Raw genomic sequence first — 112,630 nt, 5'->3', positions numbered from 1 at the left:
TTGAGGTGTCCGAGTTGCAGATCTACCGCAACCACGAAATAAGCACCGACACAAGGAGATTCGAAGATGGCATTGAAGGATATGTGGATCCCGACCGATTTCCGTTCCGTGTTCCCGAAGGGCGTGCTGCTGCTCGGCGACATCGAGGCGCAGATCGAGTTCAGCGAGGACCGCAACGCGCCGAAGCGTCAGGCGCTCGACTTCGACCGGGAGGGCAATGGCTCGGGTAAGCGGCTGTGGAAGGCGACGATCATGGACCGGGCGGGAGGCAAGGCGAACCAGGCCGGTTTCGATATCACGTTTGTTGCTGACCAGATGCCGGTTCCTTCGGAGCCGGAGGTCATGGAGGGCCTGCGTCCGATCGAGCTCGAGGGGCTGCTGCTCAAGCCTCGTGTGGTCGGTAACGGCCAGTTCAAGTCGATCGGCTTCTACATCCGCGCGACGGGGATCAAGGGCGACACCTCGGGTGCGAAGCAGGCTCCGGCCGATCCGGGTGCGGCCCGCTCGACCAACAAGGCGGCGTGATCATGACGAAGAAGACGAACGTCGTTCGGGGCTTGCTGAACGGAGTGCACTACGAGAAGGGCCGGACCGGGGCATACGGACTGGAAGGTGCGAACGAGCTGCTCATCGACGTGGGTGAGACCACGGTCGTGCTGGAGGGTTCGGACGCTCACGAACTTCTGTTCGCATTGCAAGAGATCCTGTCGGCGAGCGCCTCGGATCAGTCGGTCTGATGAGCGCGGCGGATCAGACGGTGTCGGCGGGGATGCGTTGGGCGCGTTGGTCCGCCGTGGTCATCATCCTGGGCGTGGGGGCGGCGGCGTTTCGGCTGTCGTTCTCCACCCTGGAAGACCTCGCGAAGCTGGCGCACGTCCCCGCGCGGGACGCGTGGCTGTTCCCGCTGATCGTGGACGGCACGATCCTGCTTGCCACCTTCGGGGTGCTGGTCTGCACGCACCGCCCCGAACGCCGGTTCTTCGTCGCGGTCCTGACGGTCGGTGCGCTGGTCTCGGTCGCGGGCAACAGCTTGCACGCGGTCGCAGACGGTCGGGACCTCCCACCATGGGCCGCTGCTCTGGTCGCGGCCATCGCGCCGATTTCCCTGCTTGCCGACACTCACGGGCTCGCGCTGTTGTTCCGTGCGGCGCAACGTCATTCGGCGCCTGCCCCGGTCGTGGCTTCGGCCGCCGTGGAGTCCGAGCCCGAACCCGATCCCGTCCCGGTTGCCGAGCCTGCTGCGGCTCCGGTGCCGGTGGCGGTCCCTGATCCCGAACCGGTCACCGCTCCGATCCCGGTCCCGGTTCCCGAGATTCCTCCGGCCGTGCCGCGTGTGGTCGCGCCGGTCCAACCTGTTCGTTCACCGCGACCGGTGCAGCAGATGCTGCCGATCGCCGTTCCCGTTGGGGGTGCCTGACATGTCCATTTCCGTCAGAACCGATGGCCTTATCGCCGATCCGCCCGAGGCGAGGTACCAGCCCGAGCACGACTTCGTATACGGCGACGGCAAGTACACGAGCCACATCCCCGCCAAGGTCCGCCTGGACTTCGGAATGGACGTGACGCTGTGGCTTGACCTCGATGACGCGCGCGTCCTGGTCGCCCAGATCGCCGCGGTGTTGGTCGAACACGACGCGTTGGTCTACCGCGTCGATCTGGTCAAGGCGGCGGCGTAATGACCACGCTGACAAGGGTTCCTGCTGTGGTGACGGGTGTGTTGGCGGCGGTGACGGTGGTGGCCGGTGCTGGGGTGCTGGCTTCCTCGTCCGCGGCGGACGGCTCGGTCTCGTCTGTCCCGCAAGCCCCGTCCTCGTCTGCGGTCGTCACGAGCACGCCCGCGGCGCCGGGGTGCGTGATGTTCTGCACCGAGGCCGGACTCGGCTCGACCGATGCCGAGAAGCCCGTCGTTCCGTCTGCGGACGGGTGCCGCCTGTTCTGCGAACTCGAAGGCGATCCGCGGATCGGGGGTGCGCGATGAGTGTCGCGGAATCGGTGATGCTGGCCAGCGGCCTGGCTACGGGTGTGTCGGGGGTGTGGTGGCTGCGGTCGCTGATCGCGCGCGGTGCGGCCGTGCAACCGGCTGGTGATGCCCGTGAGGTCGCTGCGGCTGCTCCGGTCGAGCTGCGTACGGCGGTGCTGGTGGTCGCTGATCCTCGGCAGCGAGCGCACATGTTCATCGCCCTCAACCTCGGCTCGGTCGACAGCGGTTTCCCGCCGCTGGAGGACTGGGTGTACACCGATTACGGCCTCCAGATCGACTTGCTGATGATGGCCGGACAGACCCGCAAGGACTGGGCCGCCGATGACGTGGTGGACGCGTTCGCGCAGGTGCTGGCGGTGCCGCGGGTGACCGTGGTTTTCCCTGAGCCGGGGGCGGTTCGTCTTCAACTGCGGGTGTTCGACACGCTCGCGGACCCGACAAAGGTGTCGGGGGTCCACAACGGCGTGGACTTGGAGGCGATCCCGGTCGGCGTGCTGGAAGACGGCGGCACCTGGTACCTGGCGCTGCTGTATCGGCATCTGTTGATCGCGGGCGGCACCAACGCCGGTAAAGGCGGACTGGTGTGGGCGATCATCGCCGGACTCGCCCCGGCCATCGCGTCCGGGCTGGTCGAACTGTGGGTGGCCGACCCGAAAGGCGGTATGGAATTCGGGCGCGGCAAAGCGCTGCTGACCCGCTTCGAGTACACCGATGAGGGCATCGTCGCGATGATGGCCGACGCCGAAGCCCTCATGTTGGAGCGTGCGGCCCGCTGCCGGGAGGCCGGTATCGAAAAGCACGTCCCGACCGTGGACGAACCGCTGATCGTGATCATCGTGGATGAGGGCGCGTCGATGACCGCCTACGCCGAACCCGACACGATGAAGAAGTTCGATCGCCATTTCGGCAAGCTGCTGACCCAGGGGCGGGCGCCGGGTATCTGCGTGATCACCTGTGTGCAGGACCCGTCGAAAGACACCCTGCCGCAACGTCAGTTGATTCCGATCCGTATCGCTTTGCGACTGGACGAGCGCACCCAGATCGGCATGGTGCACGGCGATTCGGCGCGCGAGCGTGGCGCACGTTGCGACGAAATCCCCTACACCACACCCGGTGTCGCCTACGTCCGCGAGGACGGCACTCCGAACATCGTACGAGCGCGCTCGTACTTCGTCTCCCGCGAGGACATCGCCGAACTGAGCGAGCACTACGCCCCACGCGGTCACGGCATCGACTTCGCACCCCAAGCCGACTACAGCGACTTCGATCCCGATGACCTCGGCGACGGCGAGAACGGGCCGGTGGCGGCATGAAACGAGGATTCGTGACCGAAAGCCATATCCGCATCTACTGCGACTGCTGCGGGCAGGTCTACGCCGAGGAAGCCTCGCGCGGGCACGCCGCCAAGGGCATCTGCTTCACCTCGCTCGCCCAGGCCGTGGACTGCCTCAACGCCAACTCCGCGCCGTGGGAGTGGTTCTACGACGGCGACCGGGTCCTGTGCCCCGCCTGCCGCTTTGTCGAACTCGGTGATGCCGAGTTCAACGACCTCTACTCGAAGGACTGAATCATGAAGCGCAACAACACTCCTCAGCACGTTTCGGTCGATCGGGACAACGTGATCGACCTCCAGGCCCGTCGTCGCTGCCAGCTCGAAGCCCGCGGCCTGGACCCGATCGCGATCGCGCTCAACGTCTTCGCCGAAACCGGATCGGTCCCTACCTGGAACAGCGGTGACGACTACGACGGCGGGGACTGGGCGGCATGAGCACCAAACCGAAACCTGGTGCCAAGCAGGTGAATCCGATCGTTCAGGCTGCGGCTGATCAGGTCGCCAAGGGCAAGCGCCGTGCCAAGAACCTGCACCAGCCGTGCGAGGGCCAGCTGCCGCTGTTCGACCCGCCCGCCGAGAGGGAGCCGCGATGAGTCGCCGTCCGAGACTGCTGGATCTGTACTGCTGCGCCGGTGGCGCCGCGATGGGCTACCACCGCGCCGGGTTCGAGGTGGTCGGCGTGGACATCGCGCCCCAGCCGCGCTATCCGTTCACCTTCCACCAGGGCGACGCGATCGAGTTCCTGACCGCCCACGGGCACGAGTTCGACATGGTGCACGCTTCCCCGCCGTGTCAGCGCTACAGCCCTCTGGCGGCTCTGTACCCGGATCGCGAATACCCGGACCTCGTGGCCGCGACCAGGACGGCGTTGATCGCGGTGGGTACGCCGTTCGTGATCGAGAACGTCATGCCCGCACCGATGGACCTAGTGCGATCGATCACGCTGTGCGGCAGCATGTTCGGGCTGCGCACCTATCGGCACCGCCGTTTCGAAAGCAATGTCGCGTTGCGGCCCCCGGCCCATCCAACGCATACCGCCCGCACAGCGACGACCAGGAGGCGCCAGCGGTGGGCTGAGGGCTGGAACGTCTCGGTCACCGGACACATCGGAACTTACGTCGGCCCGGAGGCGATGGGCATCGACTGGATGAACGGTGACGAACTGTGCCAAGCCATTCCACCCGCCTACACCGAACACGTCGGCGCCCAACTCCTCGCCCATTTGACCGATCCCAGCGGACAGCTGTCCCTGTTCGAGGCGGTGGCCTGATGACCAACAAGACAACCCACAACACGACCGACACCGACCCGTTCGACCTGCTCGGGCTGGCCGTGCTCAACCTCGGCGGCTGGCTGATCACCGGTGTTGGCGTGACCATGTGGTGGGCGGTGCTGTTCCCGATGATCTCGATCCCACTCGCGCTCGCGGTCACTGCGGGGATCGTCACCGGACCGGCCGCGGGTGCCGTGGTGGTCGGGGTGTCCGCCGCGGGGATGGTGCTCTGGCGCCGCAGAAGCCCGGAGACCTTCGAGCGGTGGATATCTCGGCGGGCACGGCACCGGTTCCTGAGCTGGCTGCGCTACCGCCGCCGCTGGACTCGCCTGATGACCGCTTGCCACCTGACGGTCACCACCGACGACCGCACCGCGGTGCCTCGGCTGCTCGACGTCGTGATCGGGGACTCGGTGGATCGAGCGCGGGTGCGGATGCTGCCCGGCCATTGCCCCGCCGACTGGGAGAACCGCACCGACCATCTCGCTCACGCGTTCGGCGCGCAGGACTGCCGCGTCACCATCACTGGACCCGCGACCGTGGAACTCGCTTTCCGCCACGGTGATTCGCTCGCTGATCCGATCGCCCTGCCGCATATCGACGGCGGGCTCGACTGGGGAAAGGACGCCGCCTGATGACCACCGAACTACTCGCTACCACGACCGCCGACACTGCGCCCCCCGACCGGCAGACCGCGGCCCAGCGTCGCGCGCTCCCGGACTTCACCGACGTGGCCGAAGCGACAGCGGAGAAGTTCGGCGTGTGTGTGCGGCCGGTCCCGATGCAGGTGTACAACCCGAAAACCCTGACTGAGGAGTACATCGGCGCGCCGTGCAAGTCCACTGTCGCCAGCGTGTGCAAGCCGTGCGCGGACAAGGCTCGCTGGCTGCGCATGACCCAATGCCGCGAAGGCTGGCACGCAGACACCGAACCGGTCGAAGACACCCGAGACCCGTCTGAGCAGCAAACCGAATTGCTCACCGCCCGAGCCGATCTCGCCGAGCAGTACCGCGAATCCCGCGACGACGGGGACGACGAGATGGCCGACGCGATCGCGCAGCTGGTGGCCGACCTGGACCGCGACCTCCGGGATTCGGGGTTCCGCGGACCGATCCCGCCACTGGACCCCAAACCGCGCAAGCGGCGTACCCGCTCCACCAAACGGCGCCAGGACGTGCCGGACCTGCCGCGCAAGAAGGTCGAACGCACCACGGTCGGCAAGGTGATCGGCGGCTACCGCTCCTCGATGATGGTCACCCTCACCATGCCCTCCTACGGTCCGATGAACCATGACGGTGCCGTCGACGCCGAAGGCAAACCGTGCGGCGACGGCTCCCCACGCAACCCGGAGACCTACGACTACGCCCGCGCCGCACGCGACATCGTCTTCTTCTCCAAGCTGGTCGACCGCTGGATTCAAAACCTTCGCCGCGCGGTCGGCTATGACGTGCAGTACTTCGCCACCGTCGAACCCCAGAGGCGCGGCGCCCCGCACCTGCACCTGCTGCTGCGCGGTGTCATCTCCCGCGAACTTCTGCGCCTGGTCACCGCGGCGACCTACCACCAGGTGTGGTGGCCGCACTTCGACCCCGAACACGAGGTCTACTCCGGCGACCGCATGCCGATCTGGGACTACAAGGCACTCACGTTCGTGGACCCTGACACCGGGGCACCGCTGGCGGGCTGGGATGACGCCCTGGACGTCCTCGACACCGTCGACGATCTCGAACCGGCGTACACGGTGCGGTTCGGCGAACGTATGGACCCCGGCCACATGCGTGGCTACATCCCGGGCGAGAAGGCCGACCGTGCCATCGGCTACGTCACCAAGTACCTGACGAAGTCGATCAGCGAAGTCCTGGACACCGACTCGACGCGGACCGCGATCCACTACGACCGCCTCCACGCCGAACTCCAGCACACCCCGTGCTCGCCGCGGTGCCCGGTGTGGTTGCGCTACGGCATCGTCCCCAAGGGCGCCAGCGACAAGACCGTGCCCGGCCGCTGCAAGGGCAAAGCCCACCGCCGAGACACCCTCGGCCTCCCCGGTCGGCGCGTCTTGGTCTCCCGCCGCTGGTCCGGCAAAACCCTGCCCGATCACAAGGCCGACCGGGCCGAATTCGTTCGGCAACTGCTCGCGCAGGTCGGCATCGTCAAACCCGACACCAGCCACTTGATCGTGCGGCCGGTCGAACCCGGCGACCACTCCGCCCCACCGCGCGATCACCTGATCATGGCCGCGATCGCTCAACGCACGGCTTGGCGCGCGGAATACACCAGAGCGTTGCTCGCAGCGGGAGCAGCGGCGTAGCACAACATTTCGGCAATTCGGCAAGCAGCCTAGAAGGCAGGGGAGTAATGGACGACGAGACATATTTGAGGGCGAAGGACTGCGAGGCGCTGACCGGGATTCCGGAAGCTACCTGGCGGTGGTGGGCCCATGTGGGCTACGGACCGGAGAGCTTCAAGCTCGGGCCGCGGCGGCGAGTGTGGCGGAAGTCGGTCGTGCTCGCGTGGATCGCAGAGCAGGAGCAGGCGACAGCACGCGGCGGGAAGGTGGCGTAGTGCCGACTCAGCGAAATCCGCGGTCGGGTGTGGAAGACCGGTGGTACCCGACGGTGGTCGAGGTCGATCCGGTGACCAGGAAGACGACGAAGAAGAAGGTCAAGTCCGAAGAACGGTTCGGCAAGGGTAAGCGGTGGCGGGCTCGCTACGTCGACCCGAACGGCGTGGAGCGGTCGAGGTCGTTCGATACCAAGATCGCAGCCCAGAAGTTCCTCGACGGCGAGGTGACGACGAAGGTCGTGACCGGCTCATGGGTGGACCCGGACCGTAGCGGGGTGCGTTTCGAGGTCGTGGCGGAGAAGTGGTTCTCGACGAAGAAGTTCCGCAAACCGAAAACGGTGGCCGGTTACCGGTCTCTGCTCGACACGATCGTGTTGCCGCGCTGGGGATCGGTGCCCCTGCGTGAAATCGAGTTCGAGGACATTCAGGAATGGATCGTGAGCCTCTCGGAATCGGGAAGCTCACGGTTTGTCGGGCGTGGATTGTCGGCGTCGCGGACGATTCAGTCCTACCAGGTGCTCAGCCAGGTATTGAGGTTCGCGATCAAGGCGAAGAGGCTGGCGGCGAATCCGGCCGACGACGTGGATCTGCCGACGATGATGTCGGGGTCGCGGCGGTATCTGACGCACGTGGAGGTGATGCAGCTCGCTATGGCCGCGGGGCGGTTCCGGCCGCTGGTGTTCACATTGGCCTACACCGGAATCCGGTTCGGTGAGGCGATCGCACTGCGCACTGCGGACGTGGATTTGGTGCGCAACCGGATCACCATCAATCGTTCGGCAACCGGGGTCACGGGCAAGGGCATCGTGGAGACCGACACGAAGAACCACACCACTCGGGCCGTGCCGGTGCCGGGGATTCTGGCCAAGGATCTGGCCAACATCCTGGGTGGTCGGCGACCGGACGCGTTGGTGTTCCCGAGCCACAAGGGCGGATATCTGACCTCGACGGAGTTCCGGTGGGTGTTCAACCAGGCGGCGAAAGACATCGGTCTCGACGGGGTCGTTCCGCACGGACTCCGGCATACCGCGGCGTCGTTGGCGATCAGTGCGGGGGCGAACATCAAGGTCGTCCAGCGGATGCTCGGCCACAAGACGGCGACGCTGACGCTGGACCTGTACGGGCACCTGTTCCCGGACGACCTGGATACGGTCGCGGCGGGAATGGACGCGGGCGCCCGAGCGGCTGCGGACTATCTACGGACTGCGTGAAGTGATGAGCAAGGACGCGATCCACGAAACCACGTCCTACCTTGGTGCCGAGTGTGGGACTCGAACCCACACGTCCTTTCGGACAACGGTTTTTGAGACCGTCGCGTCTGCCAGTTCCGCCAACCCGGCGCACCGGGTCTGAACTATAGCGGGTCGGGGGCGCTTTTCGGAAACGGGTTGCCGTGTACGCCACAGTTTCCTCTTTGCGCAGGGTATATGCGTTGTGAGCCGAACTGAAAGGTACTCTCTACATCACTCGACAGCGTGCAGGGTGGGGCGAGACCGGTTGGTGTGGGTCTCGGCCCATTCGCGTGTGTCGGGACAGGCATCGGAACCAGAGGGGCATACCTATGAGCACTACTGCAGCAGGGGGCGCCGGCACGAAGAAGGACGCCGGGGCGAAGCGGGTCGTCGTCGCCGAAGACGAGGCGCTCATCCGGATGGATCTGGTCGAGATGCTGACCGAAGAGGGCTATCAGGTGGTCGGCGAGGCGGGCGACGGCCAGCAGGCGGTGGATCTCGCGGTGGAGCACCGGCCCGATCTGGTGATCATGGATGTGAAGATGCCGCGCCGCGACGGTATCGATGCCGCCGCCGAGATCGCGTCGAAACGTGTTGCGCCGGTGGTGATCCTGACCGCGTTCAGTCAGCGCGATCTAGTCGAGCGGGCGCGCGACGCCGGTGCGATGGCGTATCTGGTGAAGCCGTTCACCAAGTCGGATCTGGTGCCCGCGATCGAGTTGGCGGCGAGCCGCTTCCACGAGATCACCGCGCTGGAGGGCGAGGTCGCGAATCTGGCCGATCGGCTGGAGACGCGCAAGCTGGTGGAGCGGGCCAAGGGTGTGCTGATGCAGACGCAGGGTCTGTCCGAGCCGCAGGCTTTCAAGTGGATTCAGCGGACCGCGATGGATCGCCGGACTACGATGAAGGCGGTCGCCGAGGTGGTGCTGGAGAACCTGGCGCCGAAGTGATGCGACACCCCTCGGGGCGGTCTGGGCTGGAAAGATTTACTCCCCGGAAACGCGATCGCCAAAAAGAATTCGACACGATGTCGTCCGCATGATGCGAATGTGATGCGGATCTAACGTACCGACGCTATGTTCTGACCGGGCTGACGTGGTCGGCCTCCTCGGATTGCCGGGGGAGCACAGGACGTAGAGGTGAGACGTGCTTAGTTCGACATGGCGCAGTCGTTCGACGCGGGGTGTGTTGGTCATCGGTGCCGCCGCGGCGCTCGCACTGACCGGTTGCAGCGACAAATCCACCGACAGCGGCTCGGGCGCGACCGGTGCCGGTACGGGAGGCCTGTCCATTCAGCCGGTCATGCAGGTGGACACCGCGGGCAAGGAAGTGCCGAAGACGGATCCCGCGAAGGCGGCCGATCCCGCGGGTGACGGCAAGGCCACCTGTGCTCCCGGTACCGCCGTCGCCATGGCGGGCGCGCTGACCGGCCCGGACGCGGCGCTCGGCATCAACATCGTCAACGGTGTGAAGCTGGCGCTCGATCAGCACAACAAGGCGAATCCGGGCTGCAAGATCGAGCTGAAGCAGTTCGACACCGAGGGCGATCCGCAGAAGGCGACCCAGGTGATCCCGCAGATCGTCAACGACAAGTCGATCATCGGCCTGGTCGGTCCGGCGTTCTCCGGCGAGACCAAGGCGACCGGCCAGATTCTGAGCGACGCGGGCCTGGTGGCGGTGACGTCCTCGGCGACCAACGCGACGCTGACCCAGAACGGCTGGACCACCTTCTTCCGCGGCCTGGCCAACGACGACGTGCAGGGCCCTTCGGTGGCGAAGTACCTGGTCGGCACCGCGAACTACAAGAAGGTGTGCGTGGTGCAGGACAACACCGATTACGGTGTCGGCCTGGCCAAGAGCGTCACCGAGGGCTTGGGCGCCGCCGCCGATCCGGCGTGCGCGGCCAGCATCAAGAAGGGTGACAAGGACTTCTCGGCCACCGTCACCAAGATCGCGGCGGCGGCGCCGGACGCGGTCTTCTTCTCCGGCTACTACGCCGAGGGCGCGCCGCTGGCGCAGCAGCTGAAGTCCGGTGGCGTGAAGGCCGTGTTCGTCGGCCCGGACGGCGTCAACGACCCGCAGTTCATCTCGCAGGCGGGCAGCGCGGCCAAGGGCGCGAACCTCACCTGCCCCTGTGGCCCGGCTCCGGAGAAGTTCGCCAAGGATTACGAGGCGCTCAACGGGCAGGCGCCCGGCGTGTACTCGGTGGAGGCCTACGACCTGACCACGATCCTGGCCAAGGGCATCGACGGCGGTAAGGTCACCCGCCCCGATCTGCTCGCATTCGTGCGCTCCTACGACGGACCGGGTCTGGCCCGTAACTACAAGTGGAGCCCGAACGGCGAATTGGCCAACGCGCAGATCTGGATCTACGAGGTCAAGTAAGTACCGCGAACCCAGCACGTACGGGGGTGCCCGTGACGCCCCCGTACGTGCTGTTTCATGAGGGGCATTGGTGAAGGCGTTTTTCGAATGACAGCATCAGCACTGGCCGGCGTGGCATACCTCGCCGACGGCTCGATCGACTTCGACTATCAGGGAGTGATCGATCAATTCTGGCGACTGACCGTCGACGGAGTTACCTACGGTTCCATCTACGCCTTGGTAGCGGTGGGCTATACCCTGGTCTACGGCGTACTTCGGCTCATCAATTTCGCCCATTCGGAAATATTCATGTTGGGCATGTTCGGTCAGTTGATCGGACTGATGCTGTTCGGTTTCGCCGCCAGCCCCGATGTCTACAACCAGGGCGTGCTGCTGACGGTCGTGTACATCGGTTTGGCGATGATCGTCGGCATGCTGGTCTCCGGCGGCGCGGCGGTCGGATTGGAGCGGGTCGCCTATCGCCCGCTGCGTAAACGCGGGGCCAAACCGCTGGCCTTCCTGATCACCGCGATCGGCATGTCGTTCGTGATCCAGGAGTTCGTGCACTTCATCCTGCCGAAGATCAATCCCGATCTCGGCGGCACCAATGCCCAGCAGCCGATCCAGCTCGTCGAGCCGACGGTGCAGTTCAGCTTCAGCGGCGCCGATGTCACGAATATCGCGATCCTCATCGTGGTCGCCGCGGTGGTCCTCGCGATCGCCACCGAAATGCTTATCAACAGAACGAAATTCGGCCGCGGCATCCGCGCCGTGGCGCAGGACCCGGACACCGCGACGCTCATGGGCGTCTCGCGCGAGCGGGTCATCATGCTGACCTTCCTCATCGGCGGTGTGCTCGCGGGCGCGGCGGCGACGCTGTACGCGATCAAGATCCCGCCCGCGATCATCTACTCGGGCGGCTTCATCCTCGGCATCAAGGCGTTCAGCGCCGCGGTGCTCGGCGGCATCGGCAACCTGCGCGGCGCGCTGCTCGGCGGACTGATCCTCGGGGTCGTGGAGCAGTACGGGCAGATCCTGTTCGGTATCGAATGGCGCGACGTGGTCGCCTTCGTCGTGCTCGTCGTGGTGCTGATGGTCCGCCCGACCGGCATCCTCGGTGAAAGTCTCGGGAGGGCCCGCGCATGATCGACTCGACCAAGACCCCGCCGCGCCAGGGCGTCGGCGACGCGCTGCGCACCTGGTGGGAGGGCCTGTCCCGCCCAGCCCAGTGGGCCGTCGGCGTGCCCGCGATCGCCGCGCTCGCGCTGCTTCCGCTCTTTCCGCCCCCGATCCTGGACACCCCCGCCTACAACTTCGGCCTCGTCATGGCCGAGGTCGCTATGTTCGCGCTGATCGCCATCGGCCTGAATGTTGTTGTCGGACAGGCGGGTCTGCTCGATCTCGGCTACGTCGGCTTCTACGCCATCGGCGCCTACACGGTGGGCCTGCTCACCAGCCCGAACAGTCCGTGGAACCAGACCGACGGCGGCTGGCTCGACCCGGAGTGGGCATGGCTGGCGTGTCTGCCGATCGCGGTCGCGGTGACCGCGCTCTCGGGTCTGATCCTCGGCTCGCCGACGCTGCGACTGCGCGGCGACTACCTGGCGATCGTCACGCTCGGCTTCGGCGAGATCGTGCGACTGCTCGCCGACAACCTGCACGAGCTGACCAACGGCAGCCTCGGGCTGTCAGGGGTGGCGTACCCGCACGTGGGCGAATCGGCGGAGAAGCCGAACGGCGTGTTCTCCGCGGGCAACACCGGCGATCCGGACAGCGCCAACCTGCTGGACCGAGCCAGCTACGGCACCTACTGGTTCTGGCTCGGCATGGTGCTGGTGATCGTCGTGCTGCTGATCGTCGGCAACCTGGAACGCAGCCGGGTCGGCCGCGCCTGGGTCGCCATCCGCGAGGACGAGGACGCCGCCGAGATCATGGGCGTGCCGACCTTCAAGTTCAAGCTGTGGGCGTTCCTGATCGGCGCCGCGGTGGGTGGTCTGTCCGGCGCGATGTACGCGGGCCAGGTGCAGTTCATCAATCCGACCGGGTTCAACATCATCAACTCGATGCTGTTCCTCTGCGCGGTGGTGATCGGCGGCCAGGGCAATAAGCTCGGTGTCATCTTCGGCGCGTTCATCATCGCCTACCTGCCCAAGCGGTTGACCTCGGTGCAGCTGGTGGACGACGAGTCGACCGGCTACGTGCTGCTGATCGTCGACGTGGTGCTGTTCGTCGGCCTGCTGGTGCTCTGGCGGTACAAGGGCCGCGAATTCGGCATCTGGCCGCGCCGCGGATTGATCACCGGCATGGTGTTCACCGGCGTCATGGCCGCGCTGCTGCTCGGCAGTGTGCTGCTGTTCCGCAAGGGCGGCGCCCAGTCGCTCGGCGACCTCAAGTATCTGTATTTCGGAATCGCGTTGGTGGTGATGATGATTCTGCGGCCGCAGGGTCTGTTCCCGGCCCGGCAGAAGCTGCTCACCTACGGCAGGCAGGTGTACCAAGCCGTGCGCAGACCCACGGTGGGCGAGCCGATCGGAGCGGGGAAGTGACCGGGCCCGGCGCGGGTGACGCGCTGTTCGACAACGAGGACATGGCCGCGGGCTACGCCGCACCGCCCGCGGAGGAGAAGAGCGCGGGCGAGGTCGACGTCACCGCGGTGCTTCCGGAACTCGGCGACGAAGAAGCGGTCGCCGAAGTCGTCGCCCCGCATCGGGAGATCGAGACCGAGGTCGGCGCCCCGCTGCTGAAGACCGAGGGACTCACCGTCAAGTTCGGCGGTCTCACCGCGCTGGACAACGTCAGCTTCGAGATCCGCCGCGGCGAGATCCTCGGGCTCATCGGTCCCAACGGCGCGGGAAAGACCACCTGCTTCAACGCGATCACCGGCGTGTACAAGCCCGCCTCCGGGCTGGTGTATTTCGACGGCAAGCCGCTGACCAAGACCAAGCGCAACGCCATCACCCGGCTCGGCATCGCCCGCACCTTCCAGAACGTGCGGCTCTTCGGCGAGATGACCGCGCTGGAGAACGTGGTGGTCGGCACCGACGCCAGGCACAAGACCTCGGTGCCCGGCGCGGTGTTCCGCAGTCCGCGGCACCGGCGCGAGGAGCGCGACGCCATCGAACGCGGGATGGCGCTGCTCGAATTCGTGGGCATCGCGCCGCGCGCGGTGGAGAAGGCGCGCAACCTCTCCTACGGCGATCAGCGCCGTTTGGAGATCGCGCGCGCCCTGGCCACCGAGCCGAAACTGCTGTGCCTGGACGAGCCCGCCGCCGGGTTCAATCCCAGCGAGAAGTCGGCGCTGATGGACCTGATTCGCAAGATCCGCGACGACGGGTTCACCGTGCTGTTGATCGAGCACGACATGCGACTGGTCATGGGCGTGACCGATCGGATCGTGGTGCTGGAGTTCGGCCGTAAGATCGCCGACGGTCTGCCCCGTGAGATTCGGGAGGATCCCGGGGTCATCGCGGCGTATCTCGGCGTGCCGGATTCGGAGGTCGAAAGCGGTTCTGCCGCAGGGGCTTCCACCGAAGGTGAATCCGGGTCGGCGTCTGCGAGCGAATCCGGATCGGATCCAGCGTCTTCGGGATCCGAAGGCGAATCCGATGCCAGGTCTTCCGCGGCGGAAGGTGAATCCGGAACCTCGGCGACCGAGGGTGAAACCGGCCCGTCTTCGTCCGCCGAGGGCGACGAATCCGATTCCGGCGCGGGGGAATCGACGGGGAAGCCGCCGACCCCTCCGGCCGGTGGCGCCCAGGTGAGCGTTCGGAAGGAGCCGGGACCGGACAAGGACTCCGCCGCGCCGCGCGACTTCAGCGACGCCCCCGCGCTGCTCGAGGTCGACGACATGGTCGTCAACTACGGCAGAATCCAGGCATTGCACGGTGTTTCGCTGCGGGTCGCGGAGGGCGAGCTGGTCACCCTGCTCGGCGCGAACGGCGCGGGCAAGACCACCACCATGCGCGCGCTGTCCGGGCTGCTGCCGCTGGCGCGCGGGCGGATCAAGTTCGAGGGCCGCGACATCACCACGATGAAGGCGCACGAACGGGTCGTCGGCGGGTTGATCCAGGCGCCGGAAGGCCGGGGCGTGTTCCCCGGCATGACGGTGCAGGAAAACCTCGACATGGGCTGCTACGGGCGGACTTTCGCGCAGAAGGCCGAGTACCAGCGAACGTTGGACTGGGTGTTCGAGCTGTTCCCCCGGCTGCTGGAGCGGCGCAAACAGGTCGGCGGCACACTCTCCGGCGGCGAACAGCAGATGCTCGCCATCGGACGCTCGCTGATGGCGCGCCCGCGCCTGCTGCTGCTCGACGAGCCGTCGATGGGCTTGGCGCCCATGGTGATCCAGCAGATCTTCCGCATCATCGGGGAGATCAACCGGCAGGGCACCACGGTGCTGCTCGTCGAGCAGAACGCCCAGCAGGCGCTGGCCCGCAGCGACCGCGCCTACATCCTGGAGACCGGCGGCGTCACCAAGACCGGTAGCGGCAGCCAGCTGCTCACCGATCCCGCGGTGAAGTCGGCCTACCTCGGCGTGGGGTGAGAGTAGCCTCGCCAGCATGGACGAGGAGCTGCTCGAACTGGCGGACCGGTACTGGGACGAGACGTTGGCGGCGTCGCCGAGCCTGGCAACCCTGCTCGGCGACCACCGCTTCGACGATCGCATCGAGGATCTCTCGCTCGACGCCGAACAGCGTCGGCTCGAGTCCTCGCGCGATCTGCTCGGCCGGGTCGACGCGCTCGACCCGGCCCGTCTCTCGCCCGCCGATCGGGTGACCCGCGCCCTGCTGCGCGCAGAATTGGCCACGGCGGTGGACCATTTGGCCTGGCGGCCGCTGGAAATGGCCTCCGATCAGATGGACGGCGTCCACGCGGCGCTGCTCACCGCGGCGCCGCAGATGAACGCGCCGCGGCCCGAGCACGCGCGGGCCCTGGTGCGGCGGCACGAACAGCTCGGCGACATGCTCAGCACGGCGGTGGACCGTTTCCGCGACGGTCTCGCCGCGGGCCGCGCCCCGGCTCGGATCACCATCGAGCGTTCGCTCAACCAGCTCGACGGGTATCTGGCCTCGGACCCGTCGATCGATCCGTTCGTCACCTTCGCCGGCCCGCAGGACTGGGACGGCGAGGCCGAATGGCGCGCCGAGCTGGCGCGGGTCGCGGCGGACGTGATCCGTCCCGCGTTCCAGCGGTACCGCGGCGCGCTCGCCGACGAACTGCTGCCCGCGGGCAGGCCCGACGAGCGCAGCGGTCTGTGCTGGCTCGGCGACGACGGCGCCGAGATCTACCGCAGCCTGCTGCGCCACCACACCACCCTGCCCGATCTGGGCGCGGAGGAGATCCACGAGCTGGGTCTTTCCGAGTTGGCTTTGCTGCGTGAGGAATACGCGCGGATCGGCACTCGGCTGTGGGGCACGTCGGATCTCGCGGAGATCTTCGGCAAGCTGCGCGACGATCCCGAGCTGTGTTATCGCGACGGCGAGCAGATCATGGTCGACGCCAAACGCTGCCTCGACGCCGCGACGGCCGAGATGGGGAACTGGTTCGGCAGGTTGCCCAGGGAAACCTGCGACATCGTGCCGGTGCCGGACTTCCTGGCCGCCGACGCCCCGACGGCCTACTACTTCCCGCCCGCCGCCGACGGCTCCCGTCCGGGAACGTATTTCGTGAATCAGTACGAGCCGCAGGGCCGCGGTCGGTTCGAGACCGCGGCCGTGGCCTTCCACGAGGCGATCCCCGGCCACCACCTGCAACTCACCATCGCCAACGAGCTCGAGCACTTGCCGCGCTTCCAGCGCCAGTCCTTCGCCAACACCGCCTTCGTGGAGGGCTGGGCGCTCTACACCGAGCGGCTGGCCGACGAGATGGGTTTGTACGCCGACGATCTCGATCGGCTCGGCATGCTCGCGGGCGATTCCTGGCGCTCCTGCCGCCTGGTGGTGGACACCGGCATCCACGCGAAGGGGTGGAGCAGGCAGCAGGCCATCGACTTCATGGTGGCCAACGCGCCGGTCGGGCTGACCGAGATCACCGTCGAGATCGACCGCTACATCGCGATTCCCGGGCAGGCGGTGTCCTACAAGGTGGGGCAGCTGGAGATTCGGAAGCTGCGAGCGCTGGCCACCGAGCGGCTGGGGGAGCGCTTCGACATCAAGGCTTTCCACGATGTCGTGCTCGGCTCGGGCACGGTGAGCCTGCCGGTGCTCAGGGAGTTGGTCGCCACCCTGTGAGGTCCGCGCTTCGAACGGCCGAGTTGCGGGCCGGCGCCGCGTCGGGTTCCATGAAGGTGCGTTGACGAAGCACGGTCAGGGGGGACGATGAACCGGCTGTTGGCAACCCACGTCCGAAGACGGATCCTCATCGCGCTGCTCTGCGGTGCGGTGGCGCTGGGCGCGGCGGCGAGCATCGCCGCGCTGAGCGGGCCGCCCGCGGACGCGGGCGCCCTCCGGACCGGAGGACTCACGGCCGCGACCGGACCCGGCTTCGCCGGATCGGTCGGCAACGCGACCGATCCCGCGCGCGACGCCGCCCCGCCGATCGCGCCCGCGCCGCTGGCCGGGCTCCCGCTGGCCGGATCGCCGCACGCCTCGTCGGCCCGCCCGGTGTACGCGCTGCGGGACCATCCGCTGTTCGCCCAGCACATCGGGTTGGGCCGGGTCGACTGCGAGTTGCCCGAATGGCGCGACGAACCCGAGGCCGCGCGGGTGTTCTATCGCGCCGCGCTCGGCTGTCTCAACGCGGCGTGGGAGCCGACGTTGCGCGGCGCCGGCCTGCCGTTCCGGCCGCCTCGACTGGACGCGCCCGCCGCGGCCGACGCGGTGCGCAGCGCCTGCCCGCAGGACGGACGACCCGCGTCGTACTGCGAGTCGGACGAGACGATCGTCATCCCGTACGCCGCCGCGCGCGACGTCACCGCCGATTCGCGCCGCGGCGCGCAACTGGCGCTGCTCGCCCAGGAATACGGTCACCACATCCAGCACGTGGTCGGAGTGCTGCGCGCCTACACCGAGCGCCGCACCCAAGTGGGCTGGCAGACCGCGGCTGGCCAGGAACAGAGCAGACGGCTCGAGCTGCAGGCCGGTTGTTTCGCGGGCATGTTCTTCGGCATCAACCACAGTCGCGGCGACATCGACCAGCGGACCTGGGTCGAGGCCGCCGACCGGGCGCGCGCCGTGGCCGACCGGCCCGGCGCACCCCGCCTGCACGGCGCGGACCACAACGTGTGGGGCTGGTGGAAGTGGGGCTCCGACAAGGGCGACACCTGGGAGTGCAACACCTGGTACGCCGACCAGGAGAACGTCGAGTAGAGCCGCCGCCCGAGCCGGTTCGGCGCGAGTCCCGGTGTCGGCGTATCGGCTTGTCGGTGCCGGTCCCTAGACTCTGGGGCGTGAGCTCACCTTCGACTGCCTCGCGTCCCGCTTCCGCGACCGCCACCGCTTCCGGCGACCGGCCGACACTGCTGTTGCTGGACGGGCATTCGCTCGCCTACCGCGCGTTCTTCGCGCTACCCGCGGAGAACTTCAAGACGGTCACCGGACAGACCACGAACGCGGTGTACGGGTTCACGGCGATGCTCATCAACCTGCTGCGCGACGAGAAGCCGACCCACGTCGCGGCGGCCTTCGACGTGTCGCGCAAGACCTTCCGCACCGAGGCGTACCCGGAGTACAAGGCCAACCGCAGCCAGACGCCGGACGAGTTCCGCGGCCAGGTGGAGCTCACCAAGGACGTGCTCGGCGCGCTCGGCATCCCGGTGATGGCGATCGACGGTTTCGAGGCCGACGACGTGATCGCGACCATCACCACCCAGGCGCAGGCCGAGGGCTTCCGCATCCTGATCGTCACCGGCGACCGCGACTCGATCCAGCTGGTCAACGACGAGGTCACGGTGCTGTACCCGCGTAAGGGCGTCAGCGACCTGACCAGGTTCACGCCCGACGAGGTGATGGCCAAGTACGGCCTCACCCCGAACCAGTACCCGGACTACGCGGCGCTGCGCGGCGACCCGAGCGACAACCTGCCCGGCATCCCCGGCGTGGGGGAGAAGACCGCCGCCAAGTGGATCCGCGAGTACGGCGATCTGGCCACCCTGGTGGAGAAGGTGGACCAGGTGAAGGGCAAGGTCGGCGACGCGCTGCGGGCCAACCTCAGCAGCGTGGTGCTCAACCGGCAGCTCACCGAGATGGTCAAGGACGTGCCGCTGCCCTACACCCCTGATCAGTTGGCGCAGGCGCCGTGGAACCGCGAGCAGATCCACCAGCTCTTCGACGATCTCGAATTCCGGGTACTGCGCGACCGGCTGTTCGAGACCCTGGCGCCGCCGGAGCCGGAGGCCGAGTCCGGTTTCGAGATCTCCGGGGGCGCGCTCGCCGTCGGCGCGGTCGCCGAGTGGCTCGCCGCCCACGCGAAAGCCGGTGTCCGCCACGGTGTCTCGGTGGTCGGCACGGGCTCGCCGGGCAACGGCGACGTGAAGGCGATCGCGATCGCGGCCGCCGACGGTGAGAGCGGCTACATCGACGTCACCGTGCTCGCCCCGGAGGACGAGGCGGCGCTCGGCGCCTGGCTCGCCGACGCCGCGGTGTTCAAGGCGCTGCACGAGGCCAAGTCGGCCGGGCACGCGCTGCGCGGCCGCGGCTGGCGCATCGCGGGGCTGACCAGCGACACCGCGCTCGCGGCCTATCTGGTCCGGCCCGGCCAGCGCAGTTTCAATCTCGACGACCTCTCGCTGCGCTACCTGCGCCGCGAGCTGCGCGCCGAGACCGACGTGGCGCCCCAGCTCTCGCTGCTCGACGACGAGGACACCGTCGACGCGGAGCTGGCCCAGGCCGAGATGCTGCGCGCCCGCGCGGTGCTCGACCTGGCCGCCGCGCTGGACGAGGAACTCGAGCAGATCGAGTCCACCGCGCTGCTCACCGACATGGAACTGCCGCTGCTCGGCGTGCTGTCCACCCTGGAGGACGCGGGCATCGCGGTCGACGTCCCGCAGTTGGAGTCCCTGCAACGCCAGTTCGCCGACAAAGTGAGCGAGGCGGCCGAGGCGGCCTACGGCGTGATCGGCAAGCAGATCAACCTCGGCTCGCCCAAGCAGCTGCAGGTGGTGCTGTTCGACGAGCTCGACATGCCGAAGACCAAGCGCACCAAGACCGGCTACACCACCGACGCCGACGCGCTGGAATCGCTGTTCGAGAAGACCCAGCACCCGTTCCTCGAGCACCTGCTCGCGCACCGCGACGCGACCCGGCTCAAGGTGACGGTGGACGGCCTGCTGAAGTCCGTCGCCGAGGACGGCCGCATCCACACCACGTTCAACCAGACGATCGCGGCCACCGGACGGCTCTCCTCGACCGAGCCGAACCTGCAGAACATTCCCATCCGTACCGATACCGGACGCATGATCCGCGATACCTTCGTGGTCGGCGCCGGGTACGCGGAACTGATGACCGCCGACTACAGCCAGATCGAGATGCGGATCATGGCGCACCTGTCCGGCGACGAAGGCCTGATCGAGGCGTTCAATTCCGGCGAGGACCTGCACAGCTTCGTCGCGTCCAAGGCCTTCGACATCCCGATCTCCGAGGTGAGCCCGGAACTGCGCAGGCGGATCAAGGCGATGTCGTACGGCCTGGCCTACGGCCTGAGCTCCTACGGCCTCTCGGCGCAGCTGAAGATCAGCACCACCGAGGCCAAGGAGCAGATGGACATCTACTTCTCCCGCTTCGGCCGCATCCGCGACTACCTGTACGAGGTGGTCGAGCAGGCGCGCAAGGTCGGCTACACCGAGACGCTGTTCGGCCGCCGCCGCTACCTGCCCGACCTGGATTCCAGCAACCGGCAGCGCCGCGAGGCCGCCGAGCGGATGGCGCTCAACGCGCCCATCCAGGGCACCGCCGCCGACATCATCAAGGTCGCGATGATCAACGTGCACAAGGCGATTCGCGAGGCGGACTTGCGCTCGCGGATGCTGCTGCAGATCCACGACGAACTCGTCTTCGAGGTCGCCGAGGGCGAGCGGGAAACACTGGAACAGCTCGCGTGCGAACAGATGTCGGCCGCGATCGACCTGTCCGTGCCGCTGGACGTGTCGGTCGGCACGGGGCGAAGCTGGGATTCCGCCGCGCACTGAGCTTCCGGTCCCACACATCTGGCGTACGCCTCACAACAGCGCTGCCTCTGTGCGGCGTGTGCGGGATGTGTGGGAAGGCGGGATTCGCGTACGGGCCCCGCGCGGGGGCTCGGGCGAGGGGTGTGCCAGGGTCGGGTCTAGGTTTACCGGCGTGGGCGCAGGCCGTCCATCATGTGGGTGGTCATCTCGTCCAGGAGCTCGTCGGCGGCTTCGCCGGCGATCACGCCGGAACTGACGAAGGTGGCCAGGCCCTGGAGTGCGGCGACAGCCGAAAGGGCGATGCGCCGTGGTTCGCCCGCGGTGACCTCCCCGCGCGCCTGCGCGTCCGCGATCAGCGCGACCGGCGCCGCGAAGGCGCGGTCGACGGCCTCCGACATCGCGTCGCCCGCGGCCGGGCTGTGCCTGCGCGCGAACATCAGCGCGAGCAGCGCCGAGTTCTCCGTCGCGAAGCGCAGGTAGGTTCGCGCCATCTCGCGGATGCGTCCGCCGAAGGAGTCGCTCGGCGCGGTCCGCTCGAGCGCGGCGCCCAGCTGCTGAAACCCGGACACCGCCAGGGCGTCGAGCAACGCCTGCTTGTCCTTGAAATGCCGGGTCGGTGCCGCGTGGCTGACCCCGACGTCGCGGGCAAGCTGTCGCAGGGACAAGCCGTCGACACCGGATTCCCGCAGCGTGGCCTCGGCGCGCTGGAGCAGCTCGGCGCGCAGGTCGCCGTGGTGATAGGCGCGGCCTCGGGTGATCGACATGGTGTATGCAGGATAACAACATGTAGTCGTTGACTACTTTGTAGGCACTGCCTACATTTTCCGGTATGACGGTTCGGACCTTCACCGCCCCGATCGCCGTGTTGATGGTGTTCGCGGCGTTGCTCGCCACCATGTACCTCGGCTACGCCAGCAATACCGAGACGAACCTGCACGACTTTCCCGTCGCGCTGGTGAACCAGGACGTCGGAGACACGATCGACGGCAAGCCTGCGAACTTCGGCGCCCAGGTCACCGACGGACTGGTTGCCGAGATCCCCTCGGAGACGGTCGATCTGCGCGTCGTCGGCATCGCCGAGGCGCGCAACCAGTTGCAGAACGCCGAGGTGTACGGCGCCATCGTCATCCCCTCGGACTTCACCAAGCGACTCGCCATTCTCGGCGCTGGCGCGGTGGTACCTGGTGAGATCGAGCGACCGGTCATCACCGTGCAGACCAATCCCCGCGTCGGGCCCTACACGACCGGCATCATGCAGCGGATCGCCGACCGCGCGCTGGTCAGGGTGAACGAGACCGTCGGCAAGAACCTCACCGACCAGGTGAACGCCGCGCTCGCGAACGGAACCCCCGTCGAGATGAGCGGCGCGGCAAGGCTTTCGCTCTCCGATCCGGTGCAGGTGATCACGGCTCCCTACCGGCCAATGGACGACGGCGCCGGGCAGGGTCTGGTCGCGTTCTTCTACACACTGATCCTGCTGCTCGCCGGATTCACCGGCGCCATGATCATTCACACGCTCGTCGATTCGGTGCTCGGCTTCACGCCGACCGAGTTCGGACCCTGGTTCGTGCATCCGCCCGCCACCGGCGTCTCACGGCTGCGCACCCTGCTGGTCAAGTGGGGCGTCATCGCCACCGCGGCGCCCATTCTGTCGGCGGTATTCCTCGGCGTCGCAACGGTAGTGGGCGTCCCACTCGGCAACGGGCCGCTGCTGTGGCTGTACGGCACCCTGGCCATCATCGCCGTCGGCGTCACCGCGCTCGCGGTGCTCGCGGCCTTCGGTACCGCGGGCCTGCTGGTGAACCTGATCCTGTTCGTGGTGCTCGGACTGCCCTCCTCGGCCGCCACCGTCCCGCTGGAGGCCACGCCGTCCTACATCTCGAATCTGGCCGCCTTCGAACCCATGCACCAGATCTACCTGGCCGTGCGCGCGATCCTCTTCTTCGACGCGCATGCCGAAGCCGGTCTCGGCCAAGGCCTTTGGATGACCGTGCTCGGATTGGCCATCGGCCTCGTCCTCGGCGTCCTCGCCACCCACCTCTACGATCGCCGCGGCCTGGACCGCGCCGCCGCATCGGATCCGGCGCCGGTCGCGATCCCCGTCACGGCGGTGTGAGTCCTACCGGGCCAGAGCGGCCGCGGATCTCGAACTGTCCGCGGCCGCTCTCCACGACGAATCACGCTGTGCCGGTGCGTACTTGGTGCGTGCCAGCGTCCCTTGTAGGCGTGGCTGAAGGACGTTCCCACGGGGCGCGACCGGCGTGCCGAGGACGCGCTACGACTACCGGCGGACCAATCGCGCCGCGCCGGTGCTCAGATCCACCTCGTCGCGAGGCGGCGCGCCATCGGACATGGTCTCGCGGTGCATGAGGGTGGTCTGGCGCTGTTCGAACTCGTAGTGCTTGGAGCCTTGGAAGACCGCGGTCACCTCTTCGAAGCCGGTGGCGGAAAGCGGGTGGCCGGTGCGGCGTTTGGTCCAGGGAAGCAGACGGCTGCCGGTGAGGCGATTCCAGAGGACCTCGGTGCAGGCGAGCGCGACGAGCAGGATGGCGAGACCGGGGATGGTCATGGCGACGAGACCCATGCCACATAGGTACCCGCGCCGCGTGCGGTGTGAGCTGCGGTGATGATACTCGTGAGTAGAGGAAACGGGGGTACGAAAAGGTTGCTATCGGGCTTCGCAGTGCCTATCCTCGATGCCGTGCCGAATCCCGCCGACCGCCACAGCGCAGCGCTCCGAGTCGCAGACCGCGACCGCGTTGCGCTAATTCCGCTTACCGCGGTGGTGGCGCACGCGCGACTTCTCGTAGTAACCCGCCGTAGCGGGGTCTGATTCGGACCGGCCCCCTCGCTGCGGGCTACTGATGTGTTGACGCTGGTCCCCTCCGCCGACATTCTTCGGGAAGACCTACCTCACAATGACCATGCTCACTCTTGATACGCAGACTTTCATCGCCGCCGCGCCCAAGGGGCTGCGGGCGGAAGCCGCCGGGATGACGCCGACGGAGTTCTACGACCGCTACTGCGGGCACACCGGTCCGGTCCGGCTCAGTGAATTCGCCGGCGGTCACCGCAACGCGGAGTGCACCGCGACGCTCGAGTTCGCCGACCACCTGCGCACGGTGGCCACCACCGGCAGCCCGGTCGCCGCCCTCACCTCGGCTCTCTACGAGGAGGGCTACCCCGTGGAGATCTTGCAGTTCCACCAGCGCCGCACCGCGGGCGGCACCGCGACCTTCGTCCGGTGCGAACTCGACGGCAAGCGCGGGTGGGGCGCGGCGGTCGCCGACGACGGCGCCGAATCCATTGTCCGCGCGATGATTTCCGGTATCAACCGACTCGGTTCCTGAAAGCACGATGGGCCGGGCGCCCCGCTGGGGGTGCCCGGCCCGATCCGTCGGCTCGGCCTATTCGGAAGCGGACTGCTGCTCGGCGAGCTGCTTGCGGACCTCGTCCATGTCGAGGGCCTTCACCTGGGTGACCAGATCCTCGAGCGCGGCCGGGGGCAGCGCGCCCGGTTGCGCGAACACCAGCACACCCTCGCGGAACGCCATGATGGTCGGGATGGAGCGGATGTTCGCGGCGGCCGCGAGACCCTGCTCGGATTCGGTGTCGACCTTGCCGTGGACGACGTCCGGGTGCTTGGTCGAGGAGGCCTCGAAAGTCGGCGCGAAGCTCTTGCACGGACCGCACCACTCGGCCCAGAAATCGACGAGTACCACGTCGTTTCCGGTGACTACCTCATCGAAGTTCTGCTGGGTCAGCGTCTGGGTGGCCATGACGTCCTCTCGTTCGAATGTTGCCAGCTGTAACGCCGGGCTCGTCTCTTATCTTCCACGGGCCACCGGCCACTCCCGCCGTTGGTCGCCGTCCCATCGCCGGATACCCACGATGGTCGCGGGGAAATCACGGTCGGCGGCTACGGCGTGTACCGCAGTGCCGAGCTGCCGGACCGATACCCGCCTGGCCAGCGTGATATGCGGCGTCCACGCGTCCGGACGCAGGTTCGCGGGCGCGCCGGGACACGGCGACACGACGTCGTAGACCCGCCTTTGCAGCGTGAGCAGTTGCTCGGAGGGAACCACCAGCCGAACGAGAATCGGGTGCCGCGCCCCGAACACCAGCACCCCGCCGAGCCGTACCGGGAATGGCCGGAAGATCAGCTGGTCGAGTGCGTGGTCGATGCGCGGCCAGATCTGTCTGGCCACGGCGATCGTGATGTGCGGGCGATGGGTCTCGATCGCCTTCGCCGTGACACTCGGCAGTCCGGCCTCCGCGAGCAGCGCCCACTGCCGCCGAATCTCCGCCTCGGCCGCGTCGTCCACCAGCAATTCGACCGACTGCACCATGATCTTTCCAACGTAGCCGCGCGGCCGGTGCCGCGGGCCGGTTCCGGTGCGGCGAGGCGTCGGCGAGAGGATTGCCCGGTGAAGCTAGCGAGGACAGCGGTGCGACTGGGATTGATCGAGGGCGACGGGATCGGTCCCGAGGTGGTGCGCGCGACCAGGGTGGTCGTGGACGAGGCGCTGGCGGCGGCCGGCGCGCCCGCGGTGGAGTGGGTGGAGTTGCCGATGGGTCACCGCGCTATCGAGGAGTTCGGCGCCGCGCTGCCGGAACACACGCTGCGCGGGCTCGAGGAACTCGACGCGTGGGTCCTCGGACCGCACGACAACGCGTCCTATCCAGCCGAGCATCGCGGCGCGGTGGCGCCGGGCGGCGCGATCCGCAAGCAGTTCGGCCTGTTCGCCAACATCCGCCCGGCCCGCGCCTTTCCCGGTGTGCGGTCGGCGGCGCCGGATATCGACCTGGTGATCGTGCGCGAGAACAGCGAGGGATTCTACGCCGACCGCAATATGTTCGCCGGGTCGGGCGAGTTCCAGCCGACCCGCGACATGGCCATGGCCGTCGGCGTGGTGACCCGGCGGGCCTGCGAGCTGATCGCGCACGAGGCCTTCCGGCTGGCCTCGGCCCGCCGCAAGCGGGTGACCATCGTGCACAAGGCGAACGTGCTGCCGATGACCATGGGACTGTTCCGCGACGTCTGCTACGAGGTGGCGCGCGCCTACCCCGGCGTCGAGGTGGACGACGAGCACGTGGACGCCACGGCCGCGCATCTGGTCCGCGCCGCGGGCGATTTCGACGTGCTGGTCACCGAGAATCTGTTCGGCGACATCCTGTCCGATCTGGCGGGCGAGCTGAGCGGTTCGCTCGGCATGGCCGCCTCGCTGAATTGTTCGGCGACCCGCGCGATGGCGCAGGCGGTGCACGGCGCCGCGCCGACGCTGGCCGGACACAACCGCGCCAACCCGGTGGCGCTACAGCTGTCCGCGGCGATGTTGCTGCGCTGGTTGGGAACTCGCGACGCGGACGCCGCGGCGAGCGACGCCGCCGACCGCATCGAACGGGCGGTCGCCGCCACCTTCGCGGCGGGCATCGCGACCGCGGATCTGGGTGGTCAGGCCTCGACGGCGGAGTTCACCGAGCAGGTGTGCGCGCGGGTGCACCGCCGCTGAACCCGGCGGGCGGCCTCAGTTGCCGCTGTTCAGCCCCGAGGCGATCTTGACGACCACCTTCTCGTCGGTCACCTCTTGGACCGTGACGTTCATGCCTTCGGCGGGCTGGGTCTCACCGACCGGGACGTCGACCTGCTGGCCGCCGATCTTCAGGGTGACCGTGTTGCCGTTCACCGCGACGAGTTCCGCGTCGATGCCGAGGATATTGGCCTTGGCGTCCACGCCGCGGGTGAAGGTCACGGTGCACCCGCCGACATTGCACTCGGACTTGGTGCCGGGCCCCTCCACGGTGCAGGCGGCAGCGCCGAGTGGGGCGAGCAGGGCCACGAAGGACAGGGCGATCAGCCGTCGAACACGCACGCGCCCAGTGTAGAGGGAAAACCGGACATCTCCGGCGCGTCGCATTCGACGCCACCGCGGGCAACCCGCGCTCGCGCGTGGCGCCCACCGGCGTGCCCGCGTTGTTTCGCTGCCGCCGCGCCACAGCGGGCCGAGGGAGAGCTGGTCGTCGAGGGTGTCGCGCGCCGTGGGGAGCGGTGGCTGCGCCCTGTGTCGGCGCATGCGCGCCGGTCGGAGCGGTGTAAACGAGCGGGGACCGGGTAGTGCCTCCGGGTGAGGCTCGGTGTTCTGGATCTGGGGTCGAACTCGGCGCAATTTCTGGTCGTGGACGCGTCGCCCGGCGCGCCGCCGCTGCCCATCCGGGCGCTGAAGGAACCGGTGGTGCTGGCGGAGGACATCGACGCGGACGGGGAGATCGGCGACGCCGGGATCGAGCGGACCGCGACCGCGGTGTCCCGCATCCTGCAGGCGGCGCGGCGCTACGAGATCGAGAGTTTCTACGCGTTCGTCACCGCCGCGATCCGGGACGCGCCGAACCGGGAGTCGGTGCTCGACGGCGTCGAGCGGGCCGCGGGTATCCGCCCGCAGTTTCTCACCGGCGCCCAGGAAGCGCGGCTGACCTATCTGGCGGTGCGCCGGTGGTACGGGTGGCGGGCCGGGCCGCTGCTGGTGCTCGACATCGGCGGCGGCTCGATGGAACTGGCCCTCGGCCGCGACGACGAACCGGAGCTCGCGCTCTCGCTACCGCTCGGCGCCGGACGGCTGACCCGCGCGTACCTGCGCGGCGATCCGCCCGATTTGCACGAGGTCGGCCTGTTGCGCGAACACATAGAGGAGTGTCGCCGTTCGCCACCCGCGAGCTGCGCCAGGCCCAAGCCCGCCGGATCACGCGCCGCCTCGCGAAGCTCTCCGCGCGCCAACGCGCCCAGCTGCGCGGCGTCTCCCAGCCGCGGGCCCGCCAGATCCTCGCGGGGGCCATGGTCGCCGAAGCCACGATGGCGGCGCTGAACATCGAACGCCTCGAGGTGAGCCCGTGGGCGCTGCGCGAAGGCGTTGTGCTGCAACATATCGCGACGCTGGTCGACACCGACGACATCCTGCCGCTCACGCCGTTCGCCCTGGCCCAGGAGCCCGAGCCCGATCCGGTGATCACCACGTTGGCCGGGCATCGCTGACGACGATTTGCTGGCGGGGGATCGCGTGCGCTGCTTTCGTGACGACGCTACGTTCCTGATTGCATGAACCTGCGAGATCGAGGCTCGCTGGTCGCCTGCCACGTCGCGCGATCGCGAGACGGCGTTGATCCTAGTGCGCGGGCACGCCCCACACGTCGACCGGATCGCGACCGCCCACTCCCGACGCGAATTCCTTGATGCGGAACCGTCCGCCCGCGTCCGACGCGAGCGGGGGAGTGTCGCCGCCCGCGTTGGCGCGGAACCCGTCCAGCACCTCGCGCAGCGTTTCGACGGCGGTGTGGCGCGGTGTCCAGTCCAGTTCGGTCCGCGCGCGGCCGGTGTCCATGATCGGCAGTCGCAGCAGCGCGTCGAAGAGGCCGGGCGGTGTGGGCGCGAGGCGCAGCCGCCATGCTGTCGAGAGGGCCGCGCGGACCGTGCTCGCCGGCACTTCTACGGTCCTGGCGTCGAAGAGTTCGCCGAGGCGCGCACGGTCGAGCACCGGGTCCGCGGCGATGTTGAACGCGCCGCGGGCGTCGGTGACGGCGGCGCGGGCGAAGGCGCGGCCCGCGTCGTGGCTGTGCAGCGCCTGCATGCGCAAGCCGCGCGGCACCGGAAGGATCGGAAGAGTTCCCGGGCGGACCAGCGGGTGCGGCAGCAGCGGCCCGGCGAACAGGCGGCGCTGCTCGCTGGCCGAGGCGCGCTGGAAGACGAACGACGGCCGCATGCGCACCACCCGTGTCTCGGGATGCTCGGTTTCGAACGCGTCGAGCACGCGCTCGACGTAGGCCTTCTCCCTCGTGTACGCCGCGAGTGGCCAGCCGTCGGTGGGCCACGACTCGTCGACCGGATCGTCGTCGCGCGCGGGGGAGTACGCGCCGATCGACGAGGCGCAGACCACGGCGGGCACGCCTTCGGCCACCGCGGCGGCGAGCACCCGCTGGGTCCCGATGACGTTGGCGCGCCAGGTGACCTCCGGCCGGTGGGTCGGCTGGAACAGCCACGCCAGGTGCACGACAGCGTCGGCGTTGCGGAAGACCCGGCCGAGATCGTCCATGCGCACGTCGGCGCCGGCGAATTCCATCCCGGACGGCAGGGTCGACGGCGCGCGACGCGCCACCCCCACGATCGAGGTCACCACCGGTTCGGCCGCCAACGCCGAGACCACCGAGGTGCCGATATTGCCCGTAGCACCCACCACGACGACGCGCATGGCCACTCCTCACCACCGGAGATGTCGGACGTGGGCCGCAGTACCACGCGGCGGTCGGTTCAAACCACCGTGCGAGATGTCGCCGCAGTTCAGGCGTGCCGCGTCCCTCGGCGGGTACGCGCGCGGTATGGAGACCCGAGATCGAATCGCCGACCCCTGGGGGCGCAGGTTCGCCTACGCCGCCGGACAGCAGTGGCCCGAACGGGTCGACATGTATCTGGCCGACGGCGTGGAACCCGAGGCCGTGCAGCGGTGGGTGCCGTCCGCCTCGGTCATGAGCTCCAACGGCGACGCGCTCGACATCGCGGTCTTGGACGGCCGAATGGTCGGGGTGCGCGGCCGTGCGGTCGACCGGGTCAACCGCGGCAGGCTCGGACCGAAGGATCTGTTCGCCTGGCAGGCCAATGCGTCGCCCGATCGCCTGACCCGCCCGCTCGTCCGCCGCGACGGCGAACTGGTCGAGACCGATTGGGACACGGCCATGGACCGCATCGTGCGGCACAGCGAGAGCCTGCTCGAGCGGCACGGGCCCTCGGCGATCGGCTTCTACACCTCCGGCCAGCTGTTCCTGGAGGAGTACTACACGCTGAGCGTGCTCGCCCACGCGGGCATCGGCACCAACCACGTCGACGGGAACACCCGGCTCTGCACGGCGACGGCCGCGGAGGCGCTGAAGCAGTCCTTCGGCTGCGACGGCCAGCCCGGCTCGTACACCGACGTCGACCACGCCGACGTCATCGCGCTGTTCGGGCACAACGTCGCCGAGACGCAGACGGTGCTGTGGGCGCGGATCCTCGACCGGCTCGCCGGACCGAACCCGCCCGCGATCGTGTGCGTCGACCCGCGCTACACCCCGGTCGCTGAGCACGCCGCAGTCCACCTCGCGCCCCTGCCCGGCACCAATGTCGCGCTGATGAACGCCCTGCTGCACGAGATCATCGCCAACGGGTGGGTGGATCACGAGTACATCCGCGAGCACACCGTCGGCTTCGACGAATTGCGTACCCGGGTGAGCGAATGCTTCCCGGAGCGGGCGGCACGGATCTGTGGTGTTCCGGCCGGGCACATCCGCGAAACGGCCCGCCTGCTCGGTACCGCGCCGCGGCTGCTGTCCACGGTGCTCCAGGGTTTCTACCAATCCCATCAGGCGACCGCGGCGGCGGTGCAGGTCAACAACATCCACCTGATCCGGGGGATGCTCGGGCGGCCCGGCTGCGGCGTATTGCAGATGAACGGTCAGCCGACGGCGCAGAACACCCGCGAATGCGGCGCCGACGGTGACATGGCTGGCTTTCGCAACTGGGCCAACGACGCGCACGTCGCCGAGCTGGCCGAGCGGTGGCGGGTCGATCCGGATCGGATCCCGCACTCCGGACCGCCGACCCACGTCATGCGGATGATCCGGGACGCCGAGCAGGGCGATATCCGGATGCTGTGGGTGAGCGCCACCAACCCGGCGGTGTCGCTGCCGGAGCTGGCGCGCGTCAGGTCGGTCCTCGCGCGCGAGGACCTGTTCCTCGTGGTGCAGGACATCTTCCCGACCGAGACCGCGGCGATGGCCGATGTGGTGCTGCCCGCCGCGGCGTGGGGCGAGAAGACCGGCGCGTTCACCAACGCCGACCGCACCGTGCACCTCTCGGAGCGGGCCGTCGACCCGCCGGGAGAGGCGAAGTCCGATCTCGACATTTTCCTGGACTACGCCCGCCGCATGGACTTTCGCGACCGGGACGGCGGCCCGCTGATCCACTGGCACGATCCGGAGTCGGCGTTCGAGGCGTGGAAGGCGTGCACGGCCGGACGTCCGTGCGACTACAGCGGCCTGACGTACGCGAGGTTGCGGGCGGGCTCGGGCATCCAATGGCCCTGCGACAGCACGCATCCGGACGGCACCGAGCGGCTCTATACCGACGGGCGGTTCTGGAGCGCGCCCGACGAGTGCGAGTCCTATGGCAAGGACCTGCTCTCCGGGAAGCCGGTGGAGCCCGCCGAGTACCGGGCGCTGAACCCGGACGGCAAGGCGATCATCAAATCGGCCGACTACGTGCACGCGCGCGAGACGCCCACCGAGGACCATCCGTTCGCGCTGGTCACCGGGCGAACGTTGTACCACTTCCACACCAGGACGAAGACCGCCCGCGCACCGCAGCTGGAGGCGGCAGCGCCGGAGGTCTGGGTCGAGATCTCGCGCACCGACGCCGAACGCGCGGGGATCGGCGAGGGCGACCTGGTGGCGGTGACGACGCGACGTGGATCGGTGCGGGCCCGCGCCCGCATCGGCCGCATCCGCCCCGGCGTGCTGTTCCTGCCGTTCCACTACGGCTACTGGGATCACGGGGACGGCGCCCACGACCGGGCCGCGAACGAACTCACCCCCACCGACTGGGACCCCTCGTCCAAACAGCCCCTGTTCAAGACCGCGGCGGCGAACCTGGTGCGGGTGGCGCCGGGCGCCGATCCGTCCACCGCGCCGACGACGACCGGGTCCGCCCCGGTCGACGCCTCCGTTCCCGCCACCACGGGCGGCCCCGCGGCCTTCGCGGTCGAACTCGATTCCTGAACCAAGGTTTCGATACCCGGCCGCGTGCCGATGTGACGCGCGGAAGCCACCAGCACGTAAGGCTTTCGCCGGACGGGCAATTATGTGGCTACCCACACGGGCTGTTTGTGAGGCTCCGGAGTATGGTGTCCGGTCGGCGCACCGGCAGCCGGTACCGGGTGGAGTCCGCAACGACCCGATGTGGAATTCCATTACTGTCCAGCACGAAACGTCTCGGTCGCTTAGATTGCCAAACGGGTGGTAACACCCGGGTTTCTCGTAACCGAAATGTGGAGGGCTGCTGTGTCTGATCGATCCAAGCCTGGCAGGCGGGCCCTGCGGGCGATGTGCGCGCTCACCGGCGCCGCACTCGTGCTCGCGGGCTGTACCACCAACACCGAAGACACCGGACCGGCGGTCTCCAAGGTGCAGGTGGACAAGGTCACCGAAATCGCCGATCAACTGCCCGACAAGATCAAGCAGTCCGGCAAGCTGGTCATCGGCGTGAACGTGCCCTACCAGCCCAACGAGTACAAGGACGCCAGCGGCAAGATCGTCGGCTTCGACGTCGACCTGATGGACGCCGTCACCTCGGTGCTGGGTATCGAGGCGGAGTACGTGGAGTCGGCCTTCGAGAAGATCATTCCGGCGATCCAGGCCGGTACCTACGACGTCGGCATGTCCTCGATCACCGACTCGAAGGAACGCGAGCAGCAGGTCGACTTCACCACCTACTTCAGCGCGGGCATCCAGTGGGCCCAGCAGACCGGTAAGCCGATCGACCCGAACAACGCCTGCGGCAAGAAGGTCGCGGTGCAGGCCACCACCGTCGAGCACACCGACGAGGTGCCCGCCAAGAGCGCCAAGTGCGTCGCCGAGGGCAAGCCCGCCATCGATATCAAGCCGTTCGACGAGCAGAGCGCCGCGACCAACGCGCTGGTGCTCGGCCAGGTCGACGCGATGTCGGCCGACTCCCCGGTGACCGCGTACGCCATCAAGCAGAGCAACGGCAAGATCGAGACCGCCGGCCCGGTGTTCGACTCCGCCCCCTACGGCTGGGCGGTGCCGAAGGGCTCGCCGCTGGCCAAGGTCCTGCAGGCCGCGGTCAACCACCTGATCAAGAGCGGCCAGTACAAGCAGATCACCGAGAACTGGGGCGTGCAGGACGGCGCGATCACCGAGTCGGTGATCAACGGGGCCGTGAGCTGACGGATGTCCGACACCGACACCACCGTCGTGCCCGGTGATCCCGGGCCCGGCGGCGTCCCGGCGCCGTCCGAACCCGAACCGATCAAAGCGGTTCCGCTGCGCAGGCCGGGGCGCTGGATCGCCGCCGCCGTCATCCTGGTGCTGCTCGGACTGTTCGTCTACGGCGCCGCCACCAATGACGCCTACCAGTGGGGCACCTACTGGAAGTACCTGTTCGACAGTCGCATCGTCGCGGGCGCGGTCGTCACCCTCGAGCTGACCGTACTGGCGATGGCCATCGCGATCGTCCTCGGCACGGTGCTCGCGGTGATGCGCCTGTCGCCGAATCCGGTGCTGCGCTCCACGGCCTGGGTATATCTCTGGATCTTCCGCGGCACACCGATCTTCGTGCAGCTGGTGTTCTGGGGCCTGGTGCCCTCGCTGTATCAGCAGATCCATCTCGGCGTGCCGTTCGGGCCGCAGTTCTTCGAACTCGACGTGCAGGAGTTGCAGGCCGCGTTCACCTTCGCGGTGATCGGACTCGGTCTCAACGAGGCCGCCTACATGGCCGAGATCGTCCGCGCGGGCATCAATTCCGTTGGCGAGGGTCAGCGTGAGGCGTCGGTCGCGCTGGGCATGTCCTGGACCCAGACCATGCGGCGCACCGTGCTGCCGCAGGCCATGCGGGTGATCATCCCCCCGACCGGCAACGAGCTCATCGGCATGCTGAAGACTACCTCGCTGGTGACCGCGATCCCGCTCAGCACCGACCTGTTCGGGCGGGCCCGCGACATCTACGGCGTGAACTTCCAGCCGATTCCGCTGCTGCTGGTCACCGCGACCTGGTATCTGGCCATCACCAGCGTGCTGATGGTCGGCCAGTTCTATCTGGAGCGGTACTACTCGCGCGGCGCGTCCCGGCAGCTGACCGCCAAGCAGTTGCAGGAACTGGCCGACGCGCAGAGTGTGGTGAAGGCGAAATGACGGTCTCCATGGACAAGGACTCGGCCCCGCGGATGATCGTCGCCGACCGGGTCTGCAAGAACTTCGGCGCGCTGCAGGTGCTCAAGGGCATCTCGTTGGAAGTGGCGCGCGGTGAGGTGCTGTGCCTGATCGGCCCGTCCGGTTCCGGTAAGTCCACCTTCCTGCGCTGCATCAACCACCTCGAGCAGGTGAACGCGGGCAGGCTGTACGTGGACGGCGAGCTCGTCGGCTACCGGCAGAAGGGCGACAAGCTCTACGAACTGCACCCGCGCGAGGCGGCCAAACAGCGCCGCGACATCGGCATGGTGTTCCAGCACTTCAACCTGTTCCCGCACCGGACGGCGCTGGAGAACATCATCGAGGCGCCGACGCAGGTGAAGAAGGTGCGCAAGGCCGACGCCGTGGCCCGCGCCCACGAGCTGCTCGATCGGGTGGGCATGGGCGACAAGGCCAATGCCTATCCGGCCCAGCTGTCCGGCGGTCAGCAGCAGCGGGTGGCGATCGCCAGGGCGCTGGCCATGGACCCGAAGCTGATGCTGTTCGACGAGCCGACCTCGGCGCTGGATCCGGAGCTGGTCGGCGAGGTGCTGCAGGTGATGCGCGAACTGGCCGAGAGCGGCATGACCATGGTGGTGGTGACGCACGAGATGGGCTTCGCCCGGGAGGTCGCCGACCAGCTGGTGTTCATGGACGGCGGCGTGGTGGTGGAAGCGGGAGCGCCGCGCGAGGTGCTCAGCGATCCGAAACACGAACGGACCAAGGCGTTCCTGTCGCGGTTGCTCTGAGTCCTTTTCGCGGTTCCACCGCGGGGTGTTCATTCGCGGTTCCACCAGGTGCCGACAGCAGTGGGCCGGGCGTCACGCCCGGCCCGCTTGTCGTTGTCATCGGTTATTCCGCTCGGCTACCTGTCACGGGAACGGTGAGAAGAAGCCGAGGGTGGCGCCGACCGCTGCGCCGATGGCGCATCCGGGGATGGCTCCGACCAGGAAGAACCAGATGCCGATCGCGACGCCGACCGCGCAGCCGATGGCTGCGCCGACTGCGATCGAGATCGGTCCCCAGGCCTGCTGCACGCCGGGCAGGTCTTGCGAGTTGACCGCCTCGGTCGTCGGTCCGCCGATCGGTGTCAGCGACAGCTGGGTGCCTGCGGCGTTGACCACGGGTGAGACGGCGAACTGCCCGAACGTCGTCGGGATGGAGCCGACGACCGCGCCGTCATCGGCTAGAACTGTGACCGCGTCGGGCGTGATGGCGAACTTGCCGGAAGCGAGATTCACCGAGGCGCTCGAGTGATCGGCCGCCAGTGTCGTCGTGTAGCCGACAGCGCCGTCCGTGCCGCTGAAGCTGACGTCCGCCAGACCTGCCTCCCCGTGTCCGGTAGCGGTGGCTATACCGGTAGCCGCGATGGCCATGAATGCGGTTGCCACCAATTTCTTGATAAACATTGGACTCCAATCATCCTTGCCGATTTCCTTTGACGTTCCCCCGACGAACGGCACCGGATAAGGAATATGATGCCCCTTTGAATCACTTTGTGTCCAGGGGGCTATCAGCGCATTCGACGCGAATTTCGGGTTCGTTTTCCACTGACGGGTAATTCGTGCAATTAGAGATTCAACTTGCCCTGACAAGTGCGTTGACCAGTGTCAATGGAAGCGTCTACTGGAGCGGGCAGTGCCGTCGATGGTGCCGGATGATCGGCGAGTTCGCCACTCGGGCAGGTGGCGATCGGCTCAGTGGAAATTACTCGCCAGTATTCTCCGAATTTTCCGGACGCGGTTGTCGGCGGGTGCCGGGACTATCGCCGAGCGCGATGCGAAGTTGACCGAGGAGAACTTTGGTGGCGGGCGCGGCGGGATGGTCGGTGCGCCAGACGAGGGCGAGTCGTCCGCGCAGCTCCGGCTCGACGATCGGCAGCGTCCGGACCCCGTGCGCGGCGGCCTCCGCCGCGGTGAGCGCGGGCACCACCGCCACGCCGAGTCCGCGCGCGGCCAGTCGTAGCAGCAGGGGCGGCGCGGCCGCTTCGAACGCCACGTGCGGCTCGAATCCGGCCGCGGCGCAGGCACGTTCGAACACACCGCGCACGCCGGTGCCCGCGGGCAGGCAGATCACCGGCTGGTCGCGCAGCGCGGCGAGCGGGATGGTCGCGCCGTGGTCGCGGTCGTCGGCGGCGACGGCGGCGACCACCGCGGTGTCCAGCACGACCTGCTTGCCGAGCCCGGGGCCGAGATCCGCGCCGCTCAGGCCGACCAGGGCGATGTCCAGTTCACCGCGGCCGAGCGCGGCGAGCATGCGCTCGGAGGTGTCCTCGGTGAGGCTGATGGCGACCCGAGGGTGGTCGTGATGGAAATCGGCGAGCACCGCCGCGACATCGAATTCCTCGGGGGCGGCGCCGGAGATGAGTCCGACCCGCACATGACCGCGCAACAGGCCGGTGAACTCGTCCACCGTGTCGGCGATGCGCTGCGCCGCGGCCAAAGCCGCCTTGGCGTGCGGCAATACGGCCGCGCCGACTTCGGTGAGCGTCACCGTGCGCCCGCCGCGGTCCAGCAGCGGCTGCCCGAGTTCCCGCTCGAATTGCCGGATCTGGGCGCTCAGGCCGGGCTGAGCCAGGTGCAGGCGCGCGGCGGCGCGGGTGAAGTTGGCTTCCTCGGCGACGGCGACGAAGTAGCGCAGGTGGCGCAGTTCCATAACTGTCGATTCTAGAAACGATAGAAACCATCTGTTGTACTTCTCGTTCGCGGACGAGCATCGTCGAAGCCATGACAGACAACGCGACGCAGACCACCGATTTCCCCCTCTTCACCGGCCAGGTGTTCCGGCCGGGCGAGCCCGGTTACCAGGCGGAGGTCGCCGGATTCCAGACCGCCTACACCCACCGGCCCGCGCTCGTGGTGGCCGCGGCGCATGCCGAGGACGTCCGGGCCGCGGTGGAATACGCGGCGCGCCAGCAGCTTCCGGTCGCCGTGCAGGCGACCGGGCACGGGCTGTCGGTGGCCGCCGAGGGCGGGGTGCTGATCACTACCGCGCGGATGACCGGTCTCCGCATCGATCCCGAGGCGAAGACCGCGCGGGTCGCCGCGGGCGTGCGGGCCGGCGCGCTGGTCGAGGCGGCGGCGGAGTTCGGGCTCGCCCCGCTGAACGGTTCCTCGCCGTCGGTCGGCGTGGTCGGCTACACGCTCGGCGGCGGAGTCGGCCTGCTGGCCAGAAAATTCGGCTACGCCGCCGACCACGTGCGAATGATCGAACTGGTCACCGCGGACGGCCGGATGCGCACGCTGCGCCCCGGTGACGAACTGTTCGGCGCGGTGCTGGGCAGCGGCGGCAATTTCGGCGTGGTCACGGCGCTGGAGATCGACCTGGTTCCGGTGCGGACGGTCTACGGCGGGCAGCTGGTGTTCGACACGCCCCTGGCCGCGGCCGCACTGGAAACCTGGCGGCAGTGGACCGCGACGGTGCCCGACCAGCTGACCTCGACCGTCGCCACGCTGACCTACCCCGATATCCCGCAGGTGCCCGAGTCGCTGCGCGGCCGCTACGTCGCCTCGATCCGGATCGCGTTCGACGGACCGGCCGCCGAGGGGGAGCGCCTGGTCGCGCCGCTGCGGGCGGTCGGGGCGCGACTGCGCGACGATCTGCGCGAGCTGCCCTACACCGAATCACACACCATCCACAGCGATCCGGACCATCCGCACGCCTACGCCGCGACCAACGCCGTGCTCGGCGAACTCCCCGAGGAAGCGCTGGCCGCGCTGACCGCCGCGACCGGTCCCGGCGGTGCGATCGATGCCGTGGTCGACATCCGCCACCTCGGCGGCTCGCTCGCCGAGCCGGGCTCCGCGAGTGTCGCCGTCGACCGGCGCGAGGCCGCGTACGTGGTCCGGGTGATCACCATGCCCGCGCCCGACGCGGGCGCCGCCGTGCCCGACGAGCACGGTGCGATCCGAAAGGTGCTCGCGCCGTGGACGATCGGCCACAGCCTGGCCTTCCTCTACGGCGCGGGTGACGGCGCCGACGACGCGCAGACCCGAGCGGGCTACGCGCCGGACACCTACGCGCGGCTCGCGGCGCTGAAGTCGAAGTACGACCCGCGCAACATGTTCCGGTTCAACCGCAACATCCGGCCCGCGCTCTGAGCAACCGGTGCGCCCGGCGGCGATTGGCCGCTCGGCGGCTGATCGCCCATTGGCCGCCGGCGGCTGATCGCCCATTGGCCGCTCGGCGGTCGCGTGCTATCTTCGTGATATCACTCTGATACCGGGAGGATGTCATGAAGCTCAGGCCCGCATTCCACGTCAACGGCTTTCTGGTGCTGTCGGCCTGGTTGGTGCTGACCCTTCTCTTCGGCGGCGCGGCCGCTTTGGGGTACGTCGCGGCGGTCAAGGACGGGAACACACCGGCGCTGATCGCGGCGATCGCGGCCACCGTGGTCGTGGTGGTGCTCGCACTGCTCGCCACCGGGTTGGTGATCGTCAACCCGAACGAGGCGAAAGTGGTGCAGTTCTTCGGCCGCTACATCGGCTCGGTGAGCGAGCCCGGCTTCTTCTCGGTGGTGCCGCTGACCGACCACAAGATCATCTCGCTGCGGGTGCGCAACTTCGAGACGCAGAAGCTGAAGGTCAACGACGCCGACGGCAACCCGGTGGAGATCGCGGCGGTGGTCGTCTACCGCGTGGTGGACAGCTTCAAGGCCGCGTTCGCCGTCGACGACTACGAGGAGTACGTGGAGACCCAGTCCGAGGCCGCGGTCCGGCACCTGGCCACCACGCACCCCTACGACGCGCACGACGCCGAACGCACCAGCCTGCGCGACGGCGCCGAGGTGGCCGAGGAACTGACCGTCGAACTGCGGGACCGCACCGAGATGGCGGGCATCGAGGTGCTCGAGGCCAGGATCACCCACCTCGCCTACGCGCCGGAGATCGCCCAGGCCATGCTGGTTCGCCAGCAGGCCGCGCAGGTGGTGGCCGCGCGCACGCACATCGTGGAGGGAGCGGTCGGGATGGTGAGTCTGGCACTGGATCGCCTCACCGCGCAGGGCGTCGTCGAGCTCGACGAGGAACGCCGGGCCGCGATGGTGTCCAACCTGCTCGTGGTGCTGTGCGGCGATCGCGCGACCCAGCCCGTGGTCAACGCCGGATCGCTCTACAGCTGAGCCGGGCCCATGGTCGAACGCAAGAAACTGTTGCTGCGCCTCGACCCGGCCGTCCATGAAGCCTTGGCCAAATGGGCGGCCGACGACCTGCGCAGCATCAACGCACAGATCGAATACGCCCTGCGCCTTGCGCTCGAACAGGCGGGCCGCAAACCGAAGTCCAAGGGAACCGGAAACGCCACGGACGACTAGTTGGACGCCGAAAACCGAACGGACGTAGCGCCTTCCCCGTCGGGAGGCGCTGCTCCGGCGTTTCGCGGGTCGGTCAGCGAGCGAGCTCCGCGATCAGAGCCACGCTGTCGTCGTAGAGCGCCCGCTGCGCCTCGCGATCGTAGGAGGCCGCGGAGGACGGACGCTCGGCGCGCCCGACGAAATGGCGGCCGGTGGTGGCGGCCAGCGCCGGGTCGGTCATCAACCGGGCGAGATCGGCGCCGGAGCGGGTGGGTGTGTTGACGCCGGGCAGCAGCACGAGGGCCTTGGCCACTGTGTCCCACAGCGTTCGCGCGAACCGGCTTGCGTCCCTGGCCAATCCGGTCCCCGGCATCAGGCCGGGGTCGAAGGCGTTCACCGTGACGCCCTGATCGCCGAGCCTGCGCGCCAGCTCGTAGGCGGTCTGCAAGTTGGCCAGCTTCGAGGTGCTGTAGCGGCGGCGGCCGTCGCGATGCGCGGCTTCGGTCGCGGCGGGCGGGTGGGCGAGTTCGCGCGCCGAGGCGGTCAGCGGATGCGGCATGCCGGTGAACCGGCGCGGGTCGTGTGTTCCCGAGGTCACCAAGACGATCCGCGCGGGCGCGACCAGATCGTCGCGCAGCGCGTGCACCAGCGCGAGGTGGCCGAGGTGATTGACGCCGAAGGTGGCCTCCACGCCGTCGGCGGTGTAGGTGCGGCGGGTGAATTGCAGCCCGGCGTTGCAGACCAATCCGCGCAGCGGAGGAAGTTCGGCCGCGCGCAGTTCGTCCGCGAACTCGCGCACCGACGCCAGCGAGCCCAGATCCAAGGCCATGCCGCGGGCTCCGAGCTCGGCCGCCTCCCGCGCGGCGCGCGCCGGGTCTCGGCCGGTCACCACCACGGTCCAGTGCGGGTCGGCGGCCAGCGCCCTGGCGCATTCGCGGCCGAGTCCGCTTGTGCCGCCGGTGATCACCACGGTTCTGTCGCTCGTTGTCATATGGCACAGTGTGCCACTTTCTGCCATGCGTGACAATGCTTCCATGTCGTTGCGTGATCGGAAGAAGGAACGCACCCGGCGCGCGATCGCCGACGCGGCGCTGCGGCTGTTCGCCGAGCGTGGGTTCGACGCGGTGACCATCGCCGACATCGCCGCCGCGGCCGAGGTGGGCACCCGGACTCTGCACCGGTACTACAGCGGCAAGGACGAGCTGCTCTTCGCCGAGGACGACGAGTACCGCGCCGAACTTGCCCGGCTGCTCGCCGAGCGCCCCGTGGGCGAGGATCCGGAGACGACGTTGGCCGCCGTCATCGGGCCGATGGTGGCGCACTTCGCGGACCGGCTCGACGAGCTGCGCACCCGCGACGCGCTGATCGCCGCCAATCCCGCGCTGCAAGCCCGCGACCTCGCCAAGCGCAGCGCCATCGAAGCCCTGCTCACCGCCCACCTCGCCCATCAGATGGGCGTCGACTCGGCCGCCGACGTGCGCCCGCTGCTGTGGGCCAAGGTCGGCATGTCCTGCTTCTTCGCGGGCTTCGAGATCTGGCTGCGCAGCGGAGGCGAGCTCGCCGACCACGTCACGGCGGCGCGCACCGCGCTGGTCGCCGAACTCGGCGCCGCCCGCGGCTGATCCGATGGCCGCGACTGCCCGACCGGCCGTTCGCGTTTCGGCTCGCGGCGCGTTACTCGGCGGCGTCTCGGGCGCGCGTGCGGGAGGTGAGCATCGGCAGCGCTTCGAGTGCTGCGCCGAGGTCGCGAACGGCCGCCGGATCCGCGAGAGGCCGGCCGGTGAGTTCTTCGATCCGCCGCAAGCGATACCGGACCAAGTTCGCGTGCAGGTATAGCCGCTCGCAAGTAGCCGCGGCGGAACCGTCCGCGCCGAACCAGGTTTCGAGGGTTTCCAGCAGCCTGGTTCGTTCGTCGTACGGTAGCGCGAGCAGCCGCGCCGAAGCCTCATCGCCCCCCGGCACGGTGGACCGAGACTGCCCGCCACGCATGCTCGCTTCCTAGGAGATGCCGAGCGCCCGCGACAACAGCCCCTGCCGCGTGTGCACACCGCACTTGGCCAGTATCGCCTTCACGTGATCGTTGATCGCGTGCTCGGGCAGTCCCGAAACGCTTGCGGGACGGGGGGATTCGCGGTCGGTGGCGAGCAGGGCGAGTACCTCGTTCTCGCGGGGAGTGAGCGCGTGCGCCCGCCCGAACAGATCCAGGCGCTCGGCGGGGGTGCTCGGCGCCATCGAGACCGTGATGTCCTCGGCGCCGAGCCGGTCCGCTCGCACCGTCAACCAGCGGGCGCCGCCCAGATGGACGCGCGACCGCGACGGGCCGACGGGTGTGCCGTGCTCGGCGGCCAGCAGCGCGGCGCCCGCGTTGTAGACCGCGTTCGGGATCGGCGGCATGGCCTCCTGCGGTGGATTCAGTCGCAGCAGCGCTGCCGCGGCGGCCGGAGTCTGGCCACGCATCCGCAGGTCGGGCCCGAGCGCGACGGCCGCGGGTTCGGCAGGGACGAGTCCGCCCGCCTCCGCGACAAAGGTGCGGCCGAGCGCGGCGCGCAGCCCTCGGGTGATCGGTGCCGCCAGCGCGGCCAAGGTGGTGAGCTGGCTGGGGTCGAAGGCGCGTGGGGTCTTGCGCAGCAGTTCGAGGAAGCCCCAGCATCCGTAGCGGTCGCCGAAGACCACTGTGGCGGTGTCGAAAACCCCGAGATCGCGCAGCACCTCGCGCCAGACCCGCGAGCGCGCGGGATCGCCGCCGGTGGCGGTGCGCAAGGACGTCGCCGCCGTGCTCCGATCGAGTAGATCGCTCCAGCGGGTGAACTCGGTCAGGTACCGCAGCCGGATCAACTCCGGCAGCCGTGCCCAGGGCAGACCGAGCAGGTCGGCCAGCGGCGACGTCCCCACCCTGGTGGCCGGATCGGTGAGCATGAAGACGTGCCCGTCGAAGGAGACGGCCGCGCGGAGATCGGCGAGCACCACTTCGCGCAGCCGCTTCGCCGTCTGCTCGGCCCGGCTGTGGCGCTCGACGCGATCGAGGAGATCCCGCGCACTGGGCACCGGCCAAGTCTAGGGCGAAATCCCCTGGCTCCGGGGCGTGTCGGCGAGCCGGAACCTCAGTTCGGGTTGCCGACCTCGGCGGACAAGCCGCGTTCCCATGCGCGGTGCTTGCGCCCGGAGTCCGGGAACGGTGACCGCGACGCCGCGCCTACGAACGCGTGGTTGACCCACGAGCCTGGGAAGCGGCAGGGACGCAGCACGTCGAGGGACAGCACCACGCGGGCGCTCGCGGAGTCGTTCCATGCGCGGTGCCGGTAGGAGTCGTCGAACAGCAGGCTCTCGCCCTCGTGCCAATGCCGCGTCAGCCCGCCGACTTGGATGCCGCACCGCCGCGGATCGGCGATGCGCAAGCCCAAGTGGTAGCGAAGCACCCCGTTCCACAGCCCGCGGCGCGGCAGGACGCGCTCGCCTGGCCGCAGGATGGAGAACATCGCGGTGACGAGCCCCGGCACCTGATCGAGCAGCGCCGCGGTCTCGGGGCAGCGGGCCCGGTTGGCCTCCGATCGGACGCCGTAGCCGCAGAAGAAGAAGGTGCGTCTGCGCTCGTCGGAGGTCGCGGCCACATCGAAGGAGCTCTCGTGAAAAGCGGGCAGGTCGTCGCAGTGGACCAGCACACTGTCCATCTCGGGTCGGATGGTCTGCCAGTTCTCCTCCATCGCGCCCGTCCAGGAGAACTCACGGGGGTCCAGGAACGGCTCCGTGCTGACTAGGGACGTACGAGCCACCAGCTGTTCGAGCGGGGACAGAAGCCGCACGGCGGCGTCGTAGGTGTGGTCGCGAAGGCTCTTGGACATGGCAGCGAGGATAGGAAGGCGAGCCGCGGGAAAGAGGATGGTTCCGTCGAGGCGGCGTGTCGACCGGGGATCCGCGCCGTCAGGGTCCGGGTTTCTCCGTGACGAAGATGGCCGTGCCGGGGAAGAGCTCGCCGCGCAGCGGGCTCCACTGACCCCATTCCCGGTCCAGCCATTCCGGCCAGTCCGGTTCGACGATGTCGCGCAGCGCCAATCCCGCGGCGACGATCTCGCGGACCCGATCACCGATGGTGCGGTGGTGCTCGACGTAGGTCGCCGCGCCGTCGGCGTCGACCTCTACATAAGGGGTGCGATCGAAATAGGGAATGGACGCGGTGAGACCGGCCGGGCCGGGATCGTCGGGGAAGATCCAGCGCATCGGGTGGTTCACCGAGAACACCCAGCGCCCGCCGGGCCGCAGCACCCTGGCCACCTCGCGCATCAGCAGCGCGGAATCGGCGACGAACGGCACCGCGCCGAACGCCGAGCAGGCCAGGTCGAAGGACTCGTCCGCGAACGGCAGCGCCTCGGCCCCCGCCTGCACCAGCGGAACCCGCGGACCGCCGCGCGCCATCGCGGCCAGCCCGCGCTCCAGCATGCCCATCGACAGATCGAGACCGACCGGCAGCGCGCCCTGTCCGGCCAGCCAGCGCGCGCACGGCGCCGAGCCGCAGCCGATCTCCAGGACGCGCTTGCCCGCCAGATCCTCGCCGAGGAAGTGCATATCGCCCTCGTGCAGCCCCTCGGGGCACCACACGAACTCGCCGCCGGGGGAGTCGACGCCGAGGAAATCGGCGTGCGTCTGGTGATACTGGTCGGCGTCGGCGTCCCACCAGCGCCTGCTCGCGCGTTCGCTGTCGGCCGAACTCAGTTTGGTTCGTGCGGTTCCGGTGGTTCCGAGCAGCGCGTTCGCTTGGGCATGGCGATCTTCCGACACGCGCGTGAGCTTAACGATCGCGGCGCGCCGGAAGCGCTCCGGCGTGGCGTGCAGACCGGTTTGCCCGTGCGGACCAAGGTCGCGTACGCTGAACCGCGCGAGTGTCTGTTGTACAGACGTGTGACTGTACCGAAGTAACGATCTACCGACGTATCAGCGCACTGAAATAACAGAGCGCCCGTGCTGAGTTTCACAAGTGGATGAGTGCGGTACGTTCCTCTGTGTCCGTCGTCGCATCGTCGCGGTGATTTCGCAGCGTACCGAAAGTTCCAATGTCCGCAACCGACCACAATCCGTCCGGAGCAAACCGACACATGCCCACCACCGTCACCTCGCCGCAGGTAGCCGTCAACGACATCGGCTCCGCCGAGGACTTCCTCGCCGCCATCGACGCCACGATCAAGTACTTCAACGACGGCGACATCGTCGAAGGAACCATCGTCAAGGTCGACCGCGACGAGGTTCTGCTCGACATCGGTTACAAGACCGAAGGCGTCATCCCCTCCCGCGAACTCTCCATCAAGCACGATGTCGACCCGAACGAGGTCGTTTCCGTGGGCGATGAGGTCGAGGCCCTCGTTCTCACCAAGGAGGACAAGGAAGGCCGCCTGATCCTGTCGAAGAAGCGGGCGCAGTACGAGCGTGCGTGGGGCACCATCGAGGAGCTCAAGGAGAAGGACGAGGCCGTCAAGGGCACCGTCATCGAGGTCGTCAAGGGCGGCCTGATCCTCGACATCGGCCTGCGCGGCTTCCTGCCCGCCTCGCTCGTCGAGATGCGTCGCGTCCGCGACCTCCAGCCGTACGTCGGCAAGGAGATCGAGGCCAAGATCATCGAGCTGGACAAGAACCGCAACAACGTGGTCCTGTCCCGCCGCGCTTGGCTGGAGCAGACCCAGTCCGAGGTGCGCTCCGAGTTCCTGCACCAGCTGCAGAAGGGCCAGGTCCGCAAGGGTGTGGTCTCCTCGATCGTCAACTTCGGCGCCTTCGTCGATCTCGGCGGCGTGGACGGTCTGGTGCACGTCTCCGAGCTGTCCTGGAAGCACATCGACCACCCGTCCGAGGTCGTCGAGGTCGGCAACGAGGTCACCGTCGAGGTTCTCGACGTCGACCTGGACCGCGAGCGCGTCTCGCTGTCGCTCAAGGCGACCCAGGAAGACCCGTGGCGTCAGTTCGCCCGCACCCACGCGATCGGCCAGATCGTGCCGGGCAAGGTCACCAAGCTGGTTCCGTTCGGTGCGTTCGTGCGCGTCGAAGAGGGCATCGAGGGCCTGGTGCACATCTCCGAGCTGGCCGAGCGCCACGTCGAGGTGCCGGACCAGGTCGTGGCGGTCGGCGACGACGCGATGGTCAAGGTCATCGACATCGACCTGGAGCGTCGCCGGATCTCGCTGTCGCTGAAGCAAGCGAACGAGGACTACCACGCCGAGTTCGACCCGTCGAAGTACGGCATGGCCGACAGCTACGACGAGCAGGGCAACTACATCTTCCCCGAGGGCTTCGACCCCGAGACCAACGAATGGCTCGAGGGCTTCGACAAGCAGCGCGAGGAGTGGGAAGGCCGCTACGCCGAGGCGGAGCGTCGCCACAAGATGCACACCGCGCAGATGGAGAAGATGGCGGCCGACGCCGCGGCCGAGGCCGCGAACGGCGGCGGCGCGTCGAACTACTCCTCCGAGAGCGGTGCGCAGTCCTCCTCCAGCCAGGCCGAGCCCGCCGGCGGTTCGCTGGCCAGCGACGCCCAGCTGGCGGCTCTGCGGGAGAAGCTCTCCGGCAACGCCTGATTCGGGTAGAGCACACGCGAAGGCCCCGGTCCGCACGGACCGGGGCCTTCGCCCTGTTCGGGGTAAAGCGCGGTCGAGGCCGATTACGAGGGGGAGGGGTTCGGCCGCGGCGGGAAGACCGCGGCCGATCTGCTGCGGGAGTGGTTCCCCGAGCGCATCGCTCGGGGATTGAAGTGGGTGGGTCAGGCGGCGGCGACGGTGAAGCGGCGCTGGGGGAAGCGGGGGTTCTCGGCTTCGTCGAGGAGGGCGACCGCCACGTCCTCGGCGGAGATGTCGGTGTCGGCGATCAGGAGCTGGTCGCCGCCGACACGGTAGCGGCCGGTGCGGGCGCCGGACTCGACCAAGCCCGACGACGGGGACAGGTAGGTCCAGTTGCGGTTGGAGAGACGGTAGACGTTCAGCGCGTCCCGCAGCGCCAGCACGACGTCGCGGTATTCGGCGGGCACGCCGAGGTCCTCGGTGAGGATGCGCGTGAATTCCGTTCCGGTGTCGACGAGTTGGCGTCCCGGCGCGACCTCCAGGCTGCCCGCGCCGCCGACGGCGATGAGCCGGATGTCCGGGTGCCGCTCCAGCGCGCCCACCATGGCGTGCGCGCCGGTGACGAAGGCGCTCGCGTTGGCGATGGTTTCGGCGATGCCGTGCCCTGCATTCACCGCGCTGATCACCACGTCCAGGCCCGCGATGGCCGCGCCGATGCTGTCGGTGTCCAGCCAGTCCGCCACTCGCCAGCGCACCTCGCCCGGGTCGGCGGGGAAGCGCGCCGAGTCGCGCGCGAAGGCAGTCACGTCGTGTCCGCGCATGCGCGCCTCCTCGACCACTCGCCCGCCGATGACGCCGCTCGCGCCGAAAATTCCGATCTTCACGATGCTCATCCTCTAAACACTGTTCGTTTACTACACGCCGTTCAGTAACGACACAGGTGATAATAGTCGCACGCTGTAGAGTGTCAACCGTGGTCGAGGTGCAGAGTCGCAGGGAACGTTTGCGCGCGGAAGCGACGGAGGAGATCAAGGCCATCGCCCGGCGCCTGCTCGCCGAGGGCGGTCCGGACGCGATCTCGCTGCGCGCCATCGCGCGTGAGATGGGCATGACCGCGGGCGCGCTGTACGGGTACTTCGCCACCCGCGACGAGCTGATCACCACCCTCATCTCCGACGTCTACACCGGACTCGTGGACCGGCTGGAGGCCGCGAGGGACGCCGTTCCCGAGGACGACCCCGGCGGCCGCATCATCGCCTGGGGCGAGGCCGTGCGGGACTGGGCCGTCTCGAATCCGGAAGGGTTCCGGTTGATCTACGGCGACCCGGTGTCCGGATACCAGCCGCCGCCGGAGGGCCCCGCGCGCGCGGCGGAGCTGCGTGCCTGCGACGGACTCGTCGGACTGGCCGCGGCCGCTTGGCCGCGCGCCGCCGCGACCCAATCTCTCGGCGACTCGACGTGGTCGGATTTCGACCCGGCACTTGTCGAGCACGTGCGCGCCGACTTTCCCGATCTGCCCCCGGCCGCGCTGGCGCTGGCGCTGCGCATGTGGGGCCGCATGCACGGTCCGATCGCGCTCGAGGTGTACGGTCACCTGCGCCCCCAATCGCAGGATCCCGCAAAGCTTTTCCACATCGAGATGCTCGATCTGGTGCGGGCGGTGGGCCTGTGACGGCGACGCACCGCAGGTTTCCCGCCACCCTCTGGGAGCGCAGGAAGGTCGAGTCGATGAGCCGGATTCAGCGGGTCGCGCTGGATCTGTTCGACGCGTACGGATATCGCGAGGTGACCGTCGAGCGGGTGGCGGCCGAAGCGGGCGTCTCACCCAGTTCGATCTACCGCTACTTCGGCACCAAGGAGATGCTGGTCCTCTACGATGAGGCGGATCCGCAGCTGCTGGAGGTGCTGCGTACCGCAGGCGACGGCGAAACCCTCGATCCCGCAGCGCTTCTCGCGGTGGCGCGTCCGCTGGTGCCGGTGATGATCGCGACCCTGATCACCACGGACTCCGAACATCGCATCGCGCGCAGGCTGCGCTACGTGCGCGCCTTCCCGGAGGTCAGGGACGGCCAGACCAGGCAGATGCGCGAACTGGAGGAACAGTTCCGTCAGCTGTTCGCCGAACGCTGCGGGCGCGACCCCAACGACCTGAAGGTCCGGATGGCCGCCTCCACCGCCATCTGGGGCGGCGTGGCGGCGCTGGATCACTGGGCCGGACAGGATTTCGCCGAGCCGCTGAGCGTGGTCTACACCGCGGCGGTGGAATCCATCATCGATGCGCTGGAACTGATCGTTCGCTGACGGTGGCGGCTTCCACCTTGCTCGGCCACCGCGGCAGCCACCAGTTCCAGCGGCCGAACAGCCGCATGAACGCGGGCACCAGGATCAGGCGCACGACGAGCGCGTCGATGGTGATGGCGACCGCGAGCGCGAATCCGATCTGCTTGATCTCCAGCACGTCCGCGGTCACGAAGCTGGCGAACACGGCGACCATGATGGCCGCGGCGGCGGTGATCGGACGTGCGGTGCGCTGCAATCCCTCGGCGACCGCGGCGGCGTTGTCGTTGCCGCGGTCCCACGCCTCCTTCATGCGCCGGATCAGGAAGACCTCGTAGTCCATCGAGAGACCGAAGAGCACCGCGAACACCAGCATCGGCAGATACACCTGGAGAAACCCGGTGCCCTGGAAGCCGAGCACGGATTCACCGACGCCGTACTGGAATACGGCCACCGTGATGCCCAGCGCCGCGCCGGTGGCCAGCAGGTTCAGCAGAATGGCCTTGACCGCGAGCACGATACTGCGGAACGCCAAGATCAGGAAGGCCAGCGAGACCGTCAGCACCAGGGCGATCACCCACGGGAAGCGGGCGGTGATCCGTTCGGACACTTCGGCGAAGGTCGCGGGCGTGCCGCCGACGCGCAACTGCGCGCCCTCGACTTCCACCGCGCGGGAACGGATGTCGTCGGTGAGTTCGGCGACGGCGGTGGAGTCGAAGGACTCCCGCGGCACCACCGTGACCATGATCCGTCCCTCCGATTGCTGGGGCAGCACCGTGGCCACGCGCGGATCGCGGGACAGTTCGTCGGCGAACTCGTGCACTTGCGATTGCGCCGCACTCAGCAGCGGCCCGTCGTCGGGTCCGGTCGCGAGCACCGAGACCGGGGCGAGCAGTCCGGGGCCGAAGTTGTCTCGCACCAGCCGGGTCGCCTGGCCGCTCGGGCGGTCGCCGAGCGAATCGAGACCCATGTCGATGCCGTAGCGAATGCCGGTGATCGGCGCGGCCGCCACCGCCAAGACGGCTACGCCGAGCAGGCCGAACACCACCGGTCTGCGCATGACGGTGTGCGCCCAGCGCGCCCAGGCAGTCGACGCCGTCGTCGAGCGGGTCTCCGCGGGACGCAACCGCGCGGGTAACGCTCCCCGGTTCACGGCGGGACCGAGCGTCGCCAGCAGCGCGGGCAGCAGCGTGACGGCCGCCGACAACGTGGCCAGCACGGCCGTCACCACGCCGATCGCGACGCCGTCGAGCATCGGCAGGCCGACCACGGCCAGCGAACAGAGCGAGATCAGCACGATGAGACCGGAGGCGAGCACCGTCCGTCCGGTGGTGTCGAGCGCGACGGCGACCGCGCGGTCGATCTCCGCGCGCGCCGAGCGGTCACGGACCCCGCGCCTGGTCAGTTCCTCGTTGAACCGGCTGACGATGAACATGGCGTAGTCGATCGCGGTGCCGGTGGCGATCATGGTCGCGACCGAGAGCACCAGCGAGTCGAAGGTCAGGAAGGTGGTCAGGCCGAACAGCGCGCCCACCGCCGCGGCGATGCCCGCGGCGGTCACCGTGATCGGCAGCGTCGCGGCGGCCAGCGCGCCGAGCGCGAGGACGAGCACGGCGGCCGCGACGGGCAGTCCGATGGTCTCGGCGCGCTGCATGTCGGCGGTCTCGATCTCCATCAGATCGGCTTGGGCCGGGCCGTAACCGGTGATCGCCACGCGGATGTCGGCGTCGGAGATCGCGGTGACGGCCGACTGCAACCGGCTGGCGACCGCGACCCGCTCGGACATGTCGCCCTCCAGGCCGACGATGCCGAGGGCGGTGTGCCGGTCGGCGGAGATCTGCGCGGCGGTGTTGCCCTGGAACGGTCCGAGCGCGCCGGTGACGCCCGCGGTCTCGCGCGCGGCGACGAGCGCGCGGTCGACCGCGGCACGGAATTCGGGAGCGTCGGCGGTGAACCGCTCCGAGTGGAAGACGAGCAGGTCCTGTTCCGCGCCGAACTGCGCGAAGTGTTGTGCCGCAAGGCGATCCACTTCGCTGGACGCCGAACCCGGCACCGTGTAGTCGGGCGCGCCGAGCCGATCGTGCAGCAGCGGATAGGCGGCGCCGCCGAGCACCACGAGCAGCAGCCAGACGGCGAGGACGATTCGGCGGTGCCGAGCCATGGCCGCGCCCCAGCGTCCGAGCGCGCGCAGCCGCGGCGGCGGGACGGGTCGTTGGCCGGGCTCCTTGGTCAGGGTCGGTAGCGACATGGCCCCTCCTGTCAGGTACCTGATAGTCACTATCAGGTTTCTCGGTCAGCCTAGGTTGGGGTTCCCGTTTTCTGCAAGTGACTACCAGCTGTGACGGACGTCATGTTCGCGGTGAGCGAGCTGTCCGCGGCAAGGTGAGTTCCGCGTCGTGCGCCGCACGAAAACTGTTGGGAGCAGGCGGATTCGCCGGTAGTGTGCCGGGCCATGGGGAGCAATCCGGGCAAGAACACCTATCTCGATCAGGTCGTCGCGCAGCAGGCGGCGCTGGAAACCGATCTGCGCACGCGCAAGCCCGCTGCCGTGGGAGCGCCCGCGCCGCAAGCGCCTGGCGCTCCGATGCTGCCGCGCGGCGCGCTGGCGAAACGGGCCGACCGAGTCGGCCTGGGCGCTCAGGGACACGGCGCCCAGGGGCAGGGCGCGGGACCGGTCGAGGTCCGGGTCACCGGCGTCTGGCGGTGGCGCACGGTGCTGGTGCCGCCCAACGCGTTCGTCGTGCACACCAGGCGCGGGCGCGCCGAACCGCTGCACATCGGGCTGGGTGTGTCGTTCCGCTACAACCCGGCCACCGACTCCTATCTCGTGGTGCCGGGCGCGATGCAGACCATCCTGATCAACGCCTACTGCATCTGCCGGGAACTACAGGGCGTGCTGGTGCAGGGCTACGTGCAGTGGATCATCGAGGATTTCGGCACCGCGTACCGCAAGCTCGACTTCTCCGACGCCGAGGATCCCATGCGGCTGGTCAACATTCAGTTGCGCGAGCAAGCCGAGGCCGCCATCAAGGACAAGGTGTCCACTATGGGCGTGCGCGACGTCCTCAGCGACAAGCAGCCCATCATCGAAGAGCTCACCGCCCGGTTGCGCGCGGTCGCCGAAGGCAGCGGGGACGCGCAGACCGGCGGCGGTGATCGCGGACTCGGACTGCGGATCGTCACCGTGCAGATCAAGGAGGCGGTGGTCAGTTCCTCGACGCTGTGGGAGAACCTGCAGAAGCCCTACCGCACCGAACAGAATCAGGTCGCTCGCCTGGCGGAACTCGCCGCGCAGGAGGCGATTTCGGCCAGGGAGGCGGCCGCGCAGCGGGCGGGCGAGGAACGGCGCATCGAGAACGAGCGCGAACTCGCGCAGCTGCGCGACCGCAACGAGGCGGCGCGCTTCGACCGCGAGACCGCGGAACGGATGCGGCGCACCACCCGCGAACACGACGACCAGCGCGCGGTCGCCGAACTCGCGCAGCAGACCGCGCTGCACGCCGTGCGGCTGGAACGCGAACAGCACGCCGAGCAGCTCGAGAACCTGCGCCTGCGCCAAGAGCTACGCCGCATGGAAGTGGACGGCGAGCTGGCGCTGACGACGGCGCGGCAGCGCGCCGAACACGAGGGCGAGCTGCTGGTCGTGCAGCGCGAGCGGGAACGCGTCGCCACCGCCAACGCGCAGAACGACGCCAACATCCAGGCCACCCTGGTCGCCAACCTGCCCGAAATCGTCGCGAAACTGCCCGCGCCCGCCGAGCTGCGCTCGTACCAGATCGGCGGCGATCTGTCGGGGCTGGCGACGGTGGTCGCCCAGCTGAACGGTGTGATCGACGCGTGGTCGGCGCGCCGGGCGTCGGGAGATTCGCCGGTGGACTGACTCTGTGCCCGCCTCGTCACCTGGTCGCTTCGGGTGACGAGGGTGTGGACCGACTCCGACCGGGTACCGCGGCCCTCAGGGTGACACGATCCACTCGGCTATTGCATTGGGCGCAATTTAATTGTGGTCTACCCTGGATCCGGTATCGCGAACCACTAGCGAAGGAGGCGGACGTGCGAGCTGTTGTCATCGAAGAATTCGGGGAGCCGAAGGATGTGCTGGCCACGGCGGATCGGCCGCTGCCCGAGCCGGGTCCCGGCGAGGTGCGGATCGCGCTGGATCTCGCGCCGATCCACAACCACGACCTCGCGATCATCCGCGGCGTCTACGGCTACCGGCCGCCGTTGCCCGCGATCCCCGGCACCGAAGGCGTCGGGCGGATCGACGCGGTGGGCGAGGGCGTGACCGACCGGTCCGTGGGTCAGCGGGTGGCGGTCTCCGGCGCCACGGAGGTGTGGGCCGAGTACTTCGTCGCCAAGGCGGCGCAGGCGCTGCCGGTGCCCGACTCGATCGACGACGAGACGGCCGCCCAGTTGCTCGCGATGCCCTTCAGCGCCGCGGTGCTGCTGAACGACCTGCGCGTCCGAGAGGGCGACTGGGTGGTGATCAACGCCGCGAACGGCGCGGTGGGGCGACTGCTGAATCTGCTGGCGCGTCGCCGCGGCGTACGCGTGCTGAATCTGGTGCGCGGCCAGGCGTCGGTGCGCGCGCTGCGCGAACTCGGCTACGAACCGGTCGTCGACACCGAGACCGACGGCTGGCTCGCCCAGGCCGCCGCGGCCACCGGCGGTGCGCCGATCGTGCGCGCCGTGGATCAGGTAGGTGGTCCGGCGGGCGCCGACCTGCTCGAGTTGCTCGCGCCGAACGGTGAGCTGATCTCTTTCGGCGCGCTGTCCGGTCAGCCGTGGACCATCTCGCCCGGCACCCTCATCTTCAAACAGGCTGTGGTGAAAGGCTTCTGGGGCGCCCAGCGGGCCCAGGAGATCGGCGCCGCCGAGCGCACCAGGGTGCTGCGCGAACTGGTCGAGCTCGCCGCCGGCGGCGAACTGCGGCTGACCATCGCGGCGGTGCACCCGCTCGATCACGCGGCCGAGGCGGCGGCAGCCAGCGAACGCCCAGGTCGCAATGCGAAGATCGCACTTTCGCCAACGCCGGATCGCGCCGGGTGAATTGCGGGCCACTCAATCGGCTACTACCTTCGAGAAAGAGGTGGTGACCATGACACAGACGAGCGAGCTCCAGCTCGACAACCAGGTGTGCTTCGCGCTGTACGCCGCCTCGCGGGCGCTCACGCGGCTCTACCGGCCGATGTTGGACGACCTCGGGCTGACCTATCCGCAGTACCTGGTGATGTTGGTGCTGTGGGAGCGCGAAACCGTGACGGTGAAAGAACTGGGCGAGGCGCTCGACCTCGACTCGGGGACCCTGTCGCCGTTGTTGAAGCGGCTGGAGACCACCGGGCTGATCAGCAGGGTGCGTTCGGCGGAGGACGAGCGCTCGGTGCTGGTGCGGCCGACCGAGGCCGGTGTGGCGCTGCGCGAACGGGCCAGGGAGGTTCCGCGGAAGATCGCCGGCGCCACCGGCCTCGACCGGGAGGGCCTCGCCCGCTTCCGCGCCGAGGTGCGCGAGTTCACCGCCGTCGTGGAGGGCGCCGAGCTCTGAGCCCGGCTCGGCGCACGCGAATGGCCCAGCCGAGCGGCTGGGCCATTGTCGTGGAACGAGCTCAGCTGGCGGTCGCCGGTACCCAGTAGGTCGCGGCCACGGTGGAGCGTTTTCGCATGGCCGCGAAGCTGTGGCGCGCCGGACTGATCAATGCGGTGAACCAAGAGCGGCGGTGCTCGGCGAGCGCGGCCGCGACGGCGGGGATCTCGAGGCAATGCACCCCGCCCGCCATACCCAGGCGGTGGCGACCCGTCTGGTTGATTCTGGTGCCCAATGGATTTCCTTTGCTTGCTGGTACTGGCCTGGATCGCCACGGCGAAGATTAGCGGAACGAAAGTGTGGAACACAGTATTTTGCGGAAGTAATTGCCCCGGCGTGTCGGAAAGTTGTCGGGCCGCGCCACGGCCCCGGCGTAAATGTTGCGAATCGGTCTCGGCCGCGTCACGGAACGGGCAATTGGCGTTGCCGAGCGTGAAATTCAGGAAGTGAGTGGGTAATCCGCGTGTTCGCGCGGTGTGCACCCGCCGGGCGGTCGTCCCGGTGGGGGCGGTGGATGCGAAACTGAACGAATGTTGCGGATCGGCCTCACCGGAGGCATGGGAGCTGGCAAGTCGACGGTGGCGCGGATCCTCGCCGAGTGTGGCGGGGTGATCATCGATTCCGACCTCATCGCCAGGGAGGTCGTCGCGCCGGGCACCGAGGGGCTCGCGGCCTTGGTCGAGGCGTTCGGCCCCGGCATCCTCGCAGCGGACGGCGGTTTGGACCGCCCCGCGCTCGCGGCCGTCGCGTTCGCCGACGACGCGGCTCGCGCAACCTTGAATTCCATTACCCACCCGCTGGTCGGAAAGCGCACCGCGGAATTGATTTCGGCGGCCCCGGCGGACGCCATTGTCGTCCAAGATATTCCGCTGTTGGTGGAAAATGGGTTGGCGCCATTGATGAATCTGGTGTTGATCGTCGACGTCGACGCGGAAACTCGAATTCGTCGTCTCGCGGAATTCCGAGGCGTCACGGAAGCCGATGCGCGGGCCCGAATTTCGGCGCAGGCGACCGACGAACAGCGGCGCGCGGTGGCCGACGTCCTGCTGGACAACAGCGGCCCGGCGGGCGCGGTCGAGGCCGTGGTGCACCGGCTGTGGGAGGAGCGGCTGGTGCCGTTCGAGCGCAATCTGCGCACCGGGACGCCCGCGACGCGACGGGAACTGCGGCTGGCGCCGCACGACCCGGAATGGGCCGCGCAGGCGCAGCGGCTGATCGCGCGACTGTGGGTGGCCTGCGGCGCTGCGGCCTCCCGCATCGATCACATCGGGTCCACGGCGGTGCCGGGCCTGCCCGCGAAAGACGTGCTGGATCTGCAGGTCACCGTGGCGGATCTGGCGGCGGCCGACGGACTGCGCGACGCGCTCGGCGCGGCCGGGTTCCCGGTGAAAGCGCATGTCACGCAGGACAACCCGAAGCCGACCGAGGGCGACCCGGACGGGACCGACACCGCCCGCTGGGTCAAGCGGCTGCACGGCAACGCCGACCCGGGCCGCCTCGCCAACGTGCACATCCGGGTGGACGGGTCGCCGGGGCAGCGGTTCGCGCTGGCGTTCCGCGACTGGCTGCGCACGGACGCGACGGCCCGCGAGGAGTACCTCGCGGTGAAGCGCGAGGCGGAGGCCAAGGCGGCCGGGCTCGCCGACGACGCCGCGTCGGAGGCGTACTACGCCGTCAAGGAACCGTGGTTCGACGCGGCCTATCGACGGGTGCTCGGCTGACCGTCGACGGCGCGAATCCACCATTTCGGACTACTTCACCGGAAATTCTTCGGAAAGCCGGATGCTGTGCTTCTGGTGCGTGCAGGGGAAGTGGCGGCCGTCATATCGGGATGCCCGCCGATATCGCTACCGCGAGGTAACCGGTTCCGGCGCGGCCGCCATTCTTCTGGATGATCTTGACAGCCGACCGAACGGCCGTCCCAGAATTTCCGGCATTTCTCCTCAACGGCGTCGTTCTTCGTGGGCGCGTGGCCTCGGGAGCGGGTGAGCAAGCCCGTCGCAAACCGGCGCGGTTCAGCGACCGAGGCCATCGAGTGCGGTGAAAGCGATCGCCCGGCGGGAACCTGTCCGGCCGGGCGATCGGCGTTCACGGGTGAATGGTCAGAGCCAGGTCAACTCGATGTCGCGGGTGGCGAGCCAGTTGTCGAGGGAGTGGCCGTGCGCGGCGATGCCGTCGATCGCGGCGGTGGCGTGCTGGATGGCCGCCTCCGCTTCGGCGGCGCTGATCAGACCCGCGGCGTGCGCGGCGAGCAGTTCGTCCACGTCGAGCAGGATCGTCTCGCGCTCGGAGCGCACCACGATGTCGAGGTAGTGATCGACCGACCGCCACTTCTTCGGCTCGATCCTGGTGAACTCGCCGAGGTCGAGGTAGTAGTCCTGATCGCGCCGGTGCGCCGGGTTGTAGTGGAAAACCGTTACGCGCAGGCCGAGTTCGGGTAGCAGCCAGGACTCCATGTAGTGGAACTGCGGATGGTCGGCGGTGCGCGCCATGTACAGGCCCCACGGTTCGACGCGGTAGCTCTCGACCGGCCGCACGAACCCCTTGGGGTCCGTGTTGGTCAGGCTCGCGACATCGAAGTACTCGACCTTGGGTCGGTGCACGTTCACTGCTGGTGCCTGTGTCATGCAGTCAGAATCTACCGTCGCGGCCGTTCCGTCGAGTCCTGCGCGCGATGCGCGTTGTCGGTGCCGCGGGTTCGCCGCGCGATCGCGGTCGGAGCAGGTGGCGAGGGGTAATTGAAAATTGAAATTACAGGATTTGCCAACCGATAACTGCTGTCGATATCCTGGACCGCGGCCCAGGCACGAGTGTTCCGTTCGGTTTCCGCTCCGCCGGGAGTGGGGCCGAGCAGGAGGGGAGTTCGGCCCCACTGACAGGGCCCGCGCGTGCGCCGGGTCACCGAGCCGCGAAATCTGTCGGTGCCTGCGCCTACGCTGGTTGTCATGGCTTTCGCTACCGAGATTCCCGCCGAGGGCGCGACCCCGCTCGCGCATTCGGAGTTCCGTCCCGTCGGCGCCATCGAGCGCACCGAGGGGCAGTTCCAGGTGGTCAGCGAGCACCAGCCCGCGGGTGATCAGCCCGCGGCCATCGCGGAGTTGGAGCGCAGGATCAAGGCTGGCGAGCGCGACGTCGTCCTGCTCGGCGCCACCGGTACCGGTAAGTCGGCCACCACGGCATGGCTCATCGAGAAGTTGCAGCGCCCGACCCTGGTGATGGCGCCGAACAAGACGCTCGCCGCCCAGCTGGCCAACGAGTTGCGCGAGATGCTTCCGCACAACGCGGTCGAGTACTTCGTCTCGTACTACGACTACTACCAACCCGAGGCGTACATCGCCCAGACCGACACCTACATCGAGAAGGACAGCTCGATCAACGACGACGTGGAGCGGCTGCGCCACTCGGCGACCTCGAGCCTGCTGTCCCGCCGCGACGTGGTGGTGGTCGCCTCGGTGTCCTGCATCTACGGCCTCGGCACGCCGCAGTCCTACCTGGACCGCTCGGTGCAGCTCGAGGTCGGCACCGAGGTCGACAGGGACGCGCTGCTGCGGTTGCTGGTCGACGTGCAGTACACCCGCAACGACCTGTCCTTCACCCGCGGGTCGTTCCGCGTCCGCGGCGACACCGTCGAGATCATCCCGTCCTACGAGGAACTCGCGGTGCGCATCGAGTTCTTCGGCGACGAGATCGAGGCGCTCTACTATCTGCACCCGCTGACCGGCGACGTGGTGCGCAAGGTGGACACGCTGCGCATCTTCCCGGCGACCCACTACGTGGCGGGCCCGGACCGGATGGAGCGCGCGACCCGCGACATCGAACAGGAACTCGAGGAGCGTCTCGCCGAGTTCGAGCGCCAGGGCAAGCTGCTGGAGGCCCAGCGCCTGCGCATGCGCACCCAATACGACTTGGAGATGATCCGGCAGGTCGGATTCTGCTCCGGCATCGAGAACTACTCGCGCCACATCGACGGCCGCGCGGCCGGGTCGGCGCCCGCGACGCTGCTCGACTACTTTCCCGAGGACTTCCTGCTCGTCATCGACGAGTCGCATGTCACCGTGCCGCAGATCGGCGGCATGTACGAGGGCGACATGTCGCGCAAGCGGAATCTGGTCGAGTACGGCTTCCGGCTGCCGTCCGCGATCGACAACCGCCCGCTCACCTGGGAGGAGTTCGCCGATCGCATCGGGCAGACGGTGTACCTGTCCGCGACGCCGGGCCCGTACGAGCTGGGGCAGGCGGGCGGCGAGGTGGTCGAGCAGGTCATCCGCCCGACCGGCCTGGTCGACCCGCAGGTGGTGGTGAAGCCGACCAAGGGCCAGATCGACGACCTGCTGCACGAGATCCGGCAGCGCACCGACCGGGACGAGCGGGTGCTGGTCACCACGCTCACCAAGAAGATGGCCGAGGACCTCACCGATTACCTGCTCGGGCTCGGTGTCCGGGTGCGCTATCTGCACTCGGAGATCGACACGCTGCGCCGCGTCGAGTTGCTGCGCCAGCTGCGCCTCGGCGAGTACGACGTGCTCGTCGGCATCAACCTGCTGCGCGAGGGCCTCGACCTGCCGGAGGTCTCCCTCGTCGCGATCCTGGACGCCGACAAGGAGGGCTTCCTGCGCAGCAGCACCAGCCTCATCCAGACCATCGGCCGCGCGGCTCGCAACGTCTCCGGTGAAGTGCACATGTACGCCGACAAAGTCACCGACTCCATGCGCCACGCGATCGAGGAGACCGAGCGGCGCAGGGCCAAGCAGGTGGCCTACAACGAGCAGATGGGCATCGACCCGCAGCCGTTGCGCAAGAAGATCGCCGACATCCTGGACCAGGTGTACCGGGAGGCCGACGAGAACGAGGTCGAGGTCGGCGGCTCGGGTCGCAACGTGAGCCGCGGCCGCCGCGCCCAGGGCGAACCCGGTCGCGCGGTGAGCGCGGGCGTCTACGAGGGACGCGACATCAAATCGATGCCGCGCGCCGAACTCGCCGACCTGGTCAAGGAACTCACCGCGCAGATGATGAACGCGGCCCGCGAGTTGCAGTTCGAGCTGGCGGGCAGGCTGCGCGACGAGATCGCCGACCTGAAGAAGGAACTGCGCGGCATGGACGCCGCCGGACTGAGCTGAGTCGCGATGGCGTCCGTCGCGGCGTCAGCTCTGCGACGCCATCCACTCCTGGACGCGGCGCTGAGCCTCCTCGTGCGGGACGTCCTCGACGCGGGTCATCACCGCCCATCGGTGGCCGAACGGATCGATCACGACGCCGAAGCGGTCGCCGCTGACGAAGGTCTGCGGCTCCTCGGCGCTGCGCGCGCCGTGTTCGATCGCGCGCTGGACGACGGCGTCGACGTCGGGGCAGTAGTGCACGATCGAGGTGTGCACCCACTCGCCGTTCGGGGCCTGAACACCGTTGGCGGGCATGGGCATACCGAGTTGCAGAGTCGAGTCGCCGATCTGGAGTTCGGCGTGCGCGGGCTGCCCGTCGGGCAGGTCGTTGCGGCTGATCACCTTGGCGCCGAAGACCGCGGAGTAGAACTCGATGGCCTTGTTCGCGTCGGCGACCGCGAGAAAACAGGTGATCGAGTGGTAGCCGGAGGGGATGGGGTTCACCGATGTCGTCATGACTTCGACTCTGTCAGGGCCGGCGCGCCCGCTCTTGTAAGAAAGCGACAACCTCCGGGGAAGGCGCGCGATGGTCGCTGACGAACGGACTCCGATGGACAGCGAGAAGGGAATCCTGCACCCCGAGGAGCAATCTCGGCATCGCAGCCTGACTCGGCTCGCGCCGGGCCCGCGGGTCGGCGAGTTCGTCGACTGGTACTGGGTCGTGCACTGGGATCTGCGCGATCGCCCACCGTATGTCGCGGAGGTGCTGTCGTTCCCGTGCGTGAACGTCACCTTCGAACACTCCGCGCACCGTATCGGCGGCTTCGTGAACGGAGTGTGCACCACGAAGTACACCCGGGAGCTGACCGGCCGCGGGCTGACCTTCGGCGCGCGGTTCCGCGCGGGCGGGTTCGGCGCTTTCACCGGCATGGATGTCGGTTCCCTCCGTGATCGTTCGCTGCCGCTCACCGAGGTGTTCCCGGACGCCGAGGGGCTCGCCGAACGGGTGCTTGCCGCCGAATCCGACGAAGACCGCCGCGTGCTGATCGAGGATTTCCTCGCGCCGCGCGCCGGTGATCAGGACCCCACCTTTCAGTTGGTGACGCGGATCGTCCACGCGATGGAGCACGACCGCGCGCTCACCAGGGTGGACCAGATCACCGAGCGGTTCGGGGTGCCGGTGCGCACCCTGCAGCGGATGTTCCGCCGCTACGTCGGCGCGGGCCCGAAATGGGTGCTTCGCCGCTATCGGCTGCAGGATGGCGCGGATCTGCTCGCCAAGGGCTGGGTCGGGGATTTGGCCGCGCTCGCTGTCGAACTCGGCTATTTCGATCAGGCGCATTTCTCTCGTGAGTTCACCGCGGAGATCGGAATGGCGCCGCTGGAGTACGCGCGGCATTCGCTGCGCACGGCGTCCGATTTGGTCGGCGCGACGGCCGGTGAATCCCGCCGATAAGCGAATATTCGGAGGGTCGCGGAGGCGACGATGTGCGGGCGAGCCGCCGCGGCAAGACTCAACACGACTGGTCAAGAGCTCGGCGGGGTAGGCGCCGAGGCGCCGCGCGGCGGTGTGACGCACGCCGCGCGACGGTATCCTGTGATGAATATCCCAGGCGCGCAAGAACGTTCATGGCGGTTGTGAAGAATCACAGGATTATCCGCGAGAAATTGAATCCACGCAGGTCGCCAAGGCTCCACCGCATTCGGTGCGCGAACGCCGGAGCGAAAAGCCGGGCATGGGCGAGTGTGATGTGTTGCGATTTCTGCTGTTTCCGCCCGGATAGCGGCTATGGTCGAGCGCAGTCGCCGCGCTGGTGCCCGACTTGCCGGGACGCTGGACGTCGGCACCCGACCCGCACAGTTGGAGGAGAAATGACCGCCTACCGGACCATTGTCGTCGGTACCGATGGATCGGAGTCGTCGTACAAGGCCGTCGAGAAGGCTGCGGCACTGGCTGGCGATGCCGGCTCCACCCTGATCGTGGCCTGCGCCTACTATCCGACCGACGATCGTGACGTCGCCGCCGCGGCGGACGTGCTCAAGGACGAGGCCTACCAGGTGCGCGGTTCCGCCCCGACCAACGAGATCCTGCGCACCGCCAGGGACAAGGCGACGGCCGCGGGCGCCAAGGAGATCGTCGAGCGCGCCATCGTCGGTGAGCCGGTGGAGTCGCTGCTCAACCTGATCAAGGAGACCCAGGCGGACCTGCTGGTCGTCGGTAACCGCGGCCTGAACACGCTGGCGGGCCGCCTGCTCGGCTCGGTGCCGTCCGACGTGGCGCGCAAGTCCCGCACGGACGTCCTGATCGTGCACACCGTTCGCTGACAGCTTCCCGCGAAAGCTCCGTATCGCCCGTTCGGGTGCGATGCGGAGCTTTCGCGCGTTCGGCGGCTACTCGGAATCCAGCGCCGACAGAACCTCCGGCAGATCCTCGCTGTGCACCACCGTGAGCCGCTGGGTGGCGCGGGTCAGCGCCACGTACAGGTCGTTCATCCCGCGCGGCGATTCCGCGAGAATGCGCGCGGGCTCCACCAGGAACACCGCGTCGAACTCCAGGCCCTTGACGTCGTGCACAGTCAACACCCGCACCGACTCCCCGGCCAGATCGGCCAGCTCGGCGACCAGCGGGTGCGGCGCGATCACCGCGGTGGTGCCCGGCCCCTGCTCGGCGGCCACCAAACGGCCTAGCGCACTGGACAATTCGGCCGCGTCGACCCGGTGCGCCCGCGGCGGATTGCCGGTCTCACGGACCGAACGCGGCGCTGTGGCCTCCGGGTCGATCACCGCGAGCACCTCGGCGGCGACCGCCATGATCTCGGCGGGGGTGCGGTAGTTCACCGTCAGCTCGGTGCGCTTCCAGCGTTGCGCCACATAGGGTTCCAGCATCCGCTGCCAGGACGAGGCGCCCGCGGGGTCGCCGGTCTGCGCCACGTCGCCGACCACGGTGACCCAGCGGTTCGGGATGCGCCGCATCACCATTCGCCACGCCATCTCCGAGAGCTCCTGCGCCTCGTCCACGATGACGTGCCCGTAGGTCCAGGTGCGGTCGCCCGCGGCGCGTTCGGCGGTGGTCTGCCTGGCGCGCACGTCCTGGCGCTCGGCCAGCTGGCTCGCGTCGATCAGGTCGTAGGCCATCAGGATCTCGGGGTCGAGTTCGTCCTCGAGATCCTGCGGCGCCGAGCCGGTGAGGATGTCCAGCGCGTCCTGCGCCTCGGCCAGCTGCGCGCGCCAGCGGCGGCGGGCCCGCTCCCGCTCCTCGGTGTCGTCCACGCCGAGCAACTCGGCGAGTTCGTCGAGCAGGGGCGCGTCGGCGGCGCTGAACTCGCCGTCGTCGGGGCGAACCAGTTCCGCGCGGTCCTCCGGACTCAGGCTCGCCGCCGCGCGGTCCAGCCGCGCCGGGTCGGCCAGGAGATCGGCGAGCACGTCCTGCGGCGACAGGATCGGCCAGAGCCGCGCGATGGCCGCCTGCACGCCGGGATCGGACTTCATCTCGTCGCGGATCTCGGCGAGATCGGTGCGGCTGAGCAAGCTCGGGCCGCCGGAGAGATCGGCGCCCATGGTCTGGGCCAGCTGATCGGTGAGCGCGTCGATCACCGAACTCGCGAAGATCGGCCGGGCCAGGTTGTGCGGGCGGCGCGAGGACCGGGCCCGGCCGCGCGCTTTGGTCGCGATCTTCTTGTCCAGCGTCACCGGATAGCCGTCGAAGCTCAGCCGGATCGGTTCGGCGGGAACCTCCTGCCGGTCGCGGACGGCCTGCTTGAGCACTTCGAGAATGCTCAGCGCGCCCTTGATCTGACCGGCGCGCAGCGAATCCTCGCGGGTCGCCTTCACACCGGGGTAGAGATCGCCGATGGTGGACAGCAGCACGCCGGTCTCACCGAGCGAGGGCAGCACCTGGCCGATGTAGTCGAGGAAGGTCGCGTTCGGTCCGATGATCAGCACGCCGCTCTTGGCCAGCTGCTGGCGATAGGTGTAGAGCAGGTAGGCCGCGCGGTGCAGCGCCACCGCGGTCTTGCCGGTCCCCGGTCCGCCCTGGACCACGAGCACGCTCTTGTGCTCGGAACGGATGATCGCGTCCTGCTCGCTCTGGATGGTCTCGACGATGTCGTTCATGTGGCCCGTCCGGGCCGCGTTGAGCGCAGCCAGCAGCGCGCTCTCGCTGCCGACGCCGCCGTCGGAATCGACCGTGCCCGCCTGCTCGGCGGCAGCGAGGTCCAGGTATTCGTCGTTGACCGCGGTGACCCGCCGGTTGCGGGTGCGGATGTGGCGGCGCCGGGTCACGCCGTCCGGCGTCGCGGTGGTGGCCAGGTAGAACGGGCGGGCCAGCGGCGCGCGCCAGTCCAGCAGCAGGGTGGCGTAGTCGTCCTTCTCGTCGAGGATGCCGAGGCGCCCGATGTAGCGCGGCTCGTCACCGTTCAGGTCGATACGGCCGAAACACAGGCCGTGCTCGGCGGCGTCGTACTTGGCCAGATCCTCGGAGTACAGCTGGGTGAACGACTCGCGCTCGCTGCGCGCCTGCGGGGTGCCACCGGTCTCCAGCAGCACGGTGCGCAGCCTGTTCTTGGCGTACGCGCGCATCCCGTCGAGCCGCTCGTAGAGCACCGATAGGTACGCCTGCTCTTTGTCGATTTCGCGGGGCCGCTCGACCGCGCCGTCGGTGACGGCACGGTCGTGGGCGAGGCGGTCGGGCAAACTGGACTCCTTGTCACCGCGAAGGGGCGAACGCGCGCGTCGATCCCGCGAGCACGTCGGAAAACAGAGTTGTCGAGTCTACTGCGCGTTCGGCGCACTCGCCGTAACCGCAGGTGGGGGCGCCGAAATCGGCTCGGTGCGCACCGGCTCGAAGTGCTGGACCACCGGGAACGGTTCGTAGAAGTGGTGCAGCAGCGCCTTCCACTGCTGGTACTCCGGCGACCGCCGGAATCCGTCCACGTGGTCGCTCAGCCGCTCCCACTCCACCAGCAGCAGGTAGGTGCCCGGCGCCTCGACGCAGTGCGAGAGCGTCAGCGAGCGAAAGCCGGGCATGCTCGCGATGAGCGGCCGCGCCTCGGCGAAGGCAGCTTCGAAGGCGGCGGTCAGTTCCGGCCGGACCGGCAGCAGGGCGTGTTCGACGATCATGCGGTGACTTTCAGGACGCGTGCGTGTTGTTGGTGCGGCCCTTGCCGACACCGCTGTCGCGCTGGCCGGGCGGCTTGGCCTGGTACATGGCGAGATCGGCGTCGTGCAACACGGCCTCGGGGGTGCGGCGGTCGCCGGGGGTGAGTTCGGTGACGCCGACCGAGGCGTCCACCGCGATACGGTGCCCGCGCGCGATGATCGGCTCGGACATGGTGGAGCGCAACCGGTCGACGAGCACGTTCAGGTCGACCCGCCGGGCGCGGCCGGAGAGCAGCACGAGGAACTCGTCGCCGCCGAGCCGCCCGACCAGGTCGTCGGCGCGCAGCGCGCGCTGCAGCCGTTGCGCGACGATCTGCAGCACGGTGTCGCCGATGGCGTGGCCGAGGGTGTCGTTGATCGCCTTGAATCCGTCCAGGTCGATGAACAGCACCGTCGAGTACGGCAGGTCCTCGCTGGTGGCCAGCGCGTTGGCCAGCTGCGACAGGATCAGCGAGCGGTTGGCAAGGCCGGTCAGCGAGTCGTGCGTCGCCTGGTACTCCAATTGCCGTCGGCTGGCGCGGAATTCGGTGATGTCGGCGAAGGAGGAGACCGCGGGGGAGTCCGGGTCGCCGGGGTTGAGCAACCTGCTGCTGCCCGAGAGCCAGCGCCGCTGCCCGTCCCTGCGGTCGACCCCGAAGATGTAGCCGGTGATCGTCTCGCCGGTGGCCAGGGTTCGCGCCATCGGATGCCTGCTCGGCGGCAGCGGCTGGGCGTTGGCGTCGAGCAGCACCATCGGCAGCTCGTCGATGGTGCGCCCGACGATGTCGCCGTGTCGCTCGTCGCCGCCGAAGATGCGGTGCGCCGCGGGGTTCGCCGACTCGATGCGCCCGCCCCGATCGATGACGACCACGCCCTCCTCCAGCTGGGAGACCACGGTAGTGAAGTGCTGTTCGGCGCGGCGCTGGGCGTCCTCGGCGGCGCGTTGCGCGGTCAGATCGTGGATGACCACCTGGTAGGCGAAGTGATCGTGCCAGGGCGTGAGCACCGAGACCGTCTCGACCGGCACCGTCTCGCCGGTGGTGCGCAGCAACAGCATCTCGGTGGGCACCGAGGCGGTGCCCTTGCTGGTGAGCAGCTCGATGCGTTCGCGCATGGCCGGGATCGAGTCGGGGTGGACGAAACGGGTGAGCGGCTGGCCGACGATCTCGTCGGCGCTGTGCGCGGCGAGCAGCCGGACGGTGGCCTGGTTGACGTAGACGATGATGCCGTTCTCGTGCACGCAGATACCGTCCGGCGTGTGCTCGATCAATGACCGGTAGCGCTGCGCCAGTTGTTCGGCGTCGACGACGCCGCCCGTCGTCTCCTCACCCACTCGCAAACCCCCGATCGTCGACCGACCTATGGCCATTGGAACATGGGATTATTCTGGTGTCGACGCGCGCGCGGTCACAGCGTCGACGCACTTGCTTCGATCACGGTTCGGGCACCTCGTCGTGCCCTACCGGTGATCATTACAGACTCCGGTTCCTCGAGAACAGAGCCGACCGAGAGTTGTCCGGCCCGGGGATCCGGCGAAGGAGCGTTGCCATGCCGGGCGTCAATCCGGAACACAGAGTGCGGTACCAAGATCATATGTCCATCGCCGGGGTCGGTGCGGTGACCGGATACGGATGGGGGCGTGAGTCCCTGTGGCAGGGACTGCTCAGCGGTAAATCCGCGGCACAGCTACAACCCGGGTACGGGCCGGGCCGCGACGAGCACGCCTGGGTCACCCTGGTGCCCGACGGCGGCGACCAGGCGGTGAGCACCAGCCGCTACGGCCGCGCCATGCACGAATCCGCCCGGGAGGCGGTCGCCGACGCCCGCGAACGCGGCTGGCGGCCGGGGCGCACGGTGGGCCTGCTGCACGCGATCGTGCTCGGCGACGTGGTGAACTGGCGCGACTTCTACCAGGTCGACGAGGGCCATCGCCGCTCCCGCGACTACCTGCGGCTGCTGCCGTCCACCCCGATCTCGGTGCTGATGCAGGAGTTCGGCTTCCGCGGTCCCTCGATGAACGTGTCGGCGGCGTGCAGTTCGGCCAACGTCGCGCTGATCACCGCGAAACTCTGGCTCGACAGCGGCATCGCCGACGACGTGCTCTGCGTGGCCACCGACATGTCCGCGACGCCGGACATGGCAGAGCATTTCGTCCGCCTCGGCGCCGCGATCACCGACGCCGAACCGCTCGAGGCGTGCCGCCCGTTCCAAGAGGGCAGCCGCGGCTTCGGTTTCGCCGAGGCGTCGGTGGCGTTCGTGCTGACCCGCGAGGTCGAGCGGCCCTACGCGGCGGTGCTCGGCGGCGGCATGACCAACGACGGCTACCACGTGGTGTCGGTGGAGCCGGAGCACGCGCAGATCATCGATTGCGCCCACCGCGCGCTTGCCCAAGCCGGGGTGACAGCGGGCGATATCGCGTATTTCAACGCGCACGGAACCGGGACGCGGCAGTGCGAACTCGCCGAGCGCGATCTCCTCGCGCGGGTGTTCGACGATCGCCCGCACGTGTACGGGCTCAAACCGCTCACCGGGCACAGTCAGGGCGCCGCGGCGGGTGTGGAAGTGGCCGTCGCGGCCATGGCCTACGAGCGCGGGGTGCTGCCCGCTCCGCCGATCGTGGCCCCGGCGCACCCACGGCTGCTGGACGGACCGACGCCGTTCGAGGGCGGTCTCACCCTGAAGTCGTCGCTGGGTATGGGCGGGCACAATTCGATGCTGGTGCTCGGGCCGCCGGGAGTCTGAGGCCGCTCGGCGCAGAGCTGTTGCGGGACGGTCGAAGTCGGTGCTGCCGCCGCGCTGCTACGTCGGCCGTCGACGCCGGTGAGTCGCTGCTCGGGCCGGGCGTCAATCCGCGGGCAGCGGCACCGACCAACGTAGTCGCGTCCCCGGCAGACTCGACCCGTCGCCGGACTTGCCCGCCGGACTCACCGTGAAGCTGCCGTCGGACTTCTCGGCCCGCTGCTCCAGATTCCGCAGCCCGCTGCGGATGACGTGATTCGGCACGCCCCACCCGTTGTCGGTGACCACGATCGTCAGATCGTCGGCCACGCTGATCTCCACCGCGATCATGTCGGCGCCCGAGTGCCGCACCGCGTTGCTCACCGCCTCGCGCACCACCGCCTCGGCGTGGTCGGCGAGTTCGGCCTCCAGCACGGAGAGCGGACCGGTCACCTGGACGGTGGCCTTGAGTGTGGTGTCGGCCGTCTGCTGGCGCACCGCGCGCTCGATGCGCTGCTGCAATCCCGCGCTGTGCCCGTCGCTGTGCAGATCGAAGATCGACGTGCGGATCTCTTGGACGACCTCCTGCAACTCGTTGATCGAGGTCGACAACCGTTGGCGCACTTCGGGAATCACCGCCTTCGGCAGCGACCCCTGCAAGGTGAGGCCGATCGCGAACAGTCGCTGGATCACGTGATCGTGCAGGTCGCGGGCGATGCGGTCGCGGTCGGCGAGGATGTCGAGCTCGCGCATCCGCCGCTGGGTATCGGCAAGCTGCATGGCCAGCGCGGCCTGGTCGGTGAACGCGGCGGTGAGTTCGACGAGTTCGTCGGCGTAGGGCGCGGATCCGACCGGGCGCACCGCGACGAGCACGCCGAGCGTGGCGTCCGGCGTGCACAGCGGCAGGATCAGCGCGGGCCCCACGTCGGCCAGCGGCACACCGAGATCGATGCGCGCCGCGTCGTCGAAGCGCAACGGCGTGCGCCGGGTGAACGCCTCGCCCAGCGCCGTGCCCTCGGTCGAGGCGAGCCAGCCCTCGTGCCCGGCGCCGGGGCCCGACCACTGGGTGAGCACGAGTTCGTCTATCTCGTCTGTTGTTCCGTGCTCGTCGAGTCCGGCGAGGAAGCAGCGGTCCGAACCGGTCAGCGTGCGCGCGTGATCCACCACGTGCGCGAGGACACGCTCGGATTCGGTGCCCGCGAGGAATTCGGTGGCGATATCGCGAGTGGCCTCGATCCAGGCCTGCCTGGTGCGGGCCGATTCATAGAGGCGCGCGTTGTCGACGGCGATGCCCGCCGCGGCGGCCAGCGCCTGCACCAGCACGTCGTCGTCCTCGGTGAACCGTTGCCCGCCCGCCTTTTCGGTGAGGTAGAGGCTGCCGAACACCTCGTCGCGGATGCGCACCGGCACGCCCAGGAAGGTGTGCATGGGCGGATGTCCCGGCGGGAAACCCACGGACTCGACATGTTCGGTGAGGTCGTCCAGCCGTAGCGGTTTCGGGCGATTGAACACCACGCCGAGCACTCCGTGTCCGGCGGGCAGCCGGCCGATGCGTTGCCGGACCACCTCGTCCATACCCTCATCGATGAATTGGACGACCTGCCTGTCGTGCCCGCGCACCGCGAGCGCGCCGTATCGTGCGTCGACCAGGCTGGTCGCGGTGCGGACGATCGCGCGCAGCGTGTCGTCCAGGTCGAGGCCGGAGGTGACGGTGAGCATCGCCTCGACGAGACCGTCCATCCGGTCGCGCGAGTCGATGATCAGCTCGACACGCTCCTTCACCTCGCTGAGCAATTCGCGCAGGCGCAGTTGCGAGAGCGTGTCGCGTACCGAGTACAGGCCGTTACCGCTGTCTTCGGTCATATCGGTTCCTGTTCGGGTGGGCGCGTGAACAGCGCTTCAGCCAGTGTAATTCGCGGATCGGGGACTTTCGGCCCTGTTCGCGGCGACGTTGCAGAGGTGGGATAGCGGCACTGGGTGAATTGAGAGTAGAGGTGTCCTATGAATTCGTTGCAATCGTTGTACTCCTCGGAACATTGGTCCAGCGCCGCGGATCCGGAGCTCGCGGTCACCACCCGCGGCGCAGTGCCGCCCGCCGACGTGACGCGTGCCGTGCGCGCCATCGGACGGGTGCTGCGCCGCCACCACTTGGACGTGCCCGCGCGCGTGCGCGTCACCGCCCCACCGGATTCGGACGAACCGACGGTGGTGCAGGCCAACGTGCGGCTGCCCGACACACCGACCCGGGTGCAGGTCACCGGGCCGCGCGGGTTCGCCGTGACCTTCGCCGTCGAGCGGTTGGACCGTCAGCTCAGCAGGCTGGTCGCCAATCAGTCTCGGGCGTGGCCGGATCCGGCGCGGCCGCCGCTGGCCAAGGTCACCGAGGAGCGGCCGATCATCCGCCGCAAGGAGTGCGCGCTGCTCACCGGAACGCCCGCCGAGGCGACCGCGGTGATGGACGCGATGGACTACGACGCGTACCTGTTCACCGACGCCGAGACCGGTGAGGACGCCATCGTGCACTGGTCGGACCCGTTCGGCGTGCGACTCGTCCGCCAGTGGACCACGATCACCCCGCTCGAGCGGATCCGGCTGCTGAGCGCGAATTCGCTACCGATGACGGTGCATTCGGAGCCGAGCCCGCTGCTCAGCGAGTCCGAGGCGGCGACCAGGTTGTGCGGGGCGGGCCTGCCGTTCCTGTTCTTCACCGACGTGGAGACCCGCCGCGGTCACCTGCTCTACCGCCGCTACGACGGTGACCTGACGATCGTCGCGCCCGCCGAAAAGGACTGAACCGCAGCATCGTCCGCAGGGGCAGCGCCGCTCCTTCGGACATGGCGCGAAGCCGCTCACGCCTCCCGCAGGCGCGAAGCCAGCACCGCGGCTTGGGTGCGCCGCTCCATGCCCAGTTTGGCCAGCAGTCGCGACACGTAGTTCTTGACCGTCTTCTCGGCGAGAAACATCCGCGCGGCGATCTGCCGGTTCGTCAGACCCTCGCCGAGCAATGCGAGCAGCTTGCGCTCTTGTTCGGTGAGTCCGGCCAGCGGTCCGTCGGCCTCGACGCTGTCGCGCAGCCGAGCCTTCAGCGCCGTCGCCGCCCGGTTGTCCAGCAGCGAGCGGCCCGCGCCGACGGCCTTGATGGCCTCGGCCAGTTCCATGCCCTTGATGTTCTTGACCACGTAACCCGAAGCGCCCGCGAGGATCGCGTCCAGCATGGCGTGCTCGTCGGTATAAGAGGTGAGGATCAGGCAACGCAGACCGTCGATTTCGGCGAGCAGATCGCGGCACAGTTCGATGCCGTTGCCGTCGGGCAGCCGCACGTCGAGCACCGCGACATCGGGCTGGGCCACGCGGATGCCCGCCATGGCCTGCGCGACATCGCCCGCCTCGCCGATCACCGCGAGCTCGGGATCGCTCTCCAGCAGATCGGTCAGCCCTCGCCGGACGATCTCGTGATCGTCGACCAGGAACACCTTGATCACCGCGGCCCCTCCTTACGCATGGATCCCGCCGCGGGGCCGATCTCGGGAATCCCGTCCCAGCGAATATCTGGCGAACGGAACGGGTCGAATTGCCCTGGGCGTATTGATGTTCCGAGTATGCTGGATTTCTGGACCGCACGCGTGGAAGTTGTCGAACGATGACCGATTCAGCGACACCGCGGAACGCCCCGAGCGCTCCGGCCGATCCCCGGCGCAAGGACGGGTGACGTCATGGACCCGTGGGGCAGCGGACCCGCGCAACACGGGACGGCGGGCGCGGTCACGCTCGTCGAGGGATCCACGTTCTGCCTCAGCGAATCCGGCGGCGGTATCGAGCCGCGCCGGGCGCAGGGCCTGTTCGTCCGCGACACCAGGGTGCTCTCGCGCTGGCGCTTGACCGTGGACGGCCAAGCGCCGCAACCGTTGAGCGTGCAGTACGCCGACCCCTACAGCGCCACGCTGCTCGCGCGCACCGCGCCGCCGCCGGGCCGCGCCGACAGCACCGCGCTGGTGATCGTCGGACGGCACGTCGGCGACGGCATGCGCGAGGACCTCACCGTGCGCAACCTCTCCGGCGAGCCCATCGACTGCGCGATCGCGCTCGAGGTGGACGCCGATTTCGCGGATCTGTTCGAGGTCAAGGAAGGTCGCGTCGGCGCGGGCCCCGACACCGAGGACCGGGTGGACGACGGCGGTCTCGAAATCGCGGCGCCCGCGCTCGGCGTCGCGGTGGCGGTTCGGGCAGTGGACGCGACGTTCGACGGCAGACGGCTGCGCTGGTCGGTCCGGCTGCCCGCGCGCGGGTCCTGGTCGACGTGCGTCCAGTATCAGCCGTTGCTCGGCTCGGCAGCGGTCACGCCCCGGCACATGTGCGGCAGCTCGATCGCGCACAGCGCGCCCGCCCGGCGGCTGCGCGCCTGGTACGAGAACTCGCCGCGGGTGCGGACCGGCGACCCGACGCTGGCCGCCGTGCTGCGCCGCGCCGTCGCCGATCTCGGCGCCCTGCGCATCTTCGATCCCGCCAGTCCCGAGCGCGCGGTGGTCGCGGCGGGCGCGCCGTGGTTCATGGCGTTGTTCGGACGGGACTCGCTGCTCACCTCGTGGATGGTGCTGCCGGTGGATCGCAGGCTGGCCATCGGCACCTTGCAGAGCCTGGCCGGTCTCCAGGGCGTCCGCGAGCACACTGCGACCGAGGAACAACCCGGCCGTATCCCGCACGAGATCCGCTTCGGCCGGGCCGCGACGAAACTGCTCGGCGGGGACCGGGTGTACTACGGAACAGTCGACGCCACACCGCTTTTCGTCATGGTGCTCGGCGAGCTGCACCGCTGGGGACTCGACGCCGCCACCCGCGACGAACTGCTGCCGCACGCCGACCGCGCCATCGAGTGGATCCAGCGCTACGGCGACGCCGACGGGGACGGTTTCGTCGAATACCGGCGGGAAGCCGACCACGGTCTGGACAACCAGGGCTGGAAGGACTCCTGGGACGGGATCAACTTCGCCGACGGAACGCTGCCCGAACCGCCCATCGCGCTCGCGGAGGTACAGGGCTATGTCTACGCGGCGTACCTGGCGAGGGCCGAGCTGGCCGCCGACCTCGGCGACCGAGACACCGCCGCCCGGCTGCGCGCCGCGGCCGCCCGGCTCAAGGCCGAGTTCAACGCGAAGTTCTGGCTGCCCGAACGCGGCTGGTACGCCGTCGGACTGGACCGGGACAAACGGCCGATCGACGCGCTGACCTCGAACATCGGCCACTGCCTGTGGACCGGTATCGTGGACGAGGACAAGGCGGCGCTGGTCGCGGACCGGTTGCTCGCCCCCGACATGTTCACCGGCTGGGGCATCCGAACCCTGTCCAGCGACATGGGCGCCTACAACCCCGTCAGTTACCACAACGGATCGGTGTGGCCGCACGACAACGCGGTCTGCGCGGCCGGGCTGATGCGCTACGGACTCACCGAGCACGCCACCCGGGTGATCGACGCGGTGCTCGACGCCTCGGTCCGGTTCGGCTACCGGCTGCCCGAACTGTTCTGCGGTTTCGACCGCGCCGAGTTCGACGCGCCGGTGCCGTACCCGACCTCGTGCTCGCCGCAGGCCTGGGCCGCGGCCGCGCCGCTGCTGTTCCTGCGCAGCCTGGTCCGGCTGGAGCCGGGTGCGGGCGCGGCGGAGGTGGCGCCCGCCGTGCCCGAGCGGTATCTGCCACTGCGGATCAGCGGGCTGCGGATCGGGCCGGAGGTGTTGACCGTCACGGTGGACGCGCACGGATGGCAGGTCATCGGGCGGTCGGAGGGCACGCGACGGGCAGGCTGACGGCCCTGCGCGTGCGGTGTCCGAGCAGCTCGGCGGCCGCTCGGACGAAACTTGTCGGTGCCCCGGCCTAGAGTGGCCAACGGGGGTATGTCTGCACGTCAACACACGATCGAGAAGGGACACACCTGGTGGCGGAACGCCTCACCGTGCGCGGAGCCCGGGAGCACAACCTGAAGGGGGTCGACCTCGATCTGCCCCGCGACAGCCTGATCGTGTTCACCGGATTGTCCGGCTCCGGCAAGTCCAGCCTCGCCTTCGACACCATCTTCGCCGAGGGCCAGCGCCGGTACGTCGAATCGCTGTCGGCCTACGCCAGGCAGTTCCTCGGGCAGATGGACAAGCCCGATGTCGACTTCATCGAGGGTCTGTCGCCCGCGGTGTCCATCGATCAGAAGTCCACCAACCGCAACCCGCGCTCGACCGTGGGCACCATCACCGAGGTCTACGACTACCTGCGTCTGCTCTACGCGCGGGCGGGCACTCCGCACTGCCCGGTCTGCGGCGAGCTGATCGCCAAGCAGACCCCGCAGCAGATCGTCGACCAGGTGCTCGCCATGGAGGAGGGCACCAAGTTCCAGGTGCTCGCGCCGGTGGTGCGGACACGCAAGGGCGAGTTCGTCGACCTGTTCGACCAGCTCAACACCCAGGGCTACTCCCGGGTGCGGGTCGACGGCGTGGTGTATCCGCTCACCGATCCGCCGAAGCTGAAGAAGCAGGAGAAGCACGACGTCGAGGTCGTCGTGGACCGGCTCACCGTCAAGCCGACCTCCAAGCAGCGTCTGACCGATTCCATCGAGACCGCGCTGCGCCTTGCCGACGGCATCGTGGTGCTGGACTTCGTCGACCGCGACGAGCACGCCCACGACCGGGAGCGCCGCTTCTCCGAGCGTCTCGCCTGCCCCAACGGCCACCCGCTCGACATCGAGGATCTCGAGCCGAGGTCGTTCTCGTTCAACTCGCCCTACGGCGCCTGCCCGGACTGCACCGGCCTCGGCATCCGCAAGGAGGTCGACCCGGACCTGGTGGTTCCCGATCCCGAGCTCAGCCTCGCCGCGGGCGCCATCGCGCCGTGGTCGCGCGGGCAGACCGCGGAGTACTTCACCCGGCTGCTGTCGGGCCTCGCCGAGGCCATCGGCTTCTCCATGGACACCCCGTGGCGGGAGCTGCCGGTCAAGGCGCGCAAGGCCGTGCTCGAGGGCAGCGCCGACCAGGTGCACGTCTCCTACACCAACCGCTACGGACGCAAGCGCTCCTACTACGCCGACTTCGAGGGCGTCATGCCGTTCCTCCAGCGGCGCATGGAGAACACCGACTCCGAGCAGATGAAGGAGCACTACGAGGGGTACATGCGCGATATCCCGTGCCCCGTCTGCAACGGCGCGCGGCTGCGCCCGGAGATCCTGGCCGTCACCATCGCCGCGGCCGAGGAGCGCAAGTCCATCGCCGACGTCAGCGACCTGTCGATCGGCGACTGCTCGAAGTTCCTCAACTCGCTGACGCTGGGGGAGCGCGAGGCCGCGATCGCCGGGCAGGTGCTCAAGGAGGTTCAGGCGCGCCTGGGCTTCTTGCTCGACGTCGGCCTGGAGTACCTGACGCTGTCCCGTGCCGCCGCGACCCTGTCCGGCGGTGAGGCGCAGCGCATCCGGCTGGCCACCCAGATCGGCTCCGGCCTGGTCGGCGTGCTGTACGTGCTGGACGAGCCGTCCATCGGCCTGCACCAGCGCGACAACCGGCGACTCATCGAAACCCTCACGCGGCTCAAGAATCTCGGCAACACGCTGATCGTGGTCGAGCACGACGAAGACACCATCCGCGCCTCGGACTGGGTGGTCGACATCGGCCCGCTGGCGGGCGAGCACGGCGGCCGAGTGGTGCACAGCGGCCCGTACCAGGAACTGCTCACCGACCCGAATTCGCTGACCGGCGCGTACCTTTCGGGCCGCGAGCGCATCGAGGTGCCGATGGTGCGCCGACCGGTGGACAAGAAGCGCAAGCTCACCGTGGTCGGCGCCACCGAGCACAACCTGAAGGGCATCGACGTCTCCTTCCCGCTCGGCGTGCTCACCTCGGTGACCGGCGTCTCGGGCTCGGGCAAGTCGACGCTGGTCAACGACATCCTGGCCACCGTGCTGGCGAACAAGCTCAACGGCGCCCGCCAGGTGCCGGGCAGGCACACCAGGGTCAACGGCCTGGATCACCTGGACAAGCTGGTGCAGGTCGATCAGTCCCCGATCGGCCGGACGCCGCGCTCCAACCCGGCCACCTACACCGGCGTGTTCGACAAGATCAGGACGCTGTTCGCGGCGACCACCGAGGCGAAGGTGCGCGGCTACCAGCCCGGCCGGTTCTCGTTCAACGTCAAGGGCGGCCGCTGCGAGGCGTGCTCCGGCGACGGCACGCTGAAGATCGAGATGAACTTCCTGCCGGACGTGTACGTGCCGTGCGAGGTCTGCCACGGCGCGCGCTACAACCGGGAAACCCTCGAGGTGCACTACAAGGGCAAGACCATCGCCGAGGTGCTGGACATGTCCATCGAGGAGGCCGCCGAGTTCTTCGAGCCCGTCACCTCGATCCACCGCTACCTCAAGACCCTGGTGGACGTCGGCCTCGGCTACGTGCGCCTCGGCCAGAGCGCGCCGACGCTGTCCGGCGGCGAGGCGCAGCGCGTGAAGCTGGCGGCGGAGTTGCAGAAGCGTTCCACCGGCCGCACCGTCTACATCCTCGACGAGCCGACCACCGGTCTGCACTTCGAGGACATCCGCAAGCTGCTCGCCGTCATCAACGGTCTGGTCGACAAGGGCAACACCGTCATCGTCATCGAGCACAACCTGGATGTCATCAAGACCTCCGACTGGGTGGTCGACATGGGTCCCGAGGGCGGCTCCGGCGGCGGCACCGTGGTGGCCGAGGGCGTTCCGGAGGACGTCGCGGACGTGCCGAACAGCTACACGGGCCAGTTCCTCAAGGAGGTGCTCGCTCAGCCCGCCGCGACGGCTCCGGCCAAGCGTGCCCCGGCGAAGAAGGCCGTGAAGAAGGCGGCGGCCAAGGCGGTTCCGGCGGAGCCGACGGCTTCGAAGCCGACCAAGGCGGCGAAGGCTCCGGCCGAGAAGGCGGCGGCCAAGAAGGCGCCGTCGGAGACCGCGGCGGCGAAGCGGCTGGCAAGGAAGGCCGCCGCGCTGCGTTGATCGAACAACAGAGCTGATCGACAAAGCTGCGTCGATCGAGTGGCCGCGTCTCCAGGACGCGGCCACTCGTCGTTTTCGGCGAGTTGGTCGACGGTGGGTAGTTCGACCGGGTCGGGCCAGCAGGCCGGGCGTCGCGCACGGGTGGTTCGAACGTCGGGGCGGCGCACCCGATGCGCGCGCGGGAGTGCCCGCGCATTGGGTCCCGAAAACGCCGGAAAAAGTGAAACAGTCGTGTGTAAGATCGGCTCACCGTGTCCGGGCCCGTCCGGGACAGTCACGGTGAGTGCACCGATTCGTGGCGCTTGCGCGCCCGAGAACCGGTGGGAGAGAAAGGAATACGCCCATGGAAGGCGTCGACATCGCCGCGCTCGTCGCGCAGATCCTCACGTTCCTGAGCAGTGGATCGTCCATCAACTACAACCCGGGCGCCTGAGCGCGCCGCACAGCGAAAGGAATCCCCATGGACAGCGGAAGCGCCGGTCTGACCAGCCTTCTCCAGGCCCTCGCCAACATGATCGCCACCGGCTCGTCGATCTCGGTCACGCCGGGGCAGTGAACGCGCCGGGCGGGGCCGGTCGTGTCGGCCCGCCCCGTCTCGGCCGCGCGGCCCTCAGTTCTTCGCCGACTCCGACGCGGCCGTGGCGATGATCTGCGCCAGCTCCATCGGCTTCGACCACATGGGCCAGTGTCCGGTCGGCAGGTCGATCAGCGTCGCGTCGAATCGCGCGATCTCGCTGAACACCGGCGCCTCGCCGCTCGTGCTCAGCTGCCGCACCAGCTCCGCGGTGATGCTGGTGCACACCACCGTCGTCGGCACGGCGAGGCGCGCGGGCGAATCGCTCAGCCGCAGTGGCGCGCCCGCGATGCTCGCCGGTTCCGACACCGCGCGCTCCCGGAAGCGCGCTAGTTGCTCCGGGTTCAGCCCGACGAGGCTGTCACCCTCTTCCGCCAACTGCTCCCAGCTCGGTAGCGGGAACTCGCGCGCCGCGCCGAGCGAATCGTTGAGCACGAAACCGTCCGGCACCGGCGCGCAGTCGACGTACACCGCGTGCTGAAAACGCTCCGGCGCGACATCGGTGGCCAGGTAACCCGGCGCGGCGCCGCCCGAATGCGACACCAGCACAGCGGAATCCGCGGGGTCGATGGCCGCCAGGATGGCCCCCGCCTGCTCCTCGATGGTGGCCGCGAGCCGGTCGTCGTCGTCGGGGTCGAGCCCGGGCAGCGTCAGCGCCCGCACGTCGAAACCGCGCCCGCGCAGGTCTTCGGCCACCTCGTCCCACGCCCACGCGCCGAGCCAGAATCCGGGAACGAGCAAGATCGGTGTCGCCATGCTGCCAGCATGCCGCATCGACCGCCGCCCGCGTGGGCGGTCGCGGCGGACGGGACGGGAAACCGGCTCAGTAGACCGGGCCGGTGTACTTCTCGCCCGGGCCCTTGCCCGGCTCGTCCGGGTGGGCGGAGGCCTCGCGGAATGCCCGCTGCAGGGACTGCAGGCCCTCGCGGATCGGTCCGGCGTGCGGCCCGAGGTATTCGACCGAGGCGGTGACCAGGCCGGCGAGCGCCGTGATGACGCGGCGGGCCTCGTCCAGATCGCGGTGCGGACTGCTTTCCGGGTCCGGATCGGCGAGTCCGAGCTTCTCCGCGGCCGAACTCATCAGCATCACGGCGGCGCGGCTGATCACCTCGACGGCGGGGATGTCGGCCAATTCGCGCACGGAGTCGAGGTCGTCAGTCATGCCCTCAGGCTAGCGAGGCCGCCCGGAGCAGTCGGAGCTGGCCGAGCTCCGCGACGTTCTTCATCAGCTCGGCGTTCACCCAGGCAGCGAGGTGCGTCACAGTGAGCCCGGCGTCGGCGGGCCACGGATACGCGGCGGGCGCGTTCGGATCCGCGGCGTCCAGCGCCGCGGACCATGCGGCGCGGAGTTCGTCGAGCCGCGCCCGCGCCGCGTCGCCCGCCCAGTACACCTGCTCGCGCGGCGGCGGGACGCGGCCCTCGAGGTGGGCCAGCGCGGTGCTCCACCACCAGTCGATGTGCCAGGTGAGCCAGGCGATGGTGGGCACGGGGATCGGGTCGGGTTCGGTATCGGCCCAGTCCGGTCGCCAATTGCCGTCCGCGCCGCGGTGTACGGTCCAGACGAGCGGGCCGGGTTCCCACCGCAAGTCATCGGGTGTCAGGGCGTCCAAGTGGTAGCTCGCCAGCGACCAAGTCAGGTCGAACTGCCAGCGCAGCAAGTCGGTGAAGGAGACGGGCACCGGGGGAGCGTGGCACCGCCGCTGGGGCCGCGCAACGTGTTTTCGAGCCGATTCGGCGATAGCGGACGGCAATGCTAGACTTTCCGCTGACGACCGCCCCGAACCGTGTTGCCAGGTGCCGCACGACCCGGGGCTGATAAGTGGAGCCCGACTCCCACCGTTGCCGACGAGCGATCGTATAGGTCAAACGGTCCGGTCACCCGCCCGAAGTGGTGGGTTTCTTGCGCGGAGAGCCTTCTCGCGCGCAAGAGTCGATGCCTGGCATCGGTGATCGGTCGACTCGGGCCCCGTTGCGGTGAAATACCGCACCGGGGCTTTTGTGTTGAACAAGGGGTTGCAGTTATTGCCTGCGGTCGTCTGACGACACCGCTTGACCTAGGAGGCCCCATCAGCACTGAGACCCGCATCAACGATCGCATCCGCGTTCCCGAGGTTCGACTCATCGGACCTGGCGGCGAGCAGGTTGGGATCGTGCGTGTTGAAGATGCGCTACGCGTCGCCCTCGAGGCCGATCTCGACCTGGTCGAGGTGGCTCCGGATGCCCGTCCGCCGGTTTGCAAGATCATGGACTACGGCAAGTTCAAGTACGAGACGGCGCAGAAGGCGCGGGAGTCTCGGAAGAACCAGCAGCAGACCGTGATCAAGGAGCAGAAGCTCCGGCCCAAGATCGACGACCACGACTACGAGACCAAGAAGCGCAATGTCGTTCGCTTCCTCGAAGCCGGGTCCAAGGTCAAGGTGACGATCATGTTCCGGGGTCGCGAGCAGTCCCGGCCCGAACTCGGGTTCCGGTTGCTGCAGCGGCTGGCCTCCGACGTCGCGGACCTGGGTTTCGTGGAGACCTCGGCCAAGCAGGACGGCCGGAACATGACCATGGTCCTCGCACCCCACAAGGGAGCGAAGACCCGCGTGAAGGCGCAGCAGGAATCGGCCGGACGGCCTGCCGCGAGCGCCGCGCCCGCCGGTGAGACCCCGGCCGCGGAGCAGGCCGAGTAGGCCACGCCCGCAGTTATACGAACAGACACCGGCGGTCGGGTGACGACCGCCGGGACGACCAGATAGAGGAATCCATGCCGAAGATGAAGAGCCACAGCGGCGCCTCGAAGCGATTCAAGGTGTCCGGTAAAGGCAAGCTGCTGCGCCAGCAGGCGAACCGTCGCCACCTGTTCGAGCACAAGCCCACCCGCCGGACTCGTCGTCTGGACGGCACGGAGGTCGTCGCGGCTGCCGACGTCCGTCGCGTGAAGAAGCTGCTGGGTATCTGATCCCCTTCGGGCAGCACCGCGACCGGAGATTCCGGACGCCACCCCTGACCAACCTCCCGGGCGCCGCACGCGCCCCCTATTCGATCAAGGACTGACCAGTGGCACGCGTCAAGAGGGCCGTCAACGCTCAGAAGAAGCGCCGTTCCATCCTCGAGGCCTCCAAGGGCTACCGGGGCCAGCGCTCGCGGCTTTACCGCAAGGCCAAGGAACAGCAGCTGCACTCGCTCACCTACGCCTACCGGGACCGCCGGGCGCGCAAGGGTGACTTCCGCAAGCTGTGGATCGCCCGCATCAACGCCGCGGCGCGCATCAACGACATCACCTACAACCGGTTCATCCAGGGCCTGAAGGCCGCCGGTGTCGAGGTGGACCGCAAGATCCTGGCCGAGCTCGCCGTCTCCGACGCCGAGGCCTTCGCCGGTCTGGTCGCTGTCGCCAAGGCCGCCCTCCCGCAGGACGTCAACGCCCCGGCCGCCTGATCCGGCCGACCCTGTTGACCAAGGGACACCTTTCGGAACGACCCGCGGACGCGCTCTCCGAGCGCAATCCGCGGGTCGTTTCCGCTGTCAAGCTGCACCGCGCGCCACAGCGCCGCAAGACCGGGCTGTTCCTCGCCGAGGGCGCGAACTCGGTCACCGCGGCACTGCAGACCGGCCGGGTGCGTGAGCTGTTCTATTCGCCGACGGCGGCCGAACGCGACCACGCGCTGATCGCGGGCGCGGTCGCCGACGGGGTCCGGGCCACGTTGGTGAGCGAGCGCGCGGCTGAGCATCTGGGGGAGACCGTGACGGCGCCCGGCCTGGTCGCCGTGTGCGATCTGGTCGACATCGGGCTCGACGAGGTGCTCGCCGCCGAGCCGCGCATGCTGGCGGTGCCGGTCGAGATCGCCGAGCCGGGCAACGCGGGCACGCTCATCCGGGTGGTGGATTCGGTCGGCGCCGACGCGGTCGTGCTGGCCGGTGACGCCGTCGACCCGCACAACGGCAAGTGCGTGCGCGCCAGCGCGGGCAGTCTGTTCCACGTCCCGATCGCCCGGCACCGTGATGTCGCCGAAACGCTGGACGCCCTGACCGCCGCCGGGATCACGATCCTGGCCACCGCCGCCGACGGCGAGGTCGACCTCGACGACGCCGACGAACTGTTCACCGGCCGCGTCGCCTGGCTGTTCGGCAACGAGGCGCACGGCCTCGCGCCCGCCGTCACCGCCCGCGCCGACCACCGGATCCGCATCCCCATCCGCGGCCGCGCCGAGAGCCTCAACCTCGCGACCGCCGCCGCCATCTGCCTGTACGCGAATTCCCGAGTCCGCTACCGGTAGGCGCGCCTTCGGCGGTTCTCGTGTGCGACACGCCGAGGCGTTCTAGGGTTCGATCATGAGCGCCGGGGACGAACTGCTGCGCCGGATCGAGGGCGATCCCGAACTGGCCGGGCTGCTGGCCTGGCCGAGCGATTTCGATATCAGGCGCCGCCAGCCTGTCGAGGACCTGCGGCTGCCGAACGGAACGCCGCTCACGCCGATCGCCGGTGACGGTGCGGGCGGCACGTTCTTCCTGTGTGGCGCGCCGGGCACGGAGCGCCCGGTGCTGTACGCCGACTCCGAGGGCGGCGCGGTCCTGCTCGCCGCCGATCTGGTCGAGGCGGTCACCCTGATCGCGACCTACCCGTACTGGCGCGATCTCGGCGCGGGCCGTCCGGTGGCCGAGCTGGAGGAGGAGTTCGCCGTCGACCGGCCGGAGTTCCTCGAGGTGCGCGCGGAATTGCTCGACCGGCTCGGCATCGCCGCGCCCGGCGTCGAAGAGGCGGTCGCCAAGATGCGGGCCAGCGCCGCGCGGACGGTTCCGGACTTCCTGCCGGTCGCCCCCGATCTGGACGGCGAGGCGGTGTACGAACCGCTCTGGTGACCGGTCGGATAGCAGGCCGAGGCGAGGAGACGGGCGATCACGTCTCCACTGCCATCGCTCGCGCCGAGCGAGGCGGATACCTGCGCGGATGCCCGCTGCCACGGATCCGATCGGCGGCTCTAGCACAGTCGCCGGGCCGGTAGCGGGTAATCCGCGTGATTCGGGCACAGCCGATCCAATAGGATTCCACCAGCAGCAATGTGGGTAGGCAATAAGCCGGACCCGCGAACCGATCCCCAGGGGAGAGACGAACGATCGTGGCCGACGACAACACGGGAGTTGAGCAGAACGCCGAGGGGCAAGTCACCGCGCTGACCGAGGAGGCGCTGGCCGCGGCGGCGGCCGAGGCCGAGAAGGCGTTCGCCGCGGCCGCCGACCTGGACGCTCTCGCGGTGGCCAAGACCGAGCATCTCGGCGGCAAGGCGCCGCTCGCCCTCGCGCAGCGCGCGCTCGGCGGTCTGCCCAAGTCGGAGAAGGCCGACGCGGGCAAGCGGGTGAACGTGGCGCGGGCGCGGGTTTCCGAGGCGTTCGAGTCGCGCCGCGCGGTGCTGCTCGCCGAGCGCGACGCGGCCGTGCTGGTGGCCGAGACCATCGACGTCACCCTGCCCGCCCGCCGTCTCCCGGACGGTGCCCGCCATCCGATCACGGTCATCTCCGAGCAGATCGCCGACGTGTTCGTCGCGATGGGCTGGGAGGTCGCCGAGGGTCCCGAGGTGGAGACCGAGCACTTCAACTTCGACGCGCTCAACTTCCTGCCCGACCACCCTGCTCGCACCATGCAGGACACCTTCCATATCGCGCCGGAGGGTTCGCGCCAGGTGCTGCGCACCCACACCTCCCCGGTGCAGGTGCGTTCGATGCTCGAGCGCGACCTGCCGATCTACGTGGTGTGCCCGGGCCGTACCTTCCGCACCGACGAGCTGGACGCCACCCACACGCCGGTGTTCTCCCAGGTCGAAGGCCTCGCGGTGGACAAGGGCCTGACCATGGCGCATCTGCGGGGCACCCTGGACGCGTTCGCCCGCGCCCTGTTCGGGCCGGAGACGCGCACGAGGATGCGCCCGAACTACTTCCCGTTCACCGAGCCGTCCGCCGAGGTGGACGTCTGGTTCCCGGACAAGAAGGGTGGCGCGGGCTGGGTCGAGTGGGGCGGCTGCGGCATGGTGAACCCGAAGGTGCTGATCGCCAGCGGGATCGATCCCGAGGTGTACAGCGGGTTCGCGTTCGGCATGGGCCTGGAGCGCACCCTGCAGTTCCGCAACGGCATCCCGGACATGCGCGACATCGTCGAGGGCGACGTGCGGTTCACCCTGCCCTTCGGCATCCGGTCGTAGAACCGGCCCGATTCCCGAACTCCCTTCGATCGAGAGAGCGAAACCTCAAGTGCGAGTAGCGCAGTCCTGGCTGACCGAGATCATCCAGCGCACCACGCCCGAGTGGTCGGTGACGCCGGAGGAGCTGGATGCCGGGTTCGTCCGCGTGGGTCTGGAAGTCGAAGAGGTCGACAAGCTCCAGCGGGTGACCGGTGACATCGACAAGCCGCTGGTCGTCGGCCGTGTCGCCGAGATCACCGAGCTGACCGAGTTCAAGAAGCCGATCCGCTTCTGCAAGGTCGACGTCGGTAACCCCGAGCTACAAGAGATCGTCTGCGGCGCACGGAATTTCGCCGTCGGTGATCTCGTCGTGGTGGTCCTGCCCGGCGGCGAGCTGCCCGGTGGCTTCAAGATCGCCTCGCGCAAGACCTACGGCCACGTCTCCCACGGCATGATCTGCTCGGTCGCCGAGCTGGGCATCGGCAAGGACCACTCCGGCATCCTGGTGCTCGAGCCGGGCACCGCCGAGCCGGGCACGGACGCCAACGAGCTGCTCGGCCTGAACGACACCGTCATCGAGCTGAACATCACCCCCGACCGCGGCTACTGCTTCTCGGCGCGCGGCCTGGCTCGCGAGCTGGCCTGCGGCTTCGATCTCGAGTACGCCGACCCGGCGGTGCGCACGCTGCCCGACGACGAGGCCGACGCCTGGCCGGTGAAGCTGGAGCCGTCCTCGAAGTGCACCCGGTTCGCGGTGCGCCGGGTCACCGGCATCGACCCGAATGCGGTCAGCCCGTGGTGGCTGCAGCGACGGCTGCTGCTGTCGGGCGTGCGCCCGATCTCCCCCGCGGTCGACGTGACCAACTACGTCATGCTCGAGCTGGGGCAGCCGCTGCACGCGTTCGACGCCGCCGAGCTCACCGGCGGCCTGGTGGTCCGCACTGCGCACAAGGGCGAGTCGCTGCGCACCCTCGACGAGGTGGAGCGCGTGCTCGACGCCGAGGACGTGGTGATCGCCGACGATTCCGGTGTGGTCTCGCTGGCCGGCGTCATGGGCGGCGCGAGCACCGAGGTCGGTCCGCAGACCACCGACGTGGTGCTCGAAGCGGCCACCTGGAACCCGCTGCTCGTCTACCGCACCGCGCGCAGGCACAAGCTGGTGTCCGAGGCGGGCAAGCGCTACGAGCGCGTGGTCGACCCGGAGATCAACGTCGTCGCGCTGGACCGGGCCGCCACGCTGCTCGCCGAGATCGCGGGCGGCACCATCGAGTCGGCGCTCACCGACGTGCGAGTCCCGACGCCGCCCGCGGAGCCGATCCGCATCGACATCGACCTGGCCGACCGCGTCGCGGGCGTCACCTACCCGACCGGCACGTCCGCGCGCCGCCTCGCCCAGATCGGCTGCACCGTCGAGGTGTCGGTGAACGAGGAGACCGGGCACGGTCAGCTCGTGGTGACCCCGCCGAGCTGGCGGCCCGACCTGGCCCAGCCCGCCGACCTGGTGGAAGAGGTGCTCCGGCTCGAGGGTCTGGAGCAGATCCCGTCGGTGCTGCCGACCGCCCCGGCCGGGCGCGGACTCACCGCCGCGCAGCGCCGTCGCCGCGCGGTCAGCCGGGCGCTGGCCTTCGCCGGTGGCGTCGAGGTGCCGCCGCCGATGTTCCTGCCCTCGGGCGTGTTCGACACCTGGGGCCTGGACGCCGACGACCCGCGCCGCACCACCACCCGGGTGCTCAACCCGCTCGACGTGGAGCGCGCCGAACTGGCCACCACGCTGCTGCCCGGTCTGTTCGAGGTCGCCGCGCGCAATATCTCCCGCGGCGCCCGCGACCTGACGATCTACGGCATCGCGCAGGTGGTGCTGCCGGGTCCGAACACCAGGGCCGTCGAGGCGCTCGCGGTGGATCGTCGTCCGACCGACGAGCAGATCGCCGAGCTGATCGACTCGCTGCCCGCCCAGCCGGTGCACGTCGGCGCCGTGCTGACCGGCCGCCGCGAGCCGCGCGGACCGTGGGGTCCGGGACGGCAAGCCGAGGCCGCCGACGCGTTCGCTCTGGCCGACGCCATCGCGGACGCGGCGGGCGTGACCATCGAGCGTCGCGCGGGCGCGCACCTGCCCTGGCATCCCGGCCGCTGCGCTGAGCTGGTGGTGGACGGCGAGGTCGTCGGCCACGCCGGTGAGCTGCACCCGGCCGTGCTGGAACGCTCCGGCCTGCCGCCGCGGACCTGCGCGCTCGAGCTGAACCTGGACGCGCTGCCGCTGCGCGAGTCCCGTCCGGTTCCGGTGGTGTCGCCGTTCCCGGCGGTGCTGCAGGACGTGTCGGTGAGCGTCGAGAAGTCGGTGCCCGCGGGCTCGGTCGAGGCCGCGCTGCGCACCGGCGGCGGCGAGCTGCTGGAGGACATCGCCCTGTTCGACGTGTACGAGGGCGCGCAAGCGGGCGAGGGTCGCAAGTCCCTCACCTACGCCCTGCGCTTCCGCGCCGCGGATCGCACGCTGACCGAGGACGAGGCGAGCGCCGCCCGCGACGCCGCGGTCGCGTCGGCCGCCGAAGCGGTGGGCGCGGTCCTGCGCGGGTAGGCATGGTCCGTAGCGAGACCCGTACGGCCACAAAGCCGTACGGGTCTCGTCGTTTCCGAGCGGCGGCGGTCTCCCATCCGGTAGTAGCGTGGCGAGTGGCAACTTTCCTCCGACGATCGGGAGTTCCGATGACCGTACGAGCGGTATGGCGCGAGACGGTGCTCGCCGAGAGCGACGACACCGTGGTGGTGGAGGGCAATCACTACTTCCCCGCGGACGCCGTGCGCCGCGAATACTTCGAGCCCAGCGAGCATCACACGATCTGCCCGTGGAAGGGCACCGCGTCCTACTACACGGTGACCGTCGACGGCGAGCGCAACCCCGACGCCGCCTGGTTCTATCCGGCACCCAAGCCGGACGCCGAGATGGTGCGCGACCGGGTGGCGTTCTGGCGCGGCGTCGACGTGGTCGTCGACTGACCCCGGCCGCCGAGTCCGCGCGAAGTATCAGCGACACCGTGGCCAGCCGGGGCGCGGGCTGTCGCCGCCGTAGTCCCGCACATCCGAAGACCGATACGGACGCAGGACGGTCGCTTCGCCGTCGGGCGGGCCGGGACGACTCACCAAGGCTCGGCGGGGTAAGAACGTCTGCATGCGACACCCCGCGGCTCGGATCCTCAACGCGCTGACCTACCTGCCGGAGCGGCAGGTCCTCCAGACGCCCGCCGCGGTCGGCCTCGACTACACCGACCTGTCGCTGAGGACCGACGACGGCGAGACCCTGCACGCCTGGTGGCTGCCCGCGCCGCGGCCGATCGGGCACGTCCTCTTCGCGCACGGCAACGCGGGCAATCTCGGCGACCGGGTCGCGATCTTCGCGCTGCTGGTCGCCGCGGGCTTCGACGTGCTCGCCTTCGATTACCGCGGCTACGGCCGCAGCACCGGACGACCCAGCGAGCACGGCACCTACCTCGACGCGCGTGCGGCGCGCACCGCGCTGCTCGCCCGGCCGGAGGTGGACCCGAATCGGGTGCTGTACCTGGGCAAGTCGCTGGGCGGTGGTGTGCTGCTCGAGCTGTCCGAGGCGCACCCGCCCGCCGGGTTGGTGCTGATGTCGACCTTCACCGGCATCCGCGACGCGGCCGGGTCGATCTACCCGTTCCTGCCCCGCCCGTTGATCCCCGACGCCTATCCGAACCTGCGGCGGATCGCCGGGCTCACCGCGCCGGTGCTGATCATGCACGGCGACCAAGACGAACTGCTACCGCTGCGCAATGCCGAGCGGTTGTACGCCGCCGCGCCCGAACCGAAGCGGCTCCTGGTGGTGCCGGGCGGCGGGCACAACGATCTCATCGCGCTGCTCGGCGCCGAATGGCCCGCCACCTTGCGTGCCTGGGCGACGGAGATCCTCGCCGATTAGAACGGGGCGGGTGGTCTGTTCCGGTGCGTAGCCTGGCGTTATGAGTGATACGAGAGAAATCCTCGCGCGGCTCACCGCCCTGCCGGACGCGGAACTGGCGGCGACCTTGCGCGCCGCGGTGGAGGGGCGCTCGACGTTCTGGGCCGTGCGCGCGGCGCTGGACGAGCTGATCGGAGCGACTGATGCGGGCTCCGGATCCGATGTGAGTCCTGCCACGTCCGACGCTTCCGTGCATGGCGGCGTCGCGGACGCCTCGGCATCCGGGCAGGTCGGAGGCGGTTTCCCGGTACCGGCGGTACCGGTTCAACCGACCGGTATCACCGCACCATCCGAGACCGGCGGATATTCGCCGTCCGGGGTGCCTACTTTCGAGTCGGTTCGCGATAAGGTCGAGCAGCGCTTCGGCACTGCGCAGGGGATGGGTGAGCTCGACCGGCAGACCCCGGCGGGCCGCAGCGCCGACGAACGATTCGCCGCGCGCGAGAAGGCCGCGCGGGAACGTCTGGACCAGATACGGAAATCGCTGCGCGACAACGACGCGGGCTGACCCGCGCTGGTCCGACCGTGCCGGACCGAGAACGAATGGGTGGAATTTTCGATGAGCGAGCCGCGTGAGATCGCCGAACGGCTGCTGGATGCCCAGGTGGATTTCCTGCTTGCCGAGGTGACCGGCGACCGTTTCGCCGAGGTCGTCGCCCGCGATGTCGAGGCGGTGCTCGGTGTCGCCGACACGCTCCTGTTCCGAGAAGTCGTAGAGCTCGACCAGGCGAAGCAGACGGTCGCGACGGTCGTCGACCTGATCGGCGGCAGTCCCGTGCTGGCCGACATGGTCGGGGTGTTCGCGGACTCGATCTACGACAACATCGCCGCCAACCACGATTACACCCTCGGCGAGGTGGTCGAGCGGGAACCGGTCGAGGCCTTGCTGGAGAAGATCCTCGGCATGCACCAAGCCCAGGAGCGCATCCTGGACCGGCTCACCGAGAGCCCGCTGGTCGCCACCGTGGCCTCGAAGTTCGTCGACAAGCTGATCAACGACTTCATGCAGGCCAACCGGGAGCGCGCCGAGAAGATCCCGGGCGTCTCCTCGCTGATGTCGCTGGGGCAGTCGGCCGCCAACCGCGCCAAGAAGGCCGCCGACGGCACATTCGTCGGTGATCTCGCGGGCAAGGGCGCGATGTTCGCGCTGAAGCGCACCAACAACGCGATCCGCGAGATGCTGCGCGACGCACCCGTGCACTCGGCCGCCATGGAGTTCTGGGATCTCCACGCCGACGAGCCGGTCAGCGGCTTGCGCGAGTACCTGACCCAGAAGGATCTCAACGAGCTCGTGCTGCTCTGCTACGAGGTCGCCGTGACCACCCGCGAGAAGGAGTACTTCGGCCTGCTCGTCGCGGAGTGCGTCGAGGTGTTCTACGCCAAGTACGGCGACTACACGCTCGCCGCCATGCTGCCGGAGCTGGGCCTTTCCGGCGACGACATCGCCACCGAGATCCTGCGCTACGGTCCGGCGGTGATCGAGGGCGCGAAGCGAAACGGCGTGCTGGCCAAGTTGATTCGCGAGCGGCTCGCACCGTTCTACACCTCGGACGCGGTGTTGGGGATTCTGGCCGACGCGCGCGGCTGAGGACTCGGCGACGTGTTTTGAGCCGCTGAATCGGTGTTCGACAGCGTTGGTGCGGTTTTCGATGACGCCCGCGCGGTTTCGAAGGTGCCGTCGCGGGTATTCGAAGGCGATGGCTCGGTATTCGACGCTGTCGGTATGACATTCGAAGCCGCTGATGTGGTGCGCTTCACCCGCGCCCCGGTCACCGTCGCGTGCGGCGCGGTGTGAGCGGATCGAAACCGCGAAAATACTGGATTACCAGCGTGTTTAGAATGACTGCTCATGTCCGATTTGCCCGATTTTCGCGTTGACACCGCCTGCGGCCTGTGACAGCTTGCTCCTGATTCCGCGGGTTCGATCTCGAACCGTCGCGGTCGCAGTTCGCGAGGAGCGGGGTGGTGCGTGTGCGTTCGAGGCCGCAGGCAAGCGGCGCGGTGACGGCTTCGGCCGCCACTCCGGAACCGGCCGGTGTCGGAAGAATAGTTCGGCCACGCACCATTCGGGGCCGATTGGCGAGAATTCTGGCCGTCTCACTGACCCTGGTGCTGGCGCTGCTCGGCGTCACCCTCGCCAGGGAGATCCAGTCGTACCAGCGCAGCGGCGACACGGTGGCCGCGGTCTCGCTCACCTTGGTGGTGCAGGACCTGCTGCACGAGGCGCAGCGTGAGCGCGGTCTGAGCAATGGCCTGCTCGGCGGTGACGTCCGGCTGCGGCAGGCGGTAACGGACCAGCGCGCGGCGACCGACCGCGCGCTGCGCGCGCTCGAAGTCGAATTATCCGGCGCGGCAGCGGGTTCCGGCGAGATCCGGGCTGCGGTCGGCCAGCTCGCCGGGTTGCCCGCGGTCCGCGCCCAGGTCGACGCGGGCCGGATCGGCCGGGCGGCCGCGTTCCAGTTCTACACCGACGCCATCGACGCGCTGAACCGTCCGCGACTCGGCCTCGACCAGGCGCGCGACGCCGAGGTGCGGCACGGTCTGCTCGCGCTGTACTCGCTCGGCGAGGCGAAGGAGCAGACGGCGCGCGAGCGCGGCTTCCTCAACGGGGTGTTCGCCGCAGACGGTTTCGAGCCCGGCGAATACGTCCAGTTCCTCGATATCCGGGCCGCCAAATCGGCAGGGCTCGCGGCATTCGCGCGCGACGCCACCGTCGCGCAGCGGGATCTGCTCGACACCGCGATGCGCGGCGAGGACGCGAGGCGGGCGGCCGAATCCGAGCGCGTCGCCATTGATTCCAGTGCGGGCCCGTTGGTCCGGCCGGTGGATCCGAGCGGCTGGTGGGCGCAGATGACGGCCGTCATCGATGAGCAGCGCGCCGTGCAGCAAGCGGTCGGCGACGGGGTGCGGCAGCGCGCGAACGACCTGCGTCAGGGAGCGGCGCTGACCTTGGCGGGGTTCCTCATCGCCGCGCTGCTCGCGATCGCGATCGAGATCGCCCTGGTGGTGGCGGGCGTGCGCGCCATCGTCCGTCCGCTGGCCGCGCTCGCCGCCGAGGCCGACGACGTGGCGGGGCGGCGGCTGCCCGAGGTGATCGCCGCCTGGCACGCCGGTGGGGACACCCAGCCGCCGCGTCCGCAGCCGGTGCGGACGCCGCCCGGCGCCGCGGCCGAGATCGCCGCCGTCGCCGCCGCTTTGGACCGGGTGCAGGCCACCGCCTACGACCTCTCCTCGGAACAGGCGCTGCTGCGCCGCAACAGCACGGAGTCGATGGCGAACCTGGCCCGCCGCAACCAGAATCTGGTGCGCCGTCAGCTCGGGTTGATCAGCGAATTCGAGCGCGAGGAGCTCGATCCGAAGGCGCTGTCGAATCTGTTCGAACTCGATCATCTCGCCACCCGCATGCGCCGCAACGCCGAGAGCCTGCTGGTGCTGGTCGGCGAGAGCAGCCCGCGGCGCTGGGCCGAACCGATCGCGCTCACCGACGTGATCCGCGCGGGCTTGTCCGAGGTCGACGACTACCGCCGGGTCGTGCTGCGCCGCATCGACGACGTCTCCATCACGGGCTCGATCGTCAGCGAGCTGGCACACATGCTCGCCGAGCTGATCGAGAACGGACTCGCCTTCTCCCCACCGGATCTGGAGGTCGAGATCTACGGCAGGAAACTGCCCGGCGGCTACCTGCTCGCGGTCGTCGACCACGGCGTCGGCCTGCCCCCCGACCAGCTGGCCGAGGCCAATGCCCGCCTGCGCGGCGACCGCGACTTCCTGGTCGCCCCGACGCGCTACCTCGGCCACTACGTGGTGGGCAGGCTGGCCCGAAGGCTCGGCATCGACGTCGAACTGACGGTCGCGCCCGTCAGTGGCATCGTGGCCCGGCTGCTGTTGCCCACGGAACTTCTCGGCGGACAGCGGAATAAGCACGCGACGCCGGACAGCGGCAGCCGCGACGGCGCGGCGTTCGCACGGGACAGTGCTTCTCGACCGGAACGGGATGCGATCGGGCTTACTGTCGAATCCGACAGCGCCACAGGCAAATCCGGTTCGGCCGACGCGCACGCGGCATCGGGTGTTCATCCGGCTTCCGGCCCGCGACAGGCCGCGTCCGGCGCACCCACCGAGTCGTCGCGTACGACACTGGAATTCCGCGTGCACGGCGTCGGCGGGACCGACGACGGACGCCGAGCTGCGACACCCGCATCGCACACACCGCTGGCGTCGATCGAAACCATCGACGCGGCAGGCGAGTTCCGTTCGGGTCCGTCCCTCGGGTCGCACGCACGTCACGCCGCAGCCGTGGCAGGTGAGTCGGGGTCGAGTGGCGATCACCATGCCCGCGGCACGTCCCCGAGGAACGGCCGAGAATCCGGTACTGCTGCCAGGTCCACGCACGCCGCCGACGTCGGCGAATCCCCGTGGTTCCGCGCCGCCCCCGGCGATGCGCCACCCGCGGTGCAGCGCACCCGCAACGGACTCGTCAAGCGCACCAAGCGCACTCGCTCCGCCGAAACGATCGCGGCGCAGCGCCCGTCCGCGCCCCGCCCGCCCGCCGCACCGGCCGTCGAGCGATCGCCGGACGAGGTGCGCGGCATGTTGTCGGCGTTCCGCACCGGACATCAGCGCGGCGTTCCCGCCGCGAACCCGGCCGACAACGCCACGCGCACAGCAAATCTGGCCCAGACCACCGTAGAGCAATGACCACCGTGAAGGGGAGCCCGTGACCACACACCTGCAACAGACCGCCGACCCGCACACTTTCAACTGGCTGCTCGGCAATTTCGTCCGCAACACCGACGGTGTCCGCGACACCGTCGCGGTCTCCTCCGATGGCCTGCTCATCGCGATGTCGGAGGGCTTGGACCGCACCGGGGCAGACCGGCTGGCCGCCATGGTGTCGGGTCTGGCCAGCCTGGCCAAGAGCGCCTCGCGCAGTTACGAATTCGACGGCCTGAAATTGATCATGATCGAGATGAAGCGCGGTTTCCTGCTGGTCTCCGCGCTCGGCGACGGCAGCTGCCTCGGCGTGATCGCCGAGGGCGGCTGCGACGTCGGACTGGTCGGCTACGAGATGGCGGTGCTCGCCGAACGCGCGGGCGCCCTGCTCGATCCGGCCCTGATCTCCCAGCTGCGAGAGACGTTGCGCAGATGAGAGATCCAGACCGGCCGCGGCTGCCGGACCCGCGGATGATCCCGGTGACCCAGTCCTTCGGGTGGTTCGATCCGAACCGTCCCGCACCCACCCGTCCGGCCGAACCGACCTCCGACGCGGACGCTTTCGTGCGTCCGTTCGTCGTCACCGCGGGGCGCACCACCCCGCTGCTGGACGGTTTGCGCATCGAAACCCTGGTGCAGGCGCCGCCCGCCGCGCTCTCGGCCCCGCTGCGCTTCGAACAGCGCACCGTGGTGGTGCTGTGTCAGCATCCGCATTCCATCGCCGAGATCGGCACCGCGCTGCGGGTGCCGGTGGGCGTCGCGAAGGTGATCGTCAGCGATCTCGTGACCGCAGGCCAGGTCGCCGTCCGCGATGCCCCGGAACTCTCCACCGCAGCCATCGAGAGGATCAGGGATCTTGTACGGGCACTCTGACTTGCGGGTTCCTCCCGCCGACCCGGCGATGCCTTCGTCGGTGAAGATCGTCGTCAGCGGCGGTTTCGGCGTCGGGAAGACCACCTTCATCGGGGCTATCTCCGAGATCGAGCCGTTGGTCACCGAGGCCGCCATGACCGAGGTGGCGGTAGGCATCGACGATCCCGGCCACGCGGACAAGACACAGACCACCGTCGCACTCGACTTCGGACGCATCACGCTGGACAGCTCGCTCATCCTGTACCTGTTCGGCACGCCGGGCCAGGACCGCTTCGTCTTCCTCTGGGACGACCTGGTGGACGGCGCCCTCGGCGCGGTGATCGTGGTGGACACCGACCGCGTCGAGGACTGCTATCCGGTGCTGGACTACTTCGAGGAGCACCACACCCCGTTCGTCGTGGTGGTGAACCGATTCGAGCGCGGCCCGCGCTTCGAGCTCGACGAGGTGCGCGAGGCACTGGGGCTCGACGACTGGATTCCGATCCTGGAATGCGATGCGCGCCAGCGCGATTCGGTCAAGGAGGTGCTTGTCGGACTGCTGGAGCAGGTATTGGTGCACCGCCTGTCGACGCCGAGTCTTACGGCGCGCGAGGTCGGCTGAGACGGCCGCGCGCGCTGCTCGGCTAGCGTGGTCCGCGTGGGCGAGCACAAGCAGCGGATGCTGCGCGGGGAGTTGTACAAGGACAGCGATCCGGAGCTGGTCGCGGAGCGGCGGCGTGCGCAGTCGCTGTGCGACGAGTTCAACAGGACCGCCCCGGACGAGACCGCGCGGCGCGAGCAGGTGCTGCGCGAGTTGCTCGGCAAGCTGGGGGAGGGGTCCTGGATCATGCCCCGGTTCCAGTGCGACTACGGCTATCTCATCGAGATCGGCGCCAACAGCTTCCTCAACTACGACGCCATCCTGCTCGACTGCGCGCCCATCACCATCGGCGACGACGTCTCCATCGGCCCGCGCTGTCAGCTGCTCACCGCCCTGCATCCGATGACCGACCACGAGGCGCGGCGGCAGCGCTGGGAGTCGGCGGCCCCGATCGCGATCGGCGACAACGTGTGGTTCGGCGGCGGCGTCATCGTCTGCCCCGGCGTCACGGTCGGCGCGAACACGGTGGTCGGCGCGGGCAGCGTGGTGACCCGCGACCTCCCGGACGCGGTCTTCGCCGCGGGCAACCCTGCACGAGTGATCCGCACTCTATAACCGGTCCACGGGACCCGGCGGTCGGTGAATCGGATTGCCGATCGCCTGGGCGAACGGACGCGGCCACTGCCTTCCAGCGCCGCGCCCACAAAGGCCGGGACACCCCATCCGGTCACCGCCACTGCTCGGGCACAGCGCGAGCAGTAGCGCCCGGTCACTCGGTGCGACTGAGCACCGCGATCGGCATCCGTCGTGAACTCAGCGCCTGGTAGGTGGCGAAATCCGGAACGTGGGCCACCAGCACCCGCCAGCGCGCCGCGTACTCGTCCTCGTCGGTGACCACCCGCGCGGTCACCGGCCAGGACTCGTGACCGACCCGCGCCTCGCCGCCTCCCGCCGCAACCAGATTGCGCCACCAGCTCGGCGGGTTCGGATGGCCGCCGAACGACCCGCTGACCAGCAGATCGTCGCCGTCCGGGACGTACATCAGCACGACGGACCGCGGTTGGCCGGTTTTGCGCCCCGGCACGGTCAGCTGGAACACCGGCCGCCCCAGCCACTTGCCGAACCGGGTGCCGCCGAATCTGGCGTAGAGCCTGCTGTGCAGGCGGCCTTGAAGCCTGCTGATCGCGTTCAACCTGGTGGAGCCGAAGTGGGTGAACCGGCCGGTGAAGCTGAGCCGGGCGGGAGTGTCGCTCTGGGGCTGGTCGGCCATGTGAATCCCTCGGTTCGGCACCGTCGTGCCGTCTACGCTACCGGTGCGATCACGCTGTGTCCCGCCTCTTCGGACGCCGTGGGGGACCGTGCGGACGAGTGTGATTCGCGCGTGCTCGTACGGCGGTCCGGCCGTTCCCGGCAGTAGGGTCGATTTCATGACCGAACCGCGGATCGAGACCGAACAGGACGCGACCCGGCCGCTGCGCGACGACATCCGGTTCCTGGGTGGCGTGCTCGGCGACACCATCCGTGATCACGAGGGCCCCGAGGTCTTCGACCTGATCGAGCGGGTCCGTATCGAGGCGTTCCGGGTGCGGCGCGAGGAGGTCGGGCGCAGCGCCGTCGCGGAGATGCTGCACGGCGTCGACATCGCCGTAGCGCTACCGCTGATCCGCGCCTTCACCTATTTCGTGCTGCTGGCCAACCTGGCCGAGGACATCCAGCGCGATCGCCGCCGCGCCGTGCACACCGGCGCGGGGGAACCGCCGCAGGACTCCTCGCTGGCCGCCACCTACCGCAAGCTGGACGCCGCCGCGCTGAACGGCGCGGAGGTCGCCGACCTGCTCACCGACGCGCTGGTCTCGCCGGTGATCACCGCGCACCCCACCGAGACCCGCCGCCGCACCGTCTTCGACAGCCAGACCAAGATCACCGAGCTGATGCGCCGCCGCCAGCGCTACGCCGAGACCGAACCGGAGCGCGCCGACCTGGAGCTGCGCATCCGCCGTCAGGTGCTCTCGCTGTGGCGCACGGCCCTGATCCGGTTGGCGCGCTTGCGAATTCAGGACGAAATCGCCGTCGGTCTGCGCTACTACGAGCTGACCCTGCTCGACGTGATCCCCGCGATCAACGCCGAGGTGCGCGCCGCGCTGCGCTCCCGCTGGCCCGGCGCCGACCTGCTGACCCGCCCGATCCTGCGGCCCGGCTCCTGGATCGGCGGCGACCGGGACGGCAATCCCTACGTCACCGCGGACGTCGTCCGGCACGCGGCCGCGCAGGCCTCGGCGGTGGCGTTCGGCCGCTACCTGCGCGACCTGGTCGAGCTGGAGAAGACGCTGGCGCAGTCCGCGCGCCTGGTCCAGGTGACACCGGAGGTGGCCGCGCTCGCCGAGGCGGGTTATCCGGATCCGGCCCCGCACGCCGACGAACCGTATCGCCGTGCGCTGCACGCCATTCGGGCCCGCCTGACGGTCACGGCGACCGCCGCGCTCGGTGCGCCGCCCGCCGACGGGATCACGGACGCCGACGCCGCGCCGTACCCCACACCGCGGGCTCTGCTGGACGACCTGGACGCCATCGATGCCTCGATGCGGGCCACCGGCGACGGCCTGCTCGCCGACGACCGGCTCGCCGCCCTGCGCCACGCCGTCGAGACCTTCGGCTTCCACCTCCAGGGCCTGGACATGCGGCAGAACTCGGAGGTGCACGAGCAGGTCGTCGCCGAACTGCTCGCTTGGGCGGGCGTGCACGCCGACTACCCGAGCTTGCCGGAGCACGAACGGGTCGACCTGCTCGCCGCCGAACTGCGCACCCGGCGTCCGCTGCTCGGCCCGCACGCCCGACTGAGCGACGTGGCCGCGGGCGAGGTCGCCATCGTGCGGGCCGCCAAGGACGTGGTCGACACCTTCGGCGCGGAGGCCGTGCCGAACTACATCATCAGCATGTGCACCTCGGTCAGCGACATGCTGGAGGCGGCGCTGCTGCTGAAGGAGGGCGGCCTGCTCGATCCCGGCGAGCCGGACGGCCCGCCGCACTGCTCGGTGAACATCGTCCCGCTGTTCGAGACCATCGAGGACCTGCGGGCGGGCGCGGACACGCTCGCCGCGGCCCTCGAGGTGCCGGTGTACCGAGAGCTGGTGGCCGCCAAAGGAATGCGGCAGGAGGTCATGCTCGGCTACTCCGATTCCAACAAGGACGGCGGGTATCTGGCCGCGAACTGGGCGCTGTACCGCGCGGAGCTGGACCTGGTGGACGTCGCCCGAAAGTCGGGAATTCGATTGCGGCTCTTCCACGGTCGCGGTGGCACCGTCGGCCGCGGCGGCGGCCGCAGCTACGACGCCATTCTCGCCCAGCCCGCGGGCGCGGTGCACGGATCGCTGCGGCTCACCGAGCAGGGCGAGGTGATCGCCGCCAAGTACGCCGAACCCGGTGCGGCCCATCGCAATCTGGAGTCGCTCATCGCAGGCACCCTGGAGTCGACGCTGCTGGACGTCGAGGGACTCGGAGCCGACGCCGAGCCGTCCTACGAGCTGATGGACGATCTCGCGGCGCGGGCGCGTGCCGCGTACGCGCGGCTGGTGCACGAGACGCCCGGATTCGTCGAGTACTTCAGGCAGTCGACGCCGGTCTCGGAGGTCGGCGACCTGAACATCGGCAGCAGGCCCGCCTCCCGCAAACCCACCAGCTCGGTGGCCGACCTGCGCGCCATCCCCTGGGTGATGTCCTGGAGCCAGGCCAGGGTGATGCTGCCCGGCTGGTACGGCACCGGGGCCGCGCTGGAGGAGTGGGTCGGCGGCGATCCGGAACGGCTTGCGACACTGTCGGATCTGTACCGACGCTGGCCGTTCTTCCGCACGGTGCTGTCCAACCTGGCGCAGGTGATGGCCAAGAGCGATCTCGACATCGCCGCGCGCTACGCGGAATTGGTCGACGACGCGGCGTTGCGCGAGCACATCTTCGGGATGATCCGCGAGGAGCACGCCAGGACCCTGCGCATGCACGCCGCCATCACCGGCCACGAGCAACTGCTGGCGGACAACCCGTCGCTGGCGGAGTCCATCCACAACCGCTTCCCGTACCTGGAGCCGCTCAACCAGATGCAGGTGGAGCTGTTGCGCAGACTGCGCGCGGGCGACGACTCGGAGTTGGTCAAACGCGGCATCCTGCTGACGATGAACGGCCTGGCCACCGCGCTGCGCAATTCGGGGTAGACGGCCCGCGAAAGGACTACGGCGAAAGCCTGTTTCGCGGCGTAGCAGGAGCGCCGACCTCGACCGGCGCCTCCTCGTGCGCCCGCCGAAGGTGCGGCCCAGGTCCGGATGGTGCGGATTCTGTGCCACCGATCGCGATCGGTCGAGCGCGCGCGGGAACGTCGATCGCTCGCGCGGGCGCCGGTCGCCGACCGCGCGCGACGGCGGGGTGAAAGGTGCGCTCGCGCGCGGTCGATCGCGCGCGCACCGGCAGCCTACCGATTTTCGTCCGACGCAATAGTCCGGAATCGCCATGTGGGTGCTCCCGGGCCGACCGAACCAGCGGGGTTGCGAGGCCGCATGAGAATGTCAGTGGCGCGAGCTGGGGAAACGGCGCTACGTGTCAGCAGCAAACCGCATGAGAATGTCAGTCGATGATGACCTGCGGGTTCGTCACTCGGGCCCTCAGCCCGGTACCCGCGGCGCAGTAGTGCACCGCCTGCGGTGTGTTCGCGCGCGAAGTATGACGGGCTGGCCGTTCAGCTGCGCCGGTCCGGACAGCGCATCGATGACGAGACCCTGGCCCACATCTCCCCGGCCCACAGCGCCAACATCATTCTTCGGCGCGATCGAGGTCGACATCGACGCCGAACTCGCCCAGCTCGGCCCTACCGGCTACCGACCCGCTGCGGGTGCGCGGCACCCCCTGTTCTGACCTCATCTCAGCGCTCCGGACGCCTTAGATCGACATCCCCGATAGTGGACGATGGTCGAGTAGTCAGAATGGTTGCCTGACAAGGCATTACAGCGCCTGCGCGTGCGGGCGTGCCAGGATGGGCCGCATGACTCCCGTTCCGGAAGGCACCGCGCTTCCTGCCGATCCCGCCCAGGCGTACAACTACGACAGCATTGCCGAGGGGTATACCGCAGAGAACGAGACCAGCCTGCTGAACGCTTACTACGAGCGGCCCGCGGTGCTGGAGCTCGCCGGGGACGTGAGCGGTCGGCGGATCCTCGACGCCGGATGCGGATCAGGTGCTTTATTCGCTGAACTGCGCGATCGGGGTGCCATGGTGACCGGCATCGACGCGAGTGCCGGAATGCTGGAGGTGGCTCGACGCCGACTGGGCACCGACGCGGACCTGCGCATCGCCGACCTCGCGAACCCACTCCCGTTTCCCGATGACGCGTTCGACGACGTCGTCGCATCCCTGGTGCTGCACTACCTGCAGGACTGGGGACCGACACTGACCGAGTTGCGACGCGTCCTGAAGCCCGGCGGTCGGCTCATCGTCTCGGTCGAGCATCCTTTCGCCATCTGGGTCACCGAACGCTCGGCTGGGAAGAAAACCGACTATTTCCAGACCCGCGAGCGGACCGAAGAGTGGACCTTGGGCGGGCAGTCCGCCCGGTTGCATTTCTGGGACCGGCCGCTGCACGCGATGACCGATGCTTTCACCGCGTCGGGTTTTCGCATCAGTGTCATCAGTGAGCCGCCGCCTGTGCCTGCGGCCCGCGATGTGTTTCCGGAGGTGTTCCGTGAAGTCATCGGCGAAAGTTTCTTGGGTTTCCTGTTTTTCGTCCTGCAGGCAGACTGAGCCATTGCGATCTCGCACCACCGACGAAGCAGCACATCGATCTTGCCGAACGCCCTGCAACGCCGCTGGTCGTGCCGTCCGAATCGGTCAGCACAGTCGGCGGAGCGCGCGATCATGCTCCGCATACGGCGCGTTCGGCAGACTTTTACCCGGGCAATCTCTTTGCCCTGGATAACAGCCCGTTATCCAGGGCAAGCGTGGATCGGTGGGGTTATGCCGCTGCCGGGTGCGGCAGCGCCCCGAGGTCGGGTGGGGTGGGCATGGTTTGGCGCAGGCCGACGGCGGCGCGGCCGATGTTGCCTTCGGGGGCGATCCCGGCCAGGGTGCCGGGTGCGGCGACGATGATGCGCACGATCTGTCCGAGGGCTTCGCGGCGGTCACGCTGGCGCACGGCGAGGGCGGACATGGCGATGTGGTTGCGGGTGTGCAGCCAGGGGTCGGGTGACGTGAGCCGCCGGGGCGACGACATCCTGGTGGACAGCGGGCGACCGCTCGACGCACTCTGGCACGAAGACGCACCCTGGTTCTGGAAGCTCAACGCCTGAGGCTCTCGAACACAACGAGAACCGGCCAGCGGTAGCTGGCCGGTTCTCACGTTCCAGGATCGCACGCTGCGTAGCGGTCCGGTGCGGGCCGAGGACTACTCCCAGTCAGAGTCAGGGTCCGGTGCTCGGTGGTGTCCTTATGGATCTCGACCTGGCTCATGTCCTCGGCGTCAGGCGGCAGGTAGGCGAACGCGGCGGTGATCTCGACCGCACGGTCATCGTAGTAATACGTCATGAGTTCATTGCCGTCGCCGTCGTGAGCATCTGCGAGATTCGGGCCCTCGCCGTAGTCGTAGCCCAATGGCACCCTGACCTTCGTCTGCCGAGATTCGCCGTCACAGGTCACCTGACCAAGAGCCTCGTCTTTCATACGGACGGGTTGGCCTTCCGGGCTTTTGAACCGTTCGGATTCGACCTTGACCCACAGGGCGTTGGCCTGGCCGGGTTCGCAGACGTAGGTGATCTCGGCGACGACCCACCAGCTGTAGTCGCCGTGTGCGTCTGTGAACGCTCTCCCGATCCATATGCTCGTCGTTGCGCTGGCCGGTCCGGCCACATTGACCAGTACAGCGGCGGTCAACGCGAGTATCGAAGCGAAAAGTCTTCCACGAACCACTATGTGTGCCTTTCGGTGTCGGCAGGCGGTGGGACAGATCTGTCGAGCAGACCGCAGCCTAGACCACGCCACACAGTTGCTCGCGTGACTTTTCTCGCGGATGAGGGCCTCGCGCAGGGACCGGAATCCGATACACGCTTGCGCAGTCCGGCCACGATCGAGATCAGGTCTTGGAGGGAACGGCCGAGCCGGTCCAGCGACAGCACTACGAGGGTGTCGCCGGGGCGCATGTACTCCAGGCACTTCAGGAGTTCCGCGCGTTCGGCATCCTTGCCGCTCTTCTTGTCGGTGTAGATCTTCTGGCATCCCGCCGCGGTGAGCGCGTAGATCTGGCGGTCGAGGTTCTGATCCTTGGTGGAGACGCGGCCGTAGCCGATGAGCGCACGCATGTGTCCGTTGTTCGCTCCTCGGACCCGACCCGACCCAACGGCTAGGCCATCAGCTCGGTGTGGGCGTGCTCCGGCGCCGTCTGGCAGACGTAGAGATGCTGGTCGTAGCCGCTACCTATTTCGACTGCAGTGGGCTTGAAGCCGATGGAGGGTTCCCGCGCCGATTCCTCGCGTGGGAGCCAGCTGCTGTCTCTGCTGCAGGCTTCGGACGTGGCGATGGTCAGCAGGGCATGCATGTCGCTGTTGCAGGTAGGGCAGAGTAGGGGGCTGGGGTCGGCGGCTCCCCAGCCAGGCCAGCCGCCGACTCTCCAGCCGGGTGCGACGGACAACTCGTTGGCGTAGAACTCCAGCGGGTACGACGCGTAGGCGCTGTCCACGCCCGTCTCGGCTGCCTGCCACACGCTCCAGTCTCCGATCTGCTCCCGGAGTTCCTTGCTCAGCTCCCTGTGGTCGGGGTATTCGGTGACCTGCTCAGGGTTGAGCAGGCACGGCTCGGGCAGGTAGCCGTCGAACTGCACCGCGGGCGGTTCGGGGGGCGTGGTGAGGATGTCGGTGACTGTGGCGGCCGGCCGCCAGAACAGCGCGGTCTTGGGCATGCCCGTCGAGTGGTCGAAGGGGCACCACAAGACCTGGAGCAGGTCTGCGCCTTCAGGCGTGTGCAGATCGGGCACATCGCGCGCGTAGAGCTGCGCGACCGGCAGCATCGCTATGGAACCCTCATAGGGGGCGATCGCCAACGTGACCGGATACTCCTGCGGCGGGCGGATTCGCTCGAGGGTCTCTCGTTCCTGCGGGGTCAGGGTCCTGCCGCGCGAGGCGGCACGGATCCGTCGTTCCAGCCTCACCTCCGCTGGGGTCAGGATCGTCGAGCCACTCCCGGATTGTCGGCAACATGCCGATCATTTTTGACCCGGCGTGTTGTGTTGGTCGCTACGACGCGCTGAGCGGTGTTTTGATTGGCTGGGCCTGCCGACTGCGTCACGGCTGGGGTGCGGTGCCGGTCCCGGGACCGCTTACCGCCTACGGCGGTACGCTCGAGGTGCGGGTCCGCGGAAAGGAGCACCGTGGCGATCGATGGGAAAGCCGTTGCCGCACTCCACGATCGGGTGCTTGGGCCTGACCACAAGGGGCTGCCGCCTCAGGCGTGGGGGCGCACCGTCCACGAGTTCCTGGCGACCGAGCCGTCCCTGGACGAGTTCGAGACGCCGATGCTGACCCTGGACCGTGCCGCGATGACGGCCAACCTGGCGATCATGGGTGACTGGGCTCGCGCGGCGGGCGTGCGCCTGGCTCCGCACGGCAAGACGACCATGGCGCCGCAGCTGTGGTCCGAGCAGCTGGCCGCCGGTTGCTGGGGCATCACGCTGGCCACCGTCTGGCAGGTGCAGCTGGCCCGCGCGTTCGGCGTGTCGCGGATCGTGCTGGCCAATGCCCTGCTCGATCCGGTCGGGTTGCGCTGGGTGGCAACGGAATTGGCACGCGACGCCGCGTTCGAGTTCTATTGCTGGGTGGACGACGTCGCCGCCGTCGCGCTGATGGACGAGGCCCTGGCGGACGCGCCCGATGTCCGCATCGCGGTCGTCGTCGAGCTCGGTGGCCCACACGGACGCACGGGAGTCCGCCGAGTCGAGGACGCGCACGCGATCGCCGACGCGGTCCGGCGTTCGCGCCGCCTGACGCTGGCCGGTGTCGGCGGCTACGAGGCCGCGCTGGCCCACGACCGTGGCGCGGACGGCCTCGCCGCGGTCGACGGCTATCTCGACGAGCTCGCCCGGTTGCACCGCGAATTCGCGGACGGCGGCCGCTATCCCGGCCGCGCGATCGTCACCGCGGGCGGCAGCGCCTATCAAGACCTGGTCGTCGAGCATTTGGCCGGTCTCGCGGACGAGCAGGGCGCGCAAGGGGTGGTTCCGACCACGGTGGTGTTGCGTTCGGGCGCCTACCTGATCCACGACGACGGCTTCTACGCGGGCATCTCCCCGCTCACGGCCGATCGGACGGACCGGCCGCTGCGCGCGGCGATGCACGGCTGGGCCCGCACCCTCTCCCGGCCGGAGCCGGAGCTCGCGTTGCTCGACGCGGGCAAGCGCGACCTGCCGTACGACCTGGGACTTCCTGTCCCGCAACTCGTTTCGGGGTCTCCGCTGCCGCCCGGCGCGACGGTGGACGCACTCAACGATCAGCACGCCTTCGTTCGCCTGCCCGGCGCCGCGGCCGAGGATCTGCCCGTCGGCTCGGTGGTCCGGCTCGGTCTTTCCCACCCGTGCACGGCATTCGACAAATGGCGGTTGATCCCGGTCGTCGACGACGCGGACGCCGAACACCCTCGCGTGATCGACCTGGTCCACACCTTCTTCTGACTGCCCCGCGTCGAGACGTCCGCAGTAGGCAGCGCAGCGCTCGTTATCAGTCGGGAAAGTCACGCAGCGCTGCCGTGCATCGCGCCGCCTGGGCGCGCAGGGCGGCGACCAACTCGGGCGGGCCATCGAGCAACGTGAAGTCGAGGTCGACGGAGGTGATCATCCAGGTCAGCGCTTCCGGGGTGTCCGCGCCGATGTGCATGCGGCAGTTCTGCTCGTCCACGGCCTCGACGACGCCCATGCCCGGCCAGACTTGGGGACCGGCGACCTCGGCCGAAGCGTGCAGCAGCACGGTCGCGCGGAAGGGCCAGGCGCGCGACGACAATCGCATCGAAAGATAGGCCGCCGCATCGCCTTCCGGTATCTCACGCGGTGTGAAGCGCGGGCCGGTGGGGACCCGCGGGGTCAGCCGATCCACCCGGAAGGTGCGCCAGTCGGCGCGCGCCACGTCCCAGGCGACCAGATACCAGTGGCGACTGAAGTGCACGAGACTGTGCGGCTCCACGTCTCGCGTCGCCGTCGCCCCGTCGTGCGCCCGGTAGTCGAAGCGCAGGCGCTCCCGGCGCTGACCGGCGTCGGCGATCGCCATCAGGGTGTCCGGCTCCACCGTCGCCGCGGGCGCGCCGACCCGGACCGTGGCCGCGCGCAAGGTGCGCACGCGGTGGCGCAGCCGCGGCGGCAGCACCTGCTCCAGCTTGGTCAGCGCCCGCAGCGCGGCCTCCTCGATGCCCGCGACCGTGCCGTCGGACGCGCCGCGCAACCCGACCGCGACGGCGATGGCCTCCTCGTCGTCGAGCAGCAGCGGCGGCAGCGCGGCGCCCGCGCCCAGCCGGTAGCCCGCCGTGCCCCGGGTGGCGTGCACCGGATAGCCGAGTTCGCGCAGCCGGTCCACGTCACGGCGGATCGTCCGGCCGGTGACGGCGAGCCGCTCGGCGAGTTCCGCGCCGGTCCAGTCGTGGTGCGTCTGGAGCAGCGCGAGCAGTTTCAGCAGGCGCGCCGAGGTCTCCAACATGGTGTCGAGAATGCCAGATCCTTAGGAACGGAACTGTCCTAAGCCGCTTCTACCGTCGTTCGCATGACGACCGAACAAGACATTCGCCCCTTCCGCATCGAGATCCCGCAGGCGCAGATCGACCGACTGCACGCCCGCCTCGCCGACACCCTCTGGCCCGACGAGCTGCCCGGAGTCGGCTGGGACAAGGGCATGCCGGTGTCCTACCTGAAGTCGCTGGCCGAGTACTGGCGCACCGGTTACGACTGGCGCGCCGCGGAGGCGAGGCTCAACGAGCTGCCGCAGTTCGTCACCGAGATCGACGGTGAGCAGGTGCACTTCCTGCATGTGCGCTCGCCCGAGCCGGACGCGCTTCCGCTGGTGCTCAGTCACGGCTGGCCCGCCACATTCGTCGAATTCCTCGATGTCCTCGGTCCGCTCAGCGATCCGCGCGCGCACGGCGGCGACCCGGCCGACGCGTTCCACCTGGTCGTCCCGTCGCTGCCCGGTTTCGCCTTCTCCAGCGTCGGGCCGAAGGTGGGCGAAGGATCCACCGAGCACTACGCACAGGTGGTCGCGAAGCTGATGGCGCGCCTCGGCTACGACCGCTACGGCGCGCAGGGCGGTGACGCCGGGTACTTCGTCTCGACCGAACTGGGACGCATCGCGACCGACCACGTCGTCGGCATCCACGTCAACGGGCCGATCACGATCCCCTCGTGGGGCGCGGATTCGTGGGGCGGTGAAGACGGTGAGTCCTGGGGCGCGGACGGCGACCAGTCGTGGGCCGGTGCGACGAGCGCGCGCGGCGATGAGTCCTCGGGGGCGGAGAGCGGCGCGCAGTCCTGGGAGACGGGCGAGGGCGGCGGCCAGTCGCCGGGCGGCAACTCGTGGGGTGGCGGGTCCTCCGGGTACAGCCCCGAGGACCAGGCGAAGCTCGAGAAGCTGACCGGCGAGGAGAGCTTCACCCGCTTCGGCTACGCCATGGTCCAGGCGGGACGTCCGCAGACCCTCGCCATCGGCATGCACGATTCGCCCGCGGGCATGCTGTCTTGGATCGTGGACATGTTCCAGCGCTGGACCAACCCGGCCATCGAGCTGCCCGAGGACGCGGTGGACCGCGACGCCTTGCTCACCAACGTCAGCCTCTACTGGTTCACCGGCACCTTCGCCTCCTCGATCCGGCTCTACGGCGAGGGTGAGGCGTGGGGCGGCGGGGCGAAGAACTCCGGCGTCCCGACGGCCGCGGCGATCTTCCCTGGCGACCTGTCCATCCGCAAGATCGCCGAGGAGGAGCACAACCTCGTCCGCTGGACCGAATTCGACCGCGGCGGCCACTTCGCCGCCATGGAAGCCCCGGACCTGCTGACCGAGGACGTCCGCGCCTTCTTCCGCACCCTGCGCTGACCCGAACCCGCGTGCCCGCAGGCGTCCGAAGCCTGCGGGCACGCTCGTGTCAGCTCGGCTCGAGTCGGACGACGCCGCGTCGGTCGGCGCTCGGTGGTGCCGCTGGGTGACTTGGCGCCGCGTCGGTCGTCGGATGCCGCTGCGGCATGTGGTGCCGCGGCGGATGGTGCTGGGTCGTGCGGCGCTTGGTCGGGGCGGCGCTTGGTCGGCTGGTGCAGGGTCTGTCGGCGCTGCCTCGATCCGGCACCGTGTCGATGCCCCTGCCGCGGACCGCGCTGTGCTGTCTCCGTGGCCGTGCATCCGAGAAGTGTCCGCAGCTCTCTCTTCGAGAGTTGCGGGCACGCTGGCGTCAGCTCGGGCTGGCGTCGAACGGCGCTCGCTCACCTGGTCTCGCGTCGGACCGCGCTGCCTTGGGTGGCGCCGGGTCCGTCGGCTCTGGGGTGAGTGGGGCGGCCCCATATCTCCGCGCCATCGCCGCCGCGGTCCGCGCGAGCTGCGCCCGCAGTTCCGGCGGATCGAGGATCTCGGCGTACTCGCCGAGCGGCAGAATCCCGTGCGCGAGTACCGGATACGATTCCGCCGCCAGGGTGACGACCACCCAGCCAGCCGCGTCCGGTTCGCCCATCGAGGCCAGCGCCTCGGCGACCGCGGCGGGTTCGAAGCCGAGCCGGAGCAGGCGCACGTGTTTCGCGTCGATCCGGCAGCGCGCCCGGACCCGGAGCATCGACCGCGCGAAGTCGTGCTGCGCCGCCGCCCAGTGCGCGGCGAGCTCGAAGTCGTCCGGCCGGTCGAAGAACTCGCCGGTCGGCGCGGCATCGAGGATCCGGCTCACCCGATAGGAGCGGATGTCGCTGCCGTGGCGTGCCACGAGATACCAGGTGCCCGCCTTCGACACCAGCCCGAGCGGGTCGAGCAGCCGCCGCACCTCGTGGTCCTTGCGTCCGTAGCGGACGTCCAGTCTGCGGTCGTGCCAGAGTGCGTCGGCGATGACGGCCAGGGTCGGCGTCTCCTCGGGGCGGTGGAACCAGCCGGGCGCGTCGATGTGCACCCGGTCGGCGATCCGGGTCGCCCGGCCGCGTAGTTCCGGCGGCAGCGCCGCGAGGACCTTCAGCTGCGCGGTGGCCAGCACGGTGCCGAGCCCGAGGTCGGCCGCGGCGTCGGGCAGACCGGCCAGCAGCACCGCGTCGGCTTCCTCCGAGGTGAGGCCGGTCAGCCTGGTTCGGTAGCCGTCGACCAGCCGGACGCCGCCGCCGCGACCCGGCTCGCTGTACACGGGGACGCCCGCCGCGGAGAGCGCCTCGACGTCGCGGTACACGGTGCGGATGGACACCTCCAGTTCGGCCGCCAGCTCGGGCGCGGAGATCCGCCCCCTGGTCTGCAGCAGCAACAGCAGCTGCACCAGTCGACTCGCTCGCATGTCCCGAAGATTAGCGAGAAACCTTGACGCGCTCTGTCAGGTTTTGGGCGTAGCGTCCCCGCCATGACTTTCTGGACGGAGTTCACCGAAGAAGCGCCGAAGATCTCGACCGTATTCCGCCGCCGCCACAAGGCGACCGGCAACCTGTGCATGCTGGCCACGCTCCGCGCCGACGGTTCGCCGCGGATCAGCCCGGTAGAGCCGAGGATCTTCGAGGGCATGCTGGTCATCGTCGGCATGCCGGGCACGACGAAGTTCAAGGATCTCGGCCGCGACCCGAGGTTCTGCCTGCACACCGCGACCGTCGACACGATGGTCGGCGACGGCGACGCGAAACTGTTCGGCGCCGTCACCGACCTGCCGGACCGCGAACTGCACGCGCGGTTCGCGCAGGATCTGTTCGACGAAAGCGGCTTCGATATCCGCGGCCAGGAGTTCGACCACTTCTACGTCGCCGACCTCACGGGGGCCTCGTGCGTGGAGGTCGCCGACGATCAGCTCGCCATCACGATCTGGAAGCCGGGCGAGGGCGAGCGCGTGGTGCGCAAATAACGCGACGACCCTGTCACCCGCGGGTGACAGGGTCGTCGGAAGGTCGCTCAGCGAGCGGCGCTACGCTCAGAGGTAGGCGCCGCAGACCGGCCAGGCGCCCGCACCCTGGGTGTCGAGCACGTTCTCGGCGACGCGGATCTGCTCCTCGCGGCTCGCGTTCGACGGATCGCCGGTGCCACCGTTGGCGGCCCAGGTGCTGTCCGTGAACTGCAGGCCACCGGAGAAGCCGTTACCGGTGTCGGTGGACCAGTTGCCGCCGCTCTCGCACTGGGCGACAGCGTCCCAGTTGTGGCCGGAGGCGGAAGCGGTGGCCGTGGCCAGACCGAACGGGACGGCAACGAGGGCGCCGAGGGTGGCAACGGTGGCGGCGGCACGGGTGCTGAAGTTACGGGTCTGAGACATGTGGTATTCCTTGCTGCGCCCGCCGGCTCGACCAAAGATCGGTCGAGTCCCTGTCCCCAGTGGATGTCGGGGGTTCTCGAACCGCGGGACAGGGTTGCCGGTGTTCGGCGGTTCGAGCTCGAGCCCGTCGCGTTCGATCGGGCCGTCACCGACGATAACGAACAAATCTCGGCGGATCACGTGGCAATAACGCCAGAGTTACCAGAACGCTCGGTCGTACATCTCGGCATCCGCGCAGTTGAGGCCCGCGAAATGCGGAATCGCGACGGTGTGATTTCTAAACGAAAATGTGGCTCGGATCACTGAATAAATGTGGTAACGGTCTCGTTCTGTGCAACGATTTGCGAGGTTTCGGGCTCGTATCGGGGTCGCGATCGCGCGGCTCGGTCGCCACAAAATGCCAGGTAGATCCCTGTGTGACCCCGAACGCATCGCTTCTCCGGCGTCGCGATTTCCGAAGGGGGCGTGGGTCACAATTTTGTATACCCGCGCATAAGAAAATCGCGCTTGCCGTCGTTACCGGTCGGCGTGATCGCCGTGTGATAGGCGACCGATGTCCGCGATCCCACGTATTCGGTGAATCGGATCCACCCGAATCGTGTGAGGTCAATGGTATTTCGCGAGCGGGCAGTGCTTCCGCGTCCCGAATGTCGTTGTGTTACTGACGATTTGGGCGCGATCCGGCGTCGCCGTCACGATGGGTTGTCGGTGGTGCGGCGCGAGGTTCCTCGGCCGGTCGGTATATCTCGATCGATACCTCACGGCAGCGAATTCGCCTGAATATCGCGATAGCTGGGAATGCCCGCCGCGACCGGTCGCCCGGCGCGCACCGCGGACGCCACATCCACGGCCGCCGCCAGCGCGGCCCGGTAGAGCAGGGAGCCGGTGCTGATCCGCCGCACGCCGAGCTCCGCCAGCTCGGCGACCGTGGGGCCGCCGACGGAGTAGAGGACGTTGACGGGAAGCGGCACGGACTCGACCACCCGCCGGATGGCATCCGGCTCGGTGAGCCCGGGGACGAAGAGCCCGTCGGCGCCCGCCCGCGCGTAGCGGTCGGCGCGCGCCAGGGTGGATTCGGGATCGATGCCGAGCCAGTGCGTGTCGACCCGCGCGTTGACGAACATCGTGGGCGTGCGCTCCTTGATCGCCGCGATCAGCGCGGCCTGATGCTCGGGGTCGGCCAGCTCGGTGTCCGCCCGCCCGTCCTCGATGTTGACGCCCGCGATGCCGAGCGCGTCGAGCTCGCCGACGAACTCCGCGACCTCGCCCGGTTCGTCGCTGAAGCCGCCCTCGATGTCCACCGTCACCGGCACGGCGAGCCGCGCGAGCCGCCGCGCCAGTGCCAGGGTCTCGTCTCTGGTGACGCCCGTCCCGTCGGGTACGCCTGCGGCGGCGGCGACGCCGAGGCTGGTCGTGCCGATCGCCGGGAACCCTTCGGCGGCCAGGACGGCGGCCGAACCGAAGTCCCAGGCGTTCGGCAGCACCAGCGGCACCTCGCGGTGGTGCAGATCGTGGAATGTCGTCACCTTGTCCATAGCGCCGACGGTATCCCTCGCACGCCGACCCGGCGTTCGAATCCTTTCTTGGGTGGGCACGCTCTTATGGTCGTGACGATCGAACCGAGACGAAGAACAGCGCAATGCCCGGCCACCGCGTCGGACGGCCGGGGAGGTGGCCGGAGTGGAACGCGGGTGGGCCGGTGAACAGCTGGTGGCAGCGGCCCAGCGCGGCGACCGGGAAGCGATCTCCGCGATCGTGTACGGGGCCCATCCGCACGTGCGGCGCTTCGCGCACCATTTGTGCGCGTCCTCCGACGACGCCGAAGAGGCCGCGCAAGAGGCACTGATCACCCTGTATCGCAAGATCGGGACGCTGCGCGCCACGACGGCCCTCGCCTCGTGGATGTTCCGCATCGTTCGCAACGAATGCCTGCGCCGCGCGCGACATCTGGTCGACCTCGGACCGCGGAACGCGGTCGCCGCCACCGACGTCGTCGTCTCCGCCGAGGACGAAGTCCTGCGCAGGCTCGACGCCGACGAGCTCGCCCAGGCGATCGCCGCGTTGCCGGACCTCCAGCGCAGGGTTCTGATCATGCGCGATGTGCTCGGTTACTCCGGACGGACGACGGCGGACTCGCTCGGCCTGAGCGTCGCGGCGATGAAATCGCAGCTGCACCGCGCCCGCGCCGCGATCCGGCACAGCCTCAGCCGCCATCCATGACCTCTGAAGGGAATCCCACCATACTCACCTCTGGATCCCCCGCGCCGGAACTGGCGCTCGAAGACACCGCCGGGCAGGCTTGGCGGCTGTCCGATCTCCGTGGCGCACACAGCGCACTGCTGTATTTCATGAGGTCGACGTCCTGCCCGATCTGCAACCGGCATGTGCGAGATCTCGCCGCGCGCCAGGACGAATTCGCCGCCGCCGACGTCCGCGTCCTCATCGTGGTGCCCGAGGGGCGCGACGCGGGCGCGACGTGGAAGGCCGACCACGGCATCCCGTTCCAGGTCCTCTACGGCTCGGCGGGAACTCCGCACGACTCGGTCGGCCTGACCCGCAAAGTCCTCGGTTCGATGCAGCAGTCCGGCACCGTCCTCATCGACCCCGACGGCATCATCCGTCACGCCCACGGAGCCACCCTGCCCACGAACAGCTACGACAAGAAGGGAATCGCCGCGGCCATCGACGCCATGCGCAGCCGCACAAGTAACTGACACGCCGGAAATGGCCGACAGGTCGTCGACGCCTCGCGTAGCCGGTGTCGACGCCTCGTCGGGCGCACCTCATACCCGAGGGAGGGCCGCGAACCCGGCCCGCGGCCAGCCGCTGATCGGGCTGCCACCCGATGGTCGCCGGTATCGTGATCTCGACCGCGCCCGGTTCGAGCAACCGGGTGGCGTCTCGCAACCGCACCAGCGGCCATCGGTGGGTCGAGTCCGAGCGGAAGGCCATCGGCTCCGGCGTTCTCGGCGATCTTCTGCGGTTTCCGGAATCGGATCGATATTTCCGCCCGCGGTGGGTAAACCACGTGCTGTGGGTGACGTTCGCGCGGTCCATCGCGGTGGCGAGGGTGTCGGTCTGCCCGCCGCCGAACCCGTCCGCGGGGAGTTCGGCATCGCGAGTTCGAGCGCTCGTCGCACCCCGTCCATGAATGGGATTGCATAATCGTGCATAATCATTTCATGGCTGATTCGGATGCGCCCCCGTTGCGGGTTGCTGTTGCCGGTGCGAGCGGGTACGCGGGCGGCGAGGTGCTGCGCCTGCTGCTCGGCCATCCACGCTACCGAGCCGGGCGCCTCGAGGTCGGGGCGCTGACCGCGGGTTCGAACGCCGGAACCACCCTCGGCGAGCACCAGCCGCATCTGCTGCCGCTGGCCGACCGAGTGCTCGCTCCGACCACCGCCGAGGAGCTGGCAGGCCACGACGTGGTCTTCCTCGGCCTGCCGCACGGTCAGTCCGCCGCCATCGCGCAGGCGTTGCCCGAGTCCACCGTGATCATCGACTGCGGCGCGGATTACCGGCTGCGCGACGCCGACGCCTGGGAGAAGTACTACCGCAGCCCGCACGCGGGCAGCTGGCCCTACGGTCTGCCCGAGCTGCCCGGCGGGCGGGACGCGCTGCGCGGCGCGACCCGGATCGCGGTGCCCGGCTGCTACCCGACGGTCGCCAGCCTGGCCCTGGCGCCCGCCGTCGCCGCGGGCATCATCGAACCGCAGGTGACAGTGGTCGCGGTGAGCGGCACCTCGGGCGCGGGCCGCAAGCCCGACGTCGGCCTGCTCGGTTCGGAGGTGATGGGCTCGGCCCGCGCCTACAACATCGCGGGCGCGCACCGGCACACCCCGGAGATCGCGCAGAACCTGAAGGCCGCGGGCGGCGTCGACGTCGCGGTGTCGTTCACGCCCGTGCTCGCGCCGATGCCGCGCGGCATCCTGGCCACCTGCACCGCGCCGACCGCGGTGGACGCCGCGCAGGCCCGCGCCGTCTACGAAAAGGCCTACGCCGACGAGCCTTTCGTGCACCTGCTGCCGGAAGGCGTGCTGCCGCAGACCGGTTCGGTGCTCGGCTCCAACGCCGTCACGCTGCAGGTCGCGGTGGACGCCGACGCCGGACTGCTCGTGGTGATCGGCGCGATCGACAACCTGACCAAGGGCACCGCGGGCGCCGCGGTCCAATCCATGAACCTGGCCGTCGGATTCGACGAGACCGAAGGACTCTCCACCGTAGGAGTGGCACCGTGACGACAACCGCTGAGAGCGCGAACGGCAAGCTGGTCCGCACCCAGGGCGTGACAGCGCCGCTCGGCTACCGCGCCGCGGGCATCGCGGCGGGCATCAAGGCCAGCGGTAAACCGGACCTGGCGTTGGTGTTCAACGAGGGCCCGGAATACGCCGCCGCGGGTGTGTTCACCCGCAACCAGGTCAAGGCCGCTCCGGTGCTGTGGTCGCAGCAGGTGCTGAAGTCCGGCCGGTTGCGCGCCGTGATCCTCAATTCCGGTGGCGCCAACGCCTGCACCGGTCCCGGCGGGTTCCAGGACACCCACCAGACCGCCGAGAAGCTCGCCGAGGCGCTGAGCAACTGGGGCACCGAGACCGGCGCGGGCGAGATCGCCGTCTGCTCAACGGGTTTGATCGGCGACCGGCTGCCGATGGACAAGCTGCTTCCCGGGATCACCGAGATCGTGCACGAGATGGGCGGCGGCATGTCCGGCGGCGCGGACGCGGCCTACGCCATCATGACCACCGACACCGTGCCCAAGGAAGCCGCCTTCCACCACCGCGACAAGTGGAACGTGGGCGGCATGGCCAAGGGCGCGGGCATGCTCGCCCCCTCGCTGGCCACCATGCTCGTCGTGCTGACCACCGACGCCGCGGTGAGCGCCGAACAGCTCGACAAGGCGCTGCGCAACGCCACCCGGCTCACCTTCGACCGGCTCGACGTGGACGGTTCTTGCTCCACCAACGACACCGTGCTGCTGCTCGCCAACGGCGCCAGCGAGGTCAGCCCGTCGCAGGACGAACTCGACGCCGCGGTGCTCGCGGTCTGTGACGACCTGGCCGCCCAGCTGATGGCCGACGCCGAGGGCGTCACCAAGCGGGTGACGATCACCGTCACCGGCGCGGTCGACGAGGAACAGGCACTGATCGCGGCGCGCGCGGTGGCCCGCGACAGCCTGGTCAAGACCGCGCTGTTCGGCTCCGACCCGAACTGGGGCCGGGTGCTCGCCGCCGTCGGCATCGCGCCGATCACCCTCGACCCGAACCGAATCTCGGTGTCGTTCAACGGCAATCCGGTCTGCGTCGACAGCGTCGGAGCGCCCGGCGCCCGCCAGGTCGACCTGTCCGGCGCGGACATCGCGGTGCTGATCGAGCTCAACGTCGGCGACGGCACGGCCATGGTCCGCACCACCGACCTCTCGCACGGTTACGTCGAAGAGAATTCGGCCTACAGCTCATGACCGGTTCCGCGATCCACGAACTCTCGGCACTGGACAAGGCGCACGTCCTCGCCGACGCACTGCCCTGGCTGCAGAAGTTCCGCGACAAGATCGTCGTGGTGAAGTACGGCGGCAACGCCATGATCGATGACGAGCTCAAGCGGGCCTTCGCCGCCGATATGGCGTTCCTGCGCACCGTCGGCGTGCACCCGGTGGTGGTGCACGGTGGTGGCCCGCAGATCAGCGCCATGCTGAAAAAGCTCGGCCTGCAAGGGGAATTCCGCGGCGGCTTCCGCGTCACCACGCCCGAGGTGATGGACGTGGTGCGGATGGTGCTGTTCGGTCAGGTCGGTCGCGAGCTGGTCGGGCTGATCAACGCGCACGGGCCTTACGCGGTCGGCATCTCCGGTGAGGACGCCAAA

Annotated in this window: 109 protein-coding genes, 1 tRNA gene and 3 pseudogenes (1 of these 113 only partly in view); 77 read left to right on the top strand and 36 right to left on the bottom strand. The window is 69.0% G+C overall.

Features of this window, described 5'->3' with window-relative positions; translation table 11 throughout:
- Positions 1–81: 81 nt before the first annotated feature.
- The 14 genes from AB0H49_RS29625 to AB0H49_RS29560 are packed head-to-tail and all read left to right on the top strand — an operon-like array spanning position 82 to position 8,363.
- The gene (locus tag AB0H49_RS29625) at positions 82–525 is read left to right on the top strand and encodes a hypothetical protein (protein ID WP_357256110.1); all 444 of its coding nucleotides are present in this window, start codon (positions 82–84) and stop codon (positions 523–525) included.
- 2 nt (positions 526–527) lie between these two features.
- Positions 528–737 carry a hypothetical protein gene (locus AB0H49_RS29620; RefSeq protein WP_357256108.1) on the top strand — a complete coding sequence of 70 codons (210 nt, stop codon included), beginning with the start codon at positions 528–530 and terminating at the stop codon, positions 735–737.
- Positions 737–1,417, top strand: coding sequence for a DUF2637 domain-containing protein (locus AB0H49_RS29615; protein WP_357256106.1), 681 nt, complete (start codon positions 737–739; stop codon positions 1,415–1,417). Before AB0H49_RS29620 ends, AB0H49_RS29615 begins: the two co-directional genes overlap by 1 nt.
- 1 nt (position 1,418) lies before the next feature.
- A complete protein-coding gene (locus tag AB0H49_RS29610; protein ID WP_357256104.1) occupies positions 1,419–1,676 on the top strand; it encodes a hypothetical protein in 258 nt (85 codons plus the stop codon).
- A complete protein-coding gene (locus tag AB0H49_RS29605) occupies positions 1,676–1,978 on the top strand; it encodes a hypothetical protein (protein ID WP_357256102.1) in 303 nt (100 codons plus the stop codon). The genes AB0H49_RS29610 and AB0H49_RS29605 overlap by 1 nt, the downstream gene beginning before the upstream one ends.
- Positions 1,975–3,294 carry an FtsK/SpoIIIE domain-containing protein gene (locus AB0H49_RS29600; protein WP_357256100.1) on the top strand — a complete coding sequence of 440 codons (1,320 nt, stop codon included), beginning with the start codon at positions 1,975–1,977 and terminating at the stop codon, positions 3,292–3,294. The genes AB0H49_RS29605 and AB0H49_RS29600 overlap by 4 nt, the downstream gene beginning before the upstream one ends.
- An 11-nt stretch (positions 3,295–3,305) precedes the next feature.
- Complete coding sequence (locus AB0H49_RS29595; RefSeq protein ID WP_357256098.1) at positions 3,306–3,548, top strand: hypothetical protein; 243 nt, start codon at positions 3,306–3,308, stop codon at positions 3,546–3,548.
- A 3-nt stretch (positions 3,549–3,551) separates the two neighbouring features.
- Entirely contained in the window at positions 3,552–3,749 is a 198-nt protein-coding gene (locus AB0H49_RS29590; RefSeq protein WP_357256096.1) for a hypothetical protein, read from the top strand.
- Complete coding sequence (locus AB0H49_RS29585) at positions 3,746–3,907, top strand: hypothetical protein (RefSeq protein WP_357256094.1); 162 nt, start codon at positions 3,746–3,748, stop codon at positions 3,905–3,907. Before AB0H49_RS29590 ends, AB0H49_RS29585 begins: the two co-directional genes overlap by 4 nt.
- On the top strand, positions 3,904–4,584 hold the full coding sequence (locus AB0H49_RS29580) for a DNA methylase (protein WP_357256093.1): 681 nt from the start codon (positions 3,904–3,906) through the stop codon (positions 4,582–4,584). The genes AB0H49_RS29585 and AB0H49_RS29580 overlap by 4 nt, the downstream gene beginning before the upstream one ends.
- Positions 4,584–5,222, top strand: coding sequence for a hypothetical protein (locus AB0H49_RS29575; protein ID WP_357256091.1), 639 nt, complete (start codon positions 4,584–4,586; stop codon positions 5,220–5,222). The genes AB0H49_RS29580 and AB0H49_RS29575 overlap by 1 nt, the downstream gene beginning before the upstream one ends.
- Positions 5,222–6,898 carry a replication initiator gene (locus tag AB0H49_RS29570; protein ID WP_357256089.1) on the top strand — a complete coding sequence of 559 codons (1,677 nt, stop codon included), beginning with the start codon at positions 5,222–5,224 and terminating at the stop codon, positions 6,896–6,898. The genes AB0H49_RS29575 and AB0H49_RS29570 overlap by 1 nt, the downstream gene beginning before the upstream one ends.
- A 47-nt stretch (positions 6,899–6,945) precedes the next feature.
- Positions 6,946–7,152 (top strand): DNA-binding protein, encoded by a 207-nt coding sequence (locus AB0H49_RS29565; protein WP_357256087.1) that lies wholly within the window; start codon positions 6,946–6,948, stop codon positions 7,150–7,152.
- On the top strand, positions 7,152–8,363 hold the full coding sequence (locus tag AB0H49_RS29560) for a tyrosine-type recombinase/integrase (protein ID WP_357256085.1): 1,212 nt from the start codon (positions 7,152–7,154) through the stop codon (positions 8,361–8,363). The genes AB0H49_RS29565 and AB0H49_RS29560 overlap by 1 nt, the downstream gene beginning before the upstream one ends.
- A gap of 42 nt (positions 8,364–8,405) precedes the next feature.
- Here AB0H49_RS29560 and AB0H49_RS29555 read toward each other — a convergent pair.
- Positions 8,406–8,492, bottom strand: a tRNA-Leu gene (locus tag AB0H49_RS29555).
- A 221-nt stretch (positions 8,493–8,713) separates the two neighbouring features.
- On the opposite strand from AB0H49_RS29555, the gene AB0H49_RS29550 reads away from it, so the two are divergent.
- The 9 genes and pseudogenes from AB0H49_RS29550 (at position 8,714) to polA (ending at position 20,871) form a co-directional block, all read left to right on the top strand.
- The gene (locus AB0H49_RS29550; RefSeq protein ID WP_097248397.1) at positions 8,714–9,334 is read left to right on the top strand and encodes an ANTAR domain-containing response regulator; all 621 of its coding nucleotides are present in this window, start codon (positions 8,714–8,716) and stop codon (positions 9,332–9,334) included.
- Between the two features lie 235 nt (positions 9,335–9,569).
- On the top strand, positions 9,570–10,769 hold the full coding sequence (locus AB0H49_RS29545; RefSeq protein ID WP_355004107.1) for a branched-chain amino acid ABC transporter substrate-binding protein: 1,200 nt from the start codon (positions 9,570–9,572) through the stop codon (positions 10,767–10,769).
- An 87-nt stretch (positions 10,770–10,856) separates the two neighbouring features.
- Entirely contained in the window at positions 10,857–11,894 is a 1,038-nt protein-coding gene (locus AB0H49_RS29540) for a branched-chain amino acid ABC transporter permease (RefSeq protein WP_355004106.1), read from the top strand.
- Positions 11,891–13,294: a branched-chain amino acid ABC transporter permease gene (locus AB0H49_RS29535; protein WP_357256082.1), complete on the top strand. Its 1,404-nt coding sequence runs from the start codon at positions 11,891–11,893 to the stop codon at positions 13,292–13,294. Before AB0H49_RS29540 ends, AB0H49_RS29535 begins: the two co-directional genes overlap by 4 nt.
- A 41-nt stretch (positions 13,295–13,335) precedes the next feature.
- Positions 13,336–14,226, top strand: a pseudogene (locus tag AB0H49_RS29530) (ABC transporter ATP-binding protein); the annotation flags it as partial.
- Positions 14,227–14,595: 369 nt separating this feature from the next.
- Positions 14,596–15,291, top strand: a complete 696-nt coding sequence (locus tag AB0H49_RS29525; RefSeq protein ID WP_355004166.1) for an ABC transporter ATP-binding protein — start codon at positions 14,596–14,598, stop codon at positions 15,289–15,291.
- 16 nt (positions 15,292–15,307) lie between these two features.
- A complete protein-coding gene (locus AB0H49_RS29520) occupies positions 15,308–16,978 on the top strand; it encodes a DUF885 domain-containing protein (protein ID WP_357256080.1) in 1,671 nt (556 codons plus the stop codon).
- An 87-nt stretch (positions 16,979–17,065) separates the two neighbouring features.
- Positions 17,066–18,055: a neutral zinc metallopeptidase gene (locus AB0H49_RS29515; RefSeq protein WP_357256079.1), complete on the top strand. Its 990-nt coding sequence runs from the start codon at positions 17,066–17,068 to the stop codon at positions 18,053–18,055.
- An 80-nt stretch (positions 18,056–18,135) separates the two neighbouring features.
- Entirely contained in the window at positions 18,136–20,871 is a 2,736-nt protein-coding gene (polA, locus tag AB0H49_RS29510; protein WP_355004102.1) for a DNA polymerase I, read from the top strand.
- Positions 20,872–21,014: 143 nt separating this feature from the next.
- On the opposite strand, the gene AB0H49_RS29505 is transcribed toward polA, so the two are convergent.
- Positions 21,015–21,614 (bottom strand): TetR/AcrR family transcriptional regulator, encoded by a 600-nt coding sequence (locus tag AB0H49_RS29505; protein WP_357256077.1) that lies wholly within the window; start codon positions 21,612–21,614, stop codon positions 21,015–21,017.
- A gap of 65 nt (positions 21,615–21,679) precedes the next feature.
- Here AB0H49_RS29505 and AB0H49_RS29500 point away from each other — a divergent pair, with 65 nt between their 5' ends.
- Entirely contained in the window at positions 21,680–22,966 is a 1,287-nt protein-coding gene (locus tag AB0H49_RS29500; RefSeq protein WP_357256075.1) for a DUF3533 domain-containing protein, read from the top strand.
- 165 nt (positions 22,967–23,131) lie between these two features.
- Here AB0H49_RS29500 and AB0H49_RS29495 read toward each other — a convergent pair whose 3' ends face one another.
- The gene (locus tag AB0H49_RS29495; RefSeq protein WP_355004099.1) at positions 23,132–23,434 is read right to left on the bottom strand and encodes a DUF6191 domain-containing protein; all 303 of its coding nucleotides are present in this window, start codon (positions 23,432–23,434) and stop codon (positions 23,132–23,134) included.
- Between the two features lie 340 nt (positions 23,435–23,774).
- Between AB0H49_RS29495 and AB0H49_RS29490 the strand changes: the two genes are divergently transcribed.
- Entirely contained in the window at positions 23,775–24,200 is a 426-nt protein-coding gene (locus AB0H49_RS29490) for a 2-keto-3-deoxygluconate kinase (RefSeq protein WP_357256073.1), read from the top strand.
- 57 nt (positions 24,201–24,257) lie between these two features.
- On the opposite strand, the gene trxA is transcribed toward AB0H49_RS29490, so the two are convergent.
- Both trxA and AB0H49_RS29480 read right to left on the bottom strand, forming a co-directional pair.
- On the bottom strand, positions 24,258–24,629 hold the full coding sequence (gene trxA, locus AB0H49_RS29485; RefSeq protein WP_355004097.1) for a thioredoxin: 372 nt from the start codon (positions 24,627–24,629) through the stop codon (positions 24,258–24,260).
- A gap of 48 nt (positions 24,630–24,677) precedes the next feature.
- Positions 24,678–25,199, bottom strand: a complete 522-nt coding sequence (locus AB0H49_RS29480; RefSeq protein ID WP_355004096.1) for a 2'-5' RNA ligase family protein — start codon at positions 25,197–25,199, stop codon at positions 24,678–24,680.
- 78 nt (positions 25,200–25,277) lie between these two features.
- Between AB0H49_RS29480 and AB0H49_RS29475 the strand changes: the two genes are divergently transcribed.
- The gene (locus AB0H49_RS29475; protein WP_355004095.1) at positions 25,278–26,363 is read left to right on the top strand and encodes an isocitrate/isopropylmalate family dehydrogenase; all 1,086 of its coding nucleotides are present in this window, start codon (positions 25,278–25,280) and stop codon (positions 26,361–26,363) included.
- Between the two features lie 15 nt (positions 26,364–26,378).
- On the opposite strand, the gene AB0H49_RS29470 is transcribed toward AB0H49_RS29475, so the two are convergent.
- Positions 26,379–26,723, bottom strand: coding sequence for a hypothetical protein (locus AB0H49_RS29470; RefSeq protein WP_355004094.1), 345 nt, complete (start codon positions 26,721–26,723; stop codon positions 26,379–26,381).
- Between the two features lie 252 nt (positions 26,724–26,975).
- Here AB0H49_RS29470 and AB0H49_RS29465 point away from each other — a divergent pair.
- Positions 26,976–27,482 (top strand): annotated as a pseudogene (locus tag AB0H49_RS29465) (hypothetical protein); the annotation flags it as partial.
- Between the two features lie 56 nt (positions 27,483–27,538).
- Positions 27,539–27,877: a hypothetical protein gene (locus AB0H49_RS29460; RefSeq protein ID WP_355004093.1), complete on the top strand. Its 339-nt coding sequence runs from the start codon at positions 27,539–27,541 to the stop codon at positions 27,875–27,877.
- 130 nt (positions 27,878–28,007) lie between these two features.
- On the opposite strand, the gene AB0H49_RS29455 is transcribed toward AB0H49_RS29460, so the two are convergent.
- Complete coding sequence (locus tag AB0H49_RS29455; RefSeq protein WP_357256070.1) at positions 28,008–29,087, bottom strand: NAD-dependent epimerase/dehydratase family protein; 1,080 nt, start codon at positions 29,085–29,087, stop codon at positions 28,008–28,010.
- A 127-nt stretch (positions 29,088–29,214) separates the two neighbouring features.
- On the opposite strand from AB0H49_RS29455, the gene AB0H49_RS29450 reads away from it, so the two are divergent.
- From AB0H49_RS29450 to AB0H49_RS29435, 4 genes are all read left to right on the top strand, one after another.
- Positions 29,215–31,644, top strand: coding sequence for a nitrate reductase (locus tag AB0H49_RS29450; protein WP_357256068.1), 2,430 nt, complete (start codon positions 29,215–29,217; stop codon positions 31,642–31,644).
- Between the two features lie 324 nt (positions 31,645–31,968).
- Complete coding sequence (locus AB0H49_RS29445; protein ID WP_355004165.1) at positions 31,969–32,832, top strand: ABC transporter substrate-binding protein; 864 nt, start codon at positions 31,969–31,971, stop codon at positions 32,830–32,832.
- 3 nt (positions 32,833–32,835) lie between these two features.
- Positions 32,836–33,795 (top strand): amino acid ABC transporter permease, encoded by a 960-nt coding sequence (locus AB0H49_RS29440; protein WP_355004090.1) that lies wholly within the window; start codon positions 32,836–32,838, stop codon positions 33,793–33,795.
- Between the two features lie 32 nt (positions 33,796–33,827).
- On the top strand, positions 33,828–34,580 hold the full coding sequence (locus tag AB0H49_RS29435; RefSeq protein WP_355004164.1) for an amino acid ABC transporter ATP-binding protein: 753 nt from the start codon (positions 33,828–33,830) through the stop codon (positions 34,578–34,580).
- 123 nt (positions 34,581–34,703) lie between these two features.
- Here AB0H49_RS29435 and AB0H49_RS29430 read toward each other — a convergent pair whose 3' ends face one another.
- Positions 34,704–35,294, bottom strand: a complete 591-nt coding sequence (locus AB0H49_RS29430; protein ID WP_355004089.1) for a hypothetical protein — start codon at positions 35,292–35,294, stop codon at positions 34,704–34,706.
- Positions 35,295–35,538: 244 nt separating this feature from the next.
- Positions 35,539–36,486, bottom strand: coding sequence for a LysR substrate-binding domain-containing protein (locus AB0H49_RS29425; protein WP_355004088.1), 948 nt, complete (start codon positions 36,484–36,486; stop codon positions 35,539–35,541).
- Between the two features lie 71 nt (positions 36,487–36,557).
- Here AB0H49_RS29425 and AB0H49_RS29420 point away from each other — a divergent pair, with 71 nt between their 5' ends.
- From AB0H49_RS29420 to AB0H49_RS29410, 3 genes are all read left to right on the top strand, one after another.
- Entirely contained in the window at positions 36,558–37,931 is a 1,374-nt protein-coding gene (locus tag AB0H49_RS29420) for an FAD-binding oxidoreductase (protein WP_357256065.1), read from the top strand.
- Between the two features lie 134 nt (positions 37,932–38,065).
- On the top strand, positions 38,066–38,950 hold the full coding sequence (locus AB0H49_RS29415; RefSeq protein WP_355004086.1) for an SPFH domain-containing protein: 885 nt from the start codon (positions 38,066–38,068) through the stop codon (positions 38,948–38,950).
- A gap of 9 nt (positions 38,951–38,959) precedes the next feature.
- Complete coding sequence (locus tag AB0H49_RS29410) at positions 38,960–39,142, top strand: toxin-antitoxin system HicB family antitoxin (RefSeq protein WP_357256063.1); 183 nt, start codon at positions 38,960–38,962, stop codon at positions 39,140–39,142.
- Positions 39,143–39,215: 73 nt separating this feature from the next.
- Here AB0H49_RS29410 and AB0H49_RS29405 read toward each other — a convergent pair whose 3' ends face one another.
- Complete coding sequence (locus tag AB0H49_RS29405) at positions 39,216–40,112, bottom strand: SDR family NAD(P)-dependent oxidoreductase (RefSeq protein ID WP_357256061.1); 897 nt, start codon at positions 40,110–40,112, stop codon at positions 39,216–39,218.
- Positions 40,113–40,155: 43 nt separating this feature from the next.
- On the opposite strand from AB0H49_RS29405, the gene AB0H49_RS29400 reads away from it, so the two are divergent.
- A complete protein-coding gene (locus tag AB0H49_RS29400; protein ID WP_355004083.1) occupies positions 40,156–40,743 on the top strand; it encodes a TetR family transcriptional regulator in 588 nt (195 codons plus the stop codon).
- 52 nt (positions 40,744–40,795) lie between these two features.
- Here the strand turns inward: AB0H49_RS29400 and AB0H49_RS29395 are convergent, their stop codons facing one another.
- From AB0H49_RS29395 to AB0H49_RS29380, 4 genes are all read right to left on the bottom strand, one after another.
- Positions 40,796–41,110, bottom strand: coding sequence for a helix-turn-helix domain-containing protein (locus AB0H49_RS29395; protein ID WP_357256059.1), 315 nt, complete (start codon positions 41,108–41,110; stop codon positions 40,796–40,798).
- Positions 41,111–41,119: 9 nt separating this feature from the next.
- Positions 41,120–42,166 carry a LuxR family transcriptional regulator gene (locus AB0H49_RS29390; protein WP_357256057.1) on the bottom strand — a complete coding sequence of 349 codons (1,047 nt, stop codon included), beginning with the start codon at positions 42,164–42,166 and terminating at the stop codon, positions 41,120–41,122.
- A gap of 56 nt (positions 42,167–42,222) precedes the next feature.
- Positions 42,223–42,960, bottom strand: coding sequence for an aspartyl/asparaginyl beta-hydroxylase domain-containing protein (locus tag AB0H49_RS29385; RefSeq protein ID WP_357256055.1), 738 nt, complete (start codon positions 42,958–42,960; stop codon positions 42,223–42,225).
- A 79-nt stretch (positions 42,961–43,039) separates the two neighbouring features.
- Positions 43,040–43,894, bottom strand: a complete 855-nt coding sequence (locus AB0H49_RS29380; protein WP_357256053.1) for a class I SAM-dependent methyltransferase — start codon at positions 43,892–43,894, stop codon at positions 43,040–43,042.
- 314 nt (positions 43,895–44,208) lie between these two features.
- On the opposite strand from AB0H49_RS29380, the gene rpsA reads away from it, so the two are divergent.
- On the top strand, positions 44,209–45,675 hold the full coding sequence (gene rpsA / locus AB0H49_RS29375; RefSeq protein WP_067793196.1) for a 30S ribosomal protein S1: 1,467 nt from the start codon (positions 44,209–44,211) through the stop codon (positions 45,673–45,675).
- 182 nt (positions 45,676–45,857) lie between these two features.
- On the opposite strand, the gene AB0H49_RS29370 is transcribed toward rpsA, so the two are convergent.
- The gene (locus AB0H49_RS29370) at positions 45,858–46,547 is read right to left on the bottom strand and encodes an NAD(P)H-binding protein (RefSeq protein WP_357256051.1); all 690 of its coding nucleotides are present in this window, start codon (positions 46,545–46,547) and stop codon (positions 45,858–45,860) included.
- Between the two features lie 80 nt (positions 46,548–46,627).
- On the opposite strand from AB0H49_RS29370, the gene AB0H49_RS29365 reads away from it, so the two are divergent.
- Both AB0H49_RS29365 and AB0H49_RS29360 read left to right on the top strand, forming a co-directional pair.
- The gene (locus AB0H49_RS29365; RefSeq protein WP_355004077.1) at positions 46,628–47,326 is read left to right on the top strand and encodes a TetR/AcrR family transcriptional regulator; all 699 of its coding nucleotides are present in this window, start codon (positions 46,628–46,630) and stop codon (positions 47,324–47,326) included.
- The gene (locus AB0H49_RS29360; protein ID WP_355004076.1) at positions 47,323–47,955 is read left to right on the top strand and encodes a helix-turn-helix domain-containing protein; all 633 of its coding nucleotides are present in this window, start codon (positions 47,323–47,325) and stop codon (positions 47,953–47,955) included. Before AB0H49_RS29365 ends, AB0H49_RS29360 begins: the two co-directional genes overlap by 4 nt.
- Here AB0H49_RS29360 and AB0H49_RS29355 read toward each other — a convergent pair.
- Positions 47,924–50,179, bottom strand: a complete 2,256-nt coding sequence (locus AB0H49_RS29355) for an MMPL family transporter (RefSeq protein ID WP_357256049.1) — start codon at positions 50,177–50,179, stop codon at positions 47,924–47,926. The two genes, AB0H49_RS29360 and AB0H49_RS29355, sit on opposite strands and share 32 nt — an antisense overlap.
- 204 nt (positions 50,180–50,383) lie before the next feature.
- On the opposite strand from AB0H49_RS29355, the gene AB0H49_RS29350 reads away from it, so the two are divergent.
- From AB0H49_RS29350 to AB0H49_RS29340, 3 genes are all read left to right on the top strand, one after another.
- Positions 50,384–51,811, top strand: a complete 1,428-nt coding sequence (locus AB0H49_RS29350; protein WP_355004074.1) for an SPFH domain-containing protein — start codon at positions 50,384–50,386, stop codon at positions 51,809–51,811.
- Between the two features lie 173 nt (positions 51,812–51,984).
- Complete coding sequence (locus tag AB0H49_RS29345; RefSeq protein ID WP_355004073.1) at positions 51,985–52,980, top strand: zinc-binding dehydrogenase; 996 nt, start codon at positions 51,985–51,987, stop codon at positions 52,978–52,980.
- A 49-nt stretch (positions 52,981–53,029) separates the two neighbouring features.
- Positions 53,030–53,473, top strand: a complete 444-nt coding sequence (locus AB0H49_RS29340) for a MarR family transcriptional regulator (protein WP_355004072.1) — start codon at positions 53,030–53,032, stop codon at positions 53,471–53,473.
- Between the two features lie 61 nt (positions 53,474–53,534).
- On the opposite strand, the gene AB0H49_RS29335 is transcribed toward AB0H49_RS29340, so the two are convergent.
- Positions 53,535–53,747, bottom strand: coding sequence for a hypothetical protein (locus tag AB0H49_RS29335; RefSeq protein WP_355004170.1), 213 nt, complete (start codon positions 53,745–53,747; stop codon positions 53,535–53,537).
- 295 nt (positions 53,748–54,042) lie between these two features.
- Here AB0H49_RS29335 and coaE point away from each other — a divergent pair, with 295 nt between their 5' ends.
- Positions 54,043–55,233, top strand: a complete 1,191-nt coding sequence (gene coaE, locus AB0H49_RS29330) for a dephospho-CoA kinase (RefSeq protein WP_357256046.1) — start codon at positions 54,043–54,045, stop codon at positions 55,231–55,233.
- Between the two features lie 381 nt (positions 55,234–55,614).
- Here coaE and AB0H49_RS29325 read toward each other — a convergent pair whose 3' ends face one another.
- The gene (locus AB0H49_RS29325; RefSeq protein ID WP_355004070.1) at positions 55,615–56,139 is read right to left on the bottom strand and encodes a DUF402 domain-containing protein; all 525 of its coding nucleotides are present in this window, start codon (positions 56,137–56,139) and stop codon (positions 55,615–55,617) included.
- 318 nt (positions 56,140–56,457) lie between these two features.
- Between AB0H49_RS29325 and uvrB the strand changes: the two genes are divergently transcribed.
- Positions 56,458–58,629: an excinuclease ABC subunit UvrB gene (gene uvrB / locus AB0H49_RS29320; RefSeq protein WP_355004069.1), complete on the top strand. Its 2,172-nt coding sequence runs from the start codon at positions 56,458–56,460 to the stop codon at positions 58,627–58,629.
- Between the two features lie 24 nt (positions 58,630–58,653).
- Here uvrB and AB0H49_RS29315 read toward each other — a convergent pair whose 3' ends face one another.
- The gene (locus tag AB0H49_RS29315; protein WP_355004068.1) at positions 58,654–59,124 is read right to left on the bottom strand and encodes a VOC family protein; all 471 of its coding nucleotides are present in this window, start codon (positions 59,122–59,124) and stop codon (positions 58,654–58,656) included.
- 70 nt (positions 59,125–59,194) lie between these two features.
- Between AB0H49_RS29315 and AB0H49_RS29310 the strand changes: the two genes are divergently transcribed.
- Together AB0H49_RS29310 and AB0H49_RS29305 are read left to right on the top strand one after the other, a co-directional pair.
- Positions 59,195–60,064, top strand: coding sequence for a helix-turn-helix transcriptional regulator (locus tag AB0H49_RS29310; protein ID WP_357256043.1), 870 nt, complete (start codon positions 59,195–59,197; stop codon positions 60,062–60,064).
- A gap of 416 nt (positions 60,065–60,480) precedes the next feature.
- Positions 60,481–60,933, top strand: a complete 453-nt coding sequence (locus AB0H49_RS29305; RefSeq protein WP_141812754.1) for a universal stress protein — start codon at positions 60,481–60,483, stop codon at positions 60,931–60,933.
- 66 nt (positions 60,934–60,999) lie between these two features.
- On the opposite strand, the gene AB0H49_RS29300 is transcribed toward AB0H49_RS29305, so the two are convergent.
- The 3 genes from AB0H49_RS29300 to AB0H49_RS29290 all read right to left on the bottom strand — a co-directional run bounded on the left by AB0H49_RS29300 (position 61,000) and on the right by AB0H49_RS29290 (position 65,077).
- Entirely contained in the window at positions 61,000–63,300 is a 2,301-nt protein-coding gene (locus AB0H49_RS29300) for an ATP-binding domain-containing protein (RefSeq protein WP_357256041.1), read from the bottom strand.
- 78 nt (positions 63,301–63,378) lie between these two features.
- Positions 63,379–63,726 (bottom strand): antibiotic biosynthesis monooxygenase, encoded by a 348-nt coding sequence (locus AB0H49_RS29295; protein ID WP_357256039.1) that lies wholly within the window; start codon positions 63,724–63,726, stop codon positions 63,379–63,381.
- 10 nt (positions 63,727–63,736) lie between these two features.
- Complete coding sequence (locus AB0H49_RS29290; protein ID WP_357256037.1) at positions 63,737–65,077, bottom strand: diguanylate cyclase; 1,341 nt, start codon at positions 65,075–65,077, stop codon at positions 63,737–63,739.
- 260 nt (positions 65,078–65,337) lie between these two features.
- On the opposite strand from AB0H49_RS29290, the gene AB0H49_RS29285 reads away from it, so the two are divergent.
- Positions 65,338–66,486: a beta-ketoacyl synthase N-terminal-like domain-containing protein gene (locus AB0H49_RS29285; RefSeq protein WP_355004063.1), complete on the top strand. Its 1,149-nt coding sequence runs from the start codon at positions 65,338–65,340 to the stop codon at positions 66,484–66,486.
- Positions 66,487–66,588: 102 nt separating this feature from the next.
- Here AB0H49_RS29285 and AB0H49_RS29280 read toward each other — a convergent pair whose 3' ends face one another.
- Complete coding sequence (locus tag AB0H49_RS29280; RefSeq protein ID WP_357256035.1) at positions 66,589–68,325, bottom strand: GAF domain-containing sensor histidine kinase; 1,737 nt, start codon at positions 68,323–68,325, stop codon at positions 66,589–66,591.
- 138 nt (positions 68,326–68,463) lie between these two features.
- Here AB0H49_RS29280 and AB0H49_RS29275 point away from each other — a divergent pair, with 138 nt between their 5' ends.
- Positions 68,464–69,255 (top strand): sigma 54 modulation/S30EA ribosomal C-terminal domain-containing protein, encoded by a 792-nt coding sequence (locus AB0H49_RS29275; RefSeq protein ID WP_355004061.1) that lies wholly within the window; start codon positions 68,464–68,466, stop codon positions 69,253–69,255.
- A gap of 56 nt (positions 69,256–69,311) precedes the next feature.
- On the opposite strand, the gene AB0H49_RS29270 is transcribed toward AB0H49_RS29275, so the two are convergent.
- Complete coding sequence (locus AB0H49_RS29270; RefSeq protein ID WP_355004060.1) at positions 69,312–69,944, bottom strand: response regulator transcription factor; 633 nt, start codon at positions 69,942–69,944, stop codon at positions 69,312–69,314.
- Positions 69,945–70,175: 231 nt separating this feature from the next.
- Here AB0H49_RS29270 and AB0H49_RS29265 point away from each other — a divergent pair, with 231 nt between their 5' ends.
- Positions 70,176–72,260 (top strand): glycogen debranching N-terminal domain-containing protein, encoded by a 2,085-nt coding sequence (locus tag AB0H49_RS29265; protein ID WP_357256032.1) that lies wholly within the window; start codon positions 70,176–70,178, stop codon positions 72,258–72,260.
- Between the two features lie 128 nt (positions 72,261–72,388).
- A complete protein-coding gene (uvrA, locus tag AB0H49_RS29260; RefSeq protein WP_355004058.1) occupies positions 72,389–75,445 on the top strand; it encodes an excinuclease ABC subunit UvrA in 3,057 nt (1,018 codons plus the stop codon).
- Positions 75,446–76,055: 610 nt separating this feature from the next.
- Here the strand turns inward: uvrA and AB0H49_RS29255 are convergent.
- The 3 genes from AB0H49_RS29255 to AB0H49_RS29245 form a co-directional block, all read right to left on the bottom strand.
- Entirely contained in the window at positions 76,056–76,775 is a 720-nt protein-coding gene (locus tag AB0H49_RS29255) for an alpha/beta hydrolase (RefSeq protein WP_357256030.1), read from the bottom strand.
- Positions 76,776–76,842: 67 nt separating this feature from the next.
- On the bottom strand, positions 76,843–77,181 hold the full coding sequence (locus AB0H49_RS29250) for a DUF1844 domain-containing protein (RefSeq protein ID WP_355004056.1): 339 nt from the start codon (positions 77,179–77,181) through the stop codon (positions 76,843–76,845).
- A gap of 4 nt (positions 77,182–77,185) precedes the next feature.
- Positions 77,186–77,698 carry a DinB family protein gene (locus AB0H49_RS29245; protein WP_357256028.1) on the bottom strand — a complete coding sequence of 171 codons (513 nt, stop codon included), beginning with the start codon at positions 77,696–77,698 and terminating at the stop codon, positions 77,186–77,188.
- Positions 77,699–78,040: 342 nt separating this feature from the next.
- Between AB0H49_RS29245 and infC the strand changes: the two genes are divergently transcribed.
- From infC to AB0H49_RS29165, 16 genes are all read left to right on the top strand, one after another.
- Positions 78,041–78,694 carry a translation initiation factor IF-3 gene (gene infC / locus AB0H49_RS29240; protein WP_084501921.1) on the top strand — a complete coding sequence of 218 codons (654 nt, stop codon included), beginning with the start codon at positions 78,041–78,043 and terminating at the stop codon, positions 78,692–78,694.
- Between the two features lie 74 nt (positions 78,695–78,768).
- Positions 78,769–78,963, top strand: coding sequence for a 50S ribosomal protein L35 (gene rpmI, locus AB0H49_RS29235; RefSeq protein WP_040706116.1), 195 nt, complete (start codon positions 78,769–78,771; stop codon positions 78,961–78,963).
- A gap of 98 nt (positions 78,964–79,061) precedes the next feature.
- A complete protein-coding gene (gene rplT / locus AB0H49_RS29230) occupies positions 79,062–79,442 on the top strand; it encodes a 50S ribosomal protein L20 (protein ID WP_039797323.1) in 381 nt (126 codons plus the stop codon).
- Between the two features lie 14 nt (positions 79,443–79,456).
- Positions 79,457–80,281 carry an RNA methyltransferase gene (locus AB0H49_RS29225; protein ID WP_357256026.1) on the top strand — a complete coding sequence of 275 codons (825 nt, stop codon included), beginning with the start codon at positions 79,457–79,459 and terminating at the stop codon, positions 80,279–80,281.
- A gap of 55 nt (positions 80,282–80,336) precedes the next feature.
- Positions 80,337–80,864: a hypothetical protein gene (locus tag AB0H49_RS29220; RefSeq protein ID WP_355004053.1), complete on the top strand. Its 528-nt coding sequence runs from the start codon at positions 80,337–80,339 to the stop codon at positions 80,862–80,864.
- 257 nt (positions 80,865–81,121) lie between these two features.
- Entirely contained in the window at positions 81,122–82,198 is a 1,077-nt protein-coding gene (gene pheS, locus AB0H49_RS29215) for a phenylalanine--tRNA ligase subunit alpha (RefSeq protein WP_067793129.1), read from the top strand.
- A gap of 49 nt (positions 82,199–82,247) precedes the next feature.
- Positions 82,248–84,752 (top strand): phenylalanine--tRNA ligase subunit beta, encoded by a 2,505-nt coding sequence (gene pheT, locus AB0H49_RS29210; RefSeq protein ID WP_357256024.1) that lies wholly within the window; start codon positions 82,248–82,250, stop codon positions 84,750–84,752.
- A gap of 128 nt (positions 84,753–84,880) precedes the next feature.
- Positions 84,881–85,171: a DUF427 domain-containing protein gene (locus AB0H49_RS29205; RefSeq protein ID WP_355004051.1), complete on the top strand. Its 291-nt coding sequence runs from the start codon at positions 84,881–84,883 to the stop codon at positions 85,169–85,171.
- 172 nt (positions 85,172–85,343) lie between these two features.
- Positions 85,344–86,111 carry an alpha/beta hydrolase gene (locus tag AB0H49_RS29200; RefSeq protein ID WP_357256021.1) on the top strand — a complete coding sequence of 256 codons (768 nt, stop codon included), beginning with the start codon at positions 85,344–85,346 and terminating at the stop codon, positions 86,109–86,111.
- 40 nt (positions 86,112–86,151) lie between these two features.
- A complete protein-coding gene (locus tag AB0H49_RS29195; protein WP_357256019.1) occupies positions 86,152–86,658 on the top strand; it encodes a hypothetical protein in 507 nt (168 codons plus the stop codon).
- 51 nt (positions 86,659–86,709) lie between these two features.
- Positions 86,710–87,738, top strand: a complete 1,029-nt coding sequence (locus AB0H49_RS29190; RefSeq protein WP_355004048.1) for a hypothetical protein — start codon at positions 86,710–86,712, stop codon at positions 87,736–87,738.
- 488 nt (positions 87,739–88,226) lie between these two features.
- The gene (locus tag AB0H49_RS29185) at positions 88,227–90,848 is read left to right on the top strand and encodes a nitrate- and nitrite sensing domain-containing protein (protein WP_357256017.1); all 2,622 of its coding nucleotides are present in this window, start codon (positions 88,227–88,229) and stop codon (positions 90,846–90,848) included.
- 19 nt (positions 90,849–90,867) lie between these two features.
- On the top strand, positions 90,868–91,299 hold the full coding sequence (locus tag AB0H49_RS29180; protein ID WP_355004045.1) for a roadblock/LC7 domain-containing protein: 432 nt from the start codon (positions 90,868–90,870) through the stop codon (positions 91,297–91,299).
- The gene (locus AB0H49_RS29175; protein ID WP_355004044.1) at positions 91,296–91,736 is read left to right on the top strand and encodes a DUF742 domain-containing protein; all 441 of its coding nucleotides are present in this window, start codon (positions 91,296–91,298) and stop codon (positions 91,734–91,736) included. The genes AB0H49_RS29180 and AB0H49_RS29175 overlap by 4 nt, the downstream gene beginning before the upstream one ends.
- Before the next feature lie 28 nt (positions 91,737–91,764).
- Positions 91,765–92,337, top strand: coding sequence for an ATP/GTP-binding protein (locus AB0H49_RS29170; RefSeq protein ID WP_355004163.1), 573 nt, complete (start codon positions 91,765–91,767; stop codon positions 92,335–92,337).
- 36 nt (positions 92,338–92,373) lie between these two features.
- On the top strand, positions 92,374–92,931 hold the full coding sequence (locus tag AB0H49_RS29165; RefSeq protein WP_357256015.1) for a sugar O-acetyltransferase: 558 nt from the start codon (positions 92,374–92,376) through the stop codon (positions 92,929–92,931).
- A 154-nt stretch (positions 92,932–93,085) separates the two neighbouring features.
- Here AB0H49_RS29165 and AB0H49_RS29160 read toward each other — a convergent pair whose 3' ends face one another.
- Positions 93,086–93,586, bottom strand: coding sequence for a nitroreductase/quinone reductase family protein (locus tag AB0H49_RS29160; protein WP_357256013.1), 501 nt, complete (start codon positions 93,584–93,586; stop codon positions 93,086–93,088).
- A 157-nt stretch (positions 93,587–93,743) separates the two neighbouring features.
- Here AB0H49_RS29160 and ppc point away from each other — a divergent pair, with 157 nt between their 5' ends.
- From ppc to AB0H49_RS29145, 3 genes and pseudogenes are all read left to right on the top strand, one after another.
- On the top strand, positions 93,744–96,518 hold the full coding sequence (gene ppc, locus AB0H49_RS29155; RefSeq protein WP_357256011.1) for a phosphoenolpyruvate carboxylase: 2,775 nt from the start codon (positions 93,744–93,746) through the stop codon (positions 96,516–96,518).
- A gap of 498 nt (positions 96,519–97,016) precedes the next feature.
- A pseudogene (locus AB0H49_RS29150) lies at positions 97,017–97,212 on the top strand (hypothetical protein); the annotation flags it as partial.
- A 127-nt stretch (positions 97,213–97,339) separates the two neighbouring features.
- The gene (locus AB0H49_RS29145) at positions 97,340–98,095 is read left to right on the top strand and encodes a class I SAM-dependent methyltransferase (RefSeq protein ID WP_357256009.1); all 756 of its coding nucleotides are present in this window, start codon (positions 97,340–97,342) and stop codon (positions 98,093–98,095) included.
- 211 nt (positions 98,096–98,306) lie between these two features.
- On the opposite strand, the gene AB0H49_RS29140 is transcribed toward AB0H49_RS29145, so the two are convergent.
- The 4 genes from AB0H49_RS29140 to AB0H49_RS29125 form a co-directional block, all read right to left on the bottom strand.
- Positions 98,307–98,564, bottom strand: coding sequence for a DUF3703 domain-containing protein (locus AB0H49_RS29140; protein ID WP_357256120.1), 258 nt, complete (start codon positions 98,562–98,564; stop codon positions 98,307–98,309).
- 122 nt (positions 98,565–98,686) lie between these two features.
- Positions 98,687–99,220 carry a hypothetical protein gene (locus tag AB0H49_RS29135; RefSeq protein WP_357256007.1) on the bottom strand — a complete coding sequence of 178 codons (534 nt, stop codon included), beginning with the start codon at positions 99,218–99,220 and terminating at the stop codon, positions 98,687–98,689.
- 35 nt (positions 99,221–99,255) lie between these two features.
- Entirely contained in the window at positions 99,256–99,645 is a 390-nt protein-coding gene (locus AB0H49_RS29130; RefSeq protein ID WP_357256005.1) for a recombinase family protein, read from the bottom strand.
- Between the two features lie 41 nt (positions 99,646–99,686).
- Positions 99,687–100,490: a hypothetical protein gene (locus AB0H49_RS29125; protein WP_357256003.1), complete on the bottom strand. Its 804-nt coding sequence runs from the start codon at positions 100,488–100,490 to the stop codon at positions 99,687–99,689.
- Between the two features lie 219 nt (positions 100,491–100,709).
- Between AB0H49_RS29125 and AB0H49_RS29120 the strand changes: the two genes are divergently transcribed.
- Complete coding sequence (locus AB0H49_RS29120) at positions 100,710–102,005, top strand: amino acid deaminase (protein ID WP_357256001.1); 1,296 nt, start codon at positions 100,710–100,712, stop codon at positions 102,003–102,005.
- 46 nt (positions 102,006–102,051) lie between these two features.
- On the opposite strand, the gene AB0H49_RS29115 is transcribed toward AB0H49_RS29120, so the two are convergent.
- Positions 102,052–103,017: a WYL domain-containing protein gene (locus AB0H49_RS29115; protein ID WP_357255999.1), complete on the bottom strand. Its 966-nt coding sequence runs from the start codon at positions 103,015–103,017 to the stop codon at positions 102,052–102,054.
- A gap of 63 nt (positions 103,018–103,080) precedes the next feature.
- Between AB0H49_RS29115 and AB0H49_RS29110 the strand changes: the two genes are divergently transcribed.
- Positions 103,081–104,403: an epoxide hydrolase gene (locus AB0H49_RS29110; RefSeq protein WP_357255997.1), complete on the top strand. Its 1,323-nt coding sequence runs from the start codon at positions 103,081–103,083 to the stop codon at positions 104,401–104,403.
- Between the two features lie 349 nt (positions 104,404–104,752).
- On the opposite strand, the gene AB0H49_RS29105 is transcribed toward AB0H49_RS29110, so the two are convergent.
- Complete coding sequence (locus tag AB0H49_RS29105; RefSeq protein ID WP_357255996.1) at positions 104,753–105,820, bottom strand: YafY family protein; 1,068 nt, start codon at positions 105,818–105,820, stop codon at positions 104,753–104,755.
- A gap of 63 nt (positions 105,821–105,883) precedes the next feature.
- Between AB0H49_RS29105 and AB0H49_RS29100 the strand changes: the two genes are divergently transcribed.
- Positions 105,884–106,372 carry a pyridoxamine 5'-phosphate oxidase family protein gene (locus AB0H49_RS29100; RefSeq protein WP_355004033.1) on the top strand — a complete coding sequence of 163 codons (489 nt, stop codon included), beginning with the start codon at positions 105,884–105,886 and terminating at the stop codon, positions 106,370–106,372.
- 66 nt (positions 106,373–106,438) lie between these two features.
- Here the strand turns inward: AB0H49_RS29100 and AB0H49_RS29095 are convergent, their stop codons facing one another.
- Positions 106,439–106,774 (bottom strand): transglycosylase family protein, encoded by a 336-nt coding sequence (locus AB0H49_RS29095; protein ID WP_355004032.1) that lies wholly within the window; start codon positions 106,772–106,774, stop codon positions 106,439–106,441.
- Between the two features lie 758 nt (positions 106,775–107,532).
- Positions 107,533–108,309 carry an isocitrate lyase/phosphoenolpyruvate mutase family protein gene (locus tag AB0H49_RS29090; protein WP_355004031.1) on the bottom strand — a complete coding sequence of 259 codons (777 nt, stop codon included), beginning with the start codon at positions 108,307–108,309 and terminating at the stop codon, positions 107,533–107,535.
- A 145-nt stretch (positions 108,310–108,454) separates the two neighbouring features.
- Here AB0H49_RS29090 and AB0H49_RS29085 point away from each other — a divergent pair, with 145 nt between their 5' ends.
- From AB0H49_RS29085 to argB, 5 genes are all read left to right on the top strand, one after another.
- Positions 108,455–108,994 carry an RNA polymerase sigma factor gene (locus AB0H49_RS29085; RefSeq protein WP_357255993.1) on the top strand — a complete coding sequence of 180 codons (540 nt, stop codon included), beginning with the start codon at positions 108,455–108,457 and terminating at the stop codon, positions 108,992–108,994.
- The gene (locus tag AB0H49_RS29080; protein ID WP_357255991.1) at positions 108,991–109,488 is read left to right on the top strand and encodes a peroxiredoxin family protein; all 498 of its coding nucleotides are present in this window, start codon (positions 108,991–108,993) and stop codon (positions 109,486–109,488) included. Before AB0H49_RS29085 ends, AB0H49_RS29080 begins: the two co-directional genes overlap by 4 nt.
- Positions 109,489–109,956: 468 nt before the next feature.
- Complete coding sequence (argC, locus tag AB0H49_RS29075) at positions 109,957–111,012, top strand: N-acetyl-gamma-glutamyl-phosphate reductase (RefSeq protein WP_357255989.1); 1,056 nt, start codon at positions 109,957–109,959, stop codon at positions 111,010–111,012.
- Positions 111,009–112,229: a bifunctional glutamate N-acetyltransferase/amino-acid acetyltransferase ArgJ gene (gene argJ / locus AB0H49_RS29070; protein WP_357255987.1), complete on the top strand. Its 1,221-nt coding sequence runs from the start codon at positions 111,009–111,011 to the stop codon at positions 112,227–112,229. Before argC ends, argJ begins: the two co-directional genes overlap by 4 nt.
- Positions 112,226–112,630 carry the beginning of an acetylglutamate kinase gene (gene argB / locus AB0H49_RS29065; protein ID WP_357255985.1) on the top strand. 522 nt of this gene lie beyond the right edge of the window, so the window shows 405 of its 927 coding nt (coding positions 1–405); it begins with the start codon at positions 112,226–112,228; the stop codon falls past the right edge of the window. The genes argJ and argB overlap by 4 nt, the downstream gene beginning before the upstream one ends.

Origin of the sequence: Nocardia sp. NPDC050713 (genome assembly GCF_040654315.1) — a bacterium.
Taxonomy (GTDB): domain Bacteria; phylum Actinomycetota; class Actinomycetes; order Mycobacteriales; family Mycobacteriaceae; genus Nocardia.
The sequence above is the reverse complement of the archived record's forward strand: the minus strand, read 5'-3'. Positions and strand labels throughout refer to the sequence as shown.

Excerpts from the sequence above, each read along its gene's own strand:
- ppc (WP_357256011.1), top strand. The coding sequence starts at position 93,744 with ATGACCGAACCGCGGATCGAGACCGAACAGGACGCGACCCGGCCGCTG.
- AB0H49_RS29605 (WP_357256102.1), top strand. The coding sequence starts at position 1,676 with ATGACCACGCTGACAAGGGTTCCTGCTGTGGTGACGGGTGTGTTGGCG.
- AB0H49_RS29140 (WP_357256120.1), bottom strand. The coding sequence starts at position 98,564 with ATGTCGTCGCCCCGGCGGCTCACGTCACCCGACCCCTGGCTGCACACC.
- AB0H49_RS29370 (WP_357256051.1), bottom strand. The coding sequence starts at position 46,547 with ATGAGCATCGTGAAGATCGGAATTTTCGGCGCGAGCGGCGTCATCGGC.
- AB0H49_RS29170 (WP_355004163.1), top strand. The coding sequence starts at position 91,765 with ATGCCTTCGTCGGTGAAGATCGTCGTCAGCGGCGGTTTCGGCGTCGGG.
- AB0H49_RS29115 (WP_357255999.1), bottom strand. The coding sequence starts at position 103,017 with ATGTTGGAGACCTCGGCGCGCCTGCTGAAACTGCTCGCGCTGCTCCAG.
- AB0H49_RS29455 (WP_357256070.1), bottom strand. The coding sequence starts at position 29,087 with ATGCGCGTCGTCGTGGTGGGTGCTACGGGCAATATCGGCACCTCGGTG.
- AB0H49_RS29160 (WP_357256013.1), bottom strand. The coding sequence starts at position 93,586 with ATGGCCGACCAGCCCCAGAGCGACACTCCCGCCCGGCTCAGCTTCACC.
- AB0H49_RS29285 (WP_355004063.1), top strand. The coding sequence starts at position 65,338 with ATGTCCATCGCCGGGGTCGGTGCGGTGACCGGATACGGATGGGGGCGT.
- rpmI (WP_040706116.1), top strand. The coding sequence starts at position 78,769 with ATGCCGAAGATGAAGAGCCACAGCGGCGCCTCGAAGCGATTCAAGGTG.
- AB0H49_RS29175 (WP_355004044.1), top strand. The coding sequence starts at position 91,296 with ATGAGAGATCCAGACCGGCCGCGGCTGCCGGACCCGCGGATGATCCCG.
- AB0H49_RS29495 (WP_355004099.1), bottom strand. The coding sequence starts at position 23,434 with ATGGGTCTCGTCGCCATGACCATCCCCGGTCTCGCCATCCTGCTCGTC.
- AB0H49_RS29310 (WP_357256043.1), top strand. The coding sequence starts at position 59,195 with ATGGTCGCTGACGAACGGACTCCGATGGACAGCGAGAAGGGAATCCTG.
- AB0H49_RS29480 (WP_355004096.1), bottom strand. The coding sequence starts at position 25,199 with ATGGTGCAGTCGGTCGAATTGCTGGTGGACGACGCGGCCGAGGCGGAG.
- AB0H49_RS29395 (WP_357256059.1), bottom strand. The coding sequence starts at position 41,110 with ATGCGTGGCGGGCAGTCTCGGTCCACCGTGCCGGGGGGCGATGAGGCT.
- AB0H49_RS29580 (WP_357256093.1), top strand. The coding sequence starts at position 3,904 with ATGAGTCGCCGTCCGAGACTGCTGGATCTGTACTGCTGCGCCGGTGGC.
- AB0H49_RS29095 (WP_355004032.1), bottom strand. The coding sequence starts at position 106,774 with ATGTCTCAGACCCGTAACTTCAGCACCCGTGCCGCCGCCACCGTTGCC.
- AB0H49_RS29585 (WP_357256094.1), top strand. The coding sequence starts at position 3,746 with ATGAGCACCAAACCGAAACCTGGTGCCAAGCAGGTGAATCCGATCGTT.
- AB0H49_RS29615 (WP_357256106.1), top strand. The coding sequence starts at position 737 with ATGAGCGCGGCGGATCAGACGGTGTCGGCGGGGATGCGTTGGGCGCGT.
- AB0H49_RS29355 (WP_357256049.1), bottom strand. The coding sequence starts at position 50,179 with ATGTCGCTACCGACCCTGACCAAGGAGCCCGGCCAACGACCCGTCCCG.
- AB0H49_RS29265 (WP_357256032.1), top strand. The coding sequence starts at position 70,176 with ATGGACCCGTGGGGCAGCGGACCCGCGCAACACGGGACGGCGGGCGCG.
- AB0H49_RS29450 (WP_357256068.1), top strand. The coding sequence starts at position 29,215 with ATGGAGACCCGAGATCGAATCGCCGACCCCTGGGGGCGCAGGTTCGCC.
- AB0H49_RS29540 (WP_355004106.1), top strand. The coding sequence starts at position 10,857 with ATGACAGCATCAGCACTGGCCGGCGTGGCATACCTCGCCGACGGCTCG.
- AB0H49_RS29600 (WP_357256100.1), top strand. The coding sequence starts at position 1,975 with ATGAGTGTCGCGGAATCGGTGATGCTGGCCAGCGGCCTGGCTACGGGT.
- AB0H49_RS29415 (WP_355004086.1), top strand. The coding sequence starts at position 38,066 with ATGAAGCTCAGGCCCGCATTCCACGTCAACGGCTTTCTGGTGCTGTCG.
- AB0H49_RS29340 (WP_355004072.1), top strand. The coding sequence starts at position 53,030 with ATGACACAGACGAGCGAGCTCCAGCTCGACAACCAGGTGTGCTTCGCG.
- AB0H49_RS29445 (WP_355004165.1), top strand. The coding sequence starts at position 31,969 with ATGTGCGCGCTCACCGGCGCCGCACTCGTGCTCGCGGGCTGTACCACC.
- AB0H49_RS29145 (WP_357256009.1), top strand. The coding sequence starts at position 97,340 with ATGACTCCCGTTCCGGAAGGCACCGCGCTTCCTGCCGATCCCGCCCAG.
- AB0H49_RS29550 (WP_097248397.1), top strand. The coding sequence starts at position 8,714 with ATGAGCACTACTGCAGCAGGGGGCGCCGGCACGAAGAAGGACGCCGGG.
- AB0H49_RS29110 (WP_357255997.1), top strand. The coding sequence starts at position 103,081 with ATGACGACCGAACAAGACATTCGCCCCTTCCGCATCGAGATCCCGCAG.
- AB0H49_RS29105 (WP_357255996.1), bottom strand. The coding sequence starts at position 105,820 with ATGCGAGCGAGTCGACTGGTGCAGCTGCTGTTGCTGCTGCAGACCAGG.
- AB0H49_RS29325 (WP_355004070.1), bottom strand. The coding sequence starts at position 56,139 with ATGACACAGGCACCAGCAGTGAACGTGCACCGACCCAAGGTCGAGTAC.
- AB0H49_RS29220 (WP_355004053.1), top strand. The coding sequence starts at position 80,337 with ATGAGCGCCGGGGACGAACTGCTGCGCCGGATCGAGGGCGATCCCGAA.
- AB0H49_RS29440 (WP_355004090.1), top strand. The coding sequence starts at position 32,836 with ATGTCCGACACCGACACCACCGTCGTGCCCGGTGATCCCGGGCCCGGC.
- AB0H49_RS29575 (WP_357256091.1), top strand. The coding sequence starts at position 4,584 with ATGACCAACAAGACAACCCACAACACGACCGACACCGACCCGTTCGAC.
- AB0H49_RS29280 (WP_357256035.1), bottom strand. The coding sequence starts at position 68,325 with ATGACCGAAGACAGCGGTAACGGCCTGTACTCGGTACGCGACACGCTC.
- AB0H49_RS29500 (WP_357256075.1), top strand. The coding sequence starts at position 21,680 with ATGACGGTTCGGACCTTCACCGCCCCGATCGCCGTGTTGATGGTGTTC.
- AB0H49_RS29570 (WP_357256089.1), top strand. The coding sequence starts at position 5,222 with ATGACCACCGAACTACTCGCTACCACGACCGCCGACACTGCGCCCCCC.
- AB0H49_RS29275 (WP_355004061.1), top strand. The coding sequence starts at position 68,464 with ATGAATTCGTTGCAATCGTTGTACTCCTCGGAACATTGGTCCAGCGCC.
- AB0H49_RS29420 (WP_357256065.1), top strand. The coding sequence starts at position 36,558 with ATGACAGACAACGCGACGCAGACCACCGATTTCCCCCTCTTCACCGGC.
- AB0H49_RS29515 (WP_357256079.1), top strand. The coding sequence starts at position 17,066 with ATGAACCGGCTGTTGGCAACCCACGTCCGAAGACGGATCCTCATCGCG.
- AB0H49_RS29490 (WP_357256073.1), top strand. The coding sequence starts at position 23,775 with ATGCTCACTCTTGATACGCAGACTTTCATCGCCGCCGCGCCCAAGGGG.
- AB0H49_RS29425 (WP_355004088.1), bottom strand. The coding sequence starts at position 36,486 with ATGGAACTGCGCCACCTGCGCTACTTCGTCGCCGTCGCCGAGGAAGCC.
- AB0H49_RS29610 (WP_357256104.1), top strand. The coding sequence starts at position 1,419 with ATGTCCATTTCCGTCAGAACCGATGGCCTTATCGCCGATCCGCCCGAG.
- AB0H49_RS29565 (WP_357256087.1), top strand. The coding sequence starts at position 6,946 with ATGGACGACGAGACATATTTGAGGGCGAAGGACTGCGAGGCGCTGACC.
- AB0H49_RS29385 (WP_357256055.1), bottom strand. The coding sequence starts at position 42,960 with ATGTCCAAGAGCCTTCGCGACCACACCTACGACGCCGCCGTGCGGCTT.
- AB0H49_RS29100 (WP_355004033.1), top strand. The coding sequence starts at position 105,884 with ATGACTTTCTGGACGGAGTTCACCGAAGAAGCGCCGAAGATCTCGACC.
- argC (WP_357255989.1), top strand. The coding sequence starts at position 109,957 with ATGGCTGATTCGGATGCGCCCCCGTTGCGGGTTGCTGTTGCCGGTGCG.
- AB0H49_RS29350 (WP_355004074.1), top strand. The coding sequence starts at position 50,384 with ATGGGGAGCAATCCGGGCAAGAACACCTATCTCGATCAGGTCGTCGCG.
- AB0H49_RS29255 (WP_357256030.1), bottom strand. The coding sequence starts at position 76,775 with ATGGCGACACCGATCTTGCTCGTTCCCGGATTCTGGCTCGGCGCGTGG.
- AB0H49_RS29625 (WP_357256110.1), top strand. The coding sequence starts at position 82 with ATGTGGATCCCGACCGATTTCCGTTCCGTGTTCCCGAAGGGCGTGCTG.
- AB0H49_RS29090 (WP_355004031.1), bottom strand. The coding sequence starts at position 108,309 with ATGGACAAGGTGACGACATTCCACGATCTGCACCACCGCGAGGTGCCG.
- uvrB (WP_355004069.1), top strand. The coding sequence starts at position 56,458 with ATGGCTTTCGCTACCGAGATTCCCGCCGAGGGCGCGACCCCGCTCGCG.
- trxA (WP_355004097.1), bottom strand. The coding sequence starts at position 24,629 with ATGGCCACCCAGACGCTGACCCAGCAGAACTTCGATGAGGTAGTCACC.
- AB0H49_RS29190 (WP_355004048.1), top strand. The coding sequence starts at position 86,710 with ATGAGCGAGCCGCGTGAGATCGCCGAACGGCTGCTGGATGCCCAGGTG.
- AB0H49_RS29315 (WP_355004068.1), bottom strand. The coding sequence starts at position 59,124 with ATGACGACATCGGTGAACCCCATCCCCTCCGGCTACCACTCGATCACC.
- AB0H49_RS29405 (WP_357256061.1), bottom strand. The coding sequence starts at position 40,112 with ATGACAACGAGCGACAGAACCGTGGTGATCACCGGCGGCACAAGCGGA.
- rpsA (WP_067793196.1), top strand. The coding sequence starts at position 44,209 with ATGCCCACCACCGTCACCTCGCCGCAGGTAGCCGTCAACGACATCGGC.
- AB0H49_RS29130 (WP_357256005.1), bottom strand. The coding sequence starts at position 99,645 with ATGCGTGCGCTCATCGGCTACGGCCGCGTCTCCACCAAGGATCAGAAC.
- AB0H49_RS29205 (WP_355004051.1), top strand. The coding sequence starts at position 84,881 with ATGACCGTACGAGCGGTATGGCGCGAGACGGTGCTCGCCGAGAGCGAC.
- AB0H49_RS29590 (WP_357256096.1), top strand. The coding sequence starts at position 3,552 with ATGAAGCGCAACAACACTCCTCAGCACGTTTCGGTCGATCGGGACAAC.
- AB0H49_RS29250 (WP_355004056.1), bottom strand. The coding sequence starts at position 77,181 with ATGACTGACGACCTCGACTCCGTGCGCGAATTGGCCGACATCCCCGCC.
- AB0H49_RS29305 (WP_141812754.1), top strand. The coding sequence starts at position 60,481 with ATGACCGCCTACCGGACCATTGTCGTCGGTACCGATGGATCGGAGTCG.
- AB0H49_RS29200 (WP_357256021.1), top strand. The coding sequence starts at position 85,344 with ATGCGACACCCCGCGGCTCGGATCCTCAACGCGCTGACCTACCTGCCG.
- AB0H49_RS29195 (WP_357256019.1), top strand. The coding sequence starts at position 86,152 with ATGAGTGATACGAGAGAAATCCTCGCGCGGCTCACCGCCCTGCCGGAC.
- AB0H49_RS29410 (WP_357256063.1), top strand. The coding sequence starts at position 38,960 with ATGGTCGAACGCAAGAAACTGTTGCTGCGCCTCGACCCGGCCGTCCAT.
- coaE (WP_357256046.1), top strand. The coding sequence starts at position 54,043 with ATGTTGCGGATCGGCCTCACCGGAGGCATGGGAGCTGGCAAGTCGACG.
- AB0H49_RS29520 (WP_357256080.1), top strand. The coding sequence starts at position 15,308 with ATGGACGAGGAGCTGCTCGAACTGGCGGACCGGTACTGGGACGAGACG.
- AB0H49_RS29535 (WP_357256082.1), top strand. The coding sequence starts at position 11,891 with ATGATCGACTCGACCAAGACCCCGCCGCGCCAGGGCGTCGGCGACGCG.
- AB0H49_RS29505 (WP_357256077.1), bottom strand. The coding sequence starts at position 21,614 with ATGTCGATCACCCGAGGCCGCGCCTATCACCACGGCGACCTGCGCGCC.
- AB0H49_RS29295 (WP_357256039.1), bottom strand. The coding sequence starts at position 63,726 with ATGATCGTCGAACACGCCCTGCTGCCGGTCCGGCCGGAACTGACCGCC.
- AB0H49_RS29620 (WP_357256108.1), top strand. The coding sequence starts at position 528 with ATGACGAAGAAGACGAACGTCGTTCGGGGCTTGCTGAACGGAGTGCAC.
- AB0H49_RS29525 (WP_355004166.1), top strand. The coding sequence starts at position 14,596 with ATGGTCGTCAACTACGGCAGAATCCAGGCATTGCACGGTGTTTCGCTG.
- AB0H49_RS29080 (WP_357255991.1), top strand. The coding sequence starts at position 108,991 with ATGACCTCTGAAGGGAATCCCACCATACTCACCTCTGGATCCCCCGCG.
- AB0H49_RS29400 (WP_355004083.1), top strand. The coding sequence starts at position 40,156 with ATGTCGTTGCGTGATCGGAAGAAGGAACGCACCCGGCGCGCGATCGCC.
- AB0H49_RS29435 (WP_355004164.1), top strand. The coding sequence starts at position 33,828 with ATGATCGTCGCCGACCGGGTCTGCAAGAACTTCGGCGCGCTGCAGGTG.